The organism is Crenobacter sp. CS_VA4 (assembly GCF_055597485.1).
Genome location: NZ_JBVMAE010000002.1, coordinates 1 through 109,416 on the forward strand (window position 1 = coordinate 1; position 109,416 = coordinate 109,416).

Annotated in this window: 115 protein-coding genes and 1 tRNA gene (1 of these 116 only partly in view); 31 read left to right on the forward strand and 85 right to left on the reverse strand. The window is 64.3% G+C overall.

The window, feature by feature from the left end:
• Positions 1–303 precede the first annotated feature (303 nt).
• Positions 304–1,197 (reverse strand): transcriptional regulator CynR, encoded by an 894-nt coding sequence (cynR, locus tag ACZ2IA_RS01765; protein ID WP_470290844.1) that lies wholly within the window; start codon positions 1,195–1,197, stop codon positions 304–306.
• Between the two features lie 111 nt (positions 1,198–1,308).
• Here cynR and ACZ2IA_RS01770 point away from each other — a divergent pair, with 111 nt between their 5' ends.
• On the forward strand, positions 1,309–1,971 hold the full coding sequence (locus tag ACZ2IA_RS01770; protein WP_470290845.1) for a carbonic anhydrase: 663 nt from the start codon (positions 1,309–1,311) through the stop codon (positions 1,969–1,971).
• A gap of 28 nt (positions 1,972–1,999) precedes the next feature.
• Positions 2,000–2,470 (forward strand): cyanase, encoded by a 471-nt coding sequence (gene cynS / locus ACZ2IA_RS01775; RefSeq protein ID WP_470290846.1) that lies wholly within the window; start codon positions 2,000–2,002, stop codon positions 2,468–2,470.
• A 322-nt stretch (positions 2,471–2,792) separates the two neighbouring features.
• Here cynS and ACZ2IA_RS01780 read toward each other — a convergent pair whose 3' ends face one another.
• From ACZ2IA_RS01780 to ACZ2IA_RS01800, 5 genes are all read right to left on the reverse strand, one after another.
• Entirely contained in the window at positions 2,793–3,101 is a 309-nt protein-coding gene (locus tag ACZ2IA_RS01780) for a diacylglycerol kinase (RefSeq protein ID WP_470290847.1), read from the reverse strand.
• A 100-nt stretch (positions 3,102–3,201) separates the two neighbouring features.
• Positions 3,202–4,128: a metallophosphoesterase family protein gene (locus tag ACZ2IA_RS01785; RefSeq protein ID WP_470290848.1), complete on the reverse strand. Its 927-nt coding sequence runs from the start codon at positions 4,126–4,128 to the stop codon at positions 3,202–3,204.
• Positions 4,125–6,908: an AMP-binding protein gene (locus tag ACZ2IA_RS01790; protein WP_470290849.1), complete on the reverse strand. Its 2,784-nt coding sequence runs from the start codon at positions 6,906–6,908 to the stop codon at positions 4,125–4,127. The genes ACZ2IA_RS01785 and ACZ2IA_RS01790 overlap by 4 nt, the downstream gene beginning before the upstream one ends.
• A 536-nt stretch (positions 6,909–7,444) precedes the next feature.
• On the reverse strand, positions 7,445–8,953 hold the full coding sequence (locus ACZ2IA_RS01795) for an AMP nucleosidase (protein WP_470290850.1): 1,509 nt from the start codon (positions 8,951–8,953) through the stop codon (positions 7,445–7,447).
• A 77-nt stretch (positions 8,954–9,030) separates the two neighbouring features.
• Entirely contained in the window at positions 9,031–10,836 is a 1,806-nt protein-coding gene (locus ACZ2IA_RS01800) for an aminopeptidase P family protein (protein ID WP_470290851.1), read from the reverse strand.
• A 258-nt stretch (positions 10,837–11,094) separates the two neighbouring features.
• Here ACZ2IA_RS01800 and ACZ2IA_RS01805 point away from each other — a divergent pair.
• A tRNA-Tyr gene (locus ACZ2IA_RS01805) sits at positions 11,095–11,179 on the forward strand.
• Between the two features lie 161 nt (positions 11,180–11,340).
• On the forward strand, positions 11,341–11,742 hold the full coding sequence (locus ACZ2IA_RS01810; RefSeq protein WP_470290852.1) for a hypothetical protein: 402 nt from the start codon (positions 11,341–11,343) through the stop codon (positions 11,740–11,742).
• Between the two features lie 87 nt (positions 11,743–11,829).
• Here the strand turns inward: ACZ2IA_RS01810 and ACZ2IA_RS01815 are convergent, their stop codons facing one another.
• Complete coding sequence (locus ACZ2IA_RS01815) at positions 11,830–12,042, reverse strand: DUF3460 family protein (RefSeq protein ID WP_470290853.1); 213 nt, start codon at positions 12,040–12,042, stop codon at positions 11,830–11,832.
• Between the two features lie 316 nt (positions 12,043–12,358).
• On the opposite strand from ACZ2IA_RS01815, the gene ACZ2IA_RS01820 reads away from it, so the two are divergent.
• On the forward strand, positions 12,359–12,835 hold the full coding sequence (locus tag ACZ2IA_RS01820; protein WP_470290854.1) for an aminoacyl-tRNA deacylase: 477 nt from the start codon (positions 12,359–12,361) through the stop codon (positions 12,833–12,835).
• A gap of 114 nt (positions 12,836–12,949) precedes the next feature.
• On the opposite strand, the gene ACZ2IA_RS01825 is transcribed toward ACZ2IA_RS01820, so the two are convergent.
• Together ACZ2IA_RS01825 and ACZ2IA_RS01830 are read right to left on the reverse strand one after the other, a co-directional pair.
• A complete protein-coding gene (locus ACZ2IA_RS01825; RefSeq protein ID WP_470290855.1) occupies positions 12,950–13,909 on the reverse strand; it encodes a PA2778 family cysteine peptidase in 960 nt (319 codons plus the stop codon).
• 79 nt (positions 13,910–13,988) lie between these two features.
• The gene (locus ACZ2IA_RS01830; protein WP_470290856.1) at positions 13,989–14,345 is read right to left on the reverse strand and encodes a PA2779 family protein; all 357 of its coding nucleotides are present in this window, start codon (positions 14,343–14,345) and stop codon (positions 13,989–13,991) included.
• A 395-nt stretch (positions 14,346–14,740) separates the two neighbouring features.
• On the opposite strand from ACZ2IA_RS01830, the gene ACZ2IA_RS01835 reads away from it, so the two are divergent.
• A complete protein-coding gene (locus ACZ2IA_RS01835; RefSeq protein WP_470290857.1) occupies positions 14,741–15,262 on the forward strand; it encodes a hypothetical protein in 522 nt (173 codons plus the stop codon).
• Between the two features lie 59 nt (positions 15,263–15,321).
• Here ACZ2IA_RS01835 and ACZ2IA_RS01840 read toward each other — a convergent pair whose 3' ends face one another.
• Positions 15,322–15,999: a ceramidase domain-containing protein gene (locus tag ACZ2IA_RS01840; RefSeq protein ID WP_470290858.1), complete on the reverse strand. Its 678-nt coding sequence runs from the start codon at positions 15,997–15,999 to the stop codon at positions 15,322–15,324.
• Between the two features lie 187 nt (positions 16,000–16,186).
• On the opposite strand from ACZ2IA_RS01840, the gene ACZ2IA_RS01845 reads away from it, so the two are divergent.
• A complete protein-coding gene (locus ACZ2IA_RS01845; protein WP_470290859.1) occupies positions 16,187–16,684 on the forward strand; it encodes a prolyl-tRNA synthetase associated domain-containing protein in 498 nt (165 codons plus the stop codon).
• Between the two features lie 9 nt (positions 16,685–16,693).
• Here the strand turns inward: ACZ2IA_RS01845 and ACZ2IA_RS01850 are convergent, their stop codons facing one another.
• The 14 genes from ACZ2IA_RS01850 to ACZ2IA_RS01915 all read right to left on the reverse strand — a co-directional run bounded on the left by ACZ2IA_RS01850 (position 16,694) and on the right by ACZ2IA_RS01915 (position 28,395).
• A complete protein-coding gene (locus tag ACZ2IA_RS01850) occupies positions 16,694–19,369 on the reverse strand; it encodes an ABC transporter permease (protein WP_470290860.1) in 2,676 nt (891 codons plus the stop codon).
• A complete protein-coding gene (locus ACZ2IA_RS01855) occupies positions 19,345–20,016 on the reverse strand; it encodes an ABC transporter ATP-binding protein (RefSeq protein ID WP_470290861.1) in 672 nt (223 codons plus the stop codon). The genes ACZ2IA_RS01850 and ACZ2IA_RS01855 overlap by 25 nt, the downstream gene beginning before the upstream one ends.
• A complete protein-coding gene (locus tag ACZ2IA_RS01860) occupies positions 20,009–20,671 on the reverse strand; it encodes an ABC transporter ATP-binding protein (RefSeq protein ID WP_470290862.1) in 663 nt (220 codons plus the stop codon). Before ACZ2IA_RS01860 ends, ACZ2IA_RS01855 begins: the two co-directional genes overlap by 8 nt.
• 1 nt (position 20,672) lies before the next feature.
• Positions 20,673–21,275 carry a hypothetical protein gene (locus tag ACZ2IA_RS01865; RefSeq protein WP_470290863.1) on the reverse strand — a complete coding sequence of 201 codons (603 nt, stop codon included), beginning with the start codon at positions 21,273–21,275 and terminating at the stop codon, positions 20,673–20,675.
• Positions 21,276–21,306: 31 nt separating this feature from the next.
• On the reverse strand, positions 21,307–21,705 hold the full coding sequence (locus tag ACZ2IA_RS01870; protein WP_470290864.1) for a carboxypeptidase-like regulatory domain-containing protein: 399 nt from the start codon (positions 21,703–21,705) through the stop codon (positions 21,307–21,309).
• A 132-nt stretch (positions 21,706–21,837) separates the two neighbouring features.
• Positions 21,838–22,098, reverse strand: a complete 261-nt coding sequence (locus ACZ2IA_RS01875; RefSeq protein WP_470290865.1) for a hypothetical protein — start codon at positions 22,096–22,098, stop codon at positions 21,838–21,840.
• A 103-nt stretch (positions 22,099–22,201) separates the two neighbouring features.
• The gene (locus ACZ2IA_RS01880) at positions 22,202–22,606 is read right to left on the reverse strand and encodes a PepSY domain-containing protein (protein WP_470290866.1); all 405 of its coding nucleotides are present in this window, start codon (positions 22,604–22,606) and stop codon (positions 22,202–22,204) included.
• A 145-nt stretch (positions 22,607–22,751) separates the two neighbouring features.
• Complete coding sequence (locus ACZ2IA_RS01885; protein ID WP_470290867.1) at positions 22,752–24,203, reverse strand: sensor histidine kinase; 1,452 nt, start codon at positions 24,201–24,203, stop codon at positions 22,752–22,754.
• Positions 24,184–24,858, reverse strand: coding sequence for a response regulator transcription factor (locus tag ACZ2IA_RS01890; protein ID WP_470290868.1), 675 nt, complete (start codon positions 24,856–24,858; stop codon positions 24,184–24,186). The genes ACZ2IA_RS01885 and ACZ2IA_RS01890 overlap by 20 nt, the downstream gene beginning before the upstream one ends.
• Positions 24,859–25,011: 153 nt before the next feature.
• Positions 25,012–25,260: a hypothetical protein gene (locus tag ACZ2IA_RS01895; RefSeq protein ID WP_470290869.1), complete on the reverse strand. Its 249-nt coding sequence runs from the start codon at positions 25,258–25,260 to the stop codon at positions 25,012–25,014.
• A gap of 90 nt (positions 25,261–25,350) precedes the next feature.
• Entirely contained in the window at positions 25,351–25,929 is a 579-nt protein-coding gene (locus ACZ2IA_RS01900) for a hypothetical protein (protein ID WP_470290870.1), read from the reverse strand.
• A 40-nt stretch (positions 25,930–25,969) separates the two neighbouring features.
• Positions 25,970–26,608, reverse strand: a complete 639-nt coding sequence (locus ACZ2IA_RS01905) for a phosphoribosyltransferase (protein WP_470290871.1) — start codon at positions 26,606–26,608, stop codon at positions 25,970–25,972.
• A 170-nt stretch (positions 26,609–26,778) separates the two neighbouring features.
• Entirely contained in the window at positions 26,779–27,342 is a 564-nt protein-coding gene (locus tag ACZ2IA_RS01910; RefSeq protein ID WP_470290872.1) for an NADPH-dependent FMN reductase, read from the reverse strand.
• Positions 27,343–27,519: 177 nt separating this feature from the next.
• A complete protein-coding gene (locus ACZ2IA_RS01915) occupies positions 27,520–28,395 on the reverse strand; it encodes a helix-turn-helix domain-containing protein (RefSeq protein ID WP_470290873.1) in 876 nt (291 codons plus the stop codon).
• Between the two features lie 142 nt (positions 28,396–28,537).
• Here ACZ2IA_RS01915 and ACZ2IA_RS01920 point away from each other — a divergent pair, with 142 nt between their 5' ends.
• Together ACZ2IA_RS01920 and ACZ2IA_RS01925 are read left to right on the forward strand one after the other, a co-directional pair.
• Positions 28,538–29,443, forward strand: a complete 906-nt coding sequence (locus ACZ2IA_RS01920) for a DMT family transporter (RefSeq protein ID WP_470290874.1) — start codon at positions 28,538–28,540, stop codon at positions 29,441–29,443.
• Positions 29,444–29,967: 524 nt separating this feature from the next.
• The gene (locus ACZ2IA_RS01925; protein ID WP_470290875.1) at positions 29,968–30,393 is read left to right on the forward strand and encodes a phasin family protein; all 426 of its coding nucleotides are present in this window, start codon (positions 29,968–29,970) and stop codon (positions 30,391–30,393) included.
• 185 nt (positions 30,394–30,578) lie between these two features.
• Here ACZ2IA_RS01925 and ACZ2IA_RS01930 read toward each other — a convergent pair whose 3' ends face one another.
• From ACZ2IA_RS01930 to ppnP, 4 genes are all read right to left on the reverse strand, one after another.
• Entirely contained in the window at positions 30,579–31,442 is an 864-nt protein-coding gene (locus ACZ2IA_RS01930; protein ID WP_470290876.1) for a patatin-like phospholipase family protein, read from the reverse strand.
• 226 nt (positions 31,443–31,668) lie between these two features.
• Entirely contained in the window at positions 31,669–31,923 is a 255-nt protein-coding gene (locus ACZ2IA_RS01935) for a hypothetical protein (protein ID WP_470290877.1), read from the reverse strand.
• 78 nt (positions 31,924–32,001) lie between these two features.
• Entirely contained in the window at positions 32,002–33,858 is a 1,857-nt protein-coding gene (locus ACZ2IA_RS01940; RefSeq protein WP_470290878.1) for a M60 family metallopeptidase, read from the reverse strand.
• A 218-nt stretch (positions 33,859–34,076) separates the two neighbouring features.
• Positions 34,077–34,388 (reverse strand): pyrimidine/purine nucleoside phosphorylase, encoded by a 312-nt coding sequence (gene ppnP, locus ACZ2IA_RS01945; protein WP_470290879.1) that lies wholly within the window; start codon positions 34,386–34,388, stop codon positions 34,077–34,079.
• 211 nt (positions 34,389–34,599) lie between these two features.
• Between ppnP and ACZ2IA_RS01950 the strand changes: the two genes are divergently transcribed.
• The 3 genes from ACZ2IA_RS01950 to ACZ2IA_RS01960 are packed head-to-tail and all read left to right on the forward strand — an operon-like array spanning position 34,600 to position 37,349.
• Entirely contained in the window at positions 34,600–35,340 is a 741-nt protein-coding gene (locus tag ACZ2IA_RS01950) for an acetoacetate decarboxylase (RefSeq protein WP_470290880.1), read from the forward strand.
• Positions 35,341–35,354: 14 nt separating this feature from the next.
• On the forward strand, positions 35,355–36,137 hold the full coding sequence (locus tag ACZ2IA_RS01955) for a 3-hydroxybutyrate dehydrogenase (RefSeq protein WP_470290881.1): 783 nt from the start codon (positions 35,355–35,357) through the stop codon (positions 36,135–36,137).
• 9 nt (positions 36,138–36,146) lie between these two features.
• Complete coding sequence (locus ACZ2IA_RS01960) at positions 36,147–37,349, forward strand: DUF3734 domain-containing protein (protein ID WP_470290882.1); 1,203 nt, start codon at positions 36,147–36,149, stop codon at positions 37,347–37,349.
• Positions 37,350–37,430: 81 nt separating this feature from the next.
• On the opposite strand, the gene ACZ2IA_RS01965 is transcribed toward ACZ2IA_RS01960, so the two are convergent.
• Positions 37,431–38,426, reverse strand: a complete 996-nt coding sequence (locus tag ACZ2IA_RS01965) for an alpha/beta hydrolase (protein ID WP_470290883.1) — start codon at positions 38,424–38,426, stop codon at positions 37,431–37,433.
• Positions 38,427–38,690: 264 nt separating this feature from the next.
• Between ACZ2IA_RS01965 and ACZ2IA_RS01970 the strand changes: the two genes are divergently transcribed.
• The 4 genes from ACZ2IA_RS01970 (at position 38,691) to ACZ2IA_RS01985 (ending at position 40,681) form a co-directional block, all read left to right on the forward strand.
• Positions 38,691–39,266, forward strand: coding sequence for a DUF1003 domain-containing protein (locus ACZ2IA_RS01970; protein ID WP_470290884.1), 576 nt, complete (start codon positions 38,691–38,693; stop codon positions 39,264–39,266).
• Positions 39,267–39,355: 89 nt separating this feature from the next.
• Complete coding sequence (locus ACZ2IA_RS01975) at positions 39,356–39,853, forward strand: cupin domain-containing protein (protein WP_470290885.1); 498 nt, start codon at positions 39,356–39,358, stop codon at positions 39,851–39,853.
• Positions 39,854–39,936: 83 nt separating this feature from the next.
• Positions 39,937–40,140, forward strand: coding sequence for a hypothetical protein (locus tag ACZ2IA_RS01980; protein WP_470290886.1), 204 nt, complete (start codon positions 39,937–39,939; stop codon positions 40,138–40,140).
• Between the two features lie 349 nt (positions 40,141–40,489).
• Complete coding sequence (locus ACZ2IA_RS01985) at positions 40,490–40,681, forward strand: hypothetical protein (protein ID WP_470290887.1); 192 nt, start codon at positions 40,490–40,492, stop codon at positions 40,679–40,681.
• A gap of 512 nt (positions 40,682–41,193) precedes the next feature.
• On the opposite strand, the gene dbpA is transcribed toward ACZ2IA_RS01985, so the two are convergent.
• The gene (dbpA, locus tag ACZ2IA_RS01990) at positions 41,194–42,579 is read right to left on the reverse strand and encodes an ATP-dependent RNA helicase DbpA (protein WP_470290888.1); all 1,386 of its coding nucleotides are present in this window, start codon (positions 42,577–42,579) and stop codon (positions 41,194–41,196) included.
• Positions 42,580–42,656: 77 nt separating this feature from the next.
• On the reverse strand, positions 42,657–43,133 hold the full coding sequence (locus tag ACZ2IA_RS01995; protein ID WP_470290889.1) for a metal-dependent hydrolase: 477 nt from the start codon (positions 43,131–43,133) through the stop codon (positions 42,657–42,659).
• Between the two features lie 160 nt (positions 43,134–43,293).
• Here ACZ2IA_RS01995 and ACZ2IA_RS02000 point away from each other — a divergent pair, with 160 nt between their 5' ends.
• A complete protein-coding gene (locus ACZ2IA_RS02000) occupies positions 43,294–44,145 on the forward strand; it encodes a dienelactone hydrolase family protein (protein WP_470290890.1) in 852 nt (283 codons plus the stop codon).
• A 113-nt stretch (positions 44,146–44,258) separates the two neighbouring features.
• On the opposite strand, the gene ACZ2IA_RS02005 is transcribed toward ACZ2IA_RS02000, so the two are convergent.
• Entirely contained in the window at positions 44,259–44,858 is a 600-nt protein-coding gene (locus ACZ2IA_RS02005; protein WP_470290891.1) for a short chain dehydrogenase, read from the reverse strand.
• Between the two features lie 109 nt (positions 44,859–44,967).
• Positions 44,968–45,543 carry a flavodoxin family protein gene (locus ACZ2IA_RS02010; RefSeq protein ID WP_470290892.1) on the reverse strand — a complete coding sequence of 192 codons (576 nt, stop codon included), beginning with the start codon at positions 45,541–45,543 and terminating at the stop codon, positions 44,968–44,970.
• Positions 45,544–45,773: 230 nt separating this feature from the next.
• On the opposite strand from ACZ2IA_RS02010, the gene ACZ2IA_RS02015 reads away from it, so the two are divergent.
• Positions 45,774–46,181, forward strand: a complete 408-nt coding sequence (locus tag ACZ2IA_RS02015) for a surface-adhesin E family protein (RefSeq protein ID WP_470290893.1) — start codon at positions 45,774–45,776, stop codon at positions 46,179–46,181.
• Between the two features lie 78 nt (positions 46,182–46,259).
• Here ACZ2IA_RS02015 and ACZ2IA_RS02020 read toward each other — a convergent pair whose 3' ends face one another.
• From ACZ2IA_RS02020 to ald, 11 genes are all read right to left on the reverse strand, one after another.
• Entirely contained in the window at positions 46,260–47,156 is an 897-nt protein-coding gene (locus ACZ2IA_RS02020) for an endonuclease (RefSeq protein ID WP_470290894.1), read from the reverse strand.
• 154 nt (positions 47,157–47,310) lie between these two features.
• Positions 47,311–48,285, reverse strand: a complete 975-nt coding sequence (gene moaA, locus ACZ2IA_RS02025; RefSeq protein ID WP_470290895.1) for a GTP 3',8-cyclase MoaA — start codon at positions 48,283–48,285, stop codon at positions 47,311–47,313.
• Positions 48,286–48,606: 321 nt separating this feature from the next.
• Entirely contained in the window at positions 48,607–49,404 is a 798-nt protein-coding gene (locus ACZ2IA_RS02030) for a TrmH family RNA methyltransferase (protein WP_470290896.1), read from the reverse strand.
• Positions 49,405–49,407: 3 nt separating this feature from the next.
• Entirely contained in the window at positions 49,408–50,724 is a 1,317-nt protein-coding gene (locus ACZ2IA_RS02035; RefSeq protein WP_470290897.1) for a histidine kinase, read from the reverse strand.
• Positions 50,711–51,451 carry an SAM-dependent methyltransferase gene (locus ACZ2IA_RS02040; RefSeq protein ID WP_470290898.1) on the reverse strand — a complete coding sequence of 247 codons (741 nt, stop codon included), beginning with the start codon at positions 51,449–51,451 and terminating at the stop codon, positions 50,711–50,713. The genes ACZ2IA_RS02035 and ACZ2IA_RS02040 overlap by 14 nt, the downstream gene beginning before the upstream one ends.
• A 15-nt stretch (positions 51,452–51,466) precedes the next feature.
• Positions 51,467–52,384, reverse strand: a complete 918-nt coding sequence (gene motB / locus ACZ2IA_RS02045) for a flagellar motor protein MotB (protein ID WP_470290899.1) — start codon at positions 52,382–52,384, stop codon at positions 51,467–51,469.
• Between the two features lie 18 nt (positions 52,385–52,402).
• Positions 52,403–53,263, reverse strand: a complete 861-nt coding sequence (gene motA, locus ACZ2IA_RS02050; RefSeq protein ID WP_470290900.1) for a flagellar motor stator protein MotA — start codon at positions 53,261–53,263, stop codon at positions 52,403–52,405.
• Between the two features lie 151 nt (positions 53,264–53,414).
• Positions 53,415–54,794, reverse strand: a complete 1,380-nt coding sequence (locus ACZ2IA_RS02055; RefSeq protein ID WP_470291162.1) for an aspartate aminotransferase family protein — start codon at positions 54,792–54,794, stop codon at positions 53,415–53,417.
• Positions 54,795–54,888: 94 nt separating this feature from the next.
• The gene (locus ACZ2IA_RS02060; protein ID WP_470290901.1) at positions 54,889–56,223 is read right to left on the reverse strand and encodes a glutamine synthetase family protein; all 1,335 of its coding nucleotides are present in this window, start codon (positions 56,221–56,223) and stop codon (positions 54,889–54,891) included.
• A gap of 66 nt (positions 56,224–56,289) precedes the next feature.
• Positions 56,290–57,045: a gamma-glutamyl-gamma-aminobutyrate hydrolase family protein gene (locus ACZ2IA_RS02065; protein WP_470290902.1), complete on the reverse strand. Its 756-nt coding sequence runs from the start codon at positions 57,043–57,045 to the stop codon at positions 56,290–56,292.
• Positions 57,046–57,064: 19 nt separating this feature from the next.
• Entirely contained in the window at positions 57,065–58,189 is a 1,125-nt protein-coding gene (gene ald, locus ACZ2IA_RS02070; RefSeq protein ID WP_470290903.1) for an alanine dehydrogenase, read from the reverse strand.
• Positions 58,190–58,392: 203 nt separating this feature from the next.
• On the opposite strand from ald, the gene ACZ2IA_RS02075 reads away from it, so the two are divergent.
• Together ACZ2IA_RS02075 and ACZ2IA_RS02080 are read left to right on the forward strand one after the other, a co-directional pair.
• Complete coding sequence (locus tag ACZ2IA_RS02075; protein WP_470290904.1) at positions 58,393–58,947, forward strand: cupin domain-containing protein; 555 nt, start codon at positions 58,393–58,395, stop codon at positions 58,945–58,947.
• A 52-nt stretch (positions 58,948–58,999) separates the two neighbouring features.
• A complete protein-coding gene (locus ACZ2IA_RS02080; protein WP_470290905.1) occupies positions 59,000–60,487 on the forward strand; it encodes an aldehyde dehydrogenase in 1,488 nt (495 codons plus the stop codon).
• A 132-nt stretch (positions 60,488–60,619) separates the two neighbouring features.
• On the opposite strand, the gene ACZ2IA_RS02085 is transcribed toward ACZ2IA_RS02080, so the two are convergent.
• The 6 genes from ACZ2IA_RS02085 to ACZ2IA_RS02110 form a co-directional block, all read right to left on the reverse strand.
• Complete coding sequence (locus ACZ2IA_RS02085) at positions 60,620–61,105, reverse strand: YajQ family cyclic di-GMP-binding protein (RefSeq protein WP_470290906.1); 486 nt, start codon at positions 61,103–61,105, stop codon at positions 60,620–60,622.
• 338 nt (positions 61,106–61,443) lie between these two features.
• Complete coding sequence (locus ACZ2IA_RS02090; protein WP_470290907.1) at positions 61,444–61,770, reverse strand: 2Fe-2S iron-sulfur cluster-binding protein; 327 nt, start codon at positions 61,768–61,770, stop codon at positions 61,444–61,446.
• A gap of 1 nt (position 61,771) precedes the next feature.
• On the reverse strand, positions 61,772–62,983 hold the full coding sequence (locus ACZ2IA_RS02095) for a molybdopterin molybdotransferase MoeA (RefSeq protein WP_470290908.1): 1,212 nt from the start codon (positions 62,981–62,983) through the stop codon (positions 61,772–61,774).
• The gene (gene mobB, locus ACZ2IA_RS02100; protein ID WP_470290909.1) at positions 62,955–63,473 is read right to left on the reverse strand and encodes a molybdopterin-guanine dinucleotide biosynthesis protein B; all 519 of its coding nucleotides are present in this window, start codon (positions 63,471–63,473) and stop codon (positions 62,955–62,957) included. The genes ACZ2IA_RS02095 and mobB overlap by 29 nt, the downstream gene beginning before the upstream one ends.
• A gap of 359 nt (positions 63,474–63,832) precedes the next feature.
• Complete coding sequence (locus ACZ2IA_RS02105; RefSeq protein WP_470290910.1) at positions 63,833–64,501, reverse strand: NAD(P)H-dependent oxidoreductase; 669 nt, start codon at positions 64,499–64,501, stop codon at positions 63,833–63,835.
• A gap of 22 nt (positions 64,502–64,523) precedes the next feature.
• Positions 64,524–65,252 (reverse strand): SDR family oxidoreductase, encoded by a 729-nt coding sequence (locus tag ACZ2IA_RS02110; protein WP_470290911.1) that lies wholly within the window; start codon positions 65,250–65,252, stop codon positions 64,524–64,526.
• A 98-nt stretch (positions 65,253–65,350) separates the two neighbouring features.
• Here ACZ2IA_RS02110 and ACZ2IA_RS02115 point away from each other — a divergent pair, with 98 nt between their 5' ends.
• The gene (locus tag ACZ2IA_RS02115) at positions 65,351–66,259 is read left to right on the forward strand and encodes a LysR family transcriptional regulator (protein ID WP_470290912.1); all 909 of its coding nucleotides are present in this window, start codon (positions 65,351–65,353) and stop codon (positions 66,257–66,259) included.
• Between the two features lie 157 nt (positions 66,260–66,416).
• Here ACZ2IA_RS02115 and ACZ2IA_RS02120 read toward each other — a convergent pair whose 3' ends face one another.
• The 17 genes from ACZ2IA_RS02120 to ACZ2IA_RS02200 all read right to left on the reverse strand — a co-directional run bounded on the left by ACZ2IA_RS02120 (position 66,417) and on the right by ACZ2IA_RS02200 (position 81,639).
• The gene (locus tag ACZ2IA_RS02120; RefSeq protein WP_470290913.1) at positions 66,417–66,941 is read right to left on the reverse strand and encodes a DNA-deoxyinosine glycosylase; all 525 of its coding nucleotides are present in this window, start codon (positions 66,939–66,941) and stop codon (positions 66,417–66,419) included.
• A 253-nt stretch (positions 66,942–67,194) separates the two neighbouring features.
• A complete protein-coding gene (gene rnhB, locus ACZ2IA_RS02125) occupies positions 67,195–67,779 on the reverse strand; it encodes a ribonuclease HII (RefSeq protein WP_470290914.1) in 585 nt (194 codons plus the stop codon).
• Positions 67,773–68,942: a lipid-A-disaccharide synthase gene (gene lpxB, locus ACZ2IA_RS02130; protein ID WP_470290915.1), complete on the reverse strand. Its 1,170-nt coding sequence runs from the start codon at positions 68,940–68,942 to the stop codon at positions 67,773–67,775. The genes rnhB and lpxB overlap by 7 nt, the downstream gene beginning before the upstream one ends.
• Before the next feature lie 3 nt (positions 68,943–68,945).
• A complete protein-coding gene (lpxA, locus tag ACZ2IA_RS02135; protein WP_470290916.1) occupies positions 68,946–69,719 on the reverse strand; it encodes an acyl-ACP--UDP-N-acetylglucosamine O-acyltransferase in 774 nt (257 codons plus the stop codon).
• 2 nt (positions 69,720–69,721) lie between these two features.
• On the reverse strand, positions 69,722–70,171 hold the full coding sequence (gene fabZ, locus ACZ2IA_RS02140; protein WP_470290917.1) for a 3-hydroxyacyl-ACP dehydratase FabZ: 450 nt from the start codon (positions 70,169–70,171) through the stop codon (positions 69,722–69,724).
• The gene (gene lpxD / locus ACZ2IA_RS02145; protein WP_470290918.1) at positions 70,164–71,210 is read right to left on the reverse strand and encodes a UDP-3-O-(3-hydroxymyristoyl)glucosamine N-acyltransferase; all 1,047 of its coding nucleotides are present in this window, start codon (positions 71,208–71,210) and stop codon (positions 70,164–70,166) included. Before lpxD ends, fabZ begins: the two co-directional genes overlap by 8 nt.
• 51 nt (positions 71,211–71,261) lie before the next feature.
• Complete coding sequence (locus tag ACZ2IA_RS02150) at positions 71,262–71,759, reverse strand: OmpH/Skp family outer membrane protein (RefSeq protein WP_470290919.1); 498 nt, start codon at positions 71,757–71,759, stop codon at positions 71,262–71,264.
• Positions 71,760–71,773: 14 nt separating this feature from the next.
• Positions 71,774–74,062: an outer membrane protein assembly factor BamA gene (gene bamA / locus ACZ2IA_RS02155; protein ID WP_470290920.1), complete on the reverse strand. Its 2,289-nt coding sequence runs from the start codon at positions 74,060–74,062 to the stop codon at positions 71,774–71,776.
• A gap of 10 nt (positions 74,063–74,072) precedes the next feature.
• A complete protein-coding gene (gene rseP, locus ACZ2IA_RS02160) occupies positions 74,073–75,416 on the reverse strand; it encodes an RIP metalloprotease RseP (RefSeq protein ID WP_470290921.1) in 1,344 nt (447 codons plus the stop codon).
• A complete protein-coding gene (ispC, locus tag ACZ2IA_RS02165) occupies positions 75,413–76,591 on the reverse strand; it encodes a 1-deoxy-D-xylulose-5-phosphate reductoisomerase (protein ID WP_470290922.1) in 1,179 nt (392 codons plus the stop codon). The genes rseP and ispC overlap by 4 nt, the downstream gene beginning before the upstream one ends.
• 9 nt (positions 76,592–76,600) lie before the next feature.
• The gene (locus ACZ2IA_RS02170; protein WP_470290923.1) at positions 76,601–77,401 is read right to left on the reverse strand and encodes a phosphatidate cytidylyltransferase; all 801 of its coding nucleotides are present in this window, start codon (positions 77,399–77,401) and stop codon (positions 76,601–76,603) included.
• 6 nt (positions 77,402–77,407) lie between these two features.
• On the reverse strand, positions 77,408–78,157 hold the full coding sequence (uppS, locus tag ACZ2IA_RS02175; RefSeq protein ID WP_470290924.1) for a polyprenyl diphosphate synthase: 750 nt from the start codon (positions 78,155–78,157) through the stop codon (positions 77,408–77,410).
• A 10-nt stretch (positions 78,158–78,167) separates the two neighbouring features.
• On the reverse strand, positions 78,168–78,725 hold the full coding sequence (frr, locus tag ACZ2IA_RS02180) for a ribosome recycling factor (RefSeq protein WP_470290925.1): 558 nt from the start codon (positions 78,723–78,725) through the stop codon (positions 78,168–78,170).
• An 80-nt stretch (positions 78,726–78,805) separates the two neighbouring features.
• Positions 78,806–79,525 carry a UMP kinase gene (gene pyrH / locus ACZ2IA_RS02185; protein ID WP_470290926.1) on the reverse strand — a complete coding sequence of 240 codons (720 nt, stop codon included), beginning with the start codon at positions 79,523–79,525 and terminating at the stop codon, positions 78,806–78,808.
• A gap of 97 nt (positions 79,526–79,622) precedes the next feature.
• Entirely contained in the window at positions 79,623–80,492 is an 870-nt protein-coding gene (gene tsf, locus ACZ2IA_RS02190; protein WP_470290927.1) for a translation elongation factor Ts, read from the reverse strand.
• Positions 80,493–80,572: 80 nt separating this feature from the next.
• Positions 80,573–81,307, reverse strand: a complete 735-nt coding sequence (gene rpsB / locus ACZ2IA_RS02195) for a 30S ribosomal protein S2 (RefSeq protein WP_470290928.1) — start codon at positions 81,305–81,307, stop codon at positions 80,573–80,575.
• Positions 81,308–81,441: 134 nt separating this feature from the next.
• Positions 81,442–81,639 carry a hypothetical protein gene (locus ACZ2IA_RS02200; protein ID WP_470290929.1) on the reverse strand — a complete coding sequence of 66 codons (198 nt, stop codon included), beginning with the start codon at positions 81,637–81,639 and terminating at the stop codon, positions 81,442–81,444.
• A gap of 289 nt (positions 81,640–81,928) precedes the next feature.
• Here ACZ2IA_RS02200 and ACZ2IA_RS02205 point away from each other — a divergent pair, with 289 nt between their 5' ends.
• From ACZ2IA_RS02205 to ACZ2IA_RS02230, 6 genes are all read left to right on the forward strand, one after another.
• Positions 81,929–83,047, forward strand: a complete 1,119-nt coding sequence (locus ACZ2IA_RS02205) for a lytic polysaccharide monooxygenase (protein ID WP_470290930.1) — start codon at positions 81,929–81,931, stop codon at positions 83,045–83,047.
• 197 nt (positions 83,048–83,244) lie between these two features.
• Positions 83,245–83,418, forward strand: coding sequence for a hemin uptake protein HemP (hemP, locus tag ACZ2IA_RS02210; RefSeq protein ID WP_470290931.1), 174 nt, complete (start codon positions 83,245–83,247; stop codon positions 83,416–83,418).
• Between the two features lie 284 nt (positions 83,419–83,702).
• Positions 83,703–84,737: a hemin-degrading factor gene (locus ACZ2IA_RS02215; protein WP_470290932.1), complete on the forward strand. Its 1,035-nt coding sequence runs from the start codon at positions 83,703–83,705 to the stop codon at positions 84,735–84,737.
• Positions 84,727–85,521: a heme/hemin ABC transporter substrate-binding protein gene (locus ACZ2IA_RS02220; protein ID WP_470290933.1), complete on the forward strand. Its 795-nt coding sequence runs from the start codon at positions 84,727–84,729 to the stop codon at positions 85,519–85,521. The genes ACZ2IA_RS02215 and ACZ2IA_RS02220 overlap by 11 nt, the downstream gene beginning before the upstream one ends.
• Positions 85,518–86,462 carry a FecCD family ABC transporter permease gene (locus ACZ2IA_RS02225; RefSeq protein ID WP_470290934.1) on the forward strand — a complete coding sequence of 315 codons (945 nt, stop codon included), beginning with the start codon at positions 85,518–85,520 and terminating at the stop codon, positions 86,460–86,462. The genes ACZ2IA_RS02220 and ACZ2IA_RS02225 overlap by 4 nt, the downstream gene beginning before the upstream one ends.
• Positions 86,455–87,234, forward strand: coding sequence for an ABC transporter ATP-binding protein (locus ACZ2IA_RS02230; protein ID WP_470290935.1), 780 nt, complete (start codon positions 86,455–86,457; stop codon positions 87,232–87,234). The genes ACZ2IA_RS02225 and ACZ2IA_RS02230 overlap by 8 nt, the downstream gene beginning before the upstream one ends.
• Before the next feature lie 84 nt (positions 87,235–87,318).
• On the opposite strand, the gene ACZ2IA_RS02235 is transcribed toward ACZ2IA_RS02230, so the two are convergent.
• The 9 genes from ACZ2IA_RS02235 to mdcA form a co-directional block, all read right to left on the reverse strand.
• Positions 87,319–87,588 (reverse strand): hypothetical protein, encoded by a 270-nt coding sequence (locus ACZ2IA_RS02235; RefSeq protein WP_470290936.1) that lies wholly within the window; start codon positions 87,586–87,588, stop codon positions 87,319–87,321.
• A gap of 203 nt (positions 87,589–87,791) precedes the next feature.
• On the reverse strand, positions 87,792–88,715 hold the full coding sequence (gene mdcH, locus ACZ2IA_RS02240; RefSeq protein ID WP_470290937.1) for a malonate decarboxylase subunit epsilon: 924 nt from the start codon (positions 88,713–88,715) through the stop codon (positions 87,792–87,794).
• Positions 88,712–89,383 (reverse strand): malonate decarboxylase holo-ACP synthase, encoded by a 672-nt coding sequence (locus tag ACZ2IA_RS02245; protein ID WP_470290938.1) that lies wholly within the window; start codon positions 89,381–89,383, stop codon positions 88,712–88,714. Before ACZ2IA_RS02245 ends, mdcH begins: the two co-directional genes overlap by 4 nt.
• A gap of 137 nt (positions 89,384–89,520) precedes the next feature.
• Positions 89,521–89,604: a hypothetical protein gene (locus ACZ2IA_RS02250; RefSeq protein ID WP_470291163.1), complete on the reverse strand. Its 84-nt coding sequence runs from the start codon at positions 89,602–89,604 to the stop codon at positions 89,521–89,523.
• A 14-nt stretch (positions 89,605–89,618) separates the two neighbouring features.
• Positions 89,619–90,434, reverse strand: a complete 816-nt coding sequence (mdcE, locus tag ACZ2IA_RS02255) for a biotin-independent malonate decarboxylase subunit gamma (protein ID WP_470290939.1) — start codon at positions 90,432–90,434, stop codon at positions 89,619–89,621.
• On the reverse strand, positions 90,427–91,299 hold the full coding sequence (locus ACZ2IA_RS02260; RefSeq protein WP_470290940.1) for a biotin-independent malonate decarboxylase subunit beta: 873 nt from the start codon (positions 91,297–91,299) through the stop codon (positions 90,427–90,429). The genes mdcE and ACZ2IA_RS02260 overlap by 8 nt, the downstream gene beginning before the upstream one ends.
• Positions 91,289–91,591 carry a malonate decarboxylase subunit delta gene (locus ACZ2IA_RS02265; RefSeq protein ID WP_470290941.1) on the reverse strand — a complete coding sequence of 101 codons (303 nt, stop codon included), beginning with the start codon at positions 91,589–91,591 and terminating at the stop codon, positions 91,289–91,291. The genes ACZ2IA_RS02260 and ACZ2IA_RS02265 overlap by 11 nt, the downstream gene beginning before the upstream one ends.
• A complete protein-coding gene (locus ACZ2IA_RS02270) occupies positions 91,572–92,516 on the reverse strand; it encodes a triphosphoribosyl-dephospho-CoA synthase (protein WP_470290942.1) in 945 nt (314 codons plus the stop codon). Before ACZ2IA_RS02270 ends, ACZ2IA_RS02265 begins: the two co-directional genes overlap by 20 nt.
• Complete coding sequence (gene mdcA, locus ACZ2IA_RS02275) at positions 92,516–94,177, reverse strand: malonate decarboxylase subunit alpha (protein ID WP_470290943.1); 1,662 nt, start codon at positions 94,175–94,177, stop codon at positions 92,516–92,518. Before mdcA ends, ACZ2IA_RS02270 begins: the two co-directional genes overlap by 1 nt.
• 155 nt (positions 94,178–94,332) lie before the next feature.
• Between mdcA and ACZ2IA_RS02280 the strand changes: the two genes are divergently transcribed.
• Positions 94,333–95,247, forward strand: coding sequence for a LysR family transcriptional regulator (locus ACZ2IA_RS02280; RefSeq protein WP_470290944.1), 915 nt, complete (start codon positions 94,333–94,335; stop codon positions 95,245–95,247).
• Positions 95,248–95,533: 286 nt separating this feature from the next.
• Here ACZ2IA_RS02280 and speB read toward each other — a convergent pair whose 3' ends face one another.
• From speB to ACZ2IA_RS02320, 8 genes are all read right to left on the reverse strand, one after another.
• On the reverse strand, positions 95,534–96,499 hold the full coding sequence (gene speB, locus ACZ2IA_RS02285; protein WP_470290945.1) for an agmatinase: 966 nt from the start codon (positions 96,497–96,499) through the stop codon (positions 95,534–95,536).
• A 171-nt stretch (positions 96,500–96,670) separates the two neighbouring features.
• Positions 96,671–98,092 (reverse strand): aldehyde dehydrogenase family protein, encoded by a 1,422-nt coding sequence (locus tag ACZ2IA_RS02290; RefSeq protein WP_470290946.1) that lies wholly within the window; start codon positions 98,090–98,092, stop codon positions 96,671–96,673.
• A gap of 57 nt (positions 98,093–98,149) precedes the next feature.
• Entirely contained in the window at positions 98,150–99,523 is a 1,374-nt protein-coding gene (locus tag ACZ2IA_RS02295) for an aspartate aminotransferase family protein (RefSeq protein WP_470290947.1), read from the reverse strand.
• Between the two features lie 28 nt (positions 99,524–99,551).
• A complete protein-coding gene (locus tag ACZ2IA_RS02300) occupies positions 99,552–101,009 on the reverse strand; it encodes an amidase (protein ID WP_470290948.1) in 1,458 nt (485 codons plus the stop codon).
• A gap of 83 nt (positions 101,010–101,092) precedes the next feature.
• Positions 101,093–102,130 carry an extracellular solute-binding protein gene (locus ACZ2IA_RS02305; protein ID WP_470290949.1) on the reverse strand — a complete coding sequence of 346 codons (1,038 nt, stop codon included), beginning with the start codon at positions 102,128–102,130 and terminating at the stop codon, positions 101,093–101,095.
• 37 nt (positions 102,131–102,167) lie between these two features.
• Entirely contained in the window at positions 102,168–102,977 is an 810-nt protein-coding gene (locus tag ACZ2IA_RS02310; RefSeq protein ID WP_470290950.1) for an ABC transporter permease, read from the reverse strand.
• Positions 102,974–103,915: an ABC transporter permease gene (locus tag ACZ2IA_RS02315; protein ID WP_470290951.1), complete on the reverse strand. Its 942-nt coding sequence runs from the start codon at positions 103,913–103,915 to the stop codon at positions 102,974–102,976. The genes ACZ2IA_RS02310 and ACZ2IA_RS02315 overlap by 4 nt, the downstream gene beginning before the upstream one ends.
• Positions 103,916–103,917: 2 nt before the next feature.
• A complete protein-coding gene (locus tag ACZ2IA_RS02320) occupies positions 103,918–105,159 on the reverse strand; it encodes an ABC transporter ATP-binding protein (RefSeq protein WP_470290952.1) in 1,242 nt (413 codons plus the stop codon).
• A 252-nt stretch (positions 105,160–105,411) separates the two neighbouring features.
• Between ACZ2IA_RS02320 and ACZ2IA_RS02325 the strand changes: the two genes are divergently transcribed.
• From ACZ2IA_RS02325 to ACZ2IA_RS02335, 3 genes are all read left to right on the forward strand, one after another.
• Entirely contained in the window at positions 105,412–106,929 is a 1,518-nt protein-coding gene (locus ACZ2IA_RS02325; RefSeq protein ID WP_470290953.1) for an IclR family transcriptional regulator, read from the forward strand.
• A gap of 244 nt (positions 106,930–107,173) precedes the next feature.
• A complete protein-coding gene (locus ACZ2IA_RS02330; protein WP_470290954.1) occupies positions 107,174–107,818 on the forward strand; it encodes an Ivy family c-type lysozyme inhibitor in 645 nt (214 codons plus the stop codon).
• Between the two features lie 138 nt (positions 107,819–107,956).
• On the forward strand, positions 107,957–108,571 hold the full coding sequence (locus tag ACZ2IA_RS02335) for a class I SAM-dependent methyltransferase (RefSeq protein WP_470290955.1): 615 nt from the start codon (positions 107,957–107,959) through the stop codon (positions 108,569–108,571).
• 55 nt (positions 108,572–108,626) lie between these two features.
• Here the strand turns inward: ACZ2IA_RS02335 and ACZ2IA_RS02340 are convergent, their stop codons facing one another.
• Positions 108,627–109,416: the 3' portion of an NAD(P)/FAD-dependent oxidoreductase gene (locus ACZ2IA_RS02340; protein ID WP_470290956.1), read on the reverse strand. The gene runs 176 nt beyond the window's last position; the window shows 790 of its 966 coding nt (coding positions 177–966); its start codon lies off the right edge, out of view — the gene reads right to left on this strand; its stop codon occupies positions 108,627–108,629.

Sequence of the window (109,416 nt, forward strand, 5' to 3'; positions counted from 1 at the left end):
GACTTCGTTGCCCTCAAGATCGGCACCCTGCAACGGTCCGTGCCAACCGGGTCGGGCTTCGTTTTTACACAGCCTGGGCCGAAAGCTGCCAGTGGCTAGCAAGTCTGGCCAATTCACTTAGCCACACATTTTGGGAAGCTTGCCGAGATCGGTAACCTGTGGGGTGCTTTCACTCTAGAGTGTGACGATCCTCTGGTCCCGCTGATTTTCCCATTCGCCGACAGGGTAGCTCTTGGCCGCTGAGCAGGGCTTCGGCCAACCTCAACGTGCTCATGCCAGCGCTCTGCCCACGCAGCGCGTGATTCAGCCCAATGCTCCATCCGCAATCATGGTTTCGATTACCTCGGCAAAGGCTAGCGACGCCGCGCTTTGGTAGCCGCCTTTGCGGCGCAGCAGTGCCACGGTGCGATGAGGCAAGGCGGGAAATAGCTCAACCCCGCGGAGTGCCGCGTTTTCACGCGTGATCGCCTCCGGAAGAATCGTGGCGATGTTTCCACGTCGAATGATTTCGACGATGGCGCTGATCGTGTTCGCTTCGATTGAGATGCGCGGGGAAATGCCCAGCTTCTGGAAATACTCGTTCACATAGGCCCGCGTCGCAAAGTCGGTGCTCAACAGCGCCAGGGACGCTTTTTCCAGTTCCGCAGGCGTGACCGCTTGCGAACGGCAGGCAAACGGGTGTTTGCTGCCGATGACCACGCTGAGTTTTTCGATAAAGAGCGGTTGGCCGTCGATCTCGGCAGAGCGCACTTCGGTGAAGGCGATGCCGAGATCAACCGCATCCTCGGCCAGCGCGGACTCGATGGCGTCCTGGGTCATCTCATGGATGCTCAGCTCGATGCCGGGGTAGCGGGTAGTGAAGCGCTCGATCAGCGGCCCGACCAGGTACGCCGTGAACGTCGGCGTCATCGCTAGTCTCAGTGACCCACGCGACAGGTCCTGCACATCGTGGGTTGCCCGTTGTCCCGCCTCCAGTTCCCTCAGCGCCCTGCGCGCATATTGGATGTACGCCTCGCCGGCGTCAGTCGGCCGCACCGCCCTTCCCGTCCTGTCCAGCAACTGCACCCCTAGCGATTCCTCAAGCTGCCTGATCTGCTGCGACAGTGTGGGTTGCGAAACATAGAGCGCCTCGGCCGCGCGTGTGAAGTTGCCGTGTTCGGCGACCGCCAGCAGGTAGCGGATGTGTCGTAGCAGCATGTCCGATAACTATAGGTAGAAATTATAGTTTCTATTGTACATCGGTCTTAGACGCTATAGCCAAACCGGTTCATTCTTGCGCCATCGCTTCACCTGCCAAGGAGAAACACCATGAAGGCAATCATCGACGGGTTCTTGAAATTTCAGCAGGACGCGTTCCCGGAACGGTCCGAGCTGTTCAAGAAGCTCGCGACCACCCAGAGCCCGGCCGCTCTGTTCGTCACCTGTTCGGATAGCCGGGTCGTGCCTGAGCTGCTCACCCAGCAGGAGCCGGGCGATCTGTTCGTCATCCGCAATGCCGGCAATATCGTCCCCTGCTACGGCCCGGAACCGGGTGGCGTTTCGGCGACGGTCGAGTACGCCGTCGCCGTGCTCAGCGTCACCGACATCGTGATCTGTGGTCACTCGGACTGCGGCGCGATGACCGCGATCTCGACCTGCAAGTGCCTGGACCATCTGCCCGCGGTGGCCAACTGGCTGCGCCACGCCGATTCGGCCAAGTTGGTGAACGCCGCCCGCACCCACACCTCCCCCGAGGCGCGACTCGATTCGCTTGTCCGGGAAAACGTCATCGCCCAGTTGGCCAATATCAAGACCCACCCCTCGGTGGCGCTCGCGCTGGAACAGGGCCGACTCACCCTGCACGGCTGGGTCTACGACATCGAGACCGGCTCGATCATCGCTCTGGACGGCGTAACCAATCGCTTCGTCTCCCTCGCCGAATTCCCCCAAACCCGTGCTACGCAAGCAAAACGTAGCGCCCTGGTCGCCTGACCGTTCTCCCCAACCGAAAGGAAGCACCATGCAACAATCCAACGTCTACCAAGATTCCCGCCTCGAACTGACTGCCCGCATCCTCGCCGCCAAGGCACTCAAAGACCTTTCCTGGAAAGACCTTACCGAAGGAACGGGGCTCAGCCTCGCCTATGTCACCGCCGCGCTCTTGGGGCAGCACGCCCTCCCGAAGGACGCCGCTGAAATCGTGAGCGAACGCCTGGGTCTGGATGCCGAGGCCGTACGGCTGCTGCAGAGCATCCCGCTGCGCGGCAGCATCGCCGGCGGCATCCCGACCGACCCGACCATCTATCGTTTCTACGAGATGATCCAGGTCTACGGCACCACCTTGAAGGCACTGGTTCACGAAGAGTTCGGCGACGGGATCATCAGTGCCATCAACTTCAAGCTGGATATCAAGAAGGTGGCCGACCCGGAGGGTGGCTCGCGCGCGGTGATCACGCTCGACGGCAAATTCCTGCCGACCAAGCCGTTCTGAGGCGGGGCCGATCCGCGCCAGTGCATCAGGCGCGGGCCGCTTCTTGCCGGGGCCACGCCCGAGATAGACATGGAGGTCCTGCTGGACGTCCATCATATCGGGCGGTGGCCCTTTTCTCGTTCATCGCCCATCTAAACCGGTTTTGTGCGCTTGCTACATGGCAGGGTGAGCGCGTGGAAGCAGCATCTTTCAAACCAGCCCCTTCAACGAGTCGCCGAACCGTTCCTTTGCCGGCTGCGCGGATGACACACCGGATAGGTTCTGGCGGCCTCGTTCATAGCGCGGCGCGCCAATCTCGTTGCCAAGCACCCGACTTCGCCATTCATGTTTGCATCAGCAGCACAACGAACACCGCGATCGCGGCGACGCACAGCACGAGCACCGCCCCGGCGGCACAGTCTTTGGCCGTCCTGATCATGTCGGCCTGCTCAGGGTGCAGCTGGTCGATCACGTGTTCCAGCGCCGTGTTGAACAATTCGGCGGCCAGCACAGAACCGATGGCTAACACCGTAATCGCCCACCAGATGGCGGCGGGACGAAGCCACAGCAGCACCAGCACCACACCGATCGCGGCGATGATCTGGATGCGGAAGCTCGCCTCGCTGCGCCACGCGGCGCTGATGCCGCTCAAGGCAAATCCAAGGCGTTCGTGGAATGGTCGGTTTTTCACATTCGGACCCTCTAGAGGCGCGGAAGACCAGAAGCATGCCGGCTGGGGGCACGCCGCCGCATCAGGGCCGGTCGAGCACATCGCCCTTAGTCTCCCGCTCAACACAGCGGCCATCGCCGGCGTCGCTGAAGTTGCTTTGCCCGGCAGGGAGGAACTCCCAATGGTAACTTTCGGCATACAGGACGAGCTTCAGGATGCCCCATACCCCTGAAGCCCTTACCTCACTGCCCGCCTTCCGAATCAGACTGGGGTACAGTTTGGCTCCCCCGGTTCCCACGACGAACACGCGGATACCGCGCTGCTCGTCGGTGCGGCCGGCCGGGTCCAGCGGCGTGAAGCGTTCGTAATGATGGTCGTGGCCCGTGATGAGTACGCTGACGCCACCCGCGTACAGTGCCCGATAGAGCGGGACGGTGCGCGGCGTCTGACCGTTGAAGCCGGAGCTGAACACCGTGTGGTGCCAGAACGCCAGGATGCAGCGGGCGAGCGTCGCCGCGAGGTCATCGCTCAGCCAGCGCTCCTGCTCCGAAGCCGCCTCGGACTCGAGATTGCTATTGAGCGCGATCAAGTGCCAAGCCCCGAGGTTGAAGCTGTAATAGCCTTGTCCGGGGGAGCCCGCACGGTCTCCCCAGTAGGCGAAATAGCCTGCGGCATCGGGCGTCTCGTATTCGTGGTTACCCGGCACCGGGTAGGTGCGTGCCTTGTGAGCACCCCAGGTCGGCTCGTAGCAGTGTTCGAACTCCTCGAGGGTGCCCCTTTCATAGGCCAGGTCGCCCACCGCCAGCACGACGCCGGTGAGTCCCTCGAGCAGGCGGGCCGTCAGGGCGGCACCGCGGCCCGGACACTGCGCAATGTCGCCGGCGGCCAGCACGACGGGATCCTCGCCGGTCGACGGGACGGGCCCCGGACCGCCGTCCGCGTGCGCGAACGGTGCGAGTATTGAGACCAGAATCGCGACGCGGCCCGCCCTGACCAGAGATCTCATCATGCTGGACGGTTCTCCGGCGTTGTTTCGTTCGCCGCATCGGGCTCGCCGCACAACGGCAGTATCGTAGCCCGGGCCGCGTCCCGTAGTCTGAGCGCAGCCGACCAGCCGCTGCCGTCCGGCCAGATCGGTGCGCCGATGACGACGCTGATCGGGCCGCGGCGCGGGAACCATTGGCCGTCGCGTAAAGCAGAGCGCGTGCCGTGGATCGTGACCGGCACCACAGGCACACCCGCCTGCGCCGCCGCAACGAACGCGCCGATATGGAAGGCTTGCAGACCCGGCCTGCGCTGAAACGTGCCTTCCGGGAAGAACAGCACCGAGCGCCCAGCGCGCACCAAGGACGCCACGCGGTCGGCGTCCTTGTAGGGGTCGGCGCGATCGACGAACTCCGCGCCGATGCTCGACAGATAGGCCCCCGAGACGAACTGTTCCCGCAGTTCTCGCTTCGCGACGAAAGTGAAGTGCTTCGCCAGCGCCGCGACCAGGATGATCCCATCCAAGTAGCTCGCATGATTGGCGACGACGACACAGCTCTGTTTGCCCGGCAACTGTTCCAGCCCTTCGATGCTGAACGGCGTGCCGGCCAAGCGCAGCAGCAGTCTCGCCGCGCGATGGCTCACCGCCCAGCTCCACGCCGGACGAGGCAGCGCGATCGCGATCAGCCAGGTCGGCAGGGCCAGCAACCAGAAGGAGACCCACGCGTAGACCGCGTAGGCGACCTCGGCGATCAGCCGCCCGCTGCGCCGCAGTTGCGGCAGCACCGCTTTCCACGCAAAGCGTGCAAGCTGCCACCACAGCGGGGCGCGGCGCCGAGCGAAGTCGCCCTCCTGATAGCGTGCGCGGCTCGCGGCCCGCCGTATCTTGCCGCTGGAGGTTTTCAGCACGGTATGCGGTGGCACCAAGGCCACGTCATCGGCAGGCATGCCCAGCACGTCGACGGCGGTGGTCTGGACCTGTTCGCGCAAGCGTTCGAGCGCTTGCGCATCGGTCTCGCGGGTTTCCGCCATTACCACGATGCGCTCGGTGCCGGTGCTCGGGTCGGCGCAGCCGAACACGGCGACACAACCCTTGCGGATACCGGGGGTCAGACCGATCGCTTGTTCCAGCTCGTAGGGGTAGAGATTGCGACCGCCCCGGAAGATCACATCTTTGACGCGCCCGGTGAGATACAGCTCGCCCGCCGCCACGTAGGCGTAATCACCCGTGTCGAGCCATTCGCCGACGAACAGCCGGCGCGTCTGCTCCACGTTGCGGAAATACCCGCTGGTGGCGGAGGGGCCCTTGAATTGCAGACGCCCCTCCTGGCGTTCGGCGGTCTCGCGCCCGGTGCCGTCGACGATGCGCACTTCATGGCGAGGCAGCGGCCGGCCACAGGCGACGAACTCCAGTACATCATCCTCGCCAGCGTCCGCCGGGACCGCCTTGCCGGAAACCTCGAACTCGCGGCGCTTGATACGATCCACCGCCAGACCGCGACCCGTCGTTGGAAAGGTCAGCCCCACCGAGGCTTCCGCCAGCCCGAAGACCGGCGCCAGCGCTTCCGGCCGCAGGCCATAGCGGGCGAAACGTTGGCCGAAGGCGCGCATGGTCTGGCCGCTCACCGGTTCCGCGCCGTTGAACGCGAAGCGCCACGAGCCCAGGTCGAGTCCGTCGAGCGCGCGCTCATCCACATTGCGCAGACACAGCTCGTAGGCGAAGTTAGGGCCGCCTGACAGCGTGCCCCGGTTTCGATGGATGGACCACAGCCAGCGCTCAGGCCGAGCCAGAAACGTGAGCGGCGACATCACCACGTACGGGAACGCAAAGTACAGGCTTCCCAGCCAGGCGCCGATCAGCCCCATGTCGTGGTACAGCGGCAGCCAGCTCACGAACACGTCTTGCGAACCGACCTGGATGGCCTGTCCCATGGCCCGGATGTTCGCCAGCAGGTTGGCATGAGTGAGGACCACCCCCTTCGGGGCGCCCGTGCTGCCGGAGGTGTACTGAAGCAGCGCGGTGCTGTCCGGGCTGCGTGCGACCCTGCCCGGGCCGTCGCCGGTGACCGCCAACTCCTCTGCCGTGACCACGCGGCGCAAGGTCTCGACCTGGGCCTTAAGCAGCGCGGCCAACGGCTTGGCTTCCGGGACCGTGATCAGTATCTGGGCGAGCGCGTTCGAGAGAATCGCGGCGTGACGCCGCAGGTGATCGCCGATCTGGGACGCTCGCACCGGCGGATAGATCGGCACAGGCACCCCGCCCGCCAGTAGCACCCCGATGAAGCTGAAGAAGTACGCGGGGCTGGTCGGCAACATGATGGCGACCGCGCCGCCCGGCCGAAGACCACTGTCGAGCAGCCCGACGGCGATGGCCATTGCCTGGCCGTAAAGGTCCGCGTAGCTGATCCGCTTTTCTTCGCCCGCGCCAGATTCGAGCACAATGTGGACACGCTCAGGGTGGGCGCGCACGTGCCATTCGAGGACGTCGAGCAGGGTCTCGGCACTGTCGGGGGCTTGCTCCACCGGCGCTGGGGTCGCGTGCCTTAGGGCTTCGCCCGCTTCCGGCCGGCGCACGTGCTTGGCCTCGAGCACGGCACGCAGCACGTCGCGCGGCGTCTCGGCGCTGCCGAGCACCGCTTCCGGCAGCTTGACGTCGAACGCGCGCTCGATGCGCGTCAACAGTTCGACGCGGGCCAGGCTATCGAACCCGACCTCCCGCTCAAACGCGCTGTCCAGTGTCACGAATGGGATGCTTGCCTGGTGCGGGCGCAGCTCCGACGACATGCCGCGCACGATTTCCAGCACGGTGTCAGCGCTTACATCAGGACGGGACGAATGACCTACCATTTGCCAACCCTCCGGTTCCCACCAGGCGCTTCGGCCGGTACGCGTTCACCACCCAGAACCGCCTCTCTACAAGCCTTCCTCCAGTTGGCGCAGAAACAAGAATGGCCCACCGCCCATTACAGCCTCGTGGCGGTTTGAAAGCTCGGCCAGCATGCGGCACCTGGTAGTGCCTGCAAATGGCTTTGCCTAAACCGCCCGCAAGGTTCCCACTCTGCCCTGTGCCTCTTGCTTCAGTACGTCACCTCTTAGTATTAAACGCTGCGTTCGCTCTCAACAGGGAAGACGCAGAATTCTGAAAATCGTACGCTTCTCCAAGGGATGGCTTGAGGGCAGACCAGCGACGGCTTAAGCGCGAAAAACCCGCCAAGGGTGGCGGGTTTTGGGTTGGCCGAAAGGCATCGCAACGGGTGGCTTCAATCCGCCTCGCTTCGCACATGTCCACAAAGGGCATCGGCCCCGGCAGTGCGGCACGGCTTCGCGCGGCGGATTCCCTTCTACTGAAACGCCACCTCGGCAAAGCTGCGCAGCTTTCGGCTGTGCAGTTTGTCGACGCCCTGCCCGCGCAACAGCTCTATCGCGCGGATGCCGATGCGCAGATGCTGGTCGACACGCTCGCGATAAAAATGGTTGGCCATGCCGGGCAGCTTGATTTCGCCGTGCAAGGGCTTGTCGCTGACGCACAGCAAGGTGCCATAGGGCACGCGGAAGCGGAAGCCGTTGGCGGCGATGGTGGCGCTTTCCATGTCCAGCGCCACCGCGCGGCTCTGGCTGAAGCGGCGCTGCGGGCGATTGTCCGGCAGCAGTTCCCAGTTGCGGTTGTCGGTGCTGGCCACGGTGCCGGTGCGCATGATGCGCTTCAGCTCCGTCCCGCTGGCCTGGGTGATATCCGACACCGCCGTTTCCAGCGCCACCTGGATTTCGGCCAAGGCCGGGATCGGCACCCACAGCGGCAGGTCTTCGTCCAGCACATGGTCTTCGCGCACATAACCGTGGGCCAGCACGTAGTCGCCCATCTGCTGCGAATTGCGCAGCCCGGCGCAGTGGCCCAGCATGATCCAGGCGTGCGGGCGCAGCACGGCGATATGGTCGGTGATGGTCTTGGCGTTGGCCGGGCCGATGCCGATATTGACCATGGTGATGCCGCTGCGATCGGCGCGGATCAAGTGGTAGCCCGGCATTTGCGGCAGACGCGGCGGCGCCTTGCCCAATTCGTCGCCCGGCTCGGCCGCCAAGCCCTTGCGGCGGGTGATGACATTACCGGGTTCGATGAAGGCGACGTACTCGCTGTTGGGGTCGTTCATCGCCTCGTGGCCCAGGCGCACGAATTCATCGATATAGAACTGGTAATTGGTGAACAGCACGAAATTCTGGAAGTGCTCGGGCGCCGTCCCGGTGTAGTGGCGCAATCGATGCAGCGAATAGTCGACCCGCGGCGCGGTAAACAGCGACAGCGGCTGCGGCTCGCCCGGTTCCGGCTCGAAGGTGCCGTTGGCGATTCCATCGTCCATCGCCGACAAATCCGGCAGGTCGAACACGTCACGCATCAACTGGCGGCGCTCTGCGCTCAGGCTGCCCTCGATGTGGTCGTGTTCGGCAAACGAGAAATGCACCGGGATCGGTTGGGAGCTGGTGCCGATTTCCAGTTCGCCCTGGTGGCTCGTCAACAAGAGTTCGAACTGTTCCAGGTAGTAATCGCCGTACAGGTCGGGGCGGGTCAGCGTGGTCTCGAAACGACCCGGCCCGGCGACAAAGCCGTAGCTCAGGCTGGGCTTGTCGGCGGTATTGAAGCGCGCCACCGTGTCGGTCTGAATCCGCACGTAGGGGTAGCAGGCCCGCACATGCCCGGGCAGCGTCTCGCCGGCGACGAAGTCGCGCATCGCCTCGCGCAAATGGGCCACGCTGCCCTCATAAATCAGCCGCGCCTGGGCCAGGGCGGCCGCAGGGTCGGTGAAGTGCGCGGGGGCAACGAATGCCGGCAGGTACGGCATGGTTCTACTTTTCATCGTGATGCCTCCCGTGAGTTGGCTTGTTCCTCGCCAGGATAGCGCTCCGCCTCGAGCGGAGCACTAACCGGGGTCAATCAGATCGCTCCGGTGCGGCGCAGCAGCCAGGCATGAGCAAGGCCGTCGAGCAGCGGCGACAGCCGCTGACGCACCTCGGCGTGGTAGGTATTCAGCCAGGCCCGCTCGTCCTCGCGCAGCAGGACCAGATCCAGGCAACGGGTATCGATCGGGCAAAGCGTCAGCGTCTCAAACTGCAAAAACTCGCCGAATTCGGAGTTGGGCGCCGGCACGTTCAGCAGCAGGTTTTCGATACGCACCCCCCATTGGCCGGGCCGATAAATCCCCGGCTCATTCGAGGTCACCATTCCGGCCAGCATGGCCGTGTGCTCGTCCGGCGTCCGCAGGATCGAGATGCTTTGCGGGCCTTCATGGACATTGAGGAAGTAGCCCACGCCATGCCCCGTCCCATGACCATAGTCGACGCCGGCCGCCCAGATCGGGGCTCGCGCCAGCGCATCCAGCATCGGGCTGCGCGTGCCGGTCGGAAACCGTGCCTGCGACAGCTGGATCATGCCCTTCAGAACCAGGGTGAAATCGCGCTTCTGCGCGTCGGTGGGCTCGCCGACCGGCACGACACGAGTGATATCCGTCGTACCGTTCAGATACTGTCCGCCCGAGTCGATCAGCAACAGCCCCTGCCCCCCGATCACCGCGAAGCTTTCGGCCGTGGCATGATAGTGTGGCATCGCGCCGTTGGCGTTGAAGCCGGCGATGGTGGCAAAACTGGGGCTCTTGAAGCCCGGCCGGCGTGCGCGGGCGGCGGTGATCTGCTCGTCGATGTCCAGCTCGGTGACGCGCTGCCCGTCGGCCAGCGCCTGTTCCAGCCAGCTGAAGAATTCGCACAGCGCCGCGCCGTCCTGCTCCATCGCAAAACGGATGTGCGTCGCCTCGTCGGCGGTTTTCTGCGCCTTGGCCAAGGTCGACGGGTTGATCGCTTCGACGCGTTTGACGGACAAGGGTACGGCTTCGGCCATGCCGAGGGTGACACGACGCGGGTCGAGCAGCAGCGTGCTGTGTTCCGGCAGCGCGGCCAGCGCCACGCGGGCGGACGCATACTCCGCCACCCGCACGCCATCGTCGGCCAGCCGTTCGGCCAACCTGGCATCGATCGCCCCCGGCGCGACGAACAGCGTGGCATGGTCTTCACCCACCAGCGCATGGCCGAGGAACACCGGGTTGTAGTTCACATCGCTGCCGCGCAGATTGAACAGCCAGGCGATGTCGTCGAGGGTCGAGATGACATGCCAGTCGGCCCCAGAGGCCCGCATGGCGTTACGCACCAAGACCAGCTTGTCCTTGCGACTCACCGCGGCGTACGGCGGCAGGTGCTCGTACACCGGCGCGCCCGGCAGGCCGGGACGGTCCGGCCAGATGGTGTCGAGCAGGTCCAGGTCGGTGCGCAGGGTGACGCCCGCCTGCGTCAGCGCCGCCCGCAGCGCCCGGCTCCCCTCGAGGGCGAGCACGTTGCCGTCGACCGCCACCGTACCGCCGGCCGGAATATGCGCCGCCAGCCAGTCGATATAGATCACGCTGGCCGCCGAATCGGTCTTCATCAGGGTAATGCCGCTGCCGCCCAGCTCGGTTTTGGCTTGCTCCCAGTAGCGGCTGTCCACCCACAACCCAGCAAAGTCGGCCGTGACGATCAGGTTGCCGACCGAGCCACGAAAACCGCTCATCCAGCGTCGCCCCTGCCAGCGCGCCGGCAGGTACTCCGACAAGTGCGGATCCGCCGAGGGGATGAAACAGGCATCAACGGCGTGCGCCTGCATGGCCTGACGCAAACGGGAGAGACGCTCTTGTGCGGGAATAGCGGATGGGGTCATCGTGCAGAATCCGGGTTGGGTTAATGTCACGCAGGAAACAATTCAGTTTGCCCGTCATCGGGCAGCAGGAGCAACTGCAGGATTGCTCGACGTTAACCGAGTTGTCTTTCGAGGCAAAGCGCATAGCCATTTTGCTTGGTCGCTGAAGCATGGCGACGAGTTCTATCTTGAGGTGATAAATGCCTTCGGATGACGCGCCGGGCAGTGCCCAGCGGCTTGACTCTGCCGGTAGGCCGCTATAGTATCCAGCCCTCTTCTGGAGGGGTTCCCGAGCGGTCAAAGGGATCAGACTGTAAATCTGACGGTTCTGCCTTCGAAGGTTCGAATCCTTCTCCCTCCACCAGCATTCAGCAAAAAGCCTGGGCCGCGTGCCTGGGCTTTTTGTCGCCCTGCCAGAGTGCGCCGGCGCCTCAAATCGCCGACCCGGCCCCCGCCCTACGCGGTAAAATCTCCGCCCTCGATACCCACGGTGCCGCGCCAGGCACGATAGAAGGAAGACGCCGCATGGCCGCCAAACCGAAAAAATCCAAAGCTGCCAAACCAGGCAACGCCGCTAAGGCGGCGGAACTGAAACGCTTCGCGCTGGCCGAGGCGGCCTGCCAGGCGGTGATGCAGCTGTTTGCCGTGATGGAAAAGTCGGGGGGCTTGGCCGAGCATGAAACCGCGCGGCAGTACGCGCAGATGGCCAGCGTGCATTACCGCAAGATCCGCAACGGCAAGGTGCTGAGCCCGGCCGACTTCAATGCGGCGGTGGAGCTGTGCACCGCCGGCCGCCGCGCCCTGCAGGCACTGGACGCGGAGCTGACCTTCACCGGCTGGCCGCAGGCGGATGCGCTACTGGACGCCGAACGCCAGACCAGTGCCGTGCTGCGCGAATACCGCGCGCTGATTACGCCCAAGGCCTGAACACTCGTCGCGAAAAGCATTCGGCCAACCTTGAAGGTTGGCCGAAGCGTAAAGCCGGTTTTGCCGGGCCTGTGCAGCGCTAGCTGCTCAGAAATAGTCGTAGCCCTTCACCGGCGCACCATCACCTTTCTCTTTTTCCGGGTCCTGCGGATCGACCTTGTGGTCCCAGAACAGATACCAGCCCTTGCGCTGGTCTTCGACCACTTCCGGGTGCTCTTCCAGGTAGTGATCCATAAACTGCGTGAACTCCGAGACATAACCGCCATACCCCGGGCGATAGCCTTTGTGCTCGGTACGCATATCGATACCCTCCACGCCCCGACCGGGCCGTCAAACAAGAAACCACCACCCGAAACATAGCCGCAACGCCGGGGCAGTACCTGCCAATAATGGGCTTGATCCTGCATGCGGCGGGGAACGCCGCTCAAGGCAACGGCGGAGGCCGTCTCCGGTATCCGCTTTTCTTTGGATTCGGCCAACGTCCGCAGAGGGCTCGCACCGACTATCCTGAAGTGAGGTGTCGATTGAGGCGCGACTCAAACGCGGATGACGCCTCGTGGGGCATACCGGCCTGCTCGGGCTGCGCCGGGAGGCCCCGATGAAAAGGAGGCCCATCATGGCGATTGCAATAACCCTATCCGACTACTTGAATCGTTCGGGTATTGAGTATGACGTGGCGTGGCACCCGGCCAGCCAGTACAGCATGGAAACCGCCGAACTTGCCCGCATCCCGGGTGACCGGCTGGCCAAGACCGTGCTACTTGAAGATGACGGAGGCTATGTCGCGGCAGTGCTGCCGGCAACCTGTCACGTGCTGCTTTCCACATTGAGCCGTGATATCGGACGCCAGTTACGCCTCGCTTGCGAGGAAGATCTGGGTAAGCTGTTCAAGGACTGTGAAGTGGGAGCCATCCCGCCCCCGGTCGCGGCGGCTTATGGCGGCATGTCCACCTATGTCGACGAGTCGCTGTTGCAGCAGGATGACGTGTACTTCGAGGCCGGGGACCACAAAGAACTGATCCACATGCGCACCGATGCCTTCATGAAGCTGATGGCCGGAGCGGAGCGCCGACAGTTCAGCCGGCATATGTGATTCCCGGTGTTGCCGGGGCTTTCCTACCGCCGTGCACCGCTCTGGTGTGCGGCGGTTGCTTTTATGTGCGCGTCCTCTTCCCGAAAGCACGCTTGTTTGGTCCAGACCCGCCGGCTATAAGCCTGCCGGCTGGGCGGTGGGGCCGGCCATTTCCCTAAGCGTCTGCTGATACTGCGCGCGGTGCGGTCCGCCGAGCAGAATGGCGTGCTCGGCCGCGGCCCTGGCCTCGGCCAAGCGCCCGCCATCGGCCAGCACCTGGGCAAGATTGTTCCAGGCGTCCCCGGAATCCGGATGCTGGGCGATCGCCTGACGGTAAGCGCGTTCGGCCTGGCCGAGGTCCTTCCGCGCGTAAGCGGCATTGCCCAGGCCGATCGACGCCACGAGGCTGTTCGGCCAACGTGCCAGGGCGGTTCGGTAAGCGCGCTGCGCCGCAGTGGGTGACACACGTTCCAGCGCGGCGACGGCGGTTAAATAGTCGCCCTCGGTCGCTGTCTCCGGCAGGCGCTCCGGCGGCAGCACGACGATGGCCCAGTGCTCGCCATCCGCCCAGCTGCGCTCGAAACGGTCGAGCGGCATCTCGAGCCACTCGACATCGCCGGAGCGCAGCGTCACCCGGGTACGCGCCAGGTCGTAGCCGACCAGCACCGCGTAGTGCCACTGCGGCACGCTCTTCAGCCGCAGATTCTGCAGCACCACCACCGGGTCGCCGGCGGCAACCTCGCGCAGTACCGATTCCAGCGCCGGCTTCACCCGATAGGCGATCATGCCGTAGCGGCGGGTCGCGCCCAGCAGCTCCGCCTGCAGCGAGCCCTGCCGCTCCGGCAGATAGACTTGCGGGCTCAGCTGCGTCGGTGTGGTCGCCACGCCGGCCTTGACCAGCACGGTGGCGAGCGCGGCCGGGCCGCATTGGTAGGCATCCTGAGGGAAAAACGGCACGCCGCTCACCTCGGCCCGCTCGGGTAGGTCGGCGGGTCGATTGGCAAGCAGGGTGTTGGTCTGAGGCGTCGTGGCGCAGCCGGCGAGCAGTACTAGCAGAAATAAGCCGAGCAGCTGCGCTAAGGACGCTCTTCGCATAGGTAATCCCGACTAGGGCTCAGCAGGCACACCAAAGGGGCTCCCGGCCGGAGCCCCTTCCACTGGCAAGCGTTCTGCGTTAGATGAGAACGATGACCAGAATGACTACCAGCAAGATGATGATGAGTTCGGTATTGCCGATGTTACCGCCGGCTGGCAGCGAATCGATCTGCTGCGCCAGAAGCTCTACCTCACTGTCGGACAGCGCATCCACCCGGTCTTTGGCGACGGCGGCCTGAACGCCCATGGCCTGCAGTTTATCCTTGACCGTGGCCCTATCCAGGAAGGTACGGACCTTCTCGCGATCCGCCTGGATTTTTTGAGACGTTGCGGCGTCCTGGGTGGAAACCATCGCAGCGGATGCCTGCATAGGCTGCAGTGCAAGACAAGAGGCCAGCACTGCGGTACCAGCGTATTTGACTAACGAAATTTTCATTTCGAATCTCCGCGCGATAAAACGAGCAAACAAAAACCGTTCTTTCCCCTTCTTCTGTTTGGAATATACAACCCCGAGGGAAATCTGCCGGGAAAACAGCCGCCTGGCTCGGGCACCTGCCGCCGGGCCATTTTGCCCGCCTGTCAGGCCTAGCCGTCTTGCGGCTTTCGACCAGCAGGCCATCCCCGCCGCGGTTTTTCACGCCGGCAAGGCAACTGCCGACAGCCCAGAGAGCACGTGGACGTGGACTGCTCAACCGCGGGCGAGCGGCTGGCTGAGTCGATTAGCACCCTACTCATAGAGGCCGCGTCCGGCGTCGCACTTTTGTCACTTTTTCCTGTCGAACCTTAGGTATTAGCGTGCCAATTTCGGCTGGACGCGAAAAGGAGCTAGCCATGGATCTACACATGCAATCGCATCAATGGGCGCACAGATTGCCCGACTGGCGCGCGGCCGCGATGGCCGGTGTCTCCGGTGGGGTGGTGTTCCTAGTGCTTGACCTGCTGGCCGCATCGCTGAGCGGCGCCGGCCTGTGGGCACCGACGCACATGATCGCGGCGATCGTGATGGGCTCGGGAGCGTTGGCGTCGCCGGCCTCGTTCAGCATTGGTATCGTCGTGACGGCGTTGGTCGTCCACTTCGTGCTGGCGATCGCCATGGGGCTGATCCTCGGCCTGATCATGGCGCCGTTCCACTTCGATTCGAGCTGGGGCATGGCCTCGGTGGCGGGCGCGGTGTTCGGTCTGGCAGTGTATCTGGTCAACTTCTACGGCATGACGGCGTTCTTCCCGTGGTTTGCCGAAGCGCGTGGCTGGACTACGCTGATCGCTCACCTCGTGTTCGGTATCGTCATGGCGGACGCCTACCTGAAACTGGAAGCGAAGGAAGAAGACCGCAGCGGGTCGGCCCTGAGCTGACCACCTGGAAAACCCTCAAGCCCGGAAGCCTTCCGGGCTTTCTTTTGGGCCTCGGCCTGTCAGGCCTTGACCTCATCCGGTATCCGGCCGGGCCTGCCCTCCCCGTCCGCCGCCTCGTTGGTCAGCAGGCCCGCCGCCGACAGCCCCAGTACCACTGCATTGAGCAGGTGCCACAGGAAGTGCGTGCCGAGCGGGAGGCTCGGGCAGACGGCCATGTCGATACTACGGAAGGTTAGCGACACCATGAAGACGCCGCTGGCGGCGAGAAACTGCCATGCGCCGACCCGGCGCGTCAGGCCGTGGTAGGCCGCGATGCCGAGCAGCACCAGCAGCGCCGGCAAATAGGCCAGCGAACCGTTGAACAGTGCCGGGTAGCGGATAGCCCAGGCGCCTAGTGCGAGGAACACCAATAGCCCCGCCGCAACCGCCACGCGTCCCAGCCCCGCGACACCGCGCCCGTAAAACCACAGGAACACCAGTTGGAACAATAGGATCGGCAGCTCGTCCAGCCGCTTCGTCCAGCTGGTGGCGACGGCGTGGAAGGTGAAGCTGCCGGCGCCGATCAGCGCGATCAGCCCCGCCAGCAGCCGGCCACGCCTTTGCCACGCGTCGGCCAATGCCGCCCGCCGCCAGACCAGCCAGGCGGCGACAAAAAAGGCCAGATTGCTCAGGGTGTTGACCGGCTCGCCGAGCAGCCCCGGCGCCAGGCGTTCGCAATACAGATGGATGTAGGCCACGGCTTGTCCTCGATGATCCGGGCCGGCGCCCGGGGTTCGGCCAACCTTACTGACGGTGTATTACAAATGGGGGAGATGTATCGCCGTAACCGACCATCCCCTCAGGACGGGTTGTACTCTTGCCACGCTGGATGTGCACCCACCCCGTTCGGCCAACCTTGCTGCCGCCCCATGGTAGGCTGTGAACATGAAACACACCCTCTACCATTTTCTCGATCAGCACGCCCTCGCCTACCAGCGCTTCGAACACCCGCCGGTGTATACCTGCGAGGAAGCGCGGCTGCTGACCCCCAATCTGCCGGGCGCGGAAACCAAGAACCTGTTCCTGTGCGACGCCAAGGGCAATCGCCACCTGCTGGTGGCGGTGCCGGCCGATGCGACGGTGGACCTGAAGGCGCTGTCATCGGAGCTGGGCCTGAAGGGGCTGCGCTTTGCCTCGGCGGAACGGCTGTTGCGCTATCTGGGGCTGGAGCCGGGTTCGGTGACGCTGCTCGCCGCGTTCAACGACCGCGACGGCGCGGTGGACGTGGTGATTGACGCCGCGCTGTGGCAGGCGGACGCGATCCTGTGCCATCCACTGGTCAACACTGAAACGCTGGCGGTGCCACGCTCTGAGCTAGCGCGCTTTCTCAAGCTGACCGGCCACCCGCCGCGGGTGATGGTGGTGCCGTCGCGGCCCGAATAAGGTGGGCTCCTAAAGGTCCCGCATCCGCTGCACCGCCGGGACATCGGTTTCCCGCAGCGCCATCAGCACCGCCAGCACCGCCGAGAGCAAGGCGACACCGATCAATGCCAACAGATAGGCCCAGGGCACGCTAAGCGCCTCGGGCGGCGGGTCGAACACGCCGGTCAGCAGCTTGACCAGCATCCAGGCGAGCCCGAAGCCGGTGGCGACGCCGATGCCGGTGCCGACGACGAACAGCAGCAGCGCCTCGCTCCACAGGAAGGCGGCAAGCTGGCGGGGCTTGGCGCCGAGCGCCGACAGCACCGCGAAAGTGCGCCGCCGGTCGGCCAGCCCCAGAGCGAGGATCAGCCCGGTCGCCCCGGCTACCAGTAGCACGGCAAAGACCAGTTGCACGCGGGTCAGCCCGCCCAGATCGACCGCGACCAGGCTGGAGCCGATCAGGCGCTGGGCCTGCCCGATGTCGCTGACCTTCACGCCCGGCATGCCCTGCACTATTCGTCTCGCGGCCGCCGCCACCTGCGCCGGCGCAGCGCCGGTCCGCAGCAGGACGATTTCCGCAGCGCTCACTCCGGTCTGCTGGGCGACGTAAGCGGCGTTAGCGACCAGAAAGGAATCGCGCGGCGCGGTGGGGAATTCGCGTACCACACCGATGAAGCGAAACGAGACCTGATGGTACTGTCTGTCGCTAGCGCGCTGCAGCCGCAGCGTCAGCCTATCGCCGGGCTGCAGCTGGAAGTCCGTCACCGTTTCTTCCGAGACCAGGATGCCGTCCGGGGTCTGTGCCAGCCGCGCCAGCGTGGTGCGCGCATCGCCTCCCTGGAAATAGGCGTTCGACATCTGCGTCGCCTCGCCGATACGACCGGCGTCGATGCCGTACAGGTCCTGCAGATCGTTGCCGACGTAGGCCAGCCGGTGCTGCATCGCTTGCACGGCGCTGACACCGGGCAAGGCCGCCAGCGCCGTCAGTCTCGCCGACGCGGGCGCCTGCAGCGTGCCGGTGACCGCGACATCCGCGCCATTGGTCAATTCGGCATCGACCCGTGCCTGGGCGTGATAGGTGGTGTTGAACACCGCCGTCGAGGTCGCGAAGGCGAAGGCCAGCGCGATCAAGGCCACGCCCCGCGTGAGGCGACGATGCTGGCGGCCGATGGCGGCCGCCACGACTTCGGCCAAGGTCCCGGCTATCGGCCTCAGACAGCGCGCCAGGTACACACGGCCGCGCACCAGGCCGAATCCGCACAGCCGGATCGTCAATAGCCCAACCCCCAGCCACAACAGCACCGGCGCCAGGAACGCCTGGTACTCGACCGACGCGGCCGGTGTGCCTTCCGGCGCCAGCACCACCTGGTAACCGGTACTCCAGGTCTGCCAGAACACGACGGCGGACAGCATCAGCAGCACCCCGTCGAGGCCGATGCGCTGCCAGAGGGCGGCGCGTTCGGGGCCGATCGCCATCCGCGCGGCGACGACGGTGCTGTCCCTCGCGTCGCGCCAGGCGGGGAGCAGCAAGGCAAGGTGGGCGAGCAGCAGGCCGGTCAGCAGCGCCGCGGCGCCCTCCGGCGTGGCGACATTGTCGGCAAGACCGAGACCGAACAGCGCGCGCACCGACAGTGCGGCCAGCGTCAGGCCCAGCACGCCACCGACTATCCCGACACAGGCCGCCTCGGCCGAGGCCAGGGTCATGATCTGCCCGCGCGACGCGCCACGAATCCTCAAGAGGGCCTGATCACGCCGGCGCCGGCCGCCACCGGACGCCGCCACCGCCAGCGTCAACAAGGCCGCCATCAGGGCGCCCGGCGCCCCCAGGAACAGGAACAGCACCTTGGCGTACAGCGCATCGCTGCGCACCGCGTCGAGCCGCGCGGCGAGGTTGTCGGCCAGCACGCCGCTGCCTGCGCTGCGCGCTTCGAGGTTTCTGGCCGCGCCCTGTACCGCAACCAACGCGGCACCGGGGTCGCTGGGCAGACCGGCATGCGCCAGCGCGACGTGCAGCTGCGTCCGCACCGAGTCGGGGCGAACCGCGGCCTGCGGGTCGAACAGGCGGTGCCACATCGCCAGCGGCAGCAGTACCACGTTATCGGGCGGAGCCTGCGGCGCAGCGCCCGGGGGGACGCCGACGGCCTGGAACAGCGAATCGGCGTTGGGCAGGTCCACGACCCCGTCGATGCGGACCTCGGCGGGTACCAAGCCGGGGCGGTGAACGATGACCGTGTCGCCGACGCCGACGTGCAGGTTGGCGGCCGTCTGCTGCGCGACCAGCACGCCGTCGAGCGTGCCGAGCAGCAAGCGCAATTGCCCCGGAAAATCCCGCGCATAGCCGGCATCGAGACCGAGCACCTTGCCGGCGCCGGTGGTCTGCACGGTGCCGCCGCTGTGCGCCTCGAGGCCGGCGACGTCGGCGTAGCCGGCCGCGTGCAGTGTGGAGACCCTGGCGGCCTTGGCGATCGCGGCCGCCATCGCCGGCGTCGAGCTGCCCGGCACGAGCCGCAACTGCCAGTCCACCGGCACCCCGGCGATGGCGCGGCGGGTCATCGTTGACGCGCTCTGGCCGAGGAAGACGCCGAGTGCGGCGAGCATGGCGACGGTCAGCGCGATGCCCGCCACCGTGCCGACCAGCCGGCCCTTGCGCCAGCGGATCAGGCCGGCTAGCCACAGGCCGATCATGGCGACGACCCCGTCGGACACTGCAGCACCCCATCCTGCATCTGCCAGGTCGCCGCCATCCGCTCGGCCACAATGGGGTCGTGCGTGGCGAGCACCAGCGCGGTCGCGCTCCCGGCCAGGTGGGCGGCCAGCGCGTCGAGCAAGGCGCGGCCGGTCGTCTGGTCGAGCTGCCCGGTGGGCTCGTCGGCCAGGATCAGGCGCGGGCTGCCGACGATCGCCCGCGCCATGGCGACGCGCTGCATCTGCCCGCCGGACAGTTCTTCGGGCAGCTTGTCCGCCAGCTCTTCCAGGCCGAAGGCCGCGAGCGCATCCCTCACCGCCTGCGGCACGTCACCGCCGGCACCGCTCAGGATCAGCGGCAAGGCGACGTTCTCGGCGACCGTCAGCGGCTCGAGCAGGCTCGGCGCCTGGAACACCAGGGCGATCTTGGCGGGCAACAGCGTGTCGGCGCTCCCCAGCGCCGGCCAGCGGATGACGCCGCTGCTGGGCCGGTCCAGCCCGGCCATCAGGTGCAGCAAGGTGGTCTTGCCGCTGCCGGAGCGGCCGATCAGCGCGACCCGGTCGCCCGCCTGCAACTGGAACGTGGCCGAGCGCACCGCGGCGACCGGGGTGCCGCCCTGCAGGTAGGTTCGGCCAAGGTCTCGGGCCTCGATCAGCGCGTCAGCCATGGAGCAAGCGCCCGTCCCGGATCTGGACGACGCGGTCCGCGCGGGCCGCCAGCGCCGGGCTATGCGTCGCGATCAGCATCGCGCGCTCGGGGTCACGGCGAGCCATCAGGTGCTCCAGGATGCCGGCTTCGGTCTGCCCATCGACTTCGGCGGTCGGCTCGTCGGCGAGCAGTACCGCGGGGTTGGCCGATAGGGCCACCGCCAGGCCGGCGCGCGCCGCCTCGCCCCCGGACAGCTGCGAAGGACGCGCGTGACGCCGCGCCTGCAACTGCATTTGCTCGAGCAGGTGCTCAAGCCGCGCCGTGTCGACCCGGCCGGCGAGCCGCATCTGCAGCTGCAGATTGCCTTCGACGCTGAGGTGCTCGAACAGGTTGCCGGACTGCATCAGCAGGCCGATGTGCCGCGCGCGCAAGGCGGCGCGTTGCTTTTCCGGTCGGCGCGAGATCCGTTGCCCCATCACCTCGACATAGCCGCCGTCGGGCTCTTCCAGGCCGGCCAGGCAGGCGAGCAAGGTGGATTTGCCGCTGCCCGACGGCCCCATCACCGCGACAAACTCGCCGGCCTGCAGCGTCAGGGAGAGGCCGCGCAGGGCGGCGGTCTCGGCGTCGCCGTTATGGTAGAAGCGGTAAAGCTCGCTGGCGGTCAGAAACGGCATCTCAGCGCCACCGGAATGAATTGGCCATCAGCCGCCACTGGTCGACGTTGTCGGCGCCTTGCGGTGCGGCCAGGTCCAGCGCCGCCTGCTTGCCAGCGCGGTAGAACAGGTAGCGATTGTGCTCGAGGCGCAATTGCCGGTTGGTGACCGGGTTGGGGGCGGAGTTCGAGGTGTAGACGATCAGGATGGTTGGACCTGCCGGCAGCGTGGCCTGCTTGACCGCCACGATCTTGACCGCACGCCCGGTCTTGGCGAGTGCCGCGGCGTCATGATCGGTGACGGACGCCACGGTGGGAGCGCTCGTCGCCGGGCTGACCGCGATGTCGATGGTGTTGAACTTGTCGGCGAAGCGCGTCCCGTCGGCCCGATCGGTGCGTGCCCAGCCCTCCGGCACCTTCAGCGAGAACCCCAGCGGCGACGTATAAGTAACGAAGACTTGGGTGTCTGGAATGTCACCGGGTGGATTCTTTTCCGGCACCACCGGTCGTTCCGTGGCCATCGCCGGCGTGGCCACGATTTGCGCACCGCCGATCAGGGCGGCGAACGCAAAGATGGTCGTGGGCACTGAAAGGAAGTAACGCCTGATTCGAATCCCGCCTTGCATAGTGTTTCCTTTCAGCGCTCCAGATTAATCTCTACTTCAGCCACACAAAAAACAGCCGCTCGTGCTTGTGTGGCTGGATCTGCACGACGCGTTGCTGCTTGTCGCCCCGACGGTCGACGCTCACGCTATATTTTCCTGCGGGTAATTTCGCGAGGAGGAAAGGGCCATCGGAAGTCGTGTTGAGAACCGATTTGCCTTCCTGGTTTTTAATCAAAACCTTGACGTCCGACACGTATTCATTCCGCGGAATGGCTTTACGCGCAAATTCCAATTCTAGCGGGTACTGCGCGGCGATATGCTTGATGGCGTCAGCTTCATCCTGCCCGATGCCACCACTGACATACGCTACGGCACCCTGCACTTTTTCTGGAGGGGCAGTGGGTCGCGCACTCGCCGTGGGAACCACCGTTGCCAGGCTTACCACAGCCATTGCCGCTCCCAAGGCGAGCGCGATGCATTCATTGTGAACCTCCTCACCGGCTGCTATGTAGCCGTGAAGTCGGCGAATATTTTTCCGACACGCACGGTCAATCTCACCCAGCCGTCGCTGGCAGTGATTTGCTCATTTCTCTTTCATTTCCTGGGCTTTGGTTTCTTGGGTGTCCTTCATTTCAAGCTTTTTGTTCTCCCCTTTTTCTTCTTTCATTTCCCGTTTCTTACTCTCCCTATGGTACTTCTTGGCATGCTTGATGGTATGCGTCTGGGGTGCCCCGACACCGACTCCCGACGCAGTCGTGCCGGCGACAGCCACAGAGAAAGTGAAGGCGGAAAACATCGCCATAATGAGGACTGACAGTAATTTTCTCATTTCGATTCCTTTCATGGTGCCAAGTCATTTGACGTCCTTGTCGAGACATTCAAGCCAGGACTTAGCGTTTCTGCGCCGATTATTCGGCGCAGGTGGAAAATAGATTCATCCGTGCCGACTATTCCTCTGTATCTTCTTCGTCATTGGCGGCATCCACGTGCACAACCGCCCCGTTGCCGGCATCGATTTTCACGTCCTTGATCTCATTGCTGGCGGTCTTGATCTCCACGCTGTACACGAGGTTGCCGTTCTCATTGTCGAGGGCAACCTTGAGCACGGTCCCGGGCACCTTGGCCAGCGCGGCTGAGGTCGCCCGGGTCGCATCAATCTTCGCCAGCGCGGCGAGTCTGGCCGCTTCCCCCCGCTCTCCGTTTGGCTGATTCGGGACCTTGATGCTGGATTGATAGGCGGGGGACTGGGTTTTCCCGTCACCGGCCGCATGAGCGCTGCCAAGTAGTCCGACACCCAGTATGAGTGCGCCCAACACCGCACCTATCATTTGCTTCCTTTGCCTGTCGTTCATCGTCAATACTCCATACGCTTGCTTTGCAGGGCTGCCCGATGCCGAAATCCGTTCACGGCACATCGTGCCACTGGCACAGGAACCGGCACGCCTGCCCCACAAAGTCATATTGGCCGCTGGATCTTGCCGAGACCTTTCCCGAACGTTACATCTTTGTAAGTGTTGGCTGGTCACCAGGAGGAAATGGACTCTCATAGGCAAAGGTGGCAGGAAGCGTGAGGGTGAAGACGGAACCGGTGCCCAGTCTGCTCGATGCGCTAACGTGGCCTTTATGCGCTTCGACGACTGCCTTCACTAGGCTCAGGCCCAGCCCCAGGCCGCGCTGCGAGCGGCTGTGGTCGCCGCGGTACAGGCGATCCCAGATTTTCGGTAGCTCGTCGGGCGTCATGCCGATCCCGGTGTCTGCGACACGGATCTCCACCCCGTTCTGCTGGGCGCAAGCCTGTACCTCGATTCGCCCGCCCTGCGGGGTGTACTTGATGGCGTTATCCAGCAGATTGACCATGACCTGACGCAGGCGGTTGTGGTCCGCTGCCAGCCAGATCTGCAGCGGCGCGGTGATCGAGACGGTAATTGCTTTTTCCTCGGCTACCTGCTGGTAGAGGTTGATCGCATCGGCCAGGAGTTCCGAAATATTGACGGGCTCCAGGTGCAATTTGAGCGTCCCGGTTTCCGCCTCGGAAATGTCCATCAAGGTGTTCAGCATCTGGAGCAGCTGATCCGATTCCTCCACGCAGTCCGCTAGCGCTTCCCGGTAAATATCCGGCTTCGGCTCTGAGCGCAGGGCGATTTCCACGATGCCACGGATGCGCGCCATCGGCGTGCGCAAATCATGAGCGACGTTGTCGAGCGCGTTGCGCATGCCCTGGACCAGGATTGCAATCTTGTCCAACATCCCGTTGAATAGCGTCCCCAGTTCGTCCAATTCGTCGCCGGTCTGGCGGATCGGCACCCGCGCTTCCATGGCCCCGGACTCGATCGTGTGGACGGCCTGGATGAGTTGGCGAATCGGTCGCAGGAAGCGCCGTGCCAGGAACGCCCCTCCGAGCACGCCGACGACAACCATCGGGATCATGACACTGGCTACGATCCATCCAAAGCTCTCTAGGACGCTATCGCGCTCCTCTGTGCTCTTGCCGATTTGTAGTACCTCCCCGTCGGGCAGGCGTGTGCTAGCGATCTCCAGGATGGCCTCATCATCTTTTGCCGGCAGCCGGATCAAGGCGCTAGGATCGGTCAGAGGCGCGTGTTCTAGACGGCTCAGGTCGAATTGCGCCCACTGATCGGGAATCTCAAGGAAGACTGTCGTATTGCGCGGTCCGGCAATGCGGATAAAAAACGGCTTCGTTTTTCGCAGCCGTGTCTCGTGGGCCAGTTCTTTTTTAAGCCCGGAGAGGTCCGTTGCCTGGTATTGAGCCGCCAGTTGGTGAAGCTTCTGCTCAACGCTGTCGTGATCATGCTGTCGAAGGGTGGAAGCCAGCAGGAAATACGCGAGCGCAAAAAGCGAAACGGTGCTGAGAACAAAGAATGCCGAGTACCAGAGCGCGAGCCGTAAGCTGATCGTTCCCCGGAGGGAATCAAGGCCCCTTGAGAACATACCCCACCCCCCGGATGGTATGAATCATCTTGACAGGAAAATCCCGGTCGACCTTGTTACGCAAGCGACAGACCAGAACGTCGACGACATTGGTCTGCGTATCGAAGCTGTAATCCCAAACGTGCTCCAGAATCATCGTCTTGGACACCGGGCGGTTCGCATTGCGCATCAGGTATTCAAGCAGAGCAAGCTCACGCGGCTGTAGATCAAGTCTTTGCCCGTCACGCGTCACTTCACGTGCCAGCAGTTCAAGGACCAGTTCACCCACAATCAGCCGGGCTGGTTCAGTGGTTCCGGAGGCACGGCGAATCAGCGCGTGGACGCGCGCGAGCAGTTCGGCCAGCGCAAAAGGCTTTGTCAGGTAATCGTCGCCCCCCGCCTGGAGGCCGTTTACCCGGTCATCGACGGTACGTTTAGCACTGAGGATGATCACCGGCGTGGTGACCTTCCGGCGGCGCAGGGTCTCGATGAGCGCCAGCCCGTCCAAACGGGGCAGCATGATGTCAATGATGGCCACGTCATAGGTGATGGTGAGCGCCAGATCAAGCCCACTCGTGCCATCCTCAGCGTAGTCGACTGCGAAGCCGGCCTGCTTTAATGCCGCGATGATAAACGAGCGGATCTTTCTGTCATCTTCAACAACTAGAACGCGCATGACCACACTCCTTCCTCGCCGACTACGGCCGGGGGCTTTTCCCAGTATCACTGCGAATCTGCTAACCGTTGCACGACTAAATTGGAATGGATCACAGTTGGAAGTGATTCACCCGCTCCGATTGGACCCGAAAAATATCAATAAAACAGTTATTTATTGGTGATTTGTATGCTTTTTACCTTCATCCTGGTCAGACCCACAGCCCTCCGGCACCTTCAGCGAGAACCCAAGAGGCGACGGATAGCTGATGAACACCTGGTTGTCCGGGATGTCGCCCGGCGGGTTCTTTTCCGCCTTGAGCGCCTGCTCGGCCGCCCTAGCCGGATTGCCAACGCTCGGCACGATGCCGCCGAGTACCGCGACGACCGCCATCGCTAAGACGGTAGGCCTGTTCTTGTTCATTGTCGTGTCCTTCACTGCTCGGCGGCAGGGTCTTGAGCCTGTTATCAATCGGCACGCTCTTGGGGTTCGGCTTGGCAGCCATGGCCGGCTTCAGCCCAAGCCGGTCGCAAAGCGCGCCATGACGATGATGATCAGCACCTGCATCGTGCCCTGCAGCGCCACGCCGCGCACATAGACGCGCATCAGCCTGCCGATGCGTTCGCCGTCCGGCTCGGATTTGCGCAGTTCGAGATACACCTTGAGATTGGTCGGCAGCAGCAGCGCCAGCCCCTGCACGGTGAGCAGGGTGACAATCACCAGCGCCGCCACCACCCAGCCGAAAGCGGGGTAAGGCAAGGCGATCAGCCCCTTGCGCACCGCGAGAAACCAGCCGGCGGTGCCGGTGATGATGGCCAGCGTCGGCATCAGGAACAGCATGCGCGGCATCAGCCGCGCGACGATCTGGCGCCGCGCGGCCAGGTCGACCCGACGCAGAATCGGCCCGATCACGAAGCCCATGAAGAGGTCGATGCCGGTCCACAGCACGCCCGATAAGACGTGCACGAAGTCGTGAAACCACAGGCTCGGCCCGCGGATGGCCGCCACCATCACCGCCAGCGCGACGAGGGCGGCCGAGAGGTAACGCCAGTCCACCAGCGGCGGCACGGCGGAAGCGGAAACATGGGACATGGTTAACGCTCTCGGCAGACAGCACGGCCGACGAGCGCCGTCATGTCTCCCCCTGCTGCGGGCGGGCGCGCAGGATCGCGATGACCTCCTCGTCGTCGACCTGCGGAAAATCCCGGTAGAACTGCCCCACCGCATGGAAGCCGCCCGGCGCGTCCAGGCACACCACCTCGTCGGCGTAGCGCGCCACCCGGTAGAGCGTGTCGGGCGGCGCCACCGGCACCGCACAGACCAGCTTGGCCGGCTTCTGTGCGCGTAGCGCGGTCAGCGCGGTGACCATCGTGGCACCGGTGGCCAGGCCGTCGTCGACCACGATCACGGTGCGGTCGGCCACCTCGAGCGGCGGGCGATCGGTGTAAAGGTGGCGGCGCTCGCGCAACACGGCCAACTGAGCCCGCGCCAGGTCATCGATATAGCGCTTATCGAGGCCAAACTGTCCGGCGAAGTCGTTGAGCGTGACGTGACCGGTTTCGTCGATGGCGCCGAGGGCGAGCTCGGGCTGGAACGGCGCGCCGAGCTTCCTCACCAGCACCACGTCTAGATCGCCGCCGAGCTCATCGGCGATCAGCTTCGCCATCGGCACCGCGCCGCGCGGAATGGCGATCACCAGCGGCCGGCTGGTCCGGTAGCCGGCGAGCCGCTCGGCCAGCAGCCGGGCGGCGTGAGTGCGATCGGTGAACATGACGACAAAACTCCGGCAAGCGGGAAACGGTACCCGCGCTTACAGCGTAGTCCGGCCACGGCGTGAGCAAAACCAGCGCGACACGCCGTTCAATCCGTGGCCCGCCCCCTGGACTCTTGACCATTGAACGGCTAGCGGTACATTCGGCCAACCTTGATGCGGTCGAAGGGCTAGGCCGGGCGTTTCGCCGCGATGTGCTCGGCAAAACGTTTGACGAAGTCGCCCAGCTGCTGGCGGATCGCGTCGTCGGTCAGCTCGCCCTGCTCGTTGAACACGGTATGCGCGCGCGACACCATCAGTCGGCCGCCGAACCACGGCTCGGTGCCGAGGGTGCGCAGCACGCCGAGCCAGGCTTCCTGCGCGAGGATGGTGCCGAAGCCGCCGGGCGAAGCGCCGAGCAGCGCCACCGGCCGCTTACCGAACAGCGTCGGGATGTCGGCCGGCGGGCGCGACAGCCAGTCGATGGCGTTCTTGAATACGCCGGGAATCGAGTTGTTGTACTCCGGCGTGGCCAGCAACAGGCCGTCGGCCTGCGCGATCGTCGCCTTGAGCGCGGTGACCGCGTTCGGGATGCCCGATGTCGCTTCGACGTCGCCGTCGTAGAGCGGGATGCCGTGGAGGGTAGCAAGCTCCAGTTCGACGCCGTACGGAGTCAGTTGCGCCGCCGCCCGCAACAGCGCGGTGTTGTACGACCCTTTTCGCAGGCTGCCCGAAATACCGATGATTCGTGTCATGTGCTTGCCTCCGCTGGGCCGGCCGGGCCGTGACCGAGCCGGACGTCGATCATTGAAAACGCTGCGATGCCGGTCGCACCGCCCTGCGCTCCGCTGCGGCTGCCTTAGCGAGTGCTCGGCAGAAAACGAGTAGAGCCACTATAGCCGCCCATTCGGGCTTGGTATCGGTCGCTCGGCTCAGCGTGCACCGTGCCAACGCCGGTACACACCCGGCGTGACGCCGAGCGCAGTGCGGAAACGGTTGGCGAGATGGCTGGCGCTGGCAAAGCCGCAAGCGGCGGCGATGTCGACCAGCGGCTGTTTACCGTACGCCAGCGCCTCGCGGGCACGGGCGAGGCGGCGCTGCATGATCCAGGCATGCGGAGCTTGGCCGAACGAGGCGCGGAACATCCGGGCGAAGTGGTACTCGGACAGCGCCAGTTCCGCCGCCAGCTCGCCGACCGTCAGCGGCGCATCGAGCCGCGCCTCGATCAGCTCGCGCACCCGGCGCCGTTGCGCCGGCGCGAGGCCGCCCTTCACCGCCAACGCACGACGCCGGCCGGTATTGGTCAGCATCAGGTGCGCCAGCACCTCGTGTCCCAATGCGTTGCCGGTCAGCTGGCCATCCGGGCTGTCCCAGTCGAGTCCGGCCAAGCGGCGACAGACCGCCGCCAGCGCCGGGTCGTCCATATAGGTGCGGTCGAGCAGCTGCTGCTCGCGCGGTTCGCGGTCGAGCAGGGTCACCGCCAGCGCGTCAAATTGCTCGGTCGGAAAATACAGGTGCAGGAAGCGGATCGGCCCCTTCACCTGCCAGTCGGACTCGTGCTCGGCCGGCAGCACGCACAGCTTGTCCGGCGCACCGTGGCACTGAGGCCGGTCGCGCCGGACGATGTCGAAACCGCCCTCGAGGTACAAGGACACGGTGTGGTGATCGGGGCGATTGTAGAAAGTGTCTTCCAGCTGAGTGCGCCGCCACTGCGCGGCCACCAGGCCGTCGCCGAGCGGGGCGCGGCGCTCCAGCTCGGCGTGGGACTGGGTCAGGGTGTCGTAAACGGGTAGCGTGGCGGCGGGCATGGCAGGGTCCTCTATGCCTTGCAGTGTACGACGACCGGGTAGCCGCCATGACCGCGCGGCACAAAAAAGCGCAGGAATATGCAATCGCGCCGTGCTCCCCTTGGCGACACTGACGGCATCGTCCCACACCCGGAGCCCTGCCATGAATGCCCTGCTTTACCTGTCTACCGTGTTGATCTGGGGCACCACCTGGATTGCGCTCAAGTGGCAGCTGGGCGACACGCCGATCCCGCTGTCGATCGCCTACCGCTTCCTGCTGGCCGCCGCGGTGCTGTTCGCGATCCTGGCGACAAGGAAGCAGCTGCGCCGCCCGCGCGGCGAAGCCGGTCGGTTGGTCGCGGCGCAAGGCCTGTGCCTGTTCTGCTTCAATTTCCTGTGCTTCTACCACGCCAGCCACTACCTGCCGAGCGGACTGGTCGCCGTGGTGTTCTCGACCGCGACGCTGTGGAACGCGCTGAACGCCCGGCTGTTCCTGAAACGGCGTATTGCCCCGCAGGTGATGGCGGGCGGTGCGTTGGGCCTCGCCGGCATCGTCACGTTGTTCTGGCCGCAGCTGGCCGGGCATGGTGCCGACAGCGGCACGCTGATCGGTCTCGGCCTGTCGGTGCTCGGCACGCTGTGCTTCTCGGCCGGCAACCTGCTCTCCAGTCGACTGCAGGCGCTCGGCCTGCAGCCGTTGGAAACCAACGCCTGGACGATGCTGTGCGGCGCGCTGATCTTGGTCGCCGGCAGCCTGGTCGCCGGCCTGCCGTTCACCATCGATACTTCGGCGCGCTACCTCGGCGCGCTGGCCTACCTGGCGATCCCCGGCTCGGTGATCGGCTTCACCGCCTATCTGATGCTGGTCGGCCGGCTCGGCCCGGAACGCGCCGCCTATTGCACCGTGCTGTTCCCGGTGGTGGCGCTGAACGTGTCGGTATGGTTCGAAGGCTATCAGTGGACGCCGTTGGCGCTGGTTGGCCTGCTGCTGGTGCTGGCCGGCAATGTGCTGGTGTTCCGGCAGCCGAAGCGCCCTGCTGCGCTGCCCGCGGGCGCCAAAACCGTATGAGAAACCGTATAACCTGAGCGGTTCCACGACCGCACAGGATGAGCGTTGCCCGGCCATCTGGCCGGGCTTTTTTCATTCGGCCAACCTTGACGAGCGAAGAGACCCAACCGAATTGCTTCGATCTGGCATGGGCCAGCAGGCCGGCCTGTGGTTGCAACAATTTCCGGTGTTTCTGGCGCAGAGGTGGCGTTTTATGCCCGCCGGACAAGGGCGTGCCGCACGATGTTCCTCTGTTTTTTGTTAGCCGTTCTTAATGTCAGCCTGGCAAAGCTTCCAGCAAATTGGTTCATCCGTTACCCATTCCCTTGTTGACTGAACCGAATCACCTCCTACACTGAATCAGACTTGACCCCATAGAAAATCCGGGGCGATTCACATCAGCTGAAACGCCATTATCTCTCGATCTCTACCTAATATCGCTTCAAGTCATCGGTCAAGTTAAGTCTATCTCACGACTTTTGGTGAGAGCCGTGAAGGATCTTCGCCGCTAGTCCTCTCGTGCCGTCATTATGGAGTACTGGGTCATGGAAAATTTTCCATCTGCATTCGATAAGTGGTCTGAGATATGCCAATCTCAATACCAAAATACTTTAAAGGCATCAGGCATTGGTTTTGAGTATTCCGGAAAAATACTCGATTTACAAATCGACCTTATTAAGGACTTGTTCAGCTCTACCACAGAAGCGGTCAAAGGCTTGCAGAATATCAAAAACCCGCAGAGCCTTACTGAGCTACAGGAACATTTAACAAGGCCTTCGATTGAAAAATCGATGGCTACTTCGCAAGCCATCTATGAAATGCTTACCGAGATGCAGCAAAAGCTCATGGAAATTTCAATAGTCCCGATGGTGGCTGAAAATATAGCCTCGGCCCATCGTCCTTCAAAGAGCGACAAGAGCGACGCCGATCGCATGCGCAAAGACAGTGTAAGAGCCTCCGAGGAGATTTAGCGGAGAAGTGCCCACTATTTTCCTCAATAGCGGGGTAAGCAAGGCTTGATTCAGGGCCTTGGCGAAGCCAAGCGAGCCAATAGACTGGCTAACAAAACCCAGTAGCAATGATCCCGGCTAGGTGCGCTGCCGCTGACACAGGGCAAGGCAGCGCAGCGACGCCGGGATGGTTTTGTGAGCGGCGCTCAGTGGTGATGCTCCAACAGCGAGCTCGGCAACGTCGGTGTGCTTAGCCCGTCTTCGCTCAGCCATTGCCGGGTACGCTCGGCGGCCAGCTCGATCAGCCGGCCACACTGGCTGTAGTCATACGGCGAGGTGTTGAGCGGACACAGCGGCGGGATCACGTGGATGGCGGCCTGCGACGCGTAGGCACGGATGTCGTTGACCAGCTGGCGGGCGATCAGCAGCGTCAGCGCGTGCAGCGCCTGCGCGATCACGCTGCGCGGCGGGTGCTGCAGCGCGCAGGCGAAACCGGCCGGCAGCACGATGATGCGCCGCGCGCCCAAGCGCACCGCCACCGACACCGGGGTGTTGTTGGCGACGCCACCGTCGACCAGCTGACGGCCGTCGACCTCGACCGGCGGAAACACGCCGGGAATCGCTGCACTGGCGAGCACCGCGTCGACCACCGGCCCGCGATCCAACACCACCTCGTCACCGTTCAACAGGTCGGTGGCGACCACGTAGAGCGGTAGACTGGCGTCCTCCAGCCGGGTAAACGGCAGATGCCGGCTCAGCAGCGCGCGCAGGCCCGCCGACTCGACCAGATGCTGACGGCGGCGCAGCACCATATTGAACAGGCCGAGCATCGTCATCGGCATGATGTCGCGACGGCGGATCTGACTCCACAGCGTGGCCAACGCGGCTACCCCAGCGGCGTCGGGCCGGCCGGCGAAGTAAGCCGCGTTGATCGCGCCGGCCGACGCACCGATCACCACGTCGGCGCGCTCGCCGTACGCGAGCAGCTCGCGCAGCATGCCGACCTCGACCGCGCCGAGGCTACCACCACCGGCGAACACGAAGGCGGTCTTATCGCTACTGCCTGGCATGCTGCATCCCCCTGATTTCGGCCAACGTGCGGAGCGCGAGCCGCTTTGAATAAGAATGGCCGCTGACACGACCGTATTCTTTAGTCGTACCCGACGGCGCTGGCTTACGGAAGCGACACCGGACAAGCCAGGCCGAATCGCTTACCGGCGGTTCGCCGGGCTTCGTTGTCGCAAAACAAAACAGGCAGCCCGCAGGCTGCCTGTGTGATGAGACGAGCTGACCGGATCAGAGGCCCAGCATCGCCTCGGTGACGATGAAGTCGTTGCCGTGCTTGTTGATCAGCTTTTCGAAGGTCGGGGCGAAGCACGACCATTGCTCTTCGACCAGCAGCACGGCGTGGCCGTCGTTTTGCAGGGCGACGCCGAGGAAGCGGCCGATCGCCTCCGGCTCCACCTGGAAGAACGCCGGATAGCCGTCCAGCCGGCAGTTGACCAGCACCAGGGCATTGCGGTCGAGCCGCGCGCCGAGAAAAGTCATCATCGTTGTGGCTCGGGTAGGTAAAGTGGCCGCCATTGTAACCCGGCAGGCAAAAAACCCGCATTAGCCCTAAGCCGTCGATTACTGGGGCGGAACGGGCGCTTCTTCCGGGTTCACCCGCCAGGTCTCTACCGCCGGCAGTGGCAGGCCGCGCGCCTCGACGCGGGCGATCGCGTCGGCCGAGACCGGCACGCCCCAGCGCCGGAAGTGCGCCGTCAGGTCGTGGCCGGTGATGTCGGACAGCAGTTCGTACAGCGTGTCGGTCTGCCGCTGTTGGCTCGCGCAGATCGCCTGCTGTTCGCCGGCCGGCAGCTCGCGGTAGCGGCGGTTAAGCTCACGGAAGATGTCCCAGCCCTGGTCGGGAAACGCGTAACGCAGCTGCGCGAGGAACACCAGCTTGTCGACGTCGTCGGCATCGCGATCGAAATCGAAGCCTTCCCGAAGCTTGGCGATCGCCGTGGAGTAACGCCGCGTCTCGATCAGCGCCGGATGCTTGCGAATGACCTCGGCGACGTAGAGCGGGTAGAGGTTGACCGTCGACTCGAGCCCGTAACGCTCCGCCCACAGACAGGTCTGCTGGTAGTTGTGGCCGGTCTCGTGGATTACGCCCCAGTTCGACGCCGCATCGACGCTGGCGAGCTTCCAGTCGAGCAGCGTCATGATCGGGAAGCCCGCGTGAGCGTAGCCGTGGCTGATCTGCACATCCTCGACCAACCACTGTCGGCCCTGAAGTTTGGGGTGCAAGGGCGACGAGCCGTCGAAACCGGCCAGGTCCATCACCGCGGCCTGGGCCGCGTCGTACGCCCGCATCACGCTTTCCGGGTCGGCGAGCTCGCGGACCTGGCTCGACGGCACGACCAGCACCGCCTTGTCGCCCTCGAGCACCGCCCATGGCGCCGGGGCAGTGCGCGCGACCGCCCAGTCGGCATTGCTATGCGTGCCGAGCCTAAAGTACGGCGCCTCCACCGCGCCGCTTATCGTCATCGGCAGCGTGACGTTGGCCGAACCCTCCGACTCGATGATCACCAAGCCCCCGTACCGGCTGCGCACCAGATTGACGCCCGGCTTCAGCGGCACCGACAGGCTGACGCGCGGATAGCGGTCTACCGTCTCGCCGGGCTTGCTGCGCACGATCACGTCGGTGTGCGGGCCAATGCGCAGCGACACGCCGTCGACCGGCACGTCGTAGGGCAAGGTGACGGTGAGCGTCTCGCCGGCCGGCGCATAGAGGCCGGTCGCGAGCCAGTTGCGCGGCAGCTGGCTCCAGCCGATATGCGAGTGGCTGATAAAGAGGCGATCGAGCGTCACGATGACGCTCAGGCGCGGCGCGGTGGGCGGCACGGAGCCGGGGAAGGCCGATACGTCGCGCGGTGCCGGAAGCGGCGCCCCCGGCGGCGTCAGCTGGTTCACCACGTGGCGCGCGCGCTCGAGTTCGAGCGCCGCTGTGTTGGTCGCGGCTATCGGATAGGTGACAGCCACCGCCCTGCCCGCGTCGACCTCGGCCGCGAGTTCGGCCAACCTTGTCCAGCGCTGATCCGCCGCGTCCCGGTACGCCGACACGGCCAGCGCGTTGCCGGACGTAAGCGTCAGCGCCCAGTCGCCGCTGCGCAACGAGTGCCCGGCCCACACCCATTGCTGCGCCGGCCCGCCGTCGCACGCCGCCACCGACAAGCCGCCGCCGTCGACCAGTCCGCCCGCGAGGCAGAGCCCGGGCTCGGCCGCCGTGCGCAGCGCGGCCGCATCAAGTATCCAGCGCTGGCGTGCATCGGCGCCGTCGCACACAGCGGCGAGCACCGCGCCGCCTTCGCGCGCGACGCACCAGCCGCGCGCGAAGGAGATCAACATGTCGCCCGCTCCGCCGGCGGCCTGCGCCAAGGCCTGCCAGACCAGCGCCGCGACAAGTGCCGTGGCGATCGGGAAATCAATAGGCTGCGTCATGTTTCTACGATAGCCGCGGCCAGCCGCCCCGACATCACACCAAGCCATTTCACCAAAAACAAAAGCGGCCACGCAGGCCGCCTTGTTCGTCTTGCCGTCCGGCTTAGAGTCGCTAACAAAACCCAGCGAAGCGGTTCCGGCTAGGCGCGCTGCCGCAGACAGTACAGGTAGTACGGCAAGGCAGCGCAACAACGCCGGAAGGGTTTTGTTAGTGGCATTTAGCCGAAGTGGCAGACGTAGTGCAGGATATCGGTCACTTCGATCTGGAAGCTGCTGTCGCCCGGCACGCTGAACGATTCGCCGCCCTTATAGGTCTTGGCTTCGCTCTCGCCCTTCAGGGTGATGCGACATTCGCCGGCAACCAGCTCCATGATTTCCGGCGCGCCGGTGTTGAAGGTAAGTGTGGACGGTAGGATCACGCCGACCGATTTCTTGGTGCCGTCGGCCAGGGTCAGGCTGTGGCTGACGCACTTGCCGTCGAAGTAGACGTTGGCCTTCTTCGCCACGCTGACGTTATCGATTTGCTCCATTGGTGATCTCCTTGTTGGTGTTTTAACAGGTGGGAAGTGTAACCCGAAATACCGCGCTCGCGTTGCGCCGGCCGGGAACCATCGCCGGGCGGCTACGTCAGAATGTGCTAACGTAGTGAAGCATCGCGCGGCGCACCATGCCGTTGTTATTAGCCGCTTTGTTGGACGCCAGACAGTGTTGTTCCACCTCTAAAAGGGAGAGCCGTTGTTCATGGATATCCGCACCATACGCGAGCAGGCCTTCGCCATGCCGCTCACCAACCCGGCCTTTCCGGTCGGCCCCTACCGCTTCATCGACCGCGAATTTTTCATCGTCACCTACCGCACCGACCCGGACAAACTGCGCGCCGTGGTGCCCGAGCCGCTGGAGCTCGGCGAACCGCTGGTGCACTACGAGTTCATCCGCATGCCCGACTCGACCGGCTTCGGCGACTACACCGAAAGCGGCCAGGTGATCCCGGTGACCTTTGGCGGAGTCGCCGGCAACTACACCCACGCCATGTATTTGAACGACCACCCGCCGATCGCCGGCGGGCGCGAACTGTGGGGTTTTCCGAAGAAGCTCGCTTGCCCCAGCCTGAAGGTGCACATCGACACCTTGGTCGGCGAGCTCGACTACGGCCCGGTGCGGGTGGCGACCGCCACGATGGGCTACAAACACAAGACGCTCGACGCGGTGGCGGCCGGGTATAACCTCGCCAGCACGCCGAATTTCCTGCTCAAGATCATCCCGCACGTGGACGGCACGCCGCGCATCTGCGAGCTGGTGCGCTACTACCTGCAGGATGTGACGGTCAAAGGCGCGTGGACCGGGCCGGCAGCCTTGTCGCTGTTCCCGCACGCACTGGCGCCGGTGGCCGAGCTGCCTGTGCTCGAGGTGGTCGAGGCACGCCACATCGTGGCCGACCTGACCCTCGGTTTGGGCGAAGTGGTGTTCGATTATCTGGTCTAATTAGGAGAAGAACCATGCAACTGAACGGAAAAGTCGCGCTGATCACCGGCGCCGCCAGTGGTATCGGCAAGGAAATCGCCCTCGTCTACGCCCGTGCCGGCGCCGCGGTGGCAATCGCCGACATCAATCTGGACGCGGCGCAGAAGACCGCCGACGAGATCAAGGCCAGCGGCGGCAAGGCGATCGGCGTGGCGATGGACGTGACCAACGAAGAAGCGGTCAACGCCGGCACCAAGGCGGTGGTCGACGCGTTCGGCCAACTCGACATCCTGATCTCGAACGCCGGCATCCAGATCATCAACCCGATCATCGACTACAGCTTCGCCGACTGGAAGAAGATGCAGGCGATCCACGTCGACGGCGCCTTCCTCACCACCAAGGCGGCGCTGCAGTACATGTACAAGGACAATCACGGCGGCACGGTGATCTACATGGGCTCGGTGCACTCGCACGAGGCCTCGCCGCTGAAGTCGGCCTACGTCGCCGCCAAGCACGCCCTGCTCGGCCTCGCCCGCGTGCTGGCCAAGGAAGGCGCCGCGCATAATGTGCGCTCGCACGTGATTTGTCCGGGCTTCGTGCGCACCCCGCTGGTCGACAAGCAGATCCCCGAACAGGCCAAGGAGCTGGGCATCAGCGAGGACGAGGTGATCAAGCGGGTGATGCTCGGCGGCACGGTGGACGGCGTGTTCACCACCGTTGACGACGTGGCGCAGACCGCGCTGTTCCTGGCGGCGTTTCCGAGCGCGGCGCTGACCGGCCAATCGTTCATCGTCAGCCACGGTTGGTATATGCAATAAGGGGACGGCATGGCGACACGCAAACAGAATCCGGCCTGCCACGAAGGCAGCGGCCGCTACGAAAGTCCCGCCCTGCCCGCCGATCATCAGTATCAGGTGGTCGGACTGGTGCTGCAGGGCGGCGGCGCGCTCGGCTCGTATCAGGCCGGGGTGTATCAAGGGTTGGCCGAAGCGCAGCTGCATCCGAACTGGGTGGCCGGCATCTCGATCGGCGCGCTCAACGCGGCGATCATCGCGGGCAACCCGCCCGAGAGACGCGTCGAACGGCTGCAGGAATTCTGGCAGACCATCTGCCAGCCGCCGTTCCTACCGCCCACCCCGTTGAGCCAGCTGAACCTCGTCAAGGACTGGCCTAGCCCGCTGATCGGCCTGTTCAACGGTTGGGAGGCGTGGCGCGCCCTGACCGAGGGACAGAAAGGCTTCTTCGTGCCGCGCAGCCCGCTTGGCGGTAACGGTCCGCCCCGGCCGGACAATACCAGCTATTACGACACCGCCCCGTTGAAAAGCACGCTCGAAGCGCTGGTCGACTTCGACCGGCTCAACGACACCCGCGAGATGCGCGTGTCGGTCGGTGCGGTGAACGTAAAAACCGGCAACTTCGTCTATTTCGACAACACCAAGGAGCGCCTGCGCGCCGAGCATTTCATGGCGTCCGGGGCGCTACCGCCGGGCTTCCCGGCTGTGGAGATCGACGGCGAGTACTACTGGGACGGCGGCGTGGTGTCGAACACGCCGCTGCAGCAGGTGCTGACGACCACGCCGCGCAAGAACTCGCTGGTCTTCCAGGTCGACCTGTGGAGTTCCCACGGCTCCCTGCCGACCGACCTGTCCAAGGTGGCGCTGCGCCAGAAGGACATCCAGTATTCGAGCCGCACTCGGATGATCACCGCGTATATGGCGAACATGCAGAAGCACCGCCGCCTGCTGCGCGAGCTGATGGAGCTGGTGCCCGAGGACGCCCGCAAGGACAACCCCTGGTACCAGCGCGCCGCCGAGGAGGCCTGCGACCGGCTCTTCAACGTGATCCACCTGATCTACAAGGATAAGGACTGCGAAGGGAGCTACAAGGACTACCAGTTCGGCGCGATGACGATGCGCGATCATTGGCAAAGCGGCCTGGCCGATATCGAGCACAGCCTGAAGCTCCCCGACTGGCTCGACATGCCGCCGGCCGAGAAGCCGTTCATTACCCACGACATACACCGGCGGTGAACCGGTTCGGCCAACGCTGACCGCGGCGTCACCCTTCCAAAGCCCCTCACTCAGGGGCTTTGTTCTTTCCACATGGGCGTATCAGCGCTTCAGGATTAGCCCCCCGCCGGCGTCGACCGCCCGGCTCGGAATCACGCTGCGTTCGATGCCGACCAGCGTGGAGAACAGGTCGCGGGTGAACACCCGATTGCCGAAGAACCAGGAATGGCTCTGCAGGCCGAGAAACGCCGCCTGGTCGGCCGCAGCCACCGCCGGGTCGCTGACCAGTTGCTGGTAGTAGACTGAACAGTCGACGTTGACCGCCTTGGCCGGCGCCTCGGGCGGCAGGCCGACCCGGCCGGCCCGTGGTGCGATGCCGAGCCGTTTCACATTGGACAGGTCGAGCGCTTCGTCGTGGCGGTTGCTGTAGTTGGTCAGCCGCGCGCAGTGGCGGTAGACCGATTCGGCATCGGGATTGCTGGCCGCCAGCGAGTCGGCCGACACGTCGCCGGCGGCCAGCAGTATCTGGCTGACGCTCCAGGCGCTGTTGCCCAGCGCGGTGTCGTCGGCGTCGTCGAACGCCTCGCGAATCACCATCGCGCCGGTGGAGTGGCCGAGCAGGTGGATATTGATCGCGCAATCGGGCGTCTGCTTGCCGGACAGGTAACTGATGCCCGAGTTGACCAGCTCCAGCGCGGTGAGCTTGGCGCGATGCCGGTCCGGCAGGTAGGCGAGCGCCTTGTCGTCGCTCGGCCAGTCGAACGACACCACCACGCCGAGAAAGCCGAGCGCGCGCAGGTCTAAGGTCAAGCGGCGGTGGCGCTGCATCACCTCGGTCTCGCTCATGTTGTAGCCGTGCACGATGAACAGGATGTCGCCGCGTTCTTCGCCTTGGGCGTTCTGCCAGACCGACTGGGCGCGTACCGCCTTATACCAGCCGGTGGCGGCCACCGCGTCGCCGGGAACCGGGTCTTCGCCGTCCGGCACCATCAGGAAGCGGGTCGACCCGACGTCGGCGACGAAGCGGCCGTTGCGCACTGCGCGCACCGACATCACGTAGTCGTGTTGATCAAGCTGGGTGGTTTTCTGATTCGTCATGATCTCCCCCTTGTCCTAGTCTTGGGTATAGCAAGCGGGGCCGATCATGCTGGAGGGATCGAAGTGACGGGGAACTCCACCGTGGCTGATGCCGAATAGCTGGGACGCGGCGGGTGGAAGGGGGTTCGGTCAAAGACCCAGCGCCGGACGGACCGATGACAGAACGGTTCTGGCCGGCCGCGGGCTGCGGCATAATGGCGCCATTGCGTCGAATCGGTCCAATCGCTGGCCCGCTTCGGCTGAACCATTGCCACCGGGGTGCCCATGAAACAACAGGACAATAAACACATCCGCTACCTGGCCGAACATCTGCTGCATACCGGCATCGGCGGCCTGGGCGAGCGCGAACGGCTGGCACTGATGCGCATCTCCAAGCGCCTGCAAGCGACCCGTACCGACGCTTCGCTGCCGGAAACCGGAGTGACCCTCGGCGAGCGGATGGCCGACCGGGTGGCCGAATTCGGCGGCTCGTGGACCTTCATTTCACTGTTCGCCATCTTCCTGGTCGGCTGGGCGGTGATCAACACCGAGCTGCTCGGTGCACGCGCCCTCGACCCCTACCCGTACATCTTCCTCAACCTGATCCTGTCGATGCTGGCGGCGATCCAGGCGCCGATCATCATGATGTCGCAGAACCGGCAGGCGGCACGCGACCGGATGACGATGATTCGTGACTTCGAAGTCAACCTGAAGTCCGAAGCGTCGATCGACGACCTGCACAAGCGCATCGACCACCTGACCTGGCAGGTGCTGTCCGACCTCGACCACATCAAGCGTGCCAGCCGCAGCCTGATGGAAGGCCATCGATCGGAAGGCCACGAACCTCCGGCAGGCCAGTAGTCCTGCCTCCCCCGACGGCGAGACCTTGATCTTGCCACCGGTGCCAGCCACAGTACGACGGTGTCCTTCTATTCCCCAAGGAAACCGTCATGCCCCACCCCATCATCAACCTGTCCGACCTCGAGTTCTTCCCCATCGGCAACGGCGACCGCTATCAGGCGCGCATCGGCACGATCGGTAAACGGCTCGGCGCACAGCAGCTTGGCTACAACCTGACCGTGCTGCCTCCGGGCAAGTGCGCCTTTCCGTTTCACAACCACCGCGTCAACGAGGAGATGTTCTACATCGTGGCCGGCCTAGGCGAGCTGCGACTCGGTGACGCGCGTTACCCGATCCGCGCCGGCGACGTGATCGCCTGTCCGGCTGGTGGCCCGGAAGTCGCCCACCAGATCGCCAACACCTCGGCCGACACCGAATTGCACTTCCTCGCCGTCAGCACCGCGCGCTCGCCGGAGCTCGCCGAATACCCGGACAGCGGCAAGTTCGGCGTGCTGGCCGAATTCGGTCCCGGCACCGATGGCCAGCCGCAATCGTTCCGCTACGTAGGCCGCATCGGCGACAGCCTCGATTATTGGGAGGGTAACTGACCGTTTCGGCCAACCTTGGCCTGCCGCTCGATGGCCTACACTTGAAGCAGGCCGCCGTTGCATCGCGGCCGAGGAGTTACGCCATGAAAACACTGCGGAAACAAGGCGGCTGGTACAACGGTCTGATGATGTTCGCGATCGTATTGGCGATCGTAGTGTTCGCGGCGCAACCGTGGATTCTGCTCGCCCTGCTCGCGACTCTCGGCGTGGTGTATGCGCTGCAGTTGATCTCGCAAGGCGTCGAGCACTGGCGGCACCGTCACGACCCGCCGGGCCACGCCCACTGACCCTTCCCCTTCCGACTGGCGGCCACAGGGCCGCCTTGTCATTTCCAGGACGGAAAAAGTCGCAGCTAGCCCACTGTGGCGCCCTCTCTACACTGACATCAAGAATCATCACGGCCAATGACATTTGAAAAACAGGCCGACCTACCGTTTGTCGGAACAACAGACTGTCGCACTGCAAAAAAACGTATCGCCACCCCCTGTAGTTGGTGCTTGTTTCATGGGGCTTGCCCACCAAGGCTCGGATCATGTGCGCTGCAGCAGTCGATGACAGGTGACAAATTTTTTGTTTGTGGTTTTGGAAACATAATCCACGATGAGATTTCCCACGACAGATACCGGAGATCCAGCGATGAGTTACCGAGTTGAGCGTGAGTTAGACCCGAGAGGAATTTTTGTTGGCTGGTCGGTGGTGGAAGCCGCCGGCGAAATGCGGGTTGGACCTTTCCCGCTGCATGCCATGGCAGAGGACGAAGCCTATCGTTTGGCGCTGCGCACCGACACATCGCAGCTGCATGAATTCGACGACTACGCACCGGAATGAGTCGTTACACCGGTTTCGAAATACCATCCCAGTAGCATCACCCAGCCGCATTACCACCTCAGCCCCGACTAAGAACCGCCAAACAAAAACCGGGCCGGCGTCCTGCAACGCACGGCCCGGTTTGCGTTCCCCCCCGACCTTTAGATCGCTTAGAAGCTCAGCCTCACCGGCATGAAGAAGGTCCGCGGTGTGCCGACAAGCGGCGGCAGGCTAACGGTATGCCAACGTGAATCCCGGTGACCTGTTTGAGTAGCGGGAGCAGAGGGGCCCATTCCTGCTCATTGAGGCGACTTTGTCCAGGTGGGACAAAAGCCTTACGGGCTAATGCCCCAAGCATGTAAACAGACCCTCTTATTGCCGAGCACCTTGGCCGCTGAGAAGTAAGAACATGCTGATCGGCGGCTAACGCTCACAACGCCGAGTCCACACATGCAAAAAACGCCTTCGGCCAACCCGGAGACAGGTTGGCCGAAGGCGTTTGGGGTCAAGCTGGCGGGTAGCCCGCTCAGGGGTCAGTCGTCGAGGAAGCGTGCCTTGACGCTCTTGCCCTTCAGCTTGCCGGCGTTCAGCCGTGCCAGTGCCTTGGCGGCGATACCGCGCTCCACCGCCACGTAGGTCGAGAAGTCGAACACCGCGATCTTGCCGACCTGCGCTGCCGGCAAGCCGGCCTCGCCGGTCAGTGCGCCGAGCACGTCGCCCGGGCGGATCTTTTCCTTGCGACCGCCGAGAATCTGCAGCGTCACCATCGGCGGCGTCAGCGGCGTGCCATCGCCCTGCGTCAGCTCGGCCAGGGTGCCCCACTCGACCGCGCGACGCTGATAGTTTTCCACGGCCTCCACCCGGAACATCTCGGCCGGCGTCACCAGGCTCAGCGCGATACCCTGCTCGTCGCCACGACCGGTACGGCCGATGCGGTGCACGTGCACCTCCGGGTCGCGGGTCAGGTCGACGTTGATCACCGCTTCCAACGACTGGATGTCCAGACCGCGCGCCGCCACGTCGGTCGCCACCAGCACCGAGCAGCTGCGGTTGGCAAACTGCACCAGCACCTGATCGCGCTCGCGTTGCTCCAGCTCGCCGAACAGCGCCAGCGCATGAAAGCCCTGCGCGTTCAGCTTGTCGACCAGGTCACGGCACTGCTGCTTGGTGTTGCAGAAAGCAATGCTCGACACCGGCCGGTAGTGCTTGAGCAGCTTCGCCACGGCGGCGAGGCGCTGCTCCGGCGCCACCTCGAAGAAGCGCTGGCGGATCTTCTCGTCGTTGTGCTGCGCCTCGACCACCACTTCGGCCGGGTTGCGCAGGAAGCGCGCACTCTGCTGGCGGATCGTGTCCGGGTAGGTGGCCGAGAACAGCAGCGTCTGACGCTCTTGCGGGCAGGCCTTCACCACCTTGGCGATGTCGTCGTAGAAGCCCATGTCGACCATCCGGTCGGCCTCGTCGAGCACCAGCGTCTGCAGGCCGGCCAGGTCCAGGCTGCCACGCTCGAGGTGGTCGAGGATCCGGCCCGGCGTACCGACCACGATGTGCGCACCGTGTTCCAGCGACGCCATCTGCGGGCGCATCGTCGCGCCGCCGCACAGCGTCAGCACCTTGATGTTGTCGAAGGCGCGCGCCAGGCGACGGATTTCCTTGGTGACCTGGTCGGCCAGCTCGCGGGTCGGGCACAGCACCAGCGCCTGCACGGCAAACCAGCGCGGATTGATCCGACTAAGCAGGCCGATGCCGAAGGCGGCGGTCTTGCCGCTACCGGTCTTGGCCTGGGCGATCAGGTCGCGGCCGGCCAGCACGATCGGCAGGCTTTGTGCCTGGATCGGCGTCATCGATCGGTAGCCGAGGCTGTCGAGGTTGCTAAGCATCGCCGGCGAAAGCGGCAGCGAGGAAAAAAGTTCTGTCGTCACAATGAGTTAGCGCAATGCAAAAAGGCGCACAGTCTACCACGGGGCGGCCAAGTTGGCCGAATCGGATGACCCAAGCCTCAATGCCGTGGCCCCAGCCACCAGCAGGACCCCACCACCACCGCCAGCGTCAGCAGCTTTTCGGCCACCGAACCGGTGCGCACCGTCAGCGGAAAGCGCACCGCCACACGGATTGGCCAGAACAGCGGCACGCCCATCGGCGTCAGCGCGTCGGCGACCAGATGCGACAGATAGCCCGCCAAGAGCGGCGCGAGCATGTTCGACGCGACCTTGTGGCCGGATAGATGCAACAACAGCCAGGCCAGACACAACACGGCCAGCAGCGAATGGGTCAGGCCGCGATGGCCGAACACCTTGGCGATCAGCGTGGACACCGGCCGCACCCGGCTGCCCAGTGCGCTCTTGGGGTGGTCGATGTCGGGCAGCAGCGACCCGGCCATCGCCAGCGGCACCGCCAGCCACAAGGGGCTGATATGGAAATGGGCCACGACGGCGCCGGCGACCGCGCCGAACACCAGGTGGGAGGCAAGCATCATGACAATACCGCTCAAACAGGCGAAAAGGCGCCAATCATAGCCGATTCGCCGCCGCTTGCGAGTGCGTCGTACTCCGTTTTCCGCTGGGCCTAGGTGCAGGCCACGCGCTTTACGCCAACAGCATCTACACTGTCGATATCGTTACCCACGGAGTCCTGTCATGCCGTCCGCCCCGCCCACCCCACTCGACCCGCAACGCCGACAGTTTCTCGGCGTGATGATCGCCTCCGGCTTCGCGCTGGCGGTGCAGCCGGTCAGCGCCGCCACCATCCATACCGACAGCGAGGGGCTGCTCACCGGCAGCGCGGCGATCCCGGCCAAGAACGGCCCCTTGCCCGCCTACTTCGCCCGCCCCAACCGCGCCGGATCGCTGCCGGTGGTTCTGGTGGTGCAGGAGGTGTTCGGCGTGCACGAGCACATTCAGGATCTGTGCCGACGATTCGCCAAGGCCGGCTACCTCGCGGTCGCGCCCGAGCTCTACTTCCGCCAGGGCGACCCGCGCCAGTATCCGGATATCGGGCAATTGCTCAGCCAGGTGGTCAGCAAGGTGCCGGATGAGCAGGTGCTGGCCGACCTCGATGCGGCCCTCGCCTGGGCCGGCGCCAGCGGCGGCGACGTCAAACGTGCGGCAATTACCGGCTTCTGCTGGGGCGGCCGCATCGTCTGGCTGTATGCCGAGCACAATCCGCGCCTGCGCGCCGCTGCGGCCTGGTACGGCTGGCTGGCCGACGACAGCACGCCGCTGACGCCGCGCCAGCCAATCGACATCGCCGCCTCGCTGAAGGTACCGGTGCTGGGGCTCTACGGTGGCAGGGATGACAGTATCCCGGTCGACACGGTTGAGCAGATGCAGGGCTTGCTGAAGGCCGCCGGCAACCCGTCGAAGCTGATCGTCTACCCGGACGCCGGCCACGGCTTCAACGCCGACTACCGGCCAAGCTACGACGAAGCGGCGGCGAAGGATGGCTGGGCGAAGATGCTCGCCTGGTTCGCCGCGCACGGTGCTCGCTGAACCAGCCGCTGCGGCCTGAAGGTTGGCCGAACAGGGACTCACGCAAAAAGCGGCCGGCAGGCCGCTTTTTCCTATCTACCGCCCCAAGTTTGGACGGGCCCGGGCGTGGGCAATCAGCCGACGCGGTACACCTGACCGGTCTGCGCGCCTTCCACGCTCTTGCTGTACGCCAGCGCCGCCTTGGCCGCCGGCACCGGCAGGAAACCGCGGAAGTACGGCCCGTACGACGGCATCGACTCGGCGATCACCCCCGGGCTGACGCTGTTGATGCGCAGACCGCGCGGCAACTCGATCGCCGCCGCCCGCACGAAGGAATCGATCGCGCCGTTCACCATCGACGCCGAGCTGCCGTAGCGAATCGGGTCCTCGCTCAGCACACCGCTGGTCAGCGTGATCGAACCGCCGTCGTTAAGGTGATCTCGCCCGGCCAGCACCAGGTTGACCTGGCCCATCAGCTTGTCGGCGAGGCCCACCTGGTAGAGCTCCGGCGTCATTTCCTCGAGCGAGCCGAAGTGCACCGAGCCGGTGGTGGCCACCAGCGCGTCAAACCGGCCGATCTTGGCGAACAGCGCCTGCAGGCTGGCGATGTCAGTGATGTCCGCCTGGTAATCGCCGCGGGTCCGGCCGACGGAGACGATCTCGTGACGCAGGGCGAGTTCGGCCTGCACAGCCAGGCCGATGGTGCCGGTGGCACCGACGATGACGACTTTCATCACGTTCTCCTTTCAAGAAATACGGTTCGAACCCGACGCGCTGCCGGGCGGATGGAAAGCCAATGAAAAAAGCGGCTGACCGCCGCCTGTCTCGAGCTTGGCCTACCACTCAACCGTGGATGTGCTTGGTGATATTGGCGATGCGGACACCAAACTGCCTGGCGGTTTCCAGATCTCCCGGCACCGGCCCTTCGTCCGGGCTCGAGTCGGACGGCGACTGCGCCAGCAGGCCGGAAAAACCGCCCAGCCAGTTCGGGTCGTCGCGCGTGGCGGCCTTGGTATTGGCCGGCATCATGCCGGTGCCGACCCAGATCATGCTGTGCTGCATGGCCAGGGTATTGAGGTAGTGCAGCGTCGAGAGCTTGTCGCCGTTGATGCTGGCCGAGTTGGTGAAGCCTGCGGCGACCTTGTCCTTCCACTTCTGCGCAAACCACGGCTTGGAGCTGGCGTCGGCGAATTTCTTGAACTGCCACGACACCATGCCCATGTAGGTGGGCGAGCCGAACACGATGGCGTCGGCCGCGTCGAGCGCCTCCCAGGCACCTTCAGGCAGGTTACCCTCGGCGTCGATCGGGTACAGTGTCGCGCTCACTCCGCCTACCCCGGCAACGCCGGCGTGCACGGCCTCGGCCTGTTTGGCTGTGTGGCCGTAGCCGCTGTGATAAACGATGGCGATACGAGTCATGAAATCTCCTTGTTAAGGTCAGCGCAGACGTTCCGGCCGGGTCGAGCCGGAAGCCTGACTATCATTTCTAGCTCATTTCGCGCTCGTCGGCCTGGGCAGCGGCTCGCGGTAAGCCGCTACCTGCTCCAGACCGCCAGAGGCCAGTGCCCGCCGGACGCGACACCGCCCGGCCTCGCCTACAATGAGGCACAGGTGCCATACCGGCCCGTACAACCCGAAAGGATGGTCCCATGAACACCTGGAACCTCATCGCCCTGGCCGCTATCGCCGTACCGGCGCTGGCCGCCCCCAGCCAGTGGCGGGTCGCCGGTCAGACCAGCAACGGCAATACCGTCCAGGTCGATTCGGCCAACCTGACCAGCGACGGCGACGTGATCCACGCCCAATTACGCGTCGAGTACAAGCCGCCGGTGACGGTCGGGACGGCCGGGCCGATCACCAGCATGCGGGTCGCCGCGATGTTCCGCTGCCGCACGATGGAAACCTCGGCGCAGCAGCTGGTAATGTACCGGGATGAGGCCCGGAACGAGGTGGCGATGCGCAGGGACCTTCCCGCCGATGAGTTTGGCCAGGAGCCGGACGGCAGCATCGGTGACGTGGCGCTGCATTATTTGTGTCGAGGGTACGCTACCCCGTAGAACTTGGCCGAACGACCGGCCGATGCAACAACGGCACCCTGGTTGGGGTGCCGTTGTTCGTTTGGGATCAGGCCTACTTCACACCTGTGCATTCTGACAGAAGCGCTCGGCCTGCTGCGGATCGGCCACGAACGGGTTGGCACTGCCCTGCAGCGCGCGGATACGCTGGTTGCGGCGCCGCTCCCAGTCGTCCACCGGATACTGGCGCGCCCAGGCGCACATCAGCTGGCTGTCCTGTCGGCTCATCCGCAGCGCGTAGGTCTGATGCATGTAGAGATAGATGCGCGCGATCCGGCCGCGGATCGGCTCGGGCGGCTGCACCCGCTTCATCTTGCTGTCGACGATCATCCGGCACTGGCCGTACTGCGGGTGCGGATTGCCGCGTTGCCAGGCGCTGAACGCATAGTTGCTGCGGTCGCCGTTCACTTCGCCGATCGCCGGCACCAGGTTCACCAGGTCGCCCTCGGCGCGCGCGAACCCCCGGTCGTTGTCGGCGCAGTTCTTGCGCCCCCCGTTCTGCCAGCACCGGCGCTGATGACCGAACACCCAGGCCGGCACGATGTGTTCCCACTCCAGTCGCGAAGCGCGTTCGGCATTCTTGCGCGGTTTGAAGCCGCAGGAGTGCTGGTCGATGGTCTTGCCGTGGTAGTCACAGCCGCAGTAGAAGGTTTCTTCCATGCCGCTGTAGAGCTTGGGCAAAACCTTCTTGGCCCCGGCAAAGTCTCGGTGGCCGACCGCCTTGGTGCTGTTCACCAGCGACACATCGCTCGGTTCCGCACCGGAGGGGCTGCCCGACAGCTCGCCGGCCAATCGGCCGGTCGCCTCGCGGATCAGTTTCTCGGCGTGCTCGGCCAGCGCCTTGCCGCCATACTGGAGCGCCTTGTTGGCCAGCTGCTGCGCTTCCTGATCGCTGCAAGCGCTCACCATCGCGGCCAGCGCACCCAGCGCCAGCCAGCGGAACATCGTCTGCTTCATTGCCTGCTACCGCCGGTCGACGCCGGCTTCAACCACGGAAAGGCGGTCGATTCTACACGCTGGACGATGGAATACCTGCCGCGCGTTCAAATATTATGAACAAATAAAAACCCGCCTCGCGGCGGGTTAGTCTTGCAGGTCGGCGGAACAGCGCTCAGCCGCCGGTCATCGACATGATGCGGACGATCTTGCCCGGCCGCTCGCGGAACTCGTGCTTCTCGGGCTTGAGCTCGATTGCCTCGCGGATCGCTGCCTCCAGCTCGGCATCGCTGCAGCCGGCGCGCAGCAGCGGGCGCAACTCGAAACGCTCTTCCTGGCCCAAACACATATACAGGGTACCGTCCACCGACAGCCGGACGCGATTACAGGTGGCACAGAAGTGCTGAGAGATTGGCGTGATCAGGCCGAGGGTGAAACGGCCGTCCGGCGTAGCCCAGTAGCGTGCCGGACCGCCGCCCAGATCCGCCGTCTGCGGCACCAGCGCAAACTGCTGCTGCAGCCGCGCCAGCACCGGCTGAAGGTCGAGGAAGTGCGCCGCGCGGCCGGTATCGCCCATCGGCATCGCCTCGATCAGGCGCAGCACGAAACCGTGCTCAATACAGAACGCCACCATCGCCTCGATGTCGCCGTCGTTGACGTCCTTCATCGCCACCATATTGATCTTGATCGGCGCAAAGCCGGCAGCCTTGGCGGCCATCAATCCTTCCATCACCCGCGGCAGACTGTCGCTGCCGGTCAGCTCGTGAACACAGTCGCGACGCAGCGAATCCAGGCTGATATTGAGGCGGCGCACCCCGGCGTTGTGCAACGCCTCGGCGTATTTGCCCAGTTGGGTGGCGTTGGAGCTAAGCGACAGGTCGTCCAGGCCCGGCAGCGCCGACAAGCGCGCCGCCAACTCCGGCAGATTGCGGCGCAGCAGCGGCTCGCCGCCGGTCAGCCGCACCCGCCGCGTGCCCAGCTGGGTAAACGCACTGATCACCCGCTCGATCTCGTCGAAGGTCAACCAGTTCTCCGGCTCTTCGAAGCCCTTGAACCCTTTGGGCATACAGTAGCTGCAGCGCAAATCGCAGCGGTCGGTCACCGACAGCCGTATGTATTCGATCGTGCGTCCGAAGCGGTCCATTAACATCGCCGGCTCCATCTCTCGCTCTAATTATCTCCTAGTTAAGATTGTAACGGCTTAACCAGGTCCCGGCAGCAATTGTTGAGCAATTTGGTGGGGAATTGCCTGATCGCTCAGCCGACCAACCGTTTCTGCCAAGCTAGCACGCGACAAACGCGAAAAAAAGAGCCCTCCGGGGAGGGAGGGCACAGGAGTATCGGGGAAGTACAGCCAGCCTCCAGAAGGAGAAATGGCAGGCTGTAGTGCGTGTCGCGGACGTCAAGCACAACGTCATGATAGCGAGGCTTTCATGCCGTCACTATTCGTACAACTACGTATGTATACAAACTAATCGCCGGCTCGGACTTCCAACTGGCGCACCCGCTCGAACAGGCACACCGTTGCCGCCATCGCGACATTCAGCGATTCGGCCTGCCCCGGCATCGGGATCATCACCCGCGCCGGCGCCAGCGCCTGCAGCGCCGCGGAGACGCCGCTGCCTTCGTTCCCGAACACGAAAGCCACCGGGCCGGTCAGGTCCTGCCGATACAGTGACACCGCGCCATCGAGCGCGGTCACCAGCTTGCAGCCGGAAAAATCTTGCAACACGGCCTCGAGGTCGGCCGCCTCGTGTAGTCTCAGCACGAAGTGCGCCCCCATCCCGGCACGCAGCACCTTGGGCGAATACACGTCGACGCAGCCCTTGGACAGGAACACCTCGCTCACGCCAGAGGCCGCGGCGCTGCGCAGAATGGTGCCGAGATTGCCGGGATCCTGGATGTCTTCGAGTAGCAACAGCGAGGCATCGGGCGCAGGCCGGTCGGGCTTCGGGCGGCGCGCCAGCGCCAGCAGCTCCGGCGCACTAGCAAGCGCGGTCACCTTGGCAAACACCCCTGGAGCGATGTACGACACCGTCACCCGTTCGGCCAAGGTCGCGACCAGCGCGACGATTTCCGGATGGGTAGCGGCGGCTTCGTTGATGTAGAGCGTGGTCAGCTCACCGCCGACCTCGAGGCAGGCGGTAGCGAGGTGTATACCCTCCAGCACCATCAACCCGGACTTGCGACGGTCGCGGGCATTCTGGAGCAGGCGGGAAAGATCTTTCAGGTCGTTGTTCTGGGCGGAGGTAATCGTCTTGATCGGCATCTATCAGCGGGGCCGGGTTGCCTCAGCGACCAGAGCCTTGAAACGCTGGTAACAGCTCTCGTCGATCGGCCGCCCCGAGCGGGCGTTGTCCACATAAAACACGCCGGCAAGCGTCGGGCCGGCAAACAGCGCCATCGCGGCAAACTCGTGCGCACCGGCCAGCTCGACAAAGCCGGCGGGTTCGCGCTGCGCCAGCATTGCGGCGACGGCGGCCTGAACATGAATGCTCTGCGGCTTATCGCAAAGCTTGCCGAAGAACGACTTCGGCGGTAGCGGGACCAGCCGCTTTTCGAGCGGATGCCCGTCCAGGAGGCCGAGCCGATAGCGCAGCTTGAGCGAATGGCTGGGCTGATCGTACCGCAAAAACAGCACACGCTCGAATTTAAGATCGTTGGCCAGATGCCGGATCGACTCGCGCAGTACCGCGTCGAGCAGCTCCGGCGGTAAGCGGTCTTCGACCGGGGTCGGGCTGCTCGGCGCCAACGGCGGCGATGCCAACAGGCAGCGCGCCGGGTTGGCGTAGCCCGGTGCCCGCGCGTGGCGCGCCACCGTCAGCGTCGCCTGCACGACCGTCTGATAGACCCGCTCGTGGCTCACGTTGATTTCTGCAGCCACCGTTGCCAGTCGGCTGTTCCAGCCGGGCTGCCACCAACCCTGCTCCAGCGTGTTGGCGGTCTCGATCGCCAGCTGCAGCAAGTTGCGGCGTGCGTCGCCGCCAGCTTCCTCGAGCAAAGGCAACAGCGCCGCTGGCAGTGGCAGCGTCTCGACGAACTGCTGCACCAGCTGGCTGTAAGAGGTCTCAAAGGCCGCTTCGATCTGCTCGAGCAGCGGCTCGTCCGGCAGCGGCTGCTGCGTCTTGATGAACAGGCAGGCCGGCAGGTTGTAGATCAGCGCGGCCAGATACACATCCTCCACCCGTACCGCGTCGGCCAGCGACAACCACTCCTTGGCCAGGTACGCACCGATCCGCGCTCGCCCCAACCAGTCTGCCAGCAGATCGAAGCGCCCAGCGTCGAGCGTCGCCGGCACCGCGATGGCCGGCAGATCGCGGAAGCGCCCGAGCACGCCGTCGAGACCCGCCATCAGCAGCACCGATTCCACCGACAGTGTCGCATCGTCGCGGTTGAGCGCGCGTGAGCCGGATACCGCCCGCAACAGGTCGAGCAATAACAGGGGGTCAGACAGGCAGAGGTTGGCCAGATCGCCGAAATAGATCAGGTCGAGATGCTGCTTGTCCAGCCCGTCCAGCGCCTGACGCGAAGCGGGCAATATCGGCCAACGTTGTGACGACAGGGATTGCAGCCAGTCAGATGCGTTCATGGGGGTGGTTCCAGATCAGCAAGGCCTGCTGCAACGGCCCGCCAAGCGGCACGGTCGCAGTCGGCACAACGCCGGGGACGGTAAAGGTATTGCTCAACAGCAGGCTTCCCGGTCGCCCCTGCCGTTGAAACTGTTGCCAGACCCGCGCCATCGGCGCCGGCGACAGAAAGGTGTACACCGCGTCGAACGCCCGCCAGTCGAGCGACCAGAGGCTGGCGTAGACGATGCGCACATTGGCCGGGCGCCTCGCCCTCCACCAGCGCAAGCGCGCCCAAGCCCACGCCAACAGCGCGTTTTCACAGGCGGTGATGGACAGGTCCGGCCGCGCTGCCGCCAGCGCCAGCGCGAAGCGTGCGTCAGCACAACCGGCTTCGAGCAGATGGGCGCCGGGCGGCAACTGTCCTACGACCGCTTCTACCGCGGTGGCAGAAGAACGATAGAACGGCACCGACTCGGTTGCCGCGTTGCGGGCCAGGCCGATCAGCAGCAGCGCCAGCACCAGGTACAGCCAGCTCGGCAGGCCGGCCTGCTGCAATACCAGCAACGCCGGACAAAAGCCGGCGTGGAGCAGCAGACGCCAACCACGCTCCCGAGTCAGCCAGGCAAGCAGCACGGCAAAGAAACCCTGCAGCCCCGCCCAAGCGAGCGGTTCAACCGCCGGCGCGATCCAGAACCACGCAAGCAGTGCGGCGGCGAGCTGGATCAGACAGGGCTTGAGCCAACGCATCGCGCGCCCCGCCGCTTACTTGGTCGCCGGCTTGGCGGCGGCAGCGATGGCTGCCGTTGTCGCCGGTGCCACGGGGGCGCTGGTCACTGTACCGGTCGAGTCCACCGATACTCCGGCGGCGAGGATCTTCTGCTCGGTCTCCTTGTTCAGCACCATGATGGTGATGCGGCGGTTTTCCGCGCTGAACACGTTCTGGCGGTTAAGCGGATTGGCCGCCGCCAGGCCGACCACGCGCAGAACCTGGTCGGGTGGCACCCCCCCCGTCAGCAACTCGCGTCGTGCCGCGTTGGCACGGTCAGCCGACAGCTCCCAGTTGCTGTAGCCGCCCGAACCGCCGGCGTACGGCCGCGCGTCGGTGTGACCGGAGATGCTCAGGTGGTTGCTGACCTGCGGCAGGTCCTTGGCCAGCGCAGCCAGGATCGCCTTGGTCTGCGGCAACAGCTGGTAGCTGCCGCTGTCGAACATCGGCCGGTTCTTCTCGTCGATGATCTGGATACGCAGACCTTCCGGCGTCATCTCCAGCTTGACCTGGTCCTTGTACTCCTTGAGCAGCGGGTTGTTCTCGATCTTGTTCTGCAGACTGTGTTCCAGCTGCTCGAGACGGACCTTCTCGCGCTCCTGCTCCTCGAACGGCGAGCGGCGCACCTGGCCGGCCTGGCGACTGAGGTCGGTGCCGCCGCCCTTCAGCACGCTGGTGGACTGGCCGGGGCTGTTGCCACCCATCAGGGCGACCTTGATCGGCATCTTGAAGTAGTCGGCAATCCCCTTCAGCGTACCCTGGGACACCGAGCCCAGCAGCCACATCAGCAGGAAGAACGCCATCATCGCAGTCACGAAGTCGGCATAGGCCAGCTTCCAGGCGCCGCCGTGGTGCGCGTGGCCGCCCTTCTTGATGCGTTTGACGATAATGGGGCGCTGCGATTCGTCAGCCATGACTGCACATTTCTCTGATTAACGGTTTTTCGACTGTTTGACGTGGTCTTCCAGCTCGGCGAAGGCCGGGCGGTCCGCCGAGGCCAGCGCCTTGCGGCCAAACTCGACGGCCACCTGCGGGGCGTAGCCGTTGATGCTGGCAAGCAACGTGACTTTGATGGTCTGCAGGATGCGGGTCTGGTCTGCGTGGCGATGCGACAGAATAGCGGCGATCGGGCCGATAAAGCCGTAGCCGAGCAGAATACCCAGGAAGGTACCGACCAGCGCGCGGGCGATCAGGATGCCCAGCTCTTCCGGCGGCAAGCCGACCGATTCCATGGTGTGCACCACGCCCATCACCGCGGCCACGATACCGAAGGCCGGCATCGCATCGGCGAGGTTGCGCACCGCGGTCACCGGTACGTCGCCCTCGTGGTGGTGGGTATCGATCTCCACATCCATCAGGTTTTCGATCTCGAAGGCATTCAGGTTGCCGCCGACCATCAGGCGCAGGTAATCGGTCATGAACTCGACCAGGTGGTGGTCGGCCAGAATGGTCGGGTATTTGCTGAAGATCGGGCTATTCTCCGGCGCGTCGACGTCCATCTCGATCGACATCAGGCCTTCCTTGCGCACCTTGGTGAGGATCTCGAACAACAGGGCGAACAGTTCCATGTACACCGCCTTGTTGTACTTCGGCCCCTTGAACACCGACGGCAACGCCGCGAGCACCGACTTGAGCGCTGGGCCGCCGTTGGTGGCCAGGAAGGCACCGAACGCTGCGCCGCCGATCATCAGAAACTCGAGTGGCTGAAGCAGCGCGCCGAGATGGCCGCCACCGGCAACATAGCTACCGAACACTGCCGCGAGGATGATGACGTAACCGATTCCTACAAACATGTACCGCCCCGATCGTTGAGTGAAGTCGCCGGCATGATTTGTTAACTCATGCTGATAACGTGCATATCGGCATGAGCGTGCAGATCATGAATAAAAAACGGGCCCGAATCTATCAGGCCCGTTAGTACAGCTGCAAGCAAGCTATTGACGATTACACCAAACCCTTGTCTTTCAACGCCTGTTCGAATTCGCGCAGGCAGTCGGCGGCAACAATGAGCAGCCGGTCGATCTCTTCCTTGCTGATCACCAGCGGCGGCGCGGCGACGATGTGATCGCCGCAGGCGCGCATGATCAGGTTGTGCTTGAAGAAGATGTCGCGACACAGTGTGCCGATTTCGCCCCAGTTCGGGAACAGTTCGCGGGTCTGCTTGTTCTTCACCAGGGTGAACGCCTGGATCAGGCCGACGCCGCGCACGTCGTCGACATGCTCGAACTGGCCGAACACCTCGCGCCAGCGCTTCTGCATATACGGGCCGGTGTCGTTCTTCACCGCCGCGACGATGCCCTCATCGCGCAGTGCGGCGACGTTGGCGCGGGCGACGGCGGCCGCCACCGGGTGGCCCGAGTAGGTGAAACCGTGGTTGAAGTCACCGCCGGCCATCAGCCCTTCGGCCACGCGCGGGCCGACGAACACCGCGCCGATCGGCAGATAGCCCGACGACAGGCCCTTGGCGGTCGTGAAGATGTCCGGCGTGAAGCCGAACTGTTCCTGGCCGAACCATTCACCGGTACGACCGAAGCCGCAGATCACCTCGTCGGCGACCAGCAGGATGTCGTACTTCTGGCAGATGCGCTGCACTTCCGGCCAGTAGGTCGACGGCGGGATGATCACGCCGCCGGCGCCCTGGATCGGTTCGCCGACGAAGGCGGCGACCTTGTCCGGCCCGATCTCGAGGATCTTGTCCTCGATCCAGCGCGCCGCCTGCACGCCGAATTCTTCCGGCGTCATGTCCTTGCCGTGCTTATACCACCACGGCTGCTCGACGTGGACGATGCCCGGGATCGGCAGGTCACCCTGCTCGTGCATATAGCTCATGCCGCCGAGGCTGGCGCCGCCGATGGTCGAGCCGTGATAGCCGTTCCAGCGGCCGATCAGCGTCTTCTTCTGCGGCTGGCCCTGGATGTCCCAGTAGCGGCGCACCATGCGGATCATCGTGTCGACCGACTCGGAACCGGAGTTGGTGTAGAACACGTGCTCGAAACCGGCCGGAGCCACCTCGGCCAACAGCGTCGACAACTCCACCACCGCCGGGTGGGTGGTCTTGAAGAAGGTGTTGTAATAGGCCAGCTCTTCGATCTGGTGCTTGGCGACTTCCGCCAGGTCTTTGCGACCGTAGCCGATGTTGACGCACCAGAGGCCTGCCATGCCGTCGATGATCTTGTTGCCTTCGGAATCCCACAGGTAGATGCCGTCGGCGTGAGTGATGACACGGGCGCCCTGCTCGTTCAGCGACTTGGTGTCGGAGAACGGATGGAGGTGGTGAGCCGCGTCCAGTTCGCGCCATTGCGCGGTAGTCCGTTGGGTCATGATGGTTCCTCTTTGTTATCCCCGGCCAGGCCGGGACAACTTGACCGAACGCGTTCGGCCAAGTTGCTCTCCTTTTTATATGGCTAGCTTTACCCGCTTAGACGTGCAGCAGCAGGAACTTGCGCTCCCACGGGCTGATCACGCGGAAGTACTCGGCGTTCTCCTTCTCTTTCACACCGAGGTACATCTCGACGAAGCGCGGGCCCATCACTTCGGCCAACTCCGGGCAGGTGCGCAGCTTGTCGAGCGACTCCTCGGCTGTCGACGGGAACTGGTACGGCAGCTCGTAGGCGTTGGTCTGCATCGGCTCGGAGCAGCCGATCTGGTTGGCCATCCCCAGATAGCCGCAGGCCAGCGTCGCGGCCATCGCGATGTACGGGTTCACGTCCACGCCCGGCACGCGGTTTTCCACGCGACGGCCGGCCGGCGACGAGTGCGGCACACGCAACCCGACGGTGCGATTGTCATAGCCCCACTCGACATTGGTCGGCGCCGCGGTGTAACGGGTCAGCCGGCGGTACGAGTTCACATACGGGGCGAAGAACGGCATCGCGCTCGGCAGGTATTTCTGCAGACCGCCGATGTAGTGGAAGAAGTGCTCGGATGGGGTGCCGTCTTCATTGCTGAAGATGTTCTGGCCGGTCTTGCGATCGATCACGCTCTGGTGCATGTGCATCGCACTGCCCGGCTCGCCTTCCATCGGCTTGGCCATGAAGGTGGCGTACATATTGTGGCGGAACGCGGCCTCGCGCACGGTGCGCTTGAACAGGAACACCTGGTCGGCCAGATCCATCGGGTTGCCGTGCAGGAAGTTGATCTCCATCTGCGCGGTGCCGATTTCGTGAATCAGCGTGTCGACTTCCAGGTTCTGGGCGTGACAGTAGTCGTAGATGTCCTCGAACAGCGGGTCGAACTCGTTCACCGCGTCGATCGCGTAGGAACGTCGGCCGAACTCGGCACGGCCGGTACGGCCGATCGGCGGGGCCAGCGGGATGTCCGGATCCGGGTTCGGCGACAACAGGTAGAATTCCATCTCCGGTGCGATCACCGGCTCCCAGCCGCGCTCTTCGTACAACGCCAGCACGCGGCGCAGCACGTTGCGCGGTGCGGTCTCGACGGCGGTGCCGTCGGCACGGAAGCAGTCGAAGATCAACTGCGCGGTCGGGTCGGCCGCCCACGGCACGAAGCGCAGCGAATTCGGGTCGGGCACCAGCACCATGTCCGGGTCGGTCAGGTCGAGCATGCTGTCGTCCGGGTAGTCCCCGGTCACCGTCTGGATCAGCACCGCTTCCGGAAGACGCATTTCCGGTTCGGACTCGAACTTGTCCTTGGGAATGATCTTGCCGCGAGCCACCCCCGTCATATCAGGCAGGATGCACTCCACCTCGGTGATGCGATGCTCACGCAGCCATTCAAAGATTTCGTTGTTCATACCAAGTTTTCCTCTATTTCCGGCCGGTAACCGTCCGGCTCTGACGTGTGCGTCACCGCGGCCGACTTAACGGCTGCGACGGGCACGGCGTGCTCGGCAAGCGTCACCGAACGCGCTGAAAATTGCCTGTGATACGGGGTTGCTCTGATACTTCCACTCCGGGTGCCATTGCACCGCGAAGGCAAAATTCTGGGCCTCGCGCACCCGGTAGGCCTCGACCAGGCCGTCGTCGGCCACCGCTTCGGCCTCGAGGGCTTCGGCCAATCGCTTGATGCCCTGCTGGTGCAGTGAGTTGACCGTTACCTCGTCCTGGCCGAGCCAGCTCTTCAGCAGGCCGCCTTCGGCCAACTTCACCGGGTGTGCCGGCGCGTACATCGCGTCGACGTCGTCGACTTCCGGCTCACGGTGGTCGCGCTTGCCGTCCTCCTCCTGCACGTGCTGGAACAGCTCGCCTCCGAACGCCACATTGATCTCCTGGAAGCCGCGGCAGATGCCCAATAGCGGCACGCCGGCTTCGACCAGGCGTACGATCAAGGGCAGCGTGGTGGCGTCGCGCGCCGGGTCGTGCAGAGTGCCGGGCCGGCTGGCCAGACCCTGGTAGTGATGCGGTTCGACATTGGAGAGCGAGCCCGGCAGCAGGATGCCGTCGACGATATCGAGGATGTCGTCGATCGGCGACTCGTCGCCCAGCGCCGGAATCAGCAGCGCTACGCCGCCGGCGCCGCCGACTGCCGCCTTGATGTACTTCTCGCCGACCGCATGGAACGGCAGTTTGCCAACCGGTTTGATGTCACAGGGAATGCCGATGATGGGGCGCTGCATGATGTCTCTCGTGTACGGGTTAAGACGAAGCCTTGATCGCTTCGATCGGGTCAACAAAGGGATAGCCGAGCGCCTGGGCGACCGCCGGATAGGTCACCTTGCCGCGACAGATATTCAGACCGTTGCGCAGGTGGGCGTTGTCGAGCAGCGCCTTTTGCCAGCCCTTGTCGGCCAGCTCCAGCGTGTATGGCAAGGTGGCGTTGGCCAGCGCCAGCGTCGAGGTGCGCGCCACGCCGCCGGGCATATTCGCCACGCAGTAGTGGACGATGCCATCGACCACGTAGGTCGGGTTCTGGTGGGTGGTCGGCCGGCTGGTTTCGAAGCAACCGCCCTGGTCGATCGCCACGTCGACCAGCACCGCGCCGGCCTTCATCGTCTTGAGCATCGCACGGGTGACCAGCTTCGGCGCCGCTGCGCCAGGGATCAGCACCGCACCGACTACCAGGTCGGCCACGCGGAGGACGTCGTCGATATTGGCGGCGCTCGACACCTGCGTCTTGATCCGCCCGTCGAACAGCAGGTCGATCTCTCTCAGGCGTGGCAGCGACTTGTCGAGAATCGTGACGTCGGCGCCGAGGCCCAGCGCCATCCGCGCCGCGTTGACGCCGACCACGCCGGCACCAATCACCGCCACGCGCGCCGGCAGCACCCCCGGCACGCCGCCGAGCAGCATGCCGCGACCGCCCTGCGCGTTTTCCAGCGCATGCGCACCGGCCTGAATCGCCATCCGCCCCGCCACTTCTGACATCGGTGCCAACAGTGGCAGGCCGCCCTTCTCGTCGGTGACGGTCTCGTAGCCGATCGCGATCGCGCCGGATTCGATCAATAGCTTGGCCTGCTCCGGATCGGGAGCGAGATGCAGATAAGTAAAGAGGAGTTGGCCCAGATGCAGCATCCGGCATTCGACCGGCTGCGGCTCCTTGACCTTGATGATCATCTCGGCGTGCTCGAACACGTCTTCGGCGGTCGAGGCGATCGTGGCGCCCGCTTGCAGATAATGTTCGTCGGCAAAACCGATGGCTAACCCTGCCTGGGTCTGCACCAGTACCTTATGGCCACGTGCGACCAATTCACGAACACCGGAAGGGGTCAACCCGACCCGGTATTCATGATTTTTGATCTCCTTCGGTACGCCGATTAACATAGCGGTCTCCTCTGCGTATGTAGTGGTACATCAAGCGACTGTCGTTTAATAAAATTCACATTTCGCTTGTGACCTTCATCTGATTTTGACTATAAAATCCCCGTGAAGCAAAGAAATTTTCATTTTGCACCGCAACACGCACGGTAAAAGGTGGTCAAAATCCTCATCACTTGTGGTTTAATATTCTTAACAACCGAACGGATATGGCAACAATGGATGTCGGCGCACGACTCAGGATGGTGCGGGACCGCTTCGGCTTGTCCCAGCGCGAGCTGGCCAAACGGGCTGGCGTGACTAACGGGACCATCTCGCTCATCGAACAGAACCGGGTGAGCCCGTCGATCAGCTCGCTGAAGAAAGTGATAGAAGGCCTGCCGATGACGCTGGCCGAGTTCTTCACGTTCGACGTCGAGCCGCAGCCGCAACGCGCCTTCTACGAGGCGAGCGAGCTGCCCAATCTAGGCAACGAGCAGATTCAGCTGTTGCTGGTGGGCACTGCGCACGAGCATCGTGATATCGCCATCCTGCGCGAGCTCTACGAACCGGGCGCCGACACCGGCCCGGACATGCTGCTGCACGAAGGTCAGGAAGGCGGCGTGGTGATCGCCGGTCAGATCGAGGTCACCGTCAATAACGAAACCCGCGTGCTCGGCCCAGGCGACTCGTACTACTTCGACAGCAAATTGCCGCATCGATTCCGCAATGTCGGCGACAGCGTCTGCGAGATCGTCAGCGCCAGCTCGCCACCCACGTTCTAAGCACGGCCACCCCACGCAGGTTGGCCGAACCCACTACACAAAGGAGAAACCCATGGCACGCAGTCATGCCGAGTGGAAACAGCTTGCCGGCCAACTCACCATCGAAGGCCGCGCCTTCATTGACGGCGAGTACGTTACGGCCGGGGATGGACGCACCTTCGACTGCATCAATCCGGCCAACGGCGAAACACTGGCTCGGATCGCGCTGTGTGGCGAGGCCGAAGTGGAAACGGCGGTGAAGGCCGCCCGCCGCGCCTTCGAATCCGGCCAATGGTCGGAGCTGGCACCTCGCGAACGCGGCCTCATCCTGAAGCGTTTTGCCGCGCTAATCCGCGAACACGGCGACGAGCTGGCGCTGTTGGAGACGCTCGACGTCGGCAAACCGATCGGCGACACCACCAGCGTCGACGTGCCGGGAGCAGCCTACTGCGTGGAATGGTTTGCCGAGGCGATCGACAAGATCGGCGGCGAAGTCGCGCCAGTCGACCCGAAGCTGGTCGGGCTGGTGACCCGCGAGGCGATCGGCGTGGTGGCCGCGGTGGTGCCGTGGAACTTCCCTATCCTGATGGCGAGCTGGAAGTTCGGCCCGGCATTGGCCGCCGGCAACGCCCTGATCCTGAAGCCGTCGGAGAAGTCGCCGCTGACCGCGATCCGCCTCGCCGCGCTGGCCAAGCAGGCAGGCATCCCGGACGGGATCTTCCAGGTGCTGCCGGGTGCCGGTGAAGTGGGCAAGCTGTTGGCGCAGCATAACGACATCGACTGCGTCGCCTTTACCGGCTCGACCGGCGTGGGCAAGCTGATCGCCGGCTACGCCGCGCAATCGAACCTGAAGCGGGTGTGGCTGGAGCTGGGCGGCAAGTCGCCGAACATCATCCTGTCGGACTGCGCCGACATCGCCAAGGCCGCGCGCACCGCCGCCGGCGCCATCTTCTACAATATGGGCGAGATGTGCACCGCCGGCTCACGCGTGCTGGTGCATAAGGACATCAAGGAACGCTTCCTCGACGAGCTGAAGAAAGCCGCCAAGGGCTACCATCCGGCCGACCCGCTCGATCCGGCCACCAGCATGGGCGCGATCGTCGACCAGCTCCAGTACGACAAGGTGCTGTCCTATATCGACAAGGGCCAGACCGAGGGCGGCAAGCTGCTGTGCGGCGGCTCGGCTACCCAGGTCAGCGGCAAGGGGCTGTTCATCGAGCCGACCGCCTTCGAGGTGGGCGCCGACGCCACCATCGCCCGCGAGGAAATCTTCGGCCCGGTGCTGTCGGTGATCACCTTCAGCGACGTGGAAGAAGCGATCCGCATCGCCAACGACACCGAGTACGGTTTGGCCGCCGCGGTGTGGACCAGCAATGTCACCACCGCCCACCAGGTGGCCCGTCGGCTGCGCGCCGGCACGGTGTGGGTGAATTGCTACGACGAGGGCGGCGACATGAACTTCCCGTTCGGTGGCTTCAAGCAGTCTGGCAACGGCCGCGACAAGTCGCTGCATGCGCTGGAAAAATACACCGAGCTGAAGAGCACGCTGATCAAGTTGTAAACGAGCAGCCGGCACGAGGACGGGGCGCCACGGCGCCCCGTCCTCGTGCCGGCTGCTCGGCCAACGTCCGCGGCGCACGCATGAAAAAAGCGGGCCATAAGCGGCCCGCTTTGTTGGCTGTCTCCAGCGCGCTCAGTCGCGGAAGTTGTTGTACTGCAGCGGGAAGTCGGTGATCTCCTTGCGCATCAGCGCGATACAGTCCTGCAGCAAGTCGCGCTTGGCGCCCGACACGCGTACCGCGTCGCCCTGAATGCTCGCCTGCACCTTCAGCTTGGAGTCCTTGATCAGCTTGACCAGCTTCTTCGCCATCTCGGTCTCGATGCCGACCCGCACGGTGATCGCCTGCTTCACCTTGTTGCCGCTGACCTTCTCGAGCTTGCCGTATTCCAGGCAACGGATGTCGACGCTGCGCTTCGAGAGCTTGCCCAGCAGGATCTCCTTGACCTGGTCGAGCTGGAACTCGGCATCGGCGAACAGCGTCAGCACCTTTTCGGTCACTTCGATGCGGGCGTCCGAGCCTTTGAAATCGTAACGGGTGGCGACTTCCTTATTGGCCTGGTCGACCGCGTTGCGCACTTCAACCTGATTCACCTCGGACACGATATCGAAACTCGGCATTTTCTGTGATTCCCTGTTGCTTGATCTGATGGGCACCATCGGTAAGATGATGCGGAAAGCCTTATTCTATAAAGCTTTACGACAAGCAGCAATGCGGGGATACGGTTAGCCGCTTCGACGGCACGCGGCGGCCTGCCCGCCTGTCTTGAAATGGCTTTTTGTCCCGCTCGCGGCCGCATGGCTGATCGAGCCCCGCCCATAAGGCGACCGTGCGACCGAAAAGCTGGCGCAGGGCCAAGGCGAGATCGTAGCCAAGGACGCTAGGCGCTGCCGAAGACCGAGACAGCGCCGCAGAAACTGGCGGTTCGACTAAGCAGCGACTCCAATCCCTCTCGCAGTCAGTCCAGCCAGACCGTCAGCGGGAGCTCGCCGACCTCGACATGGCAGGCCAAGCGTGCGGTCGGCGGCGCATCGAGCACATCCACCGCGTCGACGCCGTGAATTCGCTTCAGCACATTGCGCTCGATGCCACGCATCGCGAACGGCCGCGGCTGACCGGCGTGTTCCAGCCGCACCAGACAGGTGCCGCAGGTGCCCTGGCCGCAGCGCCACGGCATCGGCACCTCGTGAAAGCGCGCCAGATCGGTCAGGTTGTCGCCGGTCTCGGCATCGAGCTCGGCCAGGATGGCGAGGTCGGCCGAACGGGCAAAGCGTACCGTCGGCATCTCAGCGGCGCGTCAGCGGCAGGAAGTCGAGCAGCTCACCGGGACTTACCCGCTGCCCCGGGGCGAGACGCACCAGCCCCTCGGCCCAGGCGCACGAGGTCAGCACGCCGGAGCCCTGGTTCGGGTAGCTGACCAGTTGCAGGCGACCGTCGACCAGCTCGCGGCGTACCCGCACGAACTCCTCGCGACGGGCGTCGGGCTTGTCCCAGCTAAACGCGGCGGGCAGGCGCTCGGTTGCGACTGCCTCGGCGGCGGCTCCGCCCTGACGGATCGCCAGGAACGCCTTCACCAGCACCTCGAAGGTCACATAGCCCGACACCGGGTTGCCCGGCAGGCCGATGAAGTCGGCGGCGCCGATTCGGCCGTAGGCGAGCGGCTTGCCCGGCTTCATTGCAATCTTCCACAACGTCAGCTCGCCCTCGGTCTCGACCGCGCCCTTGACGTGGTCTTCCTCGCCGACCGACACGCCGCCGCAGGTGATGATCACGTCGGCCTCGGTCGCCGCCTTGGCGAGCGCCGCGCGGGTCGCGTCGAAGTCGTCCGGCACGATGCCGAGGTCGATCACCCGGCAGCCGAGCGCCGCCAGCGACGCGACCAGCCAGTAGCGGTTGGAGTTGTAGATCTTGCCGGCGGCGAGCGGCTGGCCCGGCTCGGTCAGCTCATCGCCGGTGAAGAATACCGCCACTGTCAGCGACTGGCGCACCGTCAGCGTGGCGACGCCGAGCGAAGCGGCGAGGCCCAGGTCGGCCGGACCGAGCCGCTGGCCGGCCTGCAGCACCACCTGGCCGGCGGCGATGTCCTCGCCGGCACGACGGATGTTCTGCCCTGCCTCCGGCTCGCCCTTCAGCAGCACCCGACCGTCGTCCTGAACTTCGGCCAGCTCCTGCATCACCACCATATCCGCCCCCGGCGGGATCGGCGCACCGGTGAAGATGCGCGCGGCGGTGCCGGCCTGCAGCGGCGCCGGCACGCTGCCGGCCGGGATGCGCTGGCTCACCGCCAAGGGTTGGCCGAAGTCGGCCAGCGCCAGCGCGTAGCCGTCCATCGCGCTGTTGTCGTGCGGCGGCACGTTCAGCGTCGCCACCACCGGTTCGGCCAGCACCCGGCCGACGGCGGCCAGTAGTTCAAGGGTTTCGGTGCCGTCCAGCGGACGGGCCCGTTCGAGCAGCCAGGCACGCGCCTGGTCAACGGTGAGGAAGGGATTGTTCGACATGGTGATTCAGATAATTGAGTAAAAATTCGAACAGCGCGGCGACGTCGTCGCGCTGGAAATACGGCAGCGCGGTGTCGAGCGGTGCATCGGCGACCACCGCGATCACCCGCGGATCGTCCGGAAACAGCCGCGGCGCACCGAGCGCGTGGTTGATCACTTCCACTTTCGGCACCGGCGCGTGCTTGAAGCCTTCGGCCAACACCAGGTCGCATGGTGCCAGTCTCGCCACATGCTCAGACAGAGGCAACTCGTTGCTTCCCGGCAGCGTTTCGACCAGCAGGCGACGCTGGCCGGCGGCGAGCATCACCTGACGGGCGCCGGCCTGACGATGCCGGTAACTATCCTTGCCCGGCACGTCCCAGTCGACGTCGTGATGAGTGTGCTTGATCACCGCCACATCGAGGCCGGCCGCGACAAAGCGCGGAATCAACTTCTCGACCAGCGTGGTCTTGCCGCTGCCCGAGTAGCCGGCGAAACCGATCACTTGCATCAGAAGGGTTCTCCTTGGCGAAGGTTGCAGTCTAGCAGAGCGGCGACCGGTACCGACGTGGGCAGATAATGCGCCAAGGTCCGCCATTCGGCCAGCTTGGCCTCGAGTGCGGGGCTCGACGACGGCAGCAAGACGATGTCCGACCAGTCGTCGCCGCCCCTGCGTGACGGCCTGGCCAGGACTCAACCACAGGCTACGCTTCATCAAAACCGCCCTACCCAGCTAGCAGGTATAGGGCGGTTGTGAAATACCCGGCCGGTCTCACTATAGGGCCCAGAGCACCCTAGGATGCGACTCGCGGGAAGGCTGGCCGGGTTACGACAGAGCAGGCTTTGTGTGAGCTCACAAGGTTTTGCCACCTAGTAACGGCCAACCGTGATCGGGGTTTCCTGCTCAATTCCCTGCAGGCGATCGGCCCAGCGCTCGAGCCATTCGCCTCGCACAGCCTCATCTTGCCGCACCGGCCCAAAGTGAATCGCAGGTGCCAGCACATCGAAACCGAGAAACTGCAGCATGCCGCGCTCGATGGGCCGGACGATGGCCTTGAGGTCACCATTGAAACCATCCGGGAGGTACGCCTCCTCCGGTCCGCCGGTCGTGAACGACAGCAGAGCGCGCTTGCCAAGAAATAGGCCGGTTTCGTAGATGTGGCCCAAACCATAGGTGCGACCCATCGCAAACACGCGATCCACCCAGCCTTTGAGCATGGCCGGCAGGCCGAACCACCATAGTGGGAACTGCCAGATCATCAGGTCGCACCATTCGAGTTTGGCGATTTCCGCTTCGATATCCGAGGCAAAGCCACCGTGTTCGGTCGCATGGGTTTCTTCAAGCTGTAGCTTGAGGAAAGCCGGGTCATGCACCGTAGCGAAGTTGTGTCGACAGGAAACGGGGTTGAATCCTGTGCGGTACAGGTCGCTTACCTGCACCTCATGGCCGGCGGCGGTGAGCGTTTCCACGGCGGTGTTGAAGAGCGCGCCATTGAAGCTCTTCGGCTCAGGGTGTGCGTAGACAATCAGGATTTTCATCGGATGCTCCCTGTGATGTGGCTCAGTTCTTGGGAAGACGCGCACCGCCGTCGATGTCGAGCAATGCCCCGGTGGTCCAGCTGTTGGTCGTCAAGAACTCGACCGCTTGGGCGATATCGTCGGCCTCGCCAGTACGGCCTGTCGGCAGCCGCGCGGCGGCACCGGCGAACCGTGCCGCCTTGGCCTCGGCGGGCATGCCGTCGTAGGCCGGGGTATCGACCAGGCCCGGCGAAATCACGTTGACGCGCAGCGGCGCGAGTTCGAGCGCCAGCGTCTGCGCCATCTGGGTGATCCCCCCGTTGACGGCCGCCAGCGCGGCGGTGCCAGGCATTGCCGTGCGTGAAGCGGCACCGGACAGCATAGTGATCGAGCCATCGGCGCGAAGATGCGGCAGCGCAGCCTGAATGGCCTGCCAATAGCCGACCAGCTTCTGGTCGAGCGCGGTACGTAACGCGTCGGCGCTCACCTGGGTGATCGGTCCCCAGGCGGCCTGACTCGACGCGGCCAGCACGAGGTGGTCGATCCGGCCGATTCGCGAGAAAAGCTCGGCCAGCGATGCCGCGTCGGTAAAGTCGACCACATAGGCTGCAGCACGGCCATCGATCTGGGCCAAAGCCGTGCCCAGCCGGCTCTGCGAGCGGCCGGCGATCAGCACTTCGGCGCCGGCCTTGGCGAGGCGCTGCGCAGAGGCAAGCCCCATGCCGTTGCTGCCGCCGATGATGAGGATGCGTTGATGGGCGAGATTTTGCATGACGTTCTCCTGCTGGCGTTACACCATCAGCTTACGACCCTGCCGACCATCCACGTAATGGATTATCCTTATTCAAGGTATTTGTATGATGAATAGCAATGAACCTGAGTCGCCTCGACCTTAACCTGCTGAAATCGCTCGACGTGCTCCTGGCGGAGTGCAATGTGACGCGCGCCTCGGCCAGGTTGAACCTGTCGCAACCGGCGCTTTCCAGCCAGCTCAAGCAGCTGCACACCGTGTTTGGCGACCCGCTGCTATTGCCCGGCGCGCGCGGCATGACCCCAACCAGCCGCGCTCTGGCGCTGCAAACGCCACTACGCGAGCACCTGGCGCAGTTGATGGCGCTAGTCGCCGAGCAGCAACCGTTCGACCCGACCACAGCCGAACTCACCTTCCGCCTCGTCGCTACCGACGCGATCCACCGCGTCATCGCACCGGAGCTGTTCTCCCGACTGCATGCAGCGGCTCCGCGCTGTCGGCTGGCGCTGTTGCAGCCGAACTTTGCGACCCTGGCCGAGCAGATGAGTGCGGGGGAAATGGATCTGGCATTGCTGACGCCGCGCGCCTTGCCCGCACAGCTCAAGACGCGTTCGCTCTACGACGAAACCTATCTGTGCGTGCTGCGGCCCGACCATCCGGCGGCACGGCAACCGCTCGATCTCGACCGCTTCTGTGCGCTCGACCATCTGATGGTCTCCCCTACAGGCGGCGGGTTCGTCGGCGTGGTCGACGACACCCTCGCCGCGCTGGGGCGCCAACGACGCGTTGCGCTGTCTGTGCCTAGTTTCTTGCTGACTCCCGAGCTGATTGCCAGGTCCGACCTGATTGCGACCGTACCGGCGCGGTTGGCGCTCAGCTGGAGCGGCCGGCTAGCCGTTTTAGCAGCTCCTTGCGCGATTGAAGGATTTTCAATTTCGATGGGCTGGCACCCACGCAATCATGCCGACCCTGCCCAACGCTGGCTGCGCGAGCAAATACTGACCATGGAGGTACTAGATGGACGTTGACGTCGGCCTGACTCTCAGACCCAGCGTCCAGACGAAACGCGTCAATCGTATGACGGCATGAAGGCAGAGAGCCAAACCAAGAGTCGCTACAAAAACCCAGCGAAGCGGCCCCGGCTAGGCGTAGTGCCGCAGACAGAACAAAACGCAGGCAGAGGTGTTAGCGGCTCTCAATGGTGGAAGGGTCGTCCGAGTCGAGTAGGCCTTGCAAGGCCTGCCATGCGAGAAGTTTTTCCGCTGCGGATAACGTATAGGCAGGACTGGAGGAAGGCAGTTTGATGATCTGGTAGTGCTCGGCATATTGGCCGAGCTGCTTCAGTCCAATCCTGGCCGCCGTGCCACCGTTAAAGGCGATGGCGCCGAGATTCGGCAAACTCTGAGCAAGGCCGATCAGGTCGTTCCCGCTATGGTCGCGGATATTGCTGTCGAGGCTGCCATCGCGGCGTGCTTCGGCCACTACATCCCATAAGCCGATCCGGTGGCGCAGCAGTGTTTGCAGCCGAGCCGGGTAATCCATGCCGGGCAGGTCTTCTCCAATGACTTGTCCAACCAAGGCCCAGAAGCGGTTTTGCCGATTCGCGTAATACTGGCCGTGCGCCAATGACACTTCTCCGGGCAGGCTGCCCAAGATCAATACCCGCGTGTTCGCATCAACGACGGGGGCAAAACTACGTTTAGTCGTCACGAGTGGTCCCCGTCTCGTAAAGGGCGAGATGCGCTTCTAACTCTTGCGCGGGTAAGCCGCGACAGCAAGCGAAGTGTCGTTCGGCAGGGTGCAGGGGATCAGCAAGCGGGTAGCGTCGTTCACCACCGGCGGGAAGCAGCGTTTGGAAGTCATAAGGCGTAGAAAAGGTTGGCCGAAGCGCTATGCGCCGTTTCGGCCAACCTTATTAGGGTTCAATGCAGCCGGCACCGGCTCGCTCCGCAAAGGCTAAAGACTAGAACAGCTCGCCCTGATTGGCGAGCAGCCACTGCTTGACCGGACCGAAGGTCTTGCGATGCTCGGACAGCACGCCGTGCGCGGCGATCGCCGCCAAGTGCTCGGCGGTCGGGTAGCCCTTGTGGCGGGCGAAGCCGTACTGCGGAAAACGGGCGTCGAGCGCGACCAGCTCCGCGTCGCGCGCGGTCTTGGCCAGGATAGACGCGGCCGAGATCGCCGGCTCGAGCGCATCGCCTTTGACAATCGCACGCGCCGGCACGGTGATCTGTTTGGGCACACGATTGCCGTCGATCAGCACCTCGTGCGGTGTCACCGCGAGCCCCTCCACCGCGCGGCTCATCGCCAGCATCGTCGCGTGCAGGATGTTGAGCCGGTCGATCTCCTCGACCGAGGCACTGGCGATGCACCAGGCGAGCGCCCGCTCGCGGATCAGCGGCGCCAGTTCGTCGCGCTTGGCCTCGGACAGCTTCTTCGAGTCGGCCAGACCGACGATCGGCCGGGCCGGATCGAGAATCACCGCCGCGGCGAATACCGCGCCGGCCAGCGGCCCGCGCCCGGCCTCGTCGACACCGGCGATCAGCATCCCGCCTCCTCCAGCACCGCTTGGGCGGCCAAGGCGGCGGTGTCCTGCTTCAACTCGAGATGCAACTGGGTGAAACGCTCGGTGAGCCTGTCCTGATAGTCGCGGTCCTGGTAAATGCGCTCCAGTTCGGCCGCGAGCTTTTCCGGCGTCGCATCGTGCTGCAGCAGTTCCGGCACCAGCTTCTCGCCGAGCAGAATGTTGGGTAGCCCCACGTACGGCACCTTGAGCTTGCGCTTCACCATCCGATAGGTCATCGCCGAGATCTTGTAGCTGATCACCATCGGCCGCTTGGTCAGCGCCACCTCGAGCGTCGCGGTACCGCTGGTGACCAGCACCACGTCGCTGGCGATCATCGCCATCTGCGCGTGGCCGATCATCTTTCGAATCGGCAGCTCCCAGCCGTCGTGCTGGGTCAGCAGCGCGTCGAAGCGATCGCGAGTGACACGGGTCGCCAAGGGCACCAGGAACTGCGCGTCCGGATACTTCTGCAGCAGCAGACGTGCCGTTTCGATATACACCGGTGCCATGAAGTCGAGTTCGCTGACCCGGCTGCCCGGCAGCAGCGCAAACACCGGCGCCTCTCTTGGCAGACCGAGTTGCTCGCGCATCGTCCGCTTGTCAGGCACCAGCGGGATTTCGCTCGCCAGCGGGTGGCCGACGAAGCTGACCGGCACGCCGGCCGCCTGGTACAGCGGCGGCTCCATCGGGAACAGGCACAGCACCCGGTTCACCATCTTGCCGATCTTGTATACCCGCTCGGCGCGCCACGCCCAGACCGACGGACTGACGTAGTGCACGGTCGGGATGCCGGCACGCTTGAGCGCGCCTTCCAACGCCAGATTGAAGTCCGGCGCGTCGACGCCGATGAACACATCCGGCTTTTCGGCCAACAGCGACGATTTCAGCCGGCGGCGGATGCCGAGCAGCTCGGACAGGTTGCGGATCACCTCCCAGTAGCCGCGCACCGCCAGTTTTTCCTGCGGTGTCTGGCTGGTGAAGCCCTGCGCTTCCATGCGCGGCCCGCCGATGCCGGCGAACTCGACGTTCGGGTGGCGCGCACGGATCGCGCGGATCAGGTGGGCGCCCAGCATGTCGCCGGACGCTTCGCCGGCGACCATGGCGACCTTGAGCGCCCCCGGCTTGCGAAACAGGGTGTCGGCCATGATTTAGCGGATCACACCCCGTTGCGATTTATCGAAGAATTGCACGAACAGCTCCAACTCCGGATGGTCGGCCGCCTGCGCGACGATCGCGGCCTTCGCCTCATCGTAGCTCAGCCCCTGACGGTACAGCGTCTTGTAGGCGTTCTTGATATTGCGGATCGCCTCCGGCGTGAAGCCACGACGCTTCAGACCTTCGCTATTGATGCCGGCCGGTACCGCGCGGTTACCCGCCGCCATCACGTACGGCGGCACGTCCTGCGCCACCGCGGCGGTGAACGCCAACATCGCGTGTTTGCCGACCACGCAGAACTGGTGGACGGTCGAGAAGCCGCCGAGGATCACCCAGTCTTCGATGGTCACATGGCCCGCCAGCGACGCGTTGTTGGCGAAGATGGTGTTATTGCCGACCCGGCAGTCGTGCGCCAGGTGCACGTAGGCCATGATCCAGTTGTCGTCGCCGACGCTGGTCACCCCGGCGTCCTGGGCAGTCCCCAGGTTGAAGGTGCAGAATTCGCGGATGGTGTTACGGTCGCCGATTTCCAAACGGGTCGGTTCACCGGCGTACTTCTTGTCCTGCGGCATGGCGCCCATCGAACAGAACTGGAAAATCCGGTTGTCCTTGCCGATGGTGGTGTGGCCTTCGACCACCACGTGCGGGCCGATCCAGGTGCCGGAGTCGATCTTCACGTTCGGGCCGATGATCGAATACGCACCGACCTCGACGTCGTCCGCCAACTCCGCACGCGGATCGACTACCGCCGTCGAATGAATCGCCATTGTTACACCTCCCGTTTGGCGCACATGATCTCGGCTTCGCAAGCCACCTGGCCGTCGACCAGAGCCTTGGCCGAGTACTTGGCGATGCCGCGCTTCTGTTGCAGCAGCGCCACTTCCAGTACCAGCTGGTCGCCCGGCACCACTTGGCGCTTGAAGCGGGCATTGTCGATGCCGACAAAGAAGTAGATCTCGTTCTCGGCACGACCGCCCAGGCTCTTGATCGACAGGATGCCCGAGGCTTGCGCCAGTGCTTCGATGATCAGCACGCCCGGCATCACCGGGTAGCTCTCGAAGTGGCCCATGAAGAACGGCTCGTTGATGGTGACGTTCTTGATCGCCTTCAGGCGCTTGTCGGCTTCGAACTCGACCACCCGGTCGACCAGCAGGAACGGGTAGCGGTGCGGCACGTAGCTCATGATCTCGCGTACGTCGATGTTTACCGCTTCAGTCATGATTGTCTTCCTCTTTATTTTTCAGGTCGGCCAGCTCGCGCTCAAGACTCTTGAGCCGTTTGGCCATATCGTTCAGGTGGCGCAGATGCACCGCGTTGCTTACCCACTCCTTGTGAGTGGACAGCGGGAATGACGAGGCGTAATGCCCCGGCGTCTTGATTGATTTGGACACCAAGGTACCGCCGCCGATGAAGGTTTTGTCGGCGACCTCGACATGGCCGACGAACATCGCCGCGCCGCCGACTGTGCAGTAGGCACCGATCTTGGTGCTGCCGGCGATGCCGACGCAGCCGGCGATCGCGGTATGCGCGCCGACCTGCACGTTGTGCGCCACCTGCACCAGGTTATCGATCTTGGCGCCGTTACCGATCACGGTGTCGGCCAGCGCACCACGGTCGACGGTGGTATTGGCTCCGACCTCGACGTCGTCGGCGATCAGCACCCGGCCGGTCTGCGGGATCTTGAACCAGTGGTCCTTCGCCCAGGCGAGGCCGAAGCCGTCGGCACCGATCACCGCGCCGGAATGGACGGTGACACGCGAGCCGAGCACGCAGCCGTGGTAGAGCGTCACGTTCGGGTACAGCGTCACGTCATCGCCGAGCACGCAGTGGTCGCCGATCACCACGCCCGGCATCAGCCGGCAACGTGCGCCGATCACTACATTTCGGCCGACGCTGACGTGTTCGCGCAGCTCGCTGCCTTCGCCGATCGTACTGCCCTCGCCGACCACCGCGCTCGGATGGATGCCGGCCACCGCCTGCGGCGCAGGGTGGAACAGCGTCGCGACGCGGGCGAAGTACAGATACGGGTCGTCGGTGACGATCAACGGCCGCTCGCCGGCCAGTTCGACCAGCGCCGGCGCCACGATCAGCGCCGCCGCACCGGTATCCTCGACCTGCTTGCGGTACTTGGCGTTGGATACGAAGCTCAGCTCGCGCTCGGCGGCGCTATCGAGCGGCGCCAGCCGGTCGACCGCCACATCGGCGCCGCGGTATTCGCCGCCCAAGCGGGCGACGATCTCAGACAGGGTATAAGCCATCAAAAATAAAGCCGACCCGGGGTCGGCTTCTCCCGTATTCCGGTGAAACGGTTACTTGTCGAGTTCCTTCAAGATGCGGCTGGTCAGGTCGTACTTCGGGTTCACGTAGACTGAATCCTGCAGGATCAGATCGTACTGATCCTTCTCGGCGATCTGCTTGACGATCCGATTGGCACGCTCCTGAATCGACGCGAACTCCTCGTTACGCCGCTGATTGTAGTCTTCGGCCAACTCGCGCGCACGAGCGCGGTAGTCGCGGTCGAGGCTAGCGTATTCGCGGTCGTACTTCTTCCGATCGTCGGACGGCAAGTTGCTTCGCGACAGCTGCGACTCCAGCTCCTTGGCGCGCGTCTCCATCTTCTTCAGCTCGTCGCGGCGGGTGGCGAATTCCTTCTCCAGCTTGCGCTGGATCGACACGGCCGGCGCGGCCTCACGGAAGATGCGCTCGGTATTGACGTAACCCAGTTTGAAATCTGCGGCGGCGGCAGCCAACGGCATGGCCGTCAGCGCCACCATCAGCAGGCCAGCACCGGCAAAGGCAAATCTCATGACATTCTCCTAGATCAGAACACCGTACCCAGCTGGAACTGGAAGCGCTGCAGTTTGTCGCCGTCCTTCTTCTTCAACGGCACAGCGTAGCTGAATTTCATCGGGCCTACCGGCGACAACCAGGTCACCGCGGCACCGGCCGAGTAGCGGATTTCTGAGCTGGCCGAACTGCCTGGGGTCTTGTTGTCCCACAGCGTACCGGCATCGGCGAAGAAACTGGTCCGTACCGACTTGTTATCCTTCATGCCAGGGAACGGGAACAGCAGTTCGGCGTTGGCAACCAGCTTGCGGGTACCGCCGAGGAAGTCGCCGTTGGTGTCTTTCGGGCCGATACTGCCGTTGTCGAAGCCGCGCACCGAGCCGATACCGCCGATGTAGAAGTTCTGGAAGAACGGCACATCCGGGGTCTTGCCGTAGCCGTTCACAAAACCGGCTTCGCCGTTCAGCATCAGCGTGAAGGCCTTCGACAGCGGGAAGTACCAGGTGTCCTGCCCGGTCAGACGGTAGTACTGGATGTCGCCGCCCGGCAGGCCGGAGTCGAGGTTGGTACGCAACACGCCGCCACGGGTCGGCCACAAGGCGCTATCGCGGGTGTCGCGAGACCAGCCCACGGTGCCGAGCAGCGTGGTGTTGCGGTTGCCAAACTTGTTGACGAAGTCGCGGTAACGCTGCGGGCTGTTGTCGAATGTCGTCACGTCGGTACTCTCGGCACCGAAGCTGAAGTTGATTCGGTCGTGCTCGGTGATCGGCACGCCAAAGCGCATCGCCACGCCGGCGGTGGCGGTCTTGTACGCGCTCTGGTCGATCGCATTCGGGTTGTAGACCTTGTAGTACAGGTCGTAGCCGACGCTAACGCCGTCCGGCGTGAAGTACGGATCGGTGAACGAGATATTGGCAAACTTGTTCGCCTTGCCGGTCGAGAAGCCGATCGTCGCCGCCTTGCCCGAACCGAAGATATTGGTCTGCGACACGTTGGCCGAAAGCTGGACGCCCTCGCCCTGCACGAAGCCGATACCGGCCGAGATGCTGCCGGTCGGACGTTCCTTCACCGCCACGTTCATGTCGACCTGGTCGGGGGTGTCGGGCACCGCCGGGGTCTCGATGTTCACCTCGTCGAAGTAACCGAGCAGTTCGGCCCGCTCCTTGGAGCGTTTCACCTTGTCGGAGGCGTACGGCGCGCCTTCCACCTGACGCATTTCGCGGCGAATCACTTCGTCCCGGGTCTTCGAGTTGCCGGTGATGTTGATCCGGCGCACGTAAGTCTTGCGGCCCGGGTCGATAAAGAAGGTGAACGAGGCCTTGTCGTGTTCGCGGTCGATTTCTGGCACGGCGTTGACGTTGGCGAAGGCGTAGCCGTCGTTGCCGAGTCGATCACTGATCGCGGTGACCGATTCGTTGATCTTCTCCCGGCTGAACACTTCACCGGTCTTGATCTTCAGCAGTTGGCGCAGTTCGCTCTCCGGCACCTTCAGGTCGCCGCCGAACTTCAGATCGCCGACGGTATAGAGTTTGCCTTCGTTGACGTTGACGGTCAGATAGACCGATTCCTTATCCGGGCTGATCGACACCTGGGTCGAATCGATATTGAACTCGAGATAGCCCTGGTTCTGATAGAACGCCTTGAGCTTTTCCAGGTCGCCTTGCAGCTTCTGCTTCGAGTACTGGTTGTCCTTGGTGATCCACGACAGCCAGCCGCCCTCGGTCAGCGCAAACTGGTCAAGCAGCTCGCTCTGCGAGAACGCCTTGGCGCCGACGATGCGAATTTCCTTGATCTTGGCGGTGACGCCCTCGGTGATATCGAGCGTGACCGCGACACGGTTACGCTCCAGCTTGGTCACGTTCGGGGTGATCTCGACCGAGTACTTGCCACGGCTGAAGTATTCGCGTTTGAGCGCCTGGACCGCCTGATCGAGCAGCGACTGGTCGAACACGCGCGACTCGGCAAAGCCGTTGCTGCGCAGCGACTTCTTGATCTGCTCCTTATCGAATTCGTGCGAGCCGTTGATCGTCAGCTGGGTGATTACCGGACGTTCGGTAACCGACAGGATCACGTTCTGGCCTTCCGATTCGACGCGCACATCGTCGAAGAAGCCGGTGTCGAACAACGCCTTGATCGCCTGTTGGGCCTTGGCGTCGGTAAAGGTGTCACCCACCTTCATCGGCAGGTAGTTGAATACGGTGCCCGGTTCGGTACGCTGCAGACCTTCGACCCGGATATCCTTAATCACAAAAGGATTGACTGCCCACGCTGCAGCGGAAAAAGAAAGTCCCGCAACGGCGGCGACAAGGAATTTGATTCGCATAAGTAAGTACTTAACCCCCAAACAGGCGGCTGAAATCGTTGAGCAAAGCCACGGCCATAATCATGGCCAATAGTGCGAAACCGACCTTTTGCCCGAGTAGCTGAGCGCGTTCGCTCAGTGGACGCCCCCTGATCAGCTCCGCGACATAATACATTAAGTGTCCACCATCCAGAACCGGTATTGGTAACAGATTAAGTACGCCGATACTGATGCTGATCAGGGCCAGGAATTCGAGATAAGCGGTCACGCCAACCCGTGCCGTCTGGCCCGCGACGTCTGCAATAGTCAGCGGCCCGGACAGATGGTTCACCGACGCGGCACCGGTCAGCATCCGGCCGACAAATTTCAGGCTGAGCCAGGCGGTTTCCCAGGTGCGGGCGAACGCCTGCCGGCCGGCCGAGAAGAAACCTTCGCGGTGCTGGTACTTGAGCCGCTCGTTCCAGGCATCGTCGGCCTTCGGCGCGGCGCCAATCCGCCCGATGGTTTCACCATTGTGTTCGACGCTGGCCGGACGCACGGTCAGCAGGCGCGGCATGCCATCCCGCAGCACTTCGACCCGCAGCGTCTTGCCCGGGCTGTTGTAGACCAGTGTGACCCACGATTCCCAACCGGCCAAGGGCTTGCCATCGGCCGACAGCAGTCGGTCGCCGACTTGCAAGCCGGCCTTCTCGGCCGCCCCGCCCTCTTCCAGCGCCCCGATCTGTGACAGGTAGCGCTGCGGCATCAAGCCCAGATTGCCGTCGGACAGCACCTCGTCGAGCTCCTTAGGGCGGGCGCTCAGATCGAGCAAGCGCTCTGCCCGGCCACCGGTCGCGGTCTGCACGCCAACCCGGGCCTGCCCGTCTTCGGCCAACTGTTCGACGATCGCCATCCTCGCGGCCTGCCAGTCGCTGACCGGTGAACCGTTGACCGACAGCAGCCGATCGCCGGCCTGGAAGCCGGCCTGAGCACCCACCGTCTGTGGCACGACGGTGCCGACCCAGGGCTTGACCAGCGTCACGCCGCTGACCAGCACCCCCCAGTAGAGCAACACGGCCAGCAACAGATTGGCAATCGGCCCGGCGATGACGATGGCGATCCGCTTCCAGACCGATTGGGTATTGAAGGCGAGATGGCGTTCGGCCGGGGCGACGCTGCCCTCGCGCTCGTCGAGCATGCGCACGTAGCCGCCGAGCGGGATCGGACACACCGTCCAGTCGGTATCGCCGCGCCGGAAAGTCAGCAAGGGCTTACCGAAACCGATCGAAAACCGCAGCACCTTCACCCCGCACCAACGCGCTACGGTGTAATGCCCCAGCTCGTGGATAGTAACCAGAACGCCGATGGCGACGATGAAGGCAAGCAGCGTGATCATGTAACGATGCAGCTCCTGGCAAAGGCGCGCGCCTGAGCGTCGCGCTGAAGAAGGGAATCGAGGTCGGGGCTGGCCGAGAGTGATACGCCACCCAGCGTATCGGCCACCACCCTGGCAATGTCGAGAAAACCAATGCGACCGTCAAGGAAGGCGGCTACCGCCACCTCGTTGGCCGCGTTGAGGACCGCGGGCGCGTCGCCACCGGCGGCCAGCGCGTCGAACGCCAGCGTCAGGCATGGGAAACGCTGCAGGTCGGGCGCTTCGAAGCTCAGCCCGGACAAGGCCATGAAGTCGAGCGAGCCGACGCCCGCGTCGATCCGCTCTGGCCAGGACATCGCATAGGCGATCGGCGTGCGCATATCGGGCGAACCGAGCTGCGCCACCACCGAGCCATCACGGTATTGGACCATCGAATGGACCACGCTTTGCGGGTGCACCACCACCTCGATCCGCTCGGCCGGCGCGTTGAACAGCCAATGCGCCTCGATCACCTCCAGCCCCTTGTTCATCAACGAGGCGGAGTCGACCGAAATCTTGCGCCCCATCACCCAGTTCGGATGGTGACAGGCTTCATCGGCAGTGACATGGCGCATTGCGTCGAGCGACAGCGAGCGGAATGGACCGCCCGAGGCGGTGAGGATCAACTTGCGCACGCCTGCGGCGTCAAGATCGCCGGCGTAGTCTCGCGGCAAGGACTGGAAGATCGCGTTGTGTTCGCTGTCCACCGGCAAGAGCTCGGCGCCGCCGAGACGTACCGCATCGATGAACAGGCGGCCGGCAACGACCAGCGCTTCCTTGTTGGCGAGCAGGACCCGCTTGCCGGCTTGCGCCGCGGCTAAGGTTGGCCGAAGCCCGGCCGCACCGACGATGGCCGCCATCACCATGTCGACCTCCGGCAGTCGGGCGACGGCTTCCAGCGCTTCCGAGCCATGCCAGACTTCGGTTCGGCTGCCCGCTTCGGCCAGTCTGGCGCCGAGCGCATCGGCCGCCGCCGCGTCGGCCACCACGGCAATCGCCGGGGCAAACGCGAGACACTGCTCGTACAAGCGATCGAGCTGGCGGTGGCCGGTCAACGCCACCACACGATAACGGTCGGGATGACGGGCCACGACATCGAGCGTGTTGACGCCGATGCTGCCGGTCGCCCCGAGCAGGGTGATTCCTTGCGGTTTCATGAATGCTTTCTAGAAGCGGGCTAGCATCGACAGTGCATTGGCGACGGCCAGCACGGCGATCAGGCTGTCGATACGATCGTACACCCCGCCGTGCCCCGGCAACAACGCGCTACTGTCCTTGATCCCAGCGCTACGCTTGAACCACGACTCGAGCAGGTCGCCGACGATGCTGACCGCGGTCAGCGCCACCGCCACCGGCAACAGCAGCCAGTCGCTTACCGCAAACGGCACCCAGCCCAGATGGTTGACCAGCACGCTGTACAACGCCACCGCGATCACGGCACCGTAGACGCCCGCCCAACTCTTACCCGGGCTGATCGACGGCGCCAGCTTGCGCCGGCCGAACGCCTTGCCGGCAAAGTAGGCGGCAATATCCGCCACCCAGACCAGCGCCATCAGCGACAACAACTGCAGCGCCGCCTGCGGCACCGGCCGCCATTCGAGCAGCGCGAACCAGGCGGGAAACATCAGCACCCAGCCGAGCAAGCGCACCAACAGCCCCTCTTGCAGCTTCCAGCGCTTCACCAGCCACAGCGGCGCGACGACCAGCCAGAATGCCAGCACGGCCAGGTGCTCGATCAGCCCCATCCGGTAGTTCAGCTTCCAGGCCACGCCGGCCAGCACAGCGCTGGCCGCGAGATAAGACCACTTGGCGGCTGCTTGCATGCCGGCCATTCGGGTGTATTCCCAGAGCGCCAAGCCAGCGATCAGTGCGGCAAAACCGGTCCAGGCCAGCGGTGGGAAGCGGAACAGCGCCGCCAGCATCAGCGGCAGCAGGACAAGCGCGGTCAGGACGCGGGTTTTTAGCATGTAGGGTCAGCCGCGGCGTTCGCCGTCCGGCAGCTGTTCGCTGGTCCGGCCGAAGCGACGCTCGCGGCACTGGTAGGAAGAGATGGCGTGATCGAGCGCCGCCGGCCCGAAGTCCGGCCAGAGCAGATCGGTGAAGTGCAATTCGGTGTAGGCGAGCTGCCAGAGCAGGAAGTTGCTGATGCGCACCTCGCCGCCGGTACGGATGAACAGGTCCGGCTCCGGCGCGTAGGCCATCGACAGACGGCTGCTCAGCGCCTCTTCGGCCAGTTCGGTGCAGCCTTCGGCCAACAGCTGGTTAGCCGCCTGCATGATGTCCCAGCGACCGCCGTAATCGGCGGCGATGGTCAGCGTCAGACCGGTATTGGCCGCCGTACTGGCTTCGGCGGCGGCGATGCGCTCGGCGATACCGGCCGGGAAGCGCTCGCGCGAACCGATCACCTTCAGACGGATATTGTTCCGTCCCAGCCGCACCACTTCGCTCTCCAGCGCGCGCAGGAACATCTCCATCAGGAACGACACCTCGTCCGCCGGACGGCGCCAGTTCTCGGTGGAGAAGGCGAACAGGGTCAGAAACTCGACGCCCAGTTCGTTGCAGGCCTTGACGGTTTCCCGCACCGCCTCGAGGCCACGCTTGTGACCGGCGACGCGCGGCAGAAAACGCTTTTTCGCCCAGCGGCCATTACCGTCCATGATAATGGCCACGTGACGCGGCACCCGCTTCGCTTCGGGTACCGCCTGAGTCGAGCTTCCGAACAAACCCAGCTCCTTAGACCGCCAGCAATTCGGCTTCTTTGGTCGCCAGCAGCTTGTCGACTTCGGCAATCGCCTTGTCGGTCAGCTTCTGCACATCGTCCTGGCCACGGCGATCGTCGTCTTCGGTGATCGCCTTGTCCTTGAGCAGGTTCTTGAAGTCGTTGTTGGCGTCACGGCGAATGTTACGGATGGCGACGCGGGCACCTTCGGCTTCGCTGCGCACCAGCTTGATCATTTCCTTGCGGCGCTCTTCGGTCAGCATTGGCATCGGCACCCGGATCACGTCGCCCATTGCGGCCGGGTTCAGACCCAGGTCGGCGTCGCGGATCGCCTTTTCCACCTTGGCCAGCATCGGTTTTTCCCAAGGCTGCACGCCGATGGTGCGAGCATCGATCAGGGTCACGTTGGCGACCTGGTTGATCGGGGTCGGGTTGCCGTAGTAATCGACTTGCACGTGGTCGAGGATACCGGTGTGAGCGCGGCCGGTACGCACCTTGGCGAGATCCGCCTTGAACGCTTCCAGCGACTTCTGCATCTTTTGCTCAGCCGTTTTCTTCACTTCGTTGATCATGACAACTCCACGGATGGGTATTCTGGAAAAACAAGGCGGAAACGGAGCATTAGCCGTTTCCGCCCAGGTATTAAGTTAGTTTAGCAGTGTACCAGCGTGCCTTCGTCTTCGCCAAGCACGACCCGCTTGAGCGCGCCGGTCTTGAAGATGCTGAACACCTTGATATTGAGCTGCTGGTCGCGACACAGCGCAAACGCCGTCGCATCCATCACCTTCAGGTTGCGGCCGATCGCCTCATCGAAGGTCAGGGTATGGTAGCGCACCGCATCCGGGTTCTTTTTCGGGTCATCAGTGTATACGCCGTCGACCTTGGTCGCCTTCAGCATGATGTCGACGTTCATTTCCATGCCGCGCAGGGCCGCAGCGGTGTCGGTAGTAAAGAACGGGTTGCCGGTGCCGGCAGCGAACACGACCACCTTACCCTCTTCGAGGTACTGCATCGCCTTGCCGCGCACGTAGGGCTCGGCGATCTGCTGCATGGTCAGCGCCGACTGCACCCGCGCGATCAGGCCGGCCTTGGTCATCGCATCCTTCAGCGCCAGCGCGTTCATCACGGTCGCCATCATGCCCATGTAGTCGGCCGTGGCGCGGTCCATGCCGGCCGCCGCCGGAGCGACGCCGCGGAAGATGTTGCCGCCACCGATCACGACGCCGACTTGCACACCCAGGTCCACCACTTCCTTGATCTGCCCAACAATCTGCTCGATCGTGGCGCGGTTGATGCCATAGCTGTCATCGCCCATCAGGGCTTCGCCGGAAAGTTTCAGCAGGATGCGTTTATAGGCGGGGGTTTGGCTCATGGTGACCTCGTGTGCGCGGTAATTCGGGGGATGTTCACTTGCAAAACGGCACCCTGAGACTCAGGGTGCCGTTATCGGGTACGACGTATTTTAAAGCTTACAGCTTGGCAGCGGCAGCCACTTCGGCGGCGTAGTCCACCACGGCCTTCTCAATGCCCTCGCCCACCACGATCATGGAGAACGCGTTCACTTTGGCCGATTTTTCAGCCAGCAGTTTTTCAACCGTCTGGTCCGGGTTCTTCACGAACGGCTGACCCAGCAGGGTGACTTCGGCCAGGTACTTGGTGACGCGACCTTCGACCATCTTAGCCACGATGTCGGCCGGCTTGCCCGATTCGGCAGCCTGAGCGGTGTAGATCTTGCGCTCGGTTTCCAGCTTCTCGGCCGGAACCTGGTCTTTCGACACGCAGATCGGCTTGGAAGCAGCGATGTGCATGGCGATGTCGCGACCCAGCGCTTCGTCGCCGGCGATATCGACGATCACACCCAGCTTGGCGCCGTGCAGGTAGGTAGCGATCTTGCCTTCGGTTTCGTAGCGAACGAAACGACGGATGGTCATGTTCTCGCCGAGCTTGGCGATGACGGCCTTGCGCACTTCTTCGACGGTGATGCCGTCGGCGGTTTTCACTTCGCCCAGGGCTTCAACGTCGGCCGGGTTGGCCTTCACAACGGCTTGGGCCGCCGCATTGGCAAACGCCAGGAAGGTTTCGTCTTTGGCAACGAAGTCGGTTTCGCAGTTGATTTCAACCAGCGCGCCGACACCGCCTTCGACGAAGGCGGCTACAACGCCTTCAGCCGCAATACGGCCGGCCATCTTGGCAGCCTTGTTGCCCGACTTGATGCGCAGGATTTCTTCTGCCTTGGCAGCGTCACCCTCGGCTTCAACCAGGGCTTTCTTACATTCCATCATGCCAAGACCGGTGGCAGCGCGCAGATCGGCTACCATTTTTGCGGTGATTTCCGCCATGCTAGGACTCCTTGATACAAGCGTGTAGAGAGATAAACAGACCAAAAAAAGGGGCTTTCGCCCCTCTTTCACAAGGCTGCTTATTCGGCAGCAGCGGCCGGCTCAGAGGCGGCAACCAGCTCTTGCAGCGACTGGGCGCGACCTTCCAGGATCGCATCGGCCATGCCGCGAGCGTACAGGCGGATAGCGCGGCTGGAGTCGTCGTTACCCGGGATCACGTAAGCGATACCATCCGGGTTATTGTTGGTATCAACCACACCGATCACCGGGATGCCCAGCTTCTGCGCCTCAACAACAGTACCCTTCTGGTAGCCAGTGTCGATGATGAAGATGGCGTCCGGCAGGCCCTTCATATCCTTGATGCCGCCCAGGCTGCGGTTCAGCTTCTCTACTTCGCGCTGCAGGTCCAGCATTTCTTTCTTGTTGTAACCGGTGTCGCCAGCGGCCTCGAGCAGCGCGCTTTTTTCTTCCAGGCGTTTGATCGATTGCTTGACCGTCTTGTAGTTGGTCAGCATGCCACCGAGCCAACGGTGGTCAACGAACGGCACACCGGCACGCGACGCTTCTTCGCGCACGATTTCACGAGCCTGGCGCTTGGTACCAACAAACAGGATGGTGCCCTTGTTGGCGGCCAGACGGCGCACGTACTCCTGCGCTTCGACGAACAGCGGCAGGGTCTTTTCCAGGTTGATGATGTGAATCTTGTTGCGAGCACCGAAAATGTACTTCGACATTTTCGGGTTCCAGAAACGGGTTTGGTGGCCGAAGTGAACGCCGGCTTCCAGCATTTGACGCATGGTCACTGCAGTAGTCATGTCTTTAATTCCAGAAAGGGTTATGCCTCCATCCGCGCACAGAACCCGATGCGGGCACCCTTTGGCGCGGATGTGCGATTTAACTCCCCGAAATCCAGGGAGCGCAAGATTCTAGCATTGTCGACCGAGATGACTCAAGTCTTGCCACGCATATCCTGCTTTTCCAAGGCATGCGCCTGCCGGTTGCGCCGCCGCTGGCGCAATACCCAGCCCGTGAATAGTGTCGGCAGCACGCCAAGCAGCACCAGCATCAGCATGCCACGCGCAACACTGCCCTGCGCCACCGAAAACATCACCACGAAGTAAAGCCATCCGATCCAAATTAGATACATACCAGCACGCACCACATCACCTTGACTCGTCCGGTTGCCAGCATAGCACCGGGCGACGCCCTGCCGAAGCCTGAGCACCCCCGGTTCACAAAGCACCCGATGCAGACCAATTGTCCGTCCTCGTCGAGCGCTAGAGAAAAACGCAATTATCATTTACACGTTAATATATTTATGCCAAAAATATTTCGCATTAAATCAATTCGTCATTAACTGCTATTTGCTTACAAATAGTCAGCACCCGATACCCGCCGATAGTGGCACCCCGTCACAACCACCTGGAGACTATCCCGTGAAATCCTTGGTGATACCGACTCTTGCCCTGGGCCTGCTGGCCCCGCTCGCCGCGCAGGCTCACGGCAGCATGGAAGTGCCGCTCAGCCGTATCTACAACTGTTTCAAGGAAGGCCCCGAGTCTCCGAAATCGACAGCTTGCCGCGAAGCAGTGCGCGTCGGCGGCCCGCAGGCACTGTACGACTGGAACGGCGTCAACCAGCTGCCGAACGGCAACCACCAGGCCTTCGTGCCGGACGGCCAGCTGTGCGGTGGCGGCAAGGAGCTCTACAAGGGCATGAACCTGGCGCGCTCCGACTGGGTCACCACGCCGATCGCCCCGAACGCCACCGGCAACTTCGAATTCGTGTTCCACGCCACGGCCCCGCACCAGACCCGCTACTGGCGCCTGTACGTCACCAAGAACGGCTGGAACCCGAACGCGTCGCTCAAATGGTCCGATCTCGAGCAGTTTGCCGAAGTCGGCAATCTGCCGGTCGACCCGGACCAGCGCTACCGCATCACCGCACAGCTGCCGAAGGGCAAGACCGGTCAGCACGTGATCTACGCGGTCTGGCAGCGCTCGGATAGCGCCGAAGCGTTCTACTCGTGCTCGGACGTGAAGTTCAGCGATAGCGGCAGCACCCCGCCGCCACCGGCCACCACCTGGAAGGAAATCGATCAGGTACGTGCCCAGCAGAACCTGCCGACCGGCACCAAGCTGACGCTGCGCGTATTCAATGCGCAGGGCGGCGACGCCGCCAGCTACAGCGTCACGCTGACCGCCGCCAACAGCAGCGCACAGTTGTGGCCGGCCACGCTCGCCCGTCAGGTCAACGCTAGCTCGAACATCGTCAAGATCGGTGTACTCGGAAGCAGCGGCGCCATCACGCCGGTCGACGACAGCATGGCCAACCGGATCTACCTGAGCTCCTCGTATCCGAAGTACACCACCCAGATCGACACCACCCTGCCGAGCACCGGCGGCAGCGAATGGCGCGAAGGTGTCGCCTACACGGTCGGCCAGGTGGTCAGCTACCAGGGCAAGCGTTACAAGTGCCTGCAGGCGCACACCGCCTGGGTTGGCGCCAACTGGAATCCGGCCAGCTCGACCACGCTGTGGCAACTGGTAGGTTGATCACGAACAGTCAAACGCTTCTTGCTTGTCTCTCACTTTGCGGAGCCACCCGGCTCCGCCTTTTTTTGTCTGAACAAACCGCTGTCGCACACTGACCAAGATCTTGTGCACGAAAAATCATTATGCTTTCGGCTAAGCGAACTTGCCTTTAACGCAAATGCTAATTATTATCATTGTTGTTATTTTGGAGAGAGACGATGATCACGCCAGACCGACCGACCCCGCCGACCACCCAGCCAACCGTGCTGCAAGTCGCAGCGCTGGATTCGCGCACCCTGTTCGACGGCGCGCGCGAAATCGTGATCCGCCATGCAGGCGAAAACTACCGCCTGCAACTGACCCGTAATAACCGGCTGATCCTGATCAAGTAACACCGATCATCTAGCCACACCCTGCGCCACCAGCCAGCCGCCAGCCAGCCATGGCGCGACAGAGAGCAAGACCCGGTCCGACTAGGACCGGCCGTTACCTGTCGCCAGAGCGCCTCTCCGGCTGGTGCTCGGGCCTGAAAAGCCCCGCTCCTCTGGATGCCGCCGACTCACGGCAGCGGACTCGTCTTGTCTCGACGACATTTAAGTTAAGACAGAACCGCAACCCCGACGTAGCTAGCACCGCCGTACCGGTGGAGCCGCCACATCATTCAGAGGATAAGAGCATGCCCCCCTCCTTGTTCGAACGTTACCAGGCGCTCAAAGCCAGCCAACCGTCGCTGCGTCAACGCGATGCCGCCGACGCACTCGGCGTCAGCGAAGGCGAGATCGTCGCCGGCCTGCCGCAGGCTGTGCGCCTGGACCTCGGCGCCGTCGAACTGGTGAAGCGCCTGGAGGGCTTCGGCCAGCTGAAGGCGATCACCCGCAACGCCGCCGCCGTGCACGAGAAGGACGGCGAATACGCCAACCTGAGCCTGGGCGAAACGATGGGCCTGGCGCTCAACCCGGAAGGCCTCGACCTGCGCTTCTTCTTCAAGCATTGGGTACACCTGTTCGCGCTCAAGCTCAACACTCCGCGCGGCGAACAGCGCTCGATCCAGGTCTACGACGAATTCGGCGACGCCGTGCACAAGCTGTTCCTCGGTGAGCACAGCAAGCTCGACGCCTGGGACGCCTTGTTGGCCGAACACGGCGAAGCCAGCCAGCCGCTGACCTTGGCCAAGGCCGACCCGACCAAGACCGCGCCGGCCGACGTCGACCTCGCCGCCTTCCACGCCGACTGGCTGGGATTGCAGGACGTCCACCATTTTCACGGCATGCTCAAGCGCCACGGCGTATCGCGCCGCCGAGCCTTTGAGCTGGCGCCGGAAGGCTATAGCTGGCGACTCGACACCAGTGCCACCGAGGTGCTGCTCAACCGCGCCGTCGAGGCACATACCCCGATCATGGTCTTCGTCGGCAACCGCGGCCTGGTGCAGATCCACACCGGCAAACTGCAGCGCATCAAGCGCGTCGACGACTGGATCAACATCCTCGATCCGGGCTTCAATCTGCATCTGCTGGAAACGCTGGTCGACCAGATCTGGCTGGTACGCCGCCCTATCGTCGACGGCATGCTGACCGCGGTCGAGCTGCTCGACAAGGACGGCAACACCCTAGTGACGTTCTTCGGCGAGCGCCGCGAGGGCCAGCAGGAAAACCCGGCCTGGACGGCGCTGGCGACCGGCCTGCCGGCCCTGGAGGCCCGCGATGCGGCGTAAGCTCGCCCTTGCCTTCCTGGCGGCCGCGACCGCTCTGCCGGCGGGAGCGGCAGAGCGGATCGTGGTGCTGACCCCGGACGTCGCCGACATTCTGGTCGCACTGAAGGCCGGCGGCGATGTGATAGGTCGCGACCAGATGGCGAAGAACCCGGAGTTGGCTTCGGCCAAGGTGATCGGCCTGTCGCGCTCGCTATCCGTCGAACCGATCGCGGCGCTCAAGCCATCGCTGGTGCTCGGCAGCGGCATGGCGCAGCCGCCGGGCATCTACGCCAAGCTGAAGAAGCTCGGCCTGCGCACCGAAGAAATCGCCCAGCACGAAGACGGCCGCGACTACATCGCTGGCATCCGTCGCATCGGCGAGCTGATCGGCAAGCCGGTGCAAGCCGCCCAGTTGGCCGATGGCTGGCAGGCGGCGATGCAGCCGGCCCGCCAGACCGGCGTGCGTTACCTGCTGAGCTACGACGGCCGCCAGGTGGCCGGGCGCAACACCGCGGCCGACACGCTGATCCGCGCCGCAGGCGGCATCAACGCCGCCGCCAATATCGACGGTTTCAAGCAGTTGAACCGCGAGGCCTGGCTGGCGGCCAAGCCGGACGTGATCATCGTCGCCGGTCACAACAAGCCGGTCTACGGCGGCCTGGTTTCGCTCAAGGCGCGCACCGAAGTCGCGGCCAGCCCGGCCGGCAAGAGCGACAAGGTGTTCGAACTGCCAGCCAACCAGTTCCTGCGCCTGGGCACCGACAGCCCGGCCAACGCCCGTCGCCTAGCGGAGCTGGCTCGATGAGAGGCGTGACGCTGCCGATGGTAGCGCTGACCCTGTGTACCGTCTGGCTGGCCGCCGGCCTCGGTGCGCACGACTGGCAGCTGCCGCGCTTCGACGACCCGCTGGTCACCGAGCTGCGCCTGCCGCGGATCGCCGCGGCGCTGCTGGTCGGCGCGTCGCTCGCCGCGAGCGGCGCGGCGCTACAGGCCTTGTTCCGCAACCCGCTGGCCGACCCGGCACTGATCGGCACCTCGAGCGGCGCGGCACTGGGCGTGGTCGCCGTCATCGCCGGCGGCGTCACCGGCTTCGCCGTGCCATTTGCCGCCTTCGCCGGCGGGCTAGCCGCCACGGTGGTGGTGTTGGTGCTCAACCGCCTGGTCAACGGCGGCCAGGCAGGGCTCTTGATCATCGGCGTGGTGGTCGGGGCGTTCTGCGGCGCCGTCATCAGCCTGTTGATGCTGATGTCGGACGATATGGCACTGCGCGGCGCGATGGCGTGGCTGGCCGGCAATCTGTCGGACGCGGGCTTCTCCTCGCTCGGCCAGGTCGGCGCGATCATGGTCCTGGGGCTGGCGCTGCTGTTGGCGCTCGGGCGCGACCTCGACTGCCTGATGCTCGGCGAAGACACCGCGGCCTCGCTCGGCATCAAGGTCGAACACACCCGCACGCTGACCGCGATTGCCGCCGCACTATTGACCGGCGCGGCGGTGTCGGTGTCCGGCATCATCGGTTTCGTCGGCATGATGGTACCCAACGCGATCGCGCTGTGGTCGGGCGGCTGTCGACGCAAGCTGATCTGGCGCTCCGCCTGGGCCGGTGCGCTGTTTCTGTTGGCGATCGACACGCTCGGGCGGCATATCGCCTACCCGATCGACCTACCCGCCGGTGTGATCGCGGCGTTTGCCGGTCCGCCGTTTCTGCTGTGGCTACTGTTCCGCCAGCAAGGAGGTCGCAATGACTAAATCGGTTTTCCAGGCCAGACAACTGCGCGTGCGCCGTCAGGACCGCACCCTGCTCGACGTCGATCACCTCGAGCTGCCGGCCAACCGGCTGATCGCCATCCTTGGCGCCAACGGCGCCGGCAAGAGCACATTGCTGAAGGCGCTGGCCGGCTTCATCCAGGCCGAGGGATCGGTCGACTTCTTCGGCCAACCCTGGCGCCCCGAGCGCAACCGTGGCCGGCACGTGGCGTGGGTCGCGCAGCACAGCGCGGTCGAGTCGGCGCTGTCGGTGGAAGAGTATGTGATGCTCGGCCGCCGTCCGCGTCTGGGCCTGTTCGGCCGCGCCGGTCACGAGGACTATCAGGAAGTGAACGCCGCGCTGGCGACGATGGAGCTTGACGACTACCGGTCCCGCCGCCTGAGCAATCTATCCGGTGGCGAGCGCCAGCGCGCCGCGATCGCCCGCGCCATCGCGCAAGGCACGCCGGCCATTCTGCTCGACGAACCGACCAACCACCTCGACCTGCGCCACCAGTACCTACTGATGCGCTGGCTCGGTCGGGTCAGCGAAACCGGCCGCAGCGTGATCACCGTGCTGCACGACCTGAGCCTCGCCGCCAACCACGCGCACTGGCTGGTGCTGATGCACGAGGGCAAGGTGCTGGCCGCCGGCACACCGGCCGAGGTGCTGCGCGAGACGACGCTGACTCAGGCGTACCGCTGCCCGATCCGGCCGGAACGCAACGCCAGCGGCCGCTGGCAATTCAATCTGGACGAGCCGCTCGCTGCCTGAACCACGCGGAAACGACAACGGCCGGCCGCCGCAGATACCCCTTGCCGCGACCGGCCGTTGTCGTTCGGCCAACCGTTTAGCGCGTCAGTCGGCCAGGCCCTTTTTCAGCAGCTCGGCGACCAGATCGTTCATGCCGATTTCGCGTTCGGTCGCCAGCGCCTGCAGCTGGCCAACCAGGGCGCTGTTGAGCTTCACCGCAAACGGCACCAGGCCCTGCGCCTGGTCGAGCTTGCGCTGCTCACGCTTGTCGAGCGGCGCCGCAGCGGCCTGGCCGAAGCGCGCCGGGGTCGCCTTGCCCATCATCTGGCTGTTGATCTTGAGGCCCTTGTTCTTTTCGAGGTCGGTTTTTTTCATGGCGGGGTTTCCTTGGCTAATTCGGCATTCTACCCGTGTCCCCTGGCGACGGTACGTTTACCGTATCGTGGCAAAGCCACCTCTACGTCGCCTTGGTTCGTGGTCGCACCCCTCACAGGCCACTTGGCCGACCGACGGCAATGCTGAATCGGGAATGCAAGTGCTCCACCGTCAATCAGAGAATCATCGCCACCTGATGCGCCCTATGTTTCCTCATGGATCAAGCGCACCAAACTATCCAGCCGGTTCGTCTCACTACAAACCGCATTCCCGGGCAGGAACACCTTGCGGGTCAAAGCGGTCAGCACGTTGCCGCTGGGCATCTCCACGGCTAGCCGCGCGCCCCGTTCATAGGCATGACACACCGTATCGTGCCAGTGCACCTGGCGCGCCATATTGAAGGCCAAATCATCGCGGATACGCTCCGGGTCAAACAGCGCACGCGCCGTAGCGGCGCTGAGATAAACAGCGCGCGGCCGTCGCAAGGGAACGGTTGCCATTGCGCTGGCCAGTTGGGCCGCTGACGCCGCCAGCAAGTCACAATGAGAAGGCACACTCACGGCCAGCCGTTTAGTTGTGCTTGCACCTTGGCGACGAGCCAGCCCCATTGCGGCTTCCAAGGCGGACTCAGCGCCGGCGATGACCAGTTGGGTCGGGGCATTCAGGTTGGCAAGATAGACCGGGGTTTCCGGCGTATGGACGGTGTCCAGCAGCGGCTGCAACTGTTGGACCGTCAGGCCCAGAATCACCGCCATACCGTAACCGGACGGATAGGCTTGCTGCATCAGCTGGCCGCGCAAGGCCACCAGCCTGAGCGCATCGGCAAACTCCAGCACATCGGCGGTCACCGCCGCCGGCCAGGCGCCAATCGACAAGCCGGCAACCATGTCAGGGACCGCCCGGTTCGCCGCCAAAACCCGGGCCATTGCCACACCGGCAATCAGCAAGCACAGCTGCACCGCTTCAGTCGAGGCCAGCGCGGCCTCCTCGTCCAGCGTCAAGGGGTCAAGCCCCAGCGTCGTCTGGACTTCCTGCAGAGTACGTCTCGACTCGGGGTGGTCGGGCAAGGCGTGCAGCATGCCTGCACGCTGCGCCCCCTGCCCGGGAAAGCTGAACAACACACTCACGCTACAGCCTCCATCGTCCCTGGCTGCCAAGGGTCGGTCACCAGCAGCGGGCCTCGATCGGTTTTGAGCAGCACCTGCCGGCGTCCTGCCTCCCAGTCGGCAAACGCAAAGCCGCCATGGCCGGTATCGATCTGGATATCCAGCCGGCAGCGTCCTCCGCTAATGAGCATCCGCAAGGCCGCTATCTGCCACGCAGCGGGAGGCTCGGGCATGCGGATCAGCAGGTCGAGATCGCTGTGCGGCCTCAAAACCGGCAGGTCCGTGGCCAGGGCAAAGCCGACGCTGCCAGTCGGCCCCCAAGCGAGTCCGAGCTGATTCAAGCCTGGCGCCAGCACTCGCAAACTAGCCACCGCCGCCGACTCCGCCAGCGCCGAGCCCCGCCACGCCTCCGCGAGGACCAAAGCCTCGGGCGTGACGATTCGGCCAACCTGCGCTAGAGGCAACCAGGCGGCCAGACGCTGCTCGCGTCGCAGCCCTCGCACCCCGACCGGCAGGCTGGCGCCTTGCCCGTACATGGCCCGCCGCATCACCAGCGGGGCTTGCGCCAGCCAATGGCTACTCACCCAATCCGGCAAAGGCTCGCTCGTGATCAAGCCGGCAGGATCGGTACACCAGAGCAAGTCATGCGGCCGACGCCCGGGCCGCAGGTTTGTCTCGGGACTCGTCATAGCGCTACACCAGGTTGTTCGGGTAGGGTCGTTCACCCGCAAGAAGGGAAAAAAGCGGCGTTCCCAAGAACGCCGCAACCGTGTCATGGCCCCTGGATAACGGGTGAGACTCGCCTGGGTCACGGAGGAGGATGGGGTCAGACCATGATCGCCTTGGTCGCGAGAAACAGCACCGACGGCCCCAGCAGGCAACCCAGCCCGGCATGGAAGGCCGCGACCATACAAGCGGTCCGGTTCAGGACCACTGCGCCCGCAGGCGCTCCCGCACGGCAACCGACGCAGCGCGGTTGGCAGCGCCGAGCCGGCTCTCCAGCCCGCGCGAGGCCGTGTTGCGGATATCTTCCAGTGCTGCCAGCAAGGCGCCCTCAACCATGTCCAGATCGCTCGGAAGCGGGACATCCGGGTTACCGACCGTGAGCAAGCGCCACAGCAGGCCCAGCGACGCATAGCTGCCGACGTCATACGCCATCGGTGCAATCCGTGACGCCAATGCCTCGAGCTCTTCGACCGAGCGCAGGGTAACCCGCGCCGCCGCCTCCTTGCCCATTGCGTGAATCAGCACGCCCGGATCGTCCAGCACCAGCAAGCGGTTGGCCTGGTAGCCGTGGGCCAGGAAGGCACCGGACATCGCGCGCCCCACGATCAGCCCTATCACCGGATGGCCGGCCAGCCGTGCACTGGCATACGCCTCGGCCGCGGCGGCCAGGGCCAGATGCAGACCGTAGGCTTCCTCGCGCCGGCCGTAGGCCTGGCTCGCCACGTCGATCACGGCGACAAGCGGCCGCTTCTGTTGGGCATCACTATCGGCGGCAATCACCTCGCGGACCGCCCGGGCCAGTTGCCAGCCCTCCACCAAGCCCACCTCGCCGTTTCGCGCACGCGGAAAACGGTTGTCCGGGTCGGGCAACACCGCCAGATAGCGGGCCGGCCGGCCGGCCAACTGGGCATCCACCACCCGCACCGAGTCGGGATAGCCGTCCACGCAAGCGGCCCCACCGGTCAACGCCGCCAGCCAGAGTGCACCGCGACTCGCCCTGTCCTGTTCAACCATGCTGTTGCTCCTCCGCGTAGATAGCCCGCACGCGCTGTGCGCTGGCCTGCTCCCGGGTGACCACCCGGGCCAGGCGTTCCAGATAGTGATCGACCCGCTCGCTGCGATGCGTCGCAGGCTGCCCCGACCTGAACCAGGCAATCAACTGGGCGCGCAGCGCCGGCGCGTGGTCTTCCAGGCAGGCGTCGGCCAGGCCGCTCGCCACCCTTTGCTCGCCGCCGGTCAGGCTCCAGATGAACGGCCGGTCCCGGGAGTCGTACTCGTCGATGCCGGCTTCCTGCTCGATCACCGCTGGGCCATTCAGGCCGAGCCGCGCCTCGCGCGTGAGCAGCAGATACGAGCACAACCCCGCCGCGATAGCCATGCCGCCGAAGCAGCCCACCGTGCCGGCCGAAACGCCGATCACCGGCTGATAGCGGCGCAGGTCGACAATCGCGGCGTGGATCTCGGCGATCGCGGCGAGACCCAGATTGGCCTCCTGCAGCCGCACCCCGCCGGTTTCGAACAGGATCACCGCCCGGGTCGGTATGCCCCGGCGGTTGTCCTCGGCGGCCAGCTCCAACGCACCGGCGATCTTGGCGCCGGACACCTCGCCCATGCTGCCGCCCTGGAACGCGCCTTCCAGCGCCAGTACCACCGCCGGTTGGCCATCCAGCGTGCCCTTGGCGACCACCGCCCCATCGTCGGCCTGGGTGACGATGCCCTGCTGCGCGAGCCAGGGCGAAGTCAGCCGCTCGAAGGGGCCGACCAGCTCCCGGAAGCCGCCCTGGTCGAGCAGCGCCTGCGCGCGCTGGCGGGCATCGCGTTCGATGAAGCTGTCCCGCCCGATCAGCTCGCTGGCCGTCCTCCGATGCTCAATCGCCATGATTCAGCTCCTCCAGCGCCTGCTCCAGGCGCAACCGCACCACACCGGGGGTCGCGCCAAAATCATTGATCTCGACCAGGGCCGCCGGCCATTGCCGCTCGCTGAACAAACGATCCAGCAGCGCTTGCCAGACCGTGCCCATTCCGTCGACCGAGGTGGTGATCTCGACCCGGATGCGGCCGGCCGGCCGCGGCTCCAGCAGCACCTCCAAGTCACCCGAACCGACCACGCCGGCAATGGCCCGGCCGTTGGCCGGCGCGCCGGCCGGATAGTCAAACACATGCTTTTCCATACGATTTTCCTTGTCTGAATCCGCTGCCGTTGCAGAGAGTCCGTGGCCAGCGGGACTCTGCCGAGCCAGCCAGACGATCGAGAAACAGTGCCGCGGCCAACAGGTCCGCAGCGCCCCCCGGTGAGACATGCATCGCCAACAGTTCGGCATCGAGCCGGCGCAGGGCCGCCTGCCCGACGGCGCTGGCCGTCCCGCCTGCGTCGAGCACTCGTGCCGCCCCAGACTGGACGATGGCCAGGGCGGCAGGGCCACCACGCGCCAGCACGCAGGTATCGTCCAGTCGGCTCATCACCGCCAACAGCGCATCCAGCCGGGCCGCCGATTCCGGCGCGCCCCGGGCCCTCGCCTCGCGCAACGTCGGCAGCGCCACGTCCACCACATGCGGGAAACCGGCGCAGGCCTGCCCGCGCGCACCGCCCACCCCGTAATCCCGGCAGGCCCTCTCGCCCTTGTGGCCGGTCAGCCGCGGGGCGAATCGATCGGGCTGGCTGGCCAGCCTGGCCGCGCGCTCGGCGATGTCGGATGCGGTGCGCGATGCCGGGGCCTGTGCCGCGGCCGTCACCAGCAGGCCGAGCGCCCAGATCGCGCCCCTATGGGTGTTGACCCCGCCGGTCGCCCGCAGCATCACCGCCTCGCCGTACCTGCCCAGCGCGCCGATGCGCTCGCGCAGCAGCTCCGGGCTCAGCGCCTCGGCGCCCGCCGCCGCCATGCCCCTGAACGTCGGCCGCAAGGCCTGAGCGGAGCGGCACATCAGCTCGAAATTAAGGTCGTGGTGTGCGCCGTTGCCGCGCCTGTCGACCAGCCCAGGCTTGGGCGCCAGCGTCACCTCGTCGATCAGCGCCGCCACCACCTGTTCGGCCAACCAGTCGGCCCGGCCGTCGCGGGCGGCGAGGCCGTCCGCGTCCAGCATCGTCGCGGCGTACATCACCAGCTCCTGAACCGGGCCGGCGGCTGGTAGAGCCCGCCGGACCATTCGACCAGCTCGGCCACGCTCTTGGCGGCCAGCAGCGAACGGCTCGCCTCGCCGCGCTGCACCCCCAAGTCTTCCGGCAACGCGATCAGCCCCTGCTGCCGCAGGCTGGCGGTGGTCGCCAGGTCATGCCGCAGGCCGATCGGGGTGACCCCGGCCACCGCGGCGAGCATCGCCTTGCGCTCCTCCAGCGAGCGCGCCTTGTAAAGGTAGGCAATGCCCTCCTCGGTCAGCACATGGCTGACGTCGTCGCCGTAGATCATCACCGGAGCCAGCGGCATGCCGCTCTCCTTTCCGACCTGGACCGCGTCCAGCGTTTCGACCAGCGCCGGGCGCCCACCGCCCTGGAAGGTTTCCACCATCTGCACCACCAGCTTGCGGCCGCGGGCGAGCGGGTCGTCGGTTTCGATCAGGTCCAGCCAGGCCGGGCTGGCATGTCGTCTGCCGCCCGGATCGTGACCCATATTGGGTGCACCGCCAAAACCGGACAGACGGCCGTGGGTGACGGTAGACGAGTTGGCCAGACCGTCCATCTGCAGCGTGGAGCCGATAAACAGGTCGACCGCATACTGGCCGGCCATCTGGCAGAAGGCCCGGTTGGAGCGCAGCGAGCCGTCGCGCCCGGTGAAGAACACATCGGGCCGGGCGGCGACATAGCGTTCCATGCCGAGCTCGCCGCCGAAGCAGTGCACGCTTTCCACCCAGCCGCTTTCGATCGCCGGGATCAGCGTCGGGTGCGGATTCAGCGTCCACCATTTGCAGATCTTGCCCTTCAGCCCCAGCTTTTCGCCGTAGGTCGGAAGGATCAGCTCGATGGCGGCGGTGTTGAAGCCGATGCCGTGGTTCAGCGAGCGCACCTGGTGGCGCTCGTACACCCCGCGGATCGCCATCATCGCCATCAGCACATGCACCGGCTTGATCAGCCGCGGGTCGCGGGTGAACAGCGGCTCGATGAAGAACGGCTTGTCGGACTCGACCACGAAGTCGATCCAGGAGCCCGGAATGTCCACCCTCGGCAGGTCTTGCGGGTCGTCGACGATCTCGTTGACCTGGGCGATCACGATGCCGTCGCGAAACGCCGCCGCCTCGACCAGCGCCGGCGTGTCCTCGGTGCTCGGGCCGGTGTATAGATTGCCCTGGCGGTCGGCCTTGTAGCCGGCCACCAGCACCACATTCGGCGTCAGGTCGACATAGAGGCGCGAGTAAAGCTCGATATAGGTATGCACCGCGCCGACCTCGAGCAGGCCGTCCTGCAGGAACTGGGAGATGCGCAGGCTCTGCGCGCCGGCGTAGGCAAAATCGAGCTTGCGGGCGATGCCGCGTTCGAACAGGTCGAGATGCTCGGGGCGGCTGACACTCGGCATGATCAGGTGCAGCTGGTTGATCCGGGCCGGGTCGACCCTGGCGAGCGAGCGGGACAGGAAATCCGCCTGCTTCTGATTGTTGCCCTCCAGCACCACCCGGTCGCCCGGTGCGATTAGCGCTTCCAGCGCCGCCACGATATCGTCTTTGGGCAGTACCACGCCGTCGGCCAGATGGCCGACCTTGGCCAGACGCCGACGCTTTTCATCGCGCCGCCGGGTCCACTGCGCAGGGCTTGAGGTTTCGGCTTGCATGCTCACTCCAGCACTAGAGGGAAGTGAGCCCAAGTTAGCCCGCCGCCATTTCCGCTTCAATCAACCCAAGCGTCGGTTCATTACTATAAAATTAATGATTTCGCCAGACTGTCTGGCATGATGGCCGCTGTCGGCTAGGTTTCGGAGGAAACGGCATGAACATCGACGAAGAAATCACCTTCAAGAAACTAGAGGTGTTTCTCAGCTTCATGAAGCTGGGCAATATGGCGCGCGTCTCCGACGCGCTGGGCCAGAGCACCGTCAGCGTGCACCGTGCGCTGCACTCGCTGGAGGAAGGCCTGCGCTGCCCGCTGTTCAAGCGCGACGGCCGCAAGCTGATCCCGCTCGCCACCGCTTACACCTTTGCGGACTATGCCAGCCGGGCCATTAGGGAGTGCGAGGAAGGCATCCAGAAGACTCGCGAAGCGGCAGGCTTTTCCGCCACCCGGCTCAAGATCGGCGCGCTGTATTCGCTGACGGTGCGCACCATCCCGCAATTGCTGATCGGCCTGAAGACCCGGCGCTCGGAGCTGGACGTCGACCTGACGCTCGGCTCGAACCGGGAGCTGCTGCAGAAACTGGAGGACGGGCAGCTCGACGCCATCGTGATCGCGCTGCAGGGCAGCTCGCCCAGCCCGGACCTGCTGGCGGTGCCGATGTTCGAGGACGACATCCACTTCGCCGCCCCGCTCGACTCGCCGTATGCGGCCTGCGACTGCGTCGATCTGCAGGACTTGAAGGGCAAGAAATTTGTCACGCTCGGCGAAGACTTTGCCACCTACCAGGACTTCAGCCGGGCCTTCGAACTGGCCGGCTTCCAGCCCGAGATCGCGATGCGCGTCGGCGATATCTTCTCGCTGACCAACCTGGTCAGCGGCGGCATCGGCTACGCGCTGCTGCCCGGCCGCGTCGCCCATTTCAGCCCGAAGGTGCAGTTGATCCCGCTGGCCCCCCGCTACGCGATCCGCCAGCAGATCATGCTGTTGCTGCCGAAGAATAGGGAGCGGGACCCCAACCTGCTCGCGCTGTCAGCCGAGTGCAGGATGTTTCGCCTAGCGCAAACGACGTAGCGAGCGGGTCGCGGGAAGACCCATCGAATTCGTAGAGGGATCATCCAGGGAGCGGGCCGGCGGGCTGGGCCTTCGCTGCCCGCCAGCCCGTCGGGGCGTCTCAACGTTGGCCGAACGCCGGGTATGTAGATGGCGACTTACCTCGTCGCCGAGAAGCATCAAATTTAGAGCCACTAACAAGACCCAGCGCAGCGATCTTGCTCGTCGCGCTGCCGCAGACAGTACAGCTAGTAGGCAAGGCAGCGCAACAAGGCCAGGAGGGTTTGTTAGCGGCTCTTACATGGGCTTATAAGCGGCCCGAAACCTTGCGGTTCCGCAGCAGGCAGATCAGCTCGCACGCAATGTGCGCCGCGGCTAACGCGGTGATCTCACTATTGTCATACCCCGGTGCGACTTCGACGATATCCATGCCGACCAAATTGAGGCTCCCGCAGCCCCGCAAGATTCCAAGAACCTGCGCGGTCGTGAGCCCTCCCGGAACAGGGGTGCCGGTTCCTGGTGCAAAGGCGGGGTCCAGGCAGTCAATGTCGAAGGTGAGATAGGCCGGCCGGTCGCCGACAATCCTGTTGATGCGGGCGACGGTTTCCGCGATGCCCTGTTCGAGGACCGACGGTGCATCGAGGATATTCATCCCCAGGAAATCGTCGTTCCATGTCCGGATTCCGACCTGGACCGACCTTGCCGGATCAATCAGCCCCTCTTTCACCGCCTTATAGAACATCGTCCCGTGGTTCAGACTGTCGGGACTGTCGTCCGGCCACGTGTCGCAGTGCGCGTCGAAATGGATGAGCGAGAGCGGTTCTCCATATTTTTCCGCATGCGCAGCGAGCAGCGGATAGGTGACATAGTGGTCGCCCCCGAAGGTCAGCATCCTTGCGTTTGACCTCAGTATGGAACGGGCGTGGTCGATAATGCTTTGCTTGATCGTCATCGGATTATGGATATCCAGATAACAATCACCGGCATCGACCACCGCCAGGTCTTCGAAAGGGTCAAAGCCATAGGGGAAGGGTTTCAGGTTTGCCAGCTGCACGCTTGCCGCCCTGATCGCGGCCGGGCCGAAGCGGGCGCCGGGCCGGAACGTCGCGGCCAAGTCAAACGGCACCCCCGAGATCACCAGATCGGCGCCTTCGACCTTGCGCGTGTACAGGCGGCGCATAAACGAAAGCACGCCAGCGTAGGTCTTTTCCGGCGAGCGCCCGTACGCCGTGGTCCGGCGAATGGCACCGTCGCCGAGGATAGATCTATCCATCTCGATTCCTTGTGAAAGGGCTTCCGTGGAAGCCCGTCATGAAATGTTGTGCGCCCTTGGAGTGGTTAACAAACCCCAGTGCAACGGTCCCGGCTAGACGCCCGGCCGCTGACAGTGCAAGGAGTACGGCAAGGCAGCGCAACAACGCCGGGAGGGGTTTGTTAGCCGCTCTTAGTAGCCGAACATCGACTTGACCTCGAGAAAGTCCTCGAAGCCGAACCGCCCCCACTCCCGGCCGTTGCCGGAGCGCTTGTAGCCGCCGAACGGCGCCGCCTGGTCGCTCGGCGCGCCATTCAGGTGCACCATGCCCGCGCGAATCCGGCGGGCGACGCGCCGTGCCCGTTCCGGATCGCCCGAGCTCACGTAGGCGGACAGGCCGTACTCGGTGTCGTTGGCGATGCGGATCGCCTCTTCCTCGGAGTCGTACGGCAGGATGCACAGCACCGGCCCGAAGATCTCCTCGCGCGCGATCGTCATGCCGTTGTCCACGTCGGCGAACACCGTCGGGCGCACGTAATAGCCTCTTTCCACCCCTTCCGGACGCCCCGGGCCGCCCGCCACCAGCCGCGCGCCTTCGCGCAGGCCGGTGTCGATCAGCGCCTGGATGCGCTCAAACTGGGCGCGGCCGACGACCGGGCCGATCACCGTGTCCTGGGCCATCGGGTCGCCCACCACGGTGCGCTCCGCCACCGCATGTGCGATGGCGATCGTCTCCTCCTGGCGCCGGCGGGGCACCAACAGACGCGTCGGCGCATTGCACGACTGCCCGCTGTTCTTGAAGCAGGTCTCCGCCGCGTGCGCGATCGCAGAGGCAAAATCGGCGTCGTCGAGCACGATGTTCGGTGACTTGCCACCGAGTTCCTGCTGAACGCGCTTGACGGTATCGGCGGCGGCCTTGGCGATCGCGATGCCGGCCCGGGTCGACCCGGTGAATGACACCATGTCGACGTCGGGATGAGTCACCAGCGCCTGCCCGACGCCTGCGCCGTCGCCGTTGACCAGGTTGAAGACGCCGGGCGGCACGCCGGCCTCGTGCAAGATCTTGGTGAACAGCCGCGCGGACAGCGGCGCCATCTCGCTCGGTTTCAGCACCATCGTGCAGCCGGCGGCCAGCGCGGGGGCGACCTTGCACGCGATCTGATTGAGCGGCCAGTTCCACGGGGTGATCAGCGCGCAGACCCCGATAGGCTCGCGGGTGACGACCGTATTGCCGAGCCGCTCGTCGAACGCGTAATCGCGCAACACGTTCAGGGCATGGATCAGGTGCGACAAGCCGACCGGCACATGCGCCTTGCGGGTCAGGCTGAGCGGTGCGCCCATTTCGAGCGAGATAGCTTCGGCCAACTCGTCCGAGTGGCGGCGGTATGAGGCGATCACCGACTCCAACAGCTCGACGCGCTGCTGGCGGGTAAACGCCGAGTAAGCGGGAAACGCGCGTCGGGCCGCAGCGACGGCACGATCGACATCGGCCGGTACGCCCAGCGCGACGGTGGCGATCGCCCCCTCGGTAGCCGGGTTGATGACGGGGATGACGCTAACGTTGGCCGAATTGACCCAGCGGCCGTCGATGAAAAAGTTCTGGTCGTCAGTCATGGAAACACAACCTCGTAGGCGTTCTCTTGAACGGGAGCCGCACGGGCGGCCGCTTGCTTACTCGCTCGCCTGCATCCAGGCCAGCGCATCGTTCAACGATGCCTCGATCCCGGCAAACAGCTCGTCGAGCTGCTGCCGCGTAATGATCACCGGCGGGCACAGCGTCACCGTGTCGTTCAGCCCGCGCGTGATCACGCCGTGCTTCAGCGCGCACTTGGCGGCATAGGTGGCGACGCCGCGCGACGGGGCGAAGGACTCGCGCGTGCGCTTGTTCTTCACGATTTCCAGCCCGCCGATCAGGCCGACACCGCGCGCCTGGCCGACCAGCGGGTGTTCGCCCAAGCGCTGCAGATGACCCTGGAAATGCGGCGCCAGCTCACGAACGCGCCCCACGATGTCGTCTTCCTGATAGATCCGGAGCGCTTCCAGCGCCACCGCTGCGGCGACCGGGTGGCCGGTGTAGGTGTAGCCGTGTCCGAACGTGCCCAGCTTTTCGCTTTCCGCGACGAGCGCCCGGTAGATCTTCTCGTTGATCATCAAGCCGGAAATTGGCAGGTAGCCCGCCGACAGCTGCTTCGCGACCGTGATCATGTCCGGCTTGAGGTCGTAGGTCTGCGTGCCGAACATATTGCCGGTGCGCCCGAACGCGCAGATCACCTCGTCGGCGACGAACAGTACGTCGTATTTCTTCAGCACCGCCTGCACCTTCTCGAAATACGTGGTGGGCGGCAGGATCACGCCCGCCGACCCCATCAGCGGCTCGGCGAAGAACGCGGCGATCTCGTCCGGCCCCTCTTTCAGGATCAGCTCCTCGAGCGCCGTGGCACAGCGCGTCGCGTAATCCTCTTCGCTTTCGCCGGGTTCGGCGCAGCGGTAGAAATGCGGCCCCTCGGTATGCAGAATGCGGGCGATCGGCAGGTCAAAGTCGCCGTGCGCGTACGGCAGACCGGTCAGGCTCGCGGCGGCCACCGTCACGCCGTGGTAGGCGCGCGTGCGGGAAATGACCTTCTTTTTCTTCGGCTTGCCGATGGCGTTGTGGTAGTACCAGACCAGTTTGATTGCCGTGTCGTTGGCTTCGGAGCCGGAGTTCGCGAAGAACACCTTCGACATCGGAACCGGCGCAATCTCCAGCAGTTTCTCGGCCAGCTCAATGCCAATGTCGGTCGATTTGTGGCCGAACGCGTGGTAATACGGCAGCTTGCGCATTTGGCGATCCGCCGCATCGGCCAGCCGCTCGTCGCTGAAGCCGAGCGACGCGCAGAACAGCCCGGCCAGGCTCTCGAGATAGCGGTTGCCGTCTTCGTCGAAGACGTAAACGCCGTCGCCACGAGTGATCACGAGCGGGCCTTCCTTCTCGTGGACGCTCAGATTGGTATACGGATGCAGGAAGCTGGCGATGTCGCGTGCTTTTGTCGTATTCGAATCAAACATGATGAAAACCTCGATGGTTACCGCGCCGTCACGCAGACACGGCGCACTGCTGATCAAGCTCCCGCAGGAGCGTAGTGAGTTGCGATTCCGACGTGGCCCACTCGCCGATCACCTGCTCGATCGCGCGGGCGATCGACAACAGCTCGGCCTCCCCTCGTGGCTTGCCGACGATTTGCATGCCAACCGGCAGGTGGTCGCTGGTCATCCCGCACGGCAGTGAGAGGACCGGCAGCGACAGCATGGTCAGCGCGTACGTAATCGCGAGCCAATCGATATAGGTTTCGAAGTGCGTACCCGCCGCTTCCCGCACATAGCCGTCCTCGACGGGGAAGGCCGGAACGATCGAGGTCGGGCAAATCAGGACGTCGTAGGTATCGAACAGCTGGACGGCCTCGTGATACAGCGCGGTACGAGTGCTATGCGCGTCGCGGATCTGTTTCGCGTCGAGCTTGAGGCCGTACTCGATGTTCCAGACCACGTTCGGGTCGAGCGCCTGCCGGTGCTCGGCGAGCAGCCCGCCATAGTTCGCCGCGAACGCCATGCCGCGCAGGGTGTAGAACGCCTGCCGCGCCGCGGAGAGATCGAGCTCGACCAATTCGATGGCGAAACCCTGCGAGACGAGCGTGTCCACCGCTTGGCGGAAGACGCGTGCGATTTCGGGGTCGACCGACGTCATCCCGAGATTGGGACTGAAGGCGACGCGCAAGGGCCGCTTCGGTTGCAAGGCGTAATCGAGGAAACGCACGCCCGCATCGCCGACAGATAGTGGCGAGTGCGGTGCGGCGCCGCACAGCGCATCGAGCAGCAACGCCACGTCGGTCACGTTGCGCGCCATCGGCCCATCCACCGCCAGGGTGTCGAAGGCCTTGCGCGACGGGCCGTCGCCGATCCGCCCCGGGGTCGGGCGCAAGCCGACCACCCCGCAGAACGCCGCCGGCGTGCGCAGCGAGCCGGCCAGGTCGGAACCCTGAGCAAGCCAGGCCGTACCCGAGGCCAGCGCGGCGGCGGCGCCGCCCGACGAGCCGCCGGCCGAGCGCTGCAGATTCCACGGGTTGCGCGTCAAGCCGAGCACGGCGTTGTTCGTGTGGCCGCCGGCACCGAACTCCGGCGAGTTCGACTTCGCGTAGACGATGGCGCCGCGCTCCTCCAGACGCGTCACCATCGCGTCCGAGCGCTCGGGGACATTATCGCGGTACACACGCGAGCCGTAGGTGGTGCGCACGCCGGCGACCGGCGTCAGGTCCTTGATCGGAACCGGCAAGCCGCACAGCAGGCCGCGCTCCTGAACCGGTTTCTTCAACAAGACATGCGCGTGTTCGTAGGCGCGTTCCCAGCAAACGATGGGAAGCGCGTTCACATAGGGTTCCACTCGATCCGCTTGCCAGCGCAGGGTATCGAGCAGGTCGACGGGGCTGATCGCTTCGGCACGCAGCAGCCCAACGATTTCCAGCGCAGTAAACCGAAGCAGCTGTGAGTCAATGGTCATGAGTCAGGATCCAATAGAAACGGGACCGGGGCGGCCACGTGCAGCGCCTTGTCGGACAAGGCATGCGGTGGCCGCTCGTCGCCTTACTTCAGCAGCGTCGTCCAGATGCGGTCATGCATGCGGACCGCTTTTTCCGAGCAGGCTTTTTGGAAGACCAGCTTGGCATTGGCCGGCGGGTTCAACTCGGGCAGCTCCCGGATTCCCTTGTCGAGGTATTTGTCCGATCCGGCGATCGGGTTCTGATACTTGAGGAAGGCCGAATTCAGCGCGGCGACATCGGGCTGCATCAGGAAGGAAAGGAGCTGCTTGGCATTCTGCAGATTCGGTGCGCCCTTCGGCACGACCATATTGTCGACCCACGCGAATGAACCTTCCTTCGGGAACGAATAGCGAATCGTCTTCTTCAGTTCACGAGCACGCTGCGCGGTACCGTTCCAGATCGAAGACATCGCGATTTCGCCCGACACCATCGACTCCCGGATCGCGCCGGCCTTCGAGCTGTAGGTACGTACGAAAGGCTTTTGCTGAAGCAGAATGTTTTGGACCTTCTGCAAGTCCTTCGGGTCCTCGCTGCACTGCGGTACGCCGGCGACGATACTGGCCATGCCGATGGTCATCTCCTCGGTGCCGAGCATATTGATCTTGCCCTGCAGTTGCGGCGGCGGCGTGAACAGCACCTTGAGGCTGTCGATCGGCCCGTTGTAGATGGCCGAATCGACGGCGAAATTCGTCGTGCCCCACAGATACGGAACCGAGTAATCGCCGGCGGGATCCCACTCCGGCTTGCGCAGTTTCGGCACGATGTTCGCGTAACCGGGTAGATCGCGCACCGCGACCTTCTGGATCAGTTGCTCGCGCGCCAGCACCGGCACCATCGCCTGCGACGCAACCACCACGTCGTAGCCGGTTCCGCCCTGCTTCAATTTCGCGAGCAGGGTTTCTTCCGAGTCGTAGTTATCGATGTTGACCTTGATGCCGGTCTTCGCCTCGAACTGCTTCACCGCGGCCGGCGAGATGTAGCCCGACCAGATGTACAGGTTGACGGCTCCTTCTGCGCAAGCAAGATTCGTCACAGACGACAAGGCACATGCGCTGGCAAGCAGTACAAAATTCCTTTTCATGGTGCATCCTTTTCTGCGTGGGGGGGGTGAGCGCCAGTTACGATCGGTCTTGGCGGTTAATCAGGTTTGCGGCGGTGACGAGGGCCACCGACACCGCGAGGATGATGGTCGAGGCGGCGTTGACGTCCGGGGTAACCCCCATCCGCATCAGGCCGAAGATGAAGATCGGCAAGGTGGTGGAGCCGGCCTGCGCGATCAGCACCGAGATCACAAAGTTGTCGAGCGACACGACGAACGCCAGCATCAGGCCCGATACGATCCCGGGCATCAGCAGCGGAAGCGTCACGTGGCGGAACGAGGCCCACTCGTTCGCATACAGATCCATCGCCGCCTGCTCGAGCTTGGTGTCCATGTCCTGCAGGCGTGCCCGTACCGGCAGGAACGCGAACGGGATGCAGAACACGACGTGAGCGATGATCAGGTTGCCCAGCCCCAGCGAAAGCCCGATCGCGCTGAAGAAGCCCAGCGTGGCCACCGCCACCACGATCTCGGGGACGACGAGCGGCAGCATGATCAGACTCTGCGACGCTCTCACCTGCCGCGAGCCGGTGCCACGCGTTACCGCCAGCGCGGCGATCGTCGAGAGCGCCGTCGCGCAGATGGACGCGATGACGGCGATGATCAAGCTGTTTTTCGCGGCCTCACGCAGCCCCTCGTTCTGCAACGCGACGTCGTACCAGCGGAAGCTGAAGTGCTCCCAGACGGTCGCCGACGAGCTGCCGTTGAACGAGAAGATGATCAGCGCCACGATCGGGATATACAGATAGACATAGAACCCCGCGGTCACCCAACCGATGCCGCGAAAATGTCGTACGGAAAATGTTCCGTTGCCGCTTGCCCGCTTCATGCTGCCTCCCTTTTAATCGCTTGCACCGACCTGGCTCGTGCACGTGATGCCAGCAGCGCCGAGACGCTAATCAACACCAGCAGCACCACGGCGAGGACGGAGCCGAACGGCCAGTTGCGCGCTTCGGTGAACTGGCGGTAAATCAGGTTGCCGAGCATCAGCTTTCTGCCGCCGCCGAGCAGTTCCGGCGCGATCATCGCGCCCAGACAAGGGATGAAGGTGAGCATGCACCCCGCCACCACGCCCGGCAGCGCGGCCGGCAGGACGACCGTCCGCAGCGCCTGCCACTTCGTGGCGTAGAGATCGTGGGCCGCCTCGATCAGGCGAACGTCCATCTTCTCCAGGCAGGAGTAGATCGGCAGCACCATGAACGGCGAGTAGGTGTAGACGAGGCCGACGAGTACCGCGCCGTCCGAGTACAGCAGCGGCAACGGCTGGTGGATGATGCCCGTCGCCATCAGGACGCCGTTGACGACCCCCGAGTCGCGCAGCATCAGGATCCATGCGTACGTTCTGACGAGGATGTTGGTCCAGAACGGGATGGTCACCAGCAGCAGCAGACGGCTGCGACGCTGCGCCGGCTGCAAGGCGATATACAGCGCCACCGGAAGGCCGACGGCCACCGTGATCCCCGTCGTGAGAAAGGCAATCACGACCGAACGCCATGCGATCGCCAGATACGCGTCGGTGAACGCCAGCGAGTCGTCCAATTGCCGTTCGAACAGCAGCTGGGTGTACGCGTCCAGGCTGAAGTTGAGCCGCACGCCACCGTAGCCGTTCGCTTCCATGAACGAATAGCCGACGATCAGCAGCAGCGGGAACACCAGGAAGACGGTGACCACCAGCGGAGCGGGAAGCAGACTCGCCAGATTGCGCCAATAGGCGCGCCGCTCGAGCGGGTTGGGCCGGCGTGTTGCCTTGTAAGTGTCTGCAGTCATCGTCAGTCTCCCAGCACCTTCACGTCTTCGAACACGAGATCGACCGACACGGTGTCCCCGACCCGCGGAGGCTTGCCGACGGTGCCGGACTTCAGGTCACGCACGATCAGGCGTTGGCCGTCGGCGAGCTCGATGTGGAACGCGGTGTCGGTGCCGAGATACATGGTGGCCACCACACGCGCGTCGAAACGGATGCTGTCGGGCACGGTGTGACCGTTGGCGAGGGACAGCTTCTCCGGCCGCACGGCGACCGAGATCTCTTGTCCGGCGACCAGCGCATGACCGTTCGCCACCGTCAGCTCCCCGATGCCGGCCAAGGCAATCCGGGCAGAGTCGCCGGCACATGCCAGCACGCGCGCATCGAGCAGGTTGTTCTCACCGATGAACTGCGCCACGAAGCGGTTGGCCGGCCTGTCGTAGATTTCGTCGGGCCGGCCAATTTGCTGAACCGCCCCTTCGGACATCACCGCGATGCGGTCGCTCATCGCCAGCGCCTCTTCCTGGTCGTGCGTGACGAAGACGAAGGTGATCCCCGTTTCCGCCTGCAATGCCTTCAGTTCCAGCCGCATCGCCTGGCGCAGCTTCAGATCCAGCGCCGACAGCGGCTCGTCGAGCAGCAAGACCTTCGGCCGTGGGGCCAGCGCCCGCGCCAGCGCGATCCGCTGTTGCTGCCCGCCGGACAGCTGCGAGGTACGGCGATTCGCGAAGCGCTCCATCTTTACCAGCGCCAGCATTTCGGCCACGCGTGCATCGATTTCCCGCTTCGGGGTGCGCAACATGCGTAGGCCGAAGCCGATGTTTTCCGCCACCGTCATGTTCGGAAACAGCGCGTAGTGCTGAAATACGGTATTGATCGAGCGCCGAAACGGTGGCAGCGCCTGCACCGGCTCGCCAGACAGCAGGATTTCTCCGTCGGTAGGCTGTTCGAAGCCGGCGAGCAATCTCAGCAGCGTCGTTTTTCCGCAGCCAGACGGGCCGAGCAAGGTGAAGAACTCGTTGTGGCGAATCGACACGGACACTTCGCTGAGCGCGTTGACCGGGCCACTCTGACTCTCGAACGACTTGCGGACCGAACGGACGTCGATGACGAAGTTGTCACCGTCGCCAGTTCGTTCGACCGGAGACTCCGATCGCGCATCACGGGAGTGTTCGCCGGCAGGCTCATCTGGTGACGCGGCATTTCGAAAGGACTGCTCCCATGCCGGCGCATGGAGAGGAATTGAAGTACGTGCGGGCGTTGACATCCTGGCTCCTTTGTCTCTCTCAACTACTTCTCGACTTTTTACCGCAATGCGATTATTATTATCGTGATTCGATTGCACACATCGTAGAGTGCAGAAAAAGGGAAGTTAACAACGTTTGACACTCTCATCTGTCTCTTCGTATTTACCGCAATGCGATTATTAATATCGCCATCCAATTAAACACATCGTAGAGCGCAGAAAAACCGAAGTCAACAGCGTTCTATGCTTACCTTTCCATGGAGGAAATTGCAGATGAGCGACGACCGTCGTTCCCAGATCGCGGCGCTGAGTAAGGCGCTGGCGGTTCTGGAACTATTTGGGCCGCACGCCCCCGACTTGCGCATCGCGGAAATCGCCGAACTCACCGGTCTGAATCGCAGCAGCGCGCAACGTACGCTGCACACGCTGGTGCGTTGCGGTTACCTCAAACGCGACCCGGCTTCGGCGGCGATCTCCTTGTCGCACCGGGGCGCACTGCTGGCTCACCGCTACCTGACGGCTAACCATCTGATCGACATGTCGATGCTGCATCTGGTCGAACTGAACTCGCGCACGCACTTGCAGTGCGATTTGTGGGTACTCAGCGGCGAAGACGTGGTGAACATTGCCCGTGTGCCGTCGGCGGCAATCACGGCCTCGCTCACCCCGATCGGGCAGCGCTTGAGCGCAACACGCTCCGCGCCGGGAAGGGCGATGCTTGCGGGAATGGAAGCGATGGGCGGCTTGCGGGATGCCTCCTCGGAAATGGCGAATTCCGGCTGCGCGGTCGAATTGGGCGAGACCGTCGCCAACGAGGGCACCATCGCGGCGCCGGTGATCGGCGCCGACGGACTATGCATTGCGGCGGTCTCGATTTCGGGACCGCTGAGGGAGATCATGCAGGGCGATGCGCAAGAGCAGCTGGCGGCGGCCGTCGCGGCGACGGCGCGCGCGATCTCCGACCTCAAGATCCAACCTTGGGCGCGCACGTTCGCGGATCTCTCGTCGTCGATCGCGCTGCCCGATATGCCCGACGACGACGATCCGCTGTTCATCTCGTCCGTCGCGCGGAGCCTGCACACGCTCGAGGCCTTCTCGTTCGGCCCGCCGGCGCTGACGCTGACCGAGCTGCATCGTGTCACCGGCTACCCGGTCCCGACGCTGCAGCGCATCCTCGACACGTTCATGATGCACGGTTACATCGAGAAGGACCCGCGCCACAAGACGTTTCGCTTGTCGGTGCGGACGCTCGACCTGCTGTTCAATTTCCAGATGAGCGATCTTGTGCTCAAGACCGTTTGGCCGCGGCTGGTACGGCTCAGGGACGAGTGCGGACTGCGTTGTTCGTTCTGTATCCTGGACGACACCGAGATCGTCCATCTATTGCATGTGCAGAGCCATCCACATGTCGATTTCCGAACGGCGTATATGGGCAGGAAACTTCCGGCATTGAGCACGTCCGGCGGCCTGGCGATCCTCTCGAAGCTGCCGGAGGCCGCGCTCGACCAGCTATTGGCCGAACAGCCGGTCGAGCAGCTGACGCCTTACACGATCACCGACAAGGAGGTGCTGCGCGAGGCGGTGTCGCAGGCGCGCACGCGCGGCTATGCGTTTACCGACCAGCAGTCGATCCTCCACGAGGTGAACGTGGCCGCACCGATCGTCGAAGTCGACGGCCAGCCGGTCGGTGCCATCGTTGTCTCCGCGCCGCGCCGTGACTGGACGGTCGAGCGCCTGGAGAGCGAGATCGTGCCGCTGTTGTTGCCGCACACCCGGGCGTTATTTTCTTGATCCTACGAGCGACTACGCAATAGCGGGGGAAATTATCGACGATGGGAGCGCTCGTGGCGTTGTTAATGGCAGGGAGGGACTCCATGGGCAAATCCCCATTCTCGCCGGGCATTCACGTTACCGGCACACCTTTCCGTTTCATGACGATTTGTGACCGTATGTCCTCTTTCTGTCGAAACGCTGGCGAACCTGCCGCTCCGATTTTAGTCTAGTGAGCTATCCAATCGATAAAACAGGAGTCCCGATGATCCGCACCACCCCGCTCATCCTTGCCCTGTTCGCCGCCAGCGTTGCACTGACCGCCTGCGGCAAGAAAGAGGCCGCCAAGGTCCAGGAAGCCGCCTCGTCGGCCATCGGCCAGACTCACGAGGCATTGCAGTCGGCGGCCAGTGCCCCGTTGGCCGACATCAAGCGACAGGCCAGCGCCGCCGCCTCAGAAGCCAAGCAGAAACTCGACGCGCTCGCCGCGTCCAACCCGGCTGTCGGCGGCGCCGTCGATTCGCTGAAGGGCATCGCCAAAGCGACCCAGAAAGCCGGTAAGTGGGCGTTGCTGCAGACCGAGATCGGCAAGTATCCGAACGACTTGAAGCTGTACGACGACAGCGCGATCACGCCGGACCTGAAGGCGCTGCTCGGCGACAAGTTCGCCACCTTCAAGAAGAATATGGAAGTCTCCGGCCCACTGCAGCGCGACCGGATCCTGTACGTGCTGGGCAACAAGAAGCACCAGGGCGGCAAGGACGCGGCCTATTTGCTGATCGACACCGAGAACCAGAAGCTCGAAGTCGGCCTGTGGGAAAACGGCAAGCTGACCACCTACGCCAGCCCCGGTGAGCCGCTGTTCAAACCGAAGGATGTGCTGACCACGATCCAGAATAATCAGGGCTGATCGGACGGCACTTCCGGCCTCCCGAGATATTCACTTTGTAGACGCGGCCCCGCTGGGGCCGTCGTTACGTCGCTTCCCGCTCGCCGATCGCTTTGCAGCATGCTAGGCTGCGCGGGTTGTCTTGCCGAAAGCTGCACCATGAGCGACGCCGCCCTGTTCTGGAATCCCAAATTCGCCGCCGCCGACTACGTCTACGGCACCGACCCCAACGATTTCCTGCGCCAACACTGCCACGAACTGCCGGCCGGCGGGACGGTGCTCAGCCTCGGCGAGGGTGAGGGCCGCAACGCGGTGTTCCTCGCCGAAAAGGGCTTTGCCGTTACCGCGCTCGATGCCGCCAACGCCGGCCTTGCCAAGGTCGCCCGCTTGGCCGAACGGCACGCCGTGACGGTCCGCACGCTGCACGCCGATCTGGACGACTATCGGATCGCGCCGGGCGCGTGGCAAGGCATCGTATCGGTGTTCTGCCACCTGCCGACCGCGCTGCGCGGCCGGGTGCTGCGCGACGTGGTCGCCGGGCTGGTGCCGGGTGGAGTGTTGCTGATGGAGGGCTACACGCCGCGTCAACTGGTCTTTGGCAGCGGCGGCCCGAAAGAGGTCGACCTGTTGCTGGAGCCGGACACGGTCCGCGATGAACTGGCGGGGCTGGAGTTGCTGCATTTTGCCGAGGTGCAGCGCACCGTGCAGGAAGGCCGGCTGCACACCGGGATGGCGGCGGTGTTGCAGGTTGTGGCCCGAAAGCCGCTCGCCTAAGACCCGCCGTAGTGACCGGTTGGCCGAACCACCTGGTTCGGCCAACCCTGTAGTGCTAACCCTGCAGAATCCGTTCGGCCAGCTGATGGCCGCTCAGGAACGCCGACTCGACCCGCTCTCCCAGCATGCCGTCACCGCACACCCCGAGCCGCAGCCCCGCATCCCACAGATAGGGTTCGCCGAGCGGTTGGGTGACCCGTGCGTACAGCCAGCGATGGACGCTCTCGAGCGTCAACGGCGTGCCACCGAGCAATTCGCGGGCGGTGCGCAGCAAGGCCTGTCCGACCCAATCCTGCGCGTGGCTGCGGTGCGCATCCGACCAGGCCGGACTGGCGTGCGCCACCCAGGTCGGCGCACCGTTGCGGCCCGGTTTGGAATGGTTGTTCGCCAGCCAAGACAACGGGCTACCGTCACTGATAAACGCCGCGTCCCAGCCGCTGTCGAGCCCCTCTTCCGCCAGCAGCATCACGCTCCAGCACGGCGCGTATTGCACCTTGCCGAGCAGCGTCGCAAAGCGGTGCACGCCGCTGAGCAGGGTCACCGCCTGCGGCGCCGGTACGGCCAGCACCAGGGAGCTGGCCGGATAGGTCTCGCCGTTGTCCAGCGTAATGCGCCAGCTGTCACCGGTCGGCGTCACCGCTACCACCCGGCTCTGCGTCATCACGTTCAGTCCTTCGGCCAACGTCCGCCCCAGGCAGCTCATCCCCGGCACCGCCACGTAGCGCACCGACTCGTGCGCCGGCGTGGTGGTGCCGTCTACACCGATCTCGACGAAGCGCGCGTTCCACGGCAGCACCAGCCCGGCTTCACGCCAGCCGGCCACCGTGTCGCGAAACGCCTCGCTC

Excerpts from the sequence above, each read along its gene's own strand:
- lpxB (WP_470290915.1), bottom strand. The coding sequence starts at position 68,942 with ATGGCCGACACCCTGTTTCGCAAGCCGGGGGCGCTCAAGGTCGCCATG.
- ACZ2IA_RS02020 (WP_470290894.1), bottom strand. The coding sequence starts at position 47,156 with ATGAAGCAGACGATGTTCCGCTGGCTGGCGCTGGGTGCGCTGGCCGCG.
- ACZ2IA_RS02115 (WP_470290912.1), top strand. The coding sequence starts at position 65,351 with ATGAACCTGAGTCGCCTCGACCTTAACCTGCTGAAATCGCTCGACGTG.
- tsf (WP_470290927.1), bottom strand. The coding sequence starts at position 80,492 with ATGGCGGAAATCACCGCAAAAATGGTAGCCGATCTGCGCGCTGCCACC.
- ACZ2IA_RS02060 (WP_470290901.1), bottom strand. The coding sequence starts at position 56,223 with ATGAACAACGAAATCTTTGAATGGCTGCGTGAGCATCGCATCACCGAG.
- ACZ2IA_RS01770 (WP_470290845.1), top strand. The coding sequence starts at position 1,309 with ATGAAGGCAATCATCGACGGGTTCTTGAAATTTCAGCAGGACGCGTTC.
- ACZ2IA_RS01880 (WP_470290866.1), bottom strand. The coding sequence starts at position 22,606 with ATGAACGACAGGCAAAGGAAGCAAATGATAGGTGCGGTGTTGGGCGCA.
- mdcE (WP_470290939.1), bottom strand. The coding sequence starts at position 90,434 with ATGGTTGAACAGGACAGGGCGAGTCGCGGTGCACTCTGGCTGGCGGCG.
- ACZ2IA_RS01865 (WP_470290863.1), bottom strand. The coding sequence starts at position 21,275 with ATGCAAGGCGGGATTCGAATCAGGCGTTACTTCCTTTCAGTGCCCACG.
- ACZ2IA_RS02230 (WP_470290935.1), top strand. The coding sequence starts at position 86,455 with ATGACTAAATCGGTTTTCCAGGCCAGACAACTGCGCGTGCGCCGTCAG.
- ACZ2IA_RS01905 (WP_470290871.1), bottom strand. The coding sequence starts at position 26,608 with ATGTTCACCGATCGCACTCACGCCGCCCGGCTGCTGGCCGAGCGGCTC.
- ACZ2IA_RS02310 (WP_470290950.1), bottom strand. The coding sequence starts at position 102,977 with ATGAAGCGGGCAAGCGGCAACGGAACATTTTCCGTACGACATTTTCGC.
- ACZ2IA_RS02200 (WP_470290929.1), bottom strand. The coding sequence starts at position 81,639 with ATGTATCTAATTTGGATCGGATGGCTTTACTTCGTGGTGATGTTTTCG.
- ACZ2IA_RS01930 (WP_470290876.1), bottom strand. The coding sequence starts at position 31,442 with ATGCCAGGCAGTAGCGATAAGACCGCCTTCGTGTTCGCCGGTGGTGGT.
- rseP (WP_470290921.1), bottom strand. The coding sequence starts at position 75,416 with ATGATCACGCTGCTTGCCTTCATCGTCGCCATCGGCGTTCTGGTTACT.
- ACZ2IA_RS02300 (WP_470290948.1), bottom strand. The coding sequence starts at position 101,009 with ATGACCATTGACTCACAGCTGCTTCGGTTTACTGCGCTGGAAATCGTT.
- ald (WP_470290903.1), bottom strand. The coding sequence starts at position 58,189 with ATGTTAATCGGCGTACCGAAGGAGATCAAAAATCATGAATACCGGGTC.
- ACZ2IA_RS01825 (WP_470290855.1), bottom strand. The coding sequence starts at position 13,909 with ATGCGAAGAGCGTCCTTAGCGCAGCTGCTCGGCTTATTTCTGCTAGTA.
- ACZ2IA_RS02010 (WP_470290892.1), bottom strand. The coding sequence starts at position 45,543 with ATGACTCGTATCGCCATCGTTTATCACAGCGGCTACGGCCACACAGCC.
- motB (WP_470290899.1), bottom strand. The coding sequence starts at position 52,384 with ATGGCTGACGAATCGCAGCGCCCCATTATCGTCAAACGCATCAAGAAG.
- ACZ2IA_RS02065 (WP_470290902.1), bottom strand. The coding sequence starts at position 57,045 with ATGCAGCGCCCCATCATCGGCATTCCCTGTGACATCAAACCGGTTGGC.
- ACZ2IA_RS01965 (WP_470290883.1), bottom strand. The coding sequence starts at position 38,426 with ATGACGAATCAGAAAACCACCCAGCTTGATCAACACGACTACGTGATG.
- mdcA (WP_470290943.1), bottom strand. The coding sequence starts at position 94,177 with ATGCAAGCCGAAACCTCAAGCCCTGCGCAGTGGACCCGGCGGCGCGAT.
- lpxA (WP_470290916.1), bottom strand. The coding sequence starts at position 69,719 with ATGGCGATTCATTCGACGGCGGTAGTCGATCCGCGTGCGGAGTTGGCG.
- ACZ2IA_RS02295 (WP_470290947.1), bottom strand. The coding sequence starts at position 99,523 with ATGTTTGATTCGAATACGACAAAAGCACGCGACATCGCCAGCTTCCTG.
- ACZ2IA_RS02235 (WP_470290936.1), bottom strand. The coding sequence starts at position 87,588 with ATGAAAAAAACCGACCTCGAAAAGAACAAGGGCCTCAAGATCAACAGC.
- motA (WP_470290900.1), bottom strand. The coding sequence starts at position 53,263 with ATGTTTGTAGGAATCGGTTACGTCATCATCCTCGCGGCAGTGTTCGGT.
- ACZ2IA_RS01895 (WP_470290869.1), bottom strand. The coding sequence starts at position 25,260 with ATGAACAAGAACAGGCCTACCGTCTTAGCGATGGCGGTCGTCGCGGTA.
- cynR (WP_470290844.1), bottom strand. The coding sequence starts at position 1,197 with ATGCTGCTACGACACATCCGCTACCTGCTGGCGGTCGCCGAACACGGC.
- ACZ2IA_RS02005 (WP_470290891.1), bottom strand. The coding sequence starts at position 44,858 with ATGAAAGTCGTCATCGTCGGTGCCACCGGCACCATCGGCCTGGCTGTG.
- ispC (WP_470290922.1), bottom strand. The coding sequence starts at position 76,591 with ATGAAACCGCAAGGAATCACCCTGCTCGGGGCGACCGGCAGCATCGGC.
- ACZ2IA_RS01885 (WP_470290867.1), bottom strand. The coding sequence starts at position 24,203 with ATGTTCTCAAGGGGCCTTGATTCCCTCCGGGGAACGATCAGCTTACGG.
- ACZ2IA_RS02245 (WP_470290938.1), bottom strand. The coding sequence starts at position 89,383 with ATGACGAGTCCCGAGACAAACCTGCGGCCCGGGCGTCGGCCGCATGAC.
- ACZ2IA_RS02260 (WP_470290940.1), bottom strand. The coding sequence starts at position 91,299 with ATGGCGATTGAGCATCGGAGGACGGCCAGCGAGCTGATCGGGCGGGAC.
- ACZ2IA_RS01910 (WP_470290872.1), bottom strand. The coding sequence starts at position 27,342 with ATGACACGAATCATCGGTATTTCGGGCAGCCTGCGAAAAGGGTCGTAC.
- ACZ2IA_RS02280 (WP_470290944.1), top strand. The coding sequence starts at position 94,333 with ATGAACATCGACGAAGAAATCACCTTCAAGAAACTAGAGGTGTTTCTC.
- ACZ2IA_RS02335 (WP_470290955.1), top strand. The coding sequence starts at position 107,957 with ATGAGCGACGCCGCCCTGTTCTGGAATCCCAAATTCGCCGCCGCCGAC.
- mobB (WP_470290909.1), bottom strand. The coding sequence starts at position 63,473 with ATGCAAGTGATCGGTTTCGCCGGCTACTCGGGCAGCGGCAAGACCACG.
- rpsB (WP_470290928.1), bottom strand. The coding sequence starts at position 81,307 with ATGACTACTGCAGTGACCATGCGTCAAATGCTGGAAGCCGGCGTTCAC.
- ACZ2IA_RS01870 (WP_470290864.1), bottom strand. The coding sequence starts at position 21,705 with ATGGCTGTGGTAAGCCTGGCAACGGTGGTTCCCACGGCGAGTGCGCGA.
- ACZ2IA_RS01810 (WP_470290852.1), top strand. The coding sequence starts at position 11,341 with ATGGCCGCCAAACCGAAAAAATCCAAAGCTGCCAAACCAGGCAACGCC.
- ACZ2IA_RS02290 (WP_470290946.1), bottom strand. The coding sequence starts at position 98,092 with ATGACTGACGACCAGAACTTTTTCATCGACGGCCGCTGGGTCAATTCG.
- ACZ2IA_RS01975 (WP_470290885.1), top strand. The coding sequence starts at position 39,356 with ATGCCCCACCCCATCATCAACCTGTCCGACCTCGAGTTCTTCCCCATC.
- ACZ2IA_RS02170 (WP_470290923.1), bottom strand. The coding sequence starts at position 77,401 with ATGCTAAAAACCCGCGTCCTGACCGCGCTTGTCCTGCTGCCGCTGATG.
- ACZ2IA_RS01985 (WP_470290887.1), top strand. The coding sequence starts at position 40,490 with ATGAGTTACCGAGTTGAGCGTGAGTTAGACCCGAGAGGAATTTTTGTT.
- ACZ2IA_RS02220 (WP_470290933.1), top strand. The coding sequence starts at position 84,727 with ATGCGGCGTAAGCTCGCCCTTGCCTTCCTGGCGGCCGCGACCGCTCTG.
- ACZ2IA_RS02080 (WP_470290905.1), top strand. The coding sequence starts at position 59,000 with ATGGCACGCAGTCATGCCGAGTGGAAACAGCTTGCCGGCCAACTCACC.
- ACZ2IA_RS01920 (WP_470290874.1), top strand. The coding sequence starts at position 28,538 with ATGAATGCCCTGCTTTACCTGTCTACCGTGTTGATCTGGGGCACCACC.
- pyrH (WP_470290926.1), bottom strand. The coding sequence starts at position 79,525 with ATGAGCCAAACCCCCGCCTATAAACGCATCCTGCTGAAACTTTCCGGC.
- ACZ2IA_RS01815 (WP_470290853.1), bottom strand. The coding sequence starts at position 12,042 with ATGCGTACCGAGCACAAAGGCTATCGCCCGGGGTATGGCGGTTATGTC.
- moaA (WP_470290895.1), bottom strand. The coding sequence starts at position 48,285 with ATGTTAATGGACCGCTTCGGACGCACGATCGAATACATACGGCTGTCG.
- ACZ2IA_RS01860 (WP_470290862.1), bottom strand. The coding sequence starts at position 20,671 with ATGCCGTTTCTGACCGCCAGCGAGCTTTACCGCTTCTACCATAACGGC.
- ACZ2IA_RS02320 (WP_470290952.1), bottom strand. The coding sequence starts at position 105,159 with ATGTCAACGCCCGCACGTACTTCAATTCCTCTCCATGCGCCGGCATGG.
- ACZ2IA_RS02250 (WP_470291163.1), bottom strand. The coding sequence starts at position 89,604 with ATGGTCGCGGCCTTCCATGCCGGGCTGGGTTGCCTGCTGGGGCCGTCG.
- ACZ2IA_RS01835 (WP_470290857.1), top strand. The coding sequence starts at position 14,741 with ATGGATCTACACATGCAATCGCATCAATGGGCGCACAGATTGCCCGAC.
- ppnP (WP_470290879.1), bottom strand. The coding sequence starts at position 34,388 with ATGGAGCAAATCGATAACGTCAGCGTGGCGAAGAAGGCCAACGTCTAC.
- ACZ2IA_RS02085 (WP_470290906.1), bottom strand. The coding sequence starts at position 61,105 with ATGCCGAGTTTCGATATCGTGTCCGAGGTGAATCAGGTTGAAGTGCGC.
- fabZ (WP_470290917.1), bottom strand. The coding sequence starts at position 70,171 with ATGACTGAAGCGGTAAACATCGACGTACGCGAGATCATGAGCTACGTG.
- ACZ2IA_RS02015 (WP_470290893.1), top strand. The coding sequence starts at position 45,774 with ATGAACACCTGGAACCTCATCGCCCTGGCCGCTATCGCCGTACCGGCG.
- ACZ2IA_RS01980 (WP_470290886.1), top strand. The coding sequence starts at position 39,937 with ATGAAAACACTGCGGAAACAAGGCGGCTGGTACAACGGTCTGATGATG.
- ACZ2IA_RS02265 (WP_470290941.1), bottom strand. The coding sequence starts at position 91,591 with ATGGAAAAGCATGTGTTTGACTATCCGGCCGGCGCGCCGGCCAACGGC.
- ACZ2IA_RS02325 (WP_470290953.1), top strand. The coding sequence starts at position 105,412 with ATGAGCGACGACCGTCGTTCCCAGATCGCGGCGCTGAGTAAGGCGCTG.
- ACZ2IA_RS02040 (WP_470290898.1), bottom strand. The coding sequence starts at position 51,451 with ATGCGTTGGCTCAAGCCCTGTCTGATCCAGCTCGCCGCCGCACTGCTT.
- ACZ2IA_RS01995 (WP_470290889.1), bottom strand. The coding sequence starts at position 43,133 with ATGATGCTTGCCTCCCACCTGGTGTTCGGCGCGGTCGCCGGCGCCGTC.
- lpxD (WP_470290918.1), bottom strand. The coding sequence starts at position 71,210 with ATGGCTTATACCCTGTCTGAGATCGTCGCCCGCTTGGGCGGCGAATAC.
- ACZ2IA_RS02110 (WP_470290911.1), bottom strand. The coding sequence starts at position 65,252 with ATGCAAAATCTCGCCCATCAACGCATCCTCATCATCGGCGGCAGCAAC.
- ACZ2IA_RS02090 (WP_470290907.1), bottom strand. The coding sequence starts at position 61,770 with ATGCCGACGGTACGCTTTGCCCGTTCGGCCGACCTCGCCATCCTGGCC.
- bamA (WP_470290920.1), bottom strand. The coding sequence starts at position 74,062 with ATGCGAATCAAATTCCTTGTCGCCGCCGTTGCGGGACTTTCTTTTTCC.
- ACZ2IA_RS02075 (WP_470290904.1), top strand. The coding sequence starts at position 58,393 with ATGGCAACAATGGATGTCGGCGCACGACTCAGGATGGTGCGGGACCGC.
- frr (WP_470290925.1), bottom strand. The coding sequence starts at position 78,725 with ATGATCAACGAAGTGAAGAAAACGGCTGAGCAAAAGATGCAGAAGTCG.
- ACZ2IA_RS01915 (WP_470290873.1), bottom strand. The coding sequence starts at position 28,395 with ATGCCCGCCGCCACGCTACCCGTTTACGACACCCTGACCCAGTCCCAC.
- ACZ2IA_RS01830 (WP_470290856.1), bottom strand. The coding sequence starts at position 14,345 with ATGAAAATTTCGTTAGTCAAATACGCTGGTACCGCAGTGCTGGCCTCT.
- ACZ2IA_RS02095 (WP_470290908.1), bottom strand. The coding sequence starts at position 62,983 with ATGTCGAACAATCCCTTCCTCACCGTTGACCAGGCGCGTGCCTGGCTG.
- ACZ2IA_RS01890 (WP_470290868.1), bottom strand. The coding sequence starts at position 24,858 with ATGCGCGTTCTAGTTGTTGAAGATGACAGAAAGATCCGCTCGTTTATC.
- ACZ2IA_RS01845 (WP_470290859.1), top strand. The coding sequence starts at position 16,187 with ATGAAACACACCCTCTACCATTTTCTCGATCAGCACGCCCTCGCCTAC.
- ACZ2IA_RS02000 (WP_470290890.1), top strand. The coding sequence starts at position 43,294 with ATGCCGTCCGCCCCGCCCACCCCACTCGACCCGCAACGCCGACAGTTT.
- ACZ2IA_RS02225 (WP_470290934.1), top strand. The coding sequence starts at position 85,518 with ATGAGAGGCGTGACGCTGCCGATGGTAGCGCTGACCCTGTGTACCGTC.
- ACZ2IA_RS02030 (WP_470290896.1), bottom strand. The coding sequence starts at position 49,404 with ATGCCGATCAAGACGATTACCTCCGCCCAGAACAACGACCTGAAAGAT.
- hemP (WP_470290931.1), top strand. The coding sequence starts at position 83,245 with ATGATCACGCCAGACCGACCGACCCCGCCGACCACCCAGCCAACCGTG.
- rnhB (WP_470290914.1), bottom strand. The coding sequence starts at position 67,779 with ATGCTGATCGCCGGTGTCGACGAGGCCGGGCGCGGGCCGCTGGCCGGC.
- ACZ2IA_RS01795 (WP_470290850.1), bottom strand. The coding sequence starts at position 8,953 with ATGAAAAGTAGAACCATGCCGTACCTGCCGGCATTCGTTGCCCCCGCG.
- cynS (WP_470290846.1), top strand. The coding sequence starts at position 2,000 with ATGCAACAATCCAACGTCTACCAAGATTCCCGCCTCGAACTGACTGCC.
- ACZ2IA_RS01950 (WP_470290880.1), top strand. The coding sequence starts at position 34,600 with ATGGATATCCGCACCATACGCGAGCAGGCCTTCGCCATGCCGCTCACC.
- ACZ2IA_RS02105 (WP_470290910.1), bottom strand. The coding sequence starts at position 64,501 with ATGAAAATCCTGATTGTCTACGCACACCCTGAGCCGAAGAGCTTCAAT.
- ACZ2IA_RS02270 (WP_470290942.1), bottom strand. The coding sequence starts at position 92,516 with ATGTACGCCGCGACGATGCTGGACGCGGACGGCCTCGCCGCCCGCGAC.
- ACZ2IA_RS02035 (WP_470290897.1), bottom strand. The coding sequence starts at position 50,724 with ATGAACGCATCTGACTGGCTGCAATCCCTGTCGTCACAACGTTGGCCG.
- ACZ2IA_RS01855 (WP_470290861.1), bottom strand. The coding sequence starts at position 20,016 with ATGGCTGACGCGCTGATCGAGGCCCGAGACCTTGGCCGAACCTACCTG.
- ACZ2IA_RS01970 (WP_470290884.1), top strand. The coding sequence starts at position 38,691 with ATGAAACAACAGGACAATAAACACATCCGCTACCTGGCCGAACATCTG.
- ACZ2IA_RS01960 (WP_470290882.1), top strand. The coding sequence starts at position 36,147 with ATGGCGACACGCAAACAGAATCCGGCCTGCCACGAAGGCAGCGGCCGC.
- ACZ2IA_RS01925 (WP_470290875.1), top strand. The coding sequence starts at position 29,968 with ATGGAAAATTTTCCATCTGCATTCGATAAGTGGTCTGAGATATGCCAA.
- ACZ2IA_RS01875 (WP_470290865.1), bottom strand. The coding sequence starts at position 22,098 with ATGAAAGGAATCGAAATGAGAAAATTACTGTCAGTCCTCATTATGGCG.
- ACZ2IA_RS02215 (WP_470290932.1), top strand. The coding sequence starts at position 83,703 with ATGCCCCCCTCCTTGTTCGAACGTTACCAGGCGCTCAAAGCCAGCCAA.
- ACZ2IA_RS01900 (WP_470290870.1), bottom strand. The coding sequence starts at position 25,929 with ATGTCCCATGTTTCCGCTTCCGCCGTGCCGCCGCTGGTGGACTGGCGT.
- ACZ2IA_RS01940 (WP_470290878.1), bottom strand. The coding sequence starts at position 33,858 with ATGACGCAGCCTATTGATTTCCCGATCGCCACGGCACTTGTCGCGGCG.
- ACZ2IA_RS01785 (WP_470290848.1), bottom strand. The coding sequence starts at position 4,128 with ATGATGAGATCTCTGGTCAGGGCGGGCCGCGTCGCGATTCTGGTCTCA.
- ACZ2IA_RS01935 (WP_470290877.1), bottom strand. The coding sequence starts at position 31,923 with ATGATGACTTTTCTCGGCGCGCGGCTCGACCGCAATGCCCTGGTGCTG.
- ACZ2IA_RS02305 (WP_470290949.1), bottom strand. The coding sequence starts at position 102,130 with ATGAAAAGGAATTTTGTACTGCTTGCCAGCGCATGTGCCTTGTCGTCT.
- ACZ2IA_RS02150 (WP_470290919.1), bottom strand. The coding sequence starts at position 71,759 with ATGAGATTTGCCTTTGCCGGTGCTGGCCTGCTGATGGTGGCGCTGACG.
- ACZ2IA_RS01800 (WP_470290851.1), bottom strand. The coding sequence starts at position 10,836 with ATGACCCCATCCGCTATTCCCGCACAAGAGCGTCTCTCCCGTTTGCGT.
- ACZ2IA_RS02315 (WP_470290951.1), bottom strand. The coding sequence starts at position 103,915 with ATGACTGCAGACACTTACAAGGCAACACGCCGGCCCAACCCGCTCGAG.
- ACZ2IA_RS01820 (WP_470290854.1), top strand. The coding sequence starts at position 12,359 with ATGGCGATTGCAATAACCCTATCCGACTACTTGAATCGTTCGGGTATT.
- ACZ2IA_RS01955 (WP_470290881.1), top strand. The coding sequence starts at position 35,355 with ATGCAACTGAACGGAAAAGTCGCGCTGATCACCGGCGCCGCCAGTGGT.
- ACZ2IA_RS02330 (WP_470290954.1), top strand. The coding sequence starts at position 107,174 with ATGATCCGCACCACCCCGCTCATCCTTGCCCTGTTCGCCGCCAGCGTT.
- speB (WP_470290945.1), bottom strand. The coding sequence starts at position 96,499 with ATGGATAGATCTATCCTCGGCGACGGTGCCATTCGCCGGACCACGGCG.